Origin of the sequence: Pseudomonas phenolilytica, from assembly GCF_021432765.1 — a bacterium.
GTDB lineage: Bacteria > Pseudomonadota > Gammaproteobacteria > Pseudomonadales > Pseudomonadaceae > Stutzerimonas > Stutzerimonas phenolilytica.
On sequence record NZ_CP058908.1, the window covers coordinates 3,631,633 to 3,742,576 of the forward strand.

Annotated in this window: 117 protein-coding genes, 2 tRNA genes, 2 other RNA genes and 1 pseudogene (2 of these 122 running past the window's edge); 33 read left to right on the forward strand and 89 right to left on the reverse strand. The window is 64.1% G+C overall.

The features are described from left to right. Both HU825_RS17230 and HU825_RS17235 read right to left on the reverse strand, forming a co-directional pair. On the reverse strand, positions 1-221 hold the beginning of the coding sequence (locus tag HU825_RS17230) for an MBL fold metallo-hydrolase (RefSeq protein ID WP_234302554.1). Its footprint begins 496 nt before the window's first position; only the first 221 of its 717 coding nucleotides appear in the window; its start codon is at positions 219-221; its stop codon lies beyond the left edge, outside the window. 91 nt (positions 222-312) lie between these two features. After that, a complete protein-coding gene (locus HU825_RS17235; protein ID WP_234302555.1) occupies positions 313-909 on the reverse strand; it encodes a glutathione S-transferase family protein in 597 nt (198 codons plus the stop codon). A gap of 139 nt (positions 910-1,048) precedes the next feature. Here HU825_RS17235 and HU825_RS17240 point away from each other — a divergent pair, with 139 nt between their 5' ends. Then, positions 1,049-1,621 (forward strand): TetR/AcrR family transcriptional regulator, encoded by a 573-nt coding sequence (locus HU825_RS17240; RefSeq protein WP_054093298.1) that lies wholly within the window; start codon positions 1,049-1,051, stop codon positions 1,619-1,621. Between the two features lies 1 nt (position 1,622). Here the strand turns inward: HU825_RS17240 and HU825_RS17245 are convergent, their stop codons facing one another. Both HU825_RS17245 and HU825_RS17250 read right to left on the reverse strand, forming a co-directional pair. After that, positions 1,623-4,703 carry an efflux RND transporter permease subunit gene (locus HU825_RS17245; RefSeq protein WP_234302556.1) on the reverse strand — a complete coding sequence of 1,027 codons (3,081 nt, stop codon included), beginning with the start codon at positions 4,701-4,703 and terminating at the stop codon, positions 1,623-1,625. Between the two features lie 6 nt (positions 4,704-4,709). Continuing rightward, positions 4,710-5,810 carry an efflux RND transporter periplasmic adaptor subunit gene (locus HU825_RS17250; protein ID WP_234302557.1) on the reverse strand — a complete coding sequence of 367 codons (1,101 nt, stop codon included), beginning with the start codon at positions 5,808-5,810 and terminating at the stop codon, positions 4,710-4,712. Positions 5,811-5,905: 95 nt separating this feature from the next. Between HU825_RS17250 and HU825_RS17255 the strand changes: the two genes are divergently transcribed. Beyond that, positions 5,906-6,547 carry a TetR/AcrR family transcriptional regulator gene (locus HU825_RS17255; protein WP_234302558.1) on the forward strand — a complete coding sequence of 214 codons (642 nt, stop codon included), beginning with the start codon at positions 5,906-5,908 and terminating at the stop codon, positions 6,545-6,547. A gap of 3 nt (positions 6,548-6,550) precedes the next feature. Here HU825_RS17255 and HU825_RS17260 read toward each other — a convergent pair whose 3' ends face one another. The 7 genes from HU825_RS17260 to ppc form a co-directional block, all read right to left on the reverse strand. Then, positions 6,551-7,324 carry a class I SAM-dependent methyltransferase gene (locus HU825_RS17260; protein WP_138300160.1) on the reverse strand — a complete coding sequence of 258 codons (774 nt, stop codon included), beginning with the start codon at positions 7,322-7,324 and terminating at the stop codon, positions 6,551-6,553. Between the two features lie 73 nt (positions 7,325-7,397). Then, complete coding sequence (locus tag HU825_RS17265; protein WP_234302559.1) at positions 7,398-8,090, reverse strand: extensin-like domain-containing protein; 693 nt, start codon at positions 8,088-8,090, stop codon at positions 7,398-7,400. A 64-nt stretch (positions 8,091-8,154) separates the two neighbouring features. Further along, on the reverse strand, positions 8,155-8,952 hold the full coding sequence (locus HU825_RS17270; RefSeq protein WP_234303420.1) for a DUF72 domain-containing protein: 798 nt from the start codon (positions 8,950-8,952) through the stop codon (positions 8,155-8,157). Positions 8,953-9,027: 75 nt separating this feature from the next. Further along, positions 9,028-9,375, reverse strand: a complete 348-nt coding sequence (locus HU825_RS17275) for a hypothetical protein (RefSeq protein ID WP_234302560.1) — start codon at positions 9,373-9,375, stop codon at positions 9,028-9,030. An 87-nt stretch (positions 9,376-9,462) separates the two neighbouring features. Next, complete coding sequence (gene tsaB / locus HU825_RS17280; protein WP_234302561.1) at positions 9,463-10,140, reverse strand: tRNA (adenosine(37)-N6)-threonylcarbamoyltransferase complex dimerization subunit type 1 TsaB; 678 nt, start codon at positions 10,138-10,140, stop codon at positions 9,463-9,465. 163 nt (positions 10,141-10,303) lie between these two features. Next, on the reverse strand, positions 10,304-10,951 hold the full coding sequence (gene adk / locus HU825_RS17285; RefSeq protein ID WP_138300162.1) for an adenylate kinase: 648 nt from the start codon (positions 10,949-10,951) through the stop codon (positions 10,304-10,306). A gap of 246 nt (positions 10,952-11,197) precedes the next feature. Further along, positions 11,198-13,834, reverse strand: coding sequence for a phosphoenolpyruvate carboxylase (gene ppc / locus HU825_RS17290; protein ID WP_234302562.1), 2,637 nt, complete (start codon positions 13,832-13,834; stop codon positions 11,198-11,200). 183 nt (positions 13,835-14,017) lie between these two features. Between ppc and HU825_RS17295 the strand changes: the two genes are divergently transcribed. From HU825_RS17295 to HU825_RS17305, 3 genes are all read left to right on the forward strand, one after another. Continuing rightward, complete coding sequence (locus tag HU825_RS17295; protein ID WP_043297256.1) at positions 14,018-14,362, forward strand: hypothetical protein; 345 nt, start codon at positions 14,018-14,020, stop codon at positions 14,360-14,362. A 196-nt stretch (positions 14,363-14,558) separates the two neighbouring features. Beyond that, the gene (locus tag HU825_RS17300) at positions 14,559-14,951 is read left to right on the forward strand and encodes a DUF4398 domain-containing protein (RefSeq protein ID WP_043297257.1); all 393 of its coding nucleotides are present in this window, start codon (positions 14,559-14,561) and stop codon (positions 14,949-14,951) included. A gap of 48 nt (positions 14,952-14,999) precedes the next feature. Then, positions 15,000-15,782, forward strand: a complete 783-nt coding sequence (locus HU825_RS17305; RefSeq protein ID WP_043297258.1) for a lipotoxin F family OmpA-related lipoprotein LptF — start codon at positions 15,000-15,002, stop codon at positions 15,780-15,782. A gap of 40 nt (positions 15,783-15,822) precedes the next feature. On the opposite strand, the gene HU825_RS17310 is transcribed toward HU825_RS17305, so the two are convergent. From HU825_RS17310 to HU825_RS17360, 11 genes are all read right to left on the reverse strand, one after another. After that, complete coding sequence (locus HU825_RS17310; RefSeq protein ID WP_077682943.1) at positions 15,823-16,326, reverse strand: O-acetyl-ADP-ribose deacetylase; 504 nt, start codon at positions 16,324-16,326, stop codon at positions 15,823-15,825. After that, entirely contained in the window at positions 16,323-16,649 is a 327-nt protein-coding gene (locus HU825_RS17315) for a PA3694 family proteiin (protein WP_043297260.1), read from the reverse strand. Before HU825_RS17315 ends, HU825_RS17310 begins: the two co-directional genes overlap by 4 nt. A gap of 60 nt (positions 16,650-16,709) precedes the next feature. Beyond that, complete coding sequence (locus HU825_RS17320; RefSeq protein ID WP_054093306.1) at positions 16,710-17,456, reverse strand: TIGR00266 family protein; 747 nt, start codon at positions 17,454-17,456, stop codon at positions 16,710-16,712. A gap of 81 nt (positions 17,457-17,537) precedes the next feature. Beyond that, positions 17,538-18,833, reverse strand: a complete 1,296-nt coding sequence (locus tag HU825_RS17325) for a flavohemoglobin expression-modulating QEGLA motif protein (RefSeq protein ID WP_043297262.1) — start codon at positions 18,831-18,833, stop codon at positions 17,538-17,540. 121 nt (positions 18,834-18,954) lie between these two features. Further along, entirely contained in the window at positions 18,955-20,457 is a 1,503-nt protein-coding gene (gene lysS, locus HU825_RS17330) for a lysine--tRNA ligase (RefSeq protein ID WP_043297263.1), read from the reverse strand. A 63-nt stretch (positions 20,458-20,520) separates the two neighbouring features. Further along, positions 20,521-21,616, reverse strand: a protein-coding gene (gene prfB / locus HU825_RS17335; RefSeq protein ID WP_139346429.1) for a peptide chain release factor 2 whose coding sequence is annotated in 2 segments (ribosomal slippage) — positions 20,521-21,543 and positions 21,545-21,616 — 1,095 coding nt in all. Because the reading frame shifts where the segments join, the coding sequence is not laid out codon by codon here. 128 nt (positions 21,617-21,744) lie between these two features. Continuing rightward, positions 21,745-22,467 carry a tellurite resistance TerB family protein gene (locus HU825_RS17340; RefSeq protein ID WP_043297265.1) on the reverse strand — a complete coding sequence of 241 codons (723 nt, stop codon included), beginning with the start codon at positions 22,465-22,467 and terminating at the stop codon, positions 21,745-21,747. A gap of 45 nt (positions 22,468-22,512) precedes the next feature. Next, entirely contained in the window at positions 22,513-23,622 is a 1,110-nt protein-coding gene (locus HU825_RS17345) for an NADH:flavin oxidoreductase/NADH oxidase (RefSeq protein ID WP_043297266.1), read from the reverse strand. Between the two features lie 96 nt (positions 23,623-23,718). After that, positions 23,719-25,812, reverse strand: a complete 2,094-nt coding sequence (locus tag HU825_RS17350; RefSeq protein ID WP_234302563.1) for a molybdopterin oxidoreductase family protein — start codon at positions 25,810-25,812, stop codon at positions 23,719-23,721. A 124-nt stretch (positions 25,813-25,936) separates the two neighbouring features. After that, positions 25,937-27,652 carry a single-stranded-DNA-specific exonuclease RecJ gene (recJ, locus tag HU825_RS17355; protein ID WP_077682938.1) on the reverse strand — a complete coding sequence of 572 codons (1,716 nt, stop codon included), beginning with the start codon at positions 27,650-27,652 and terminating at the stop codon, positions 25,937-25,939. A gap of 116 nt (positions 27,653-27,768) precedes the next feature. Next, positions 27,769-28,308: a YaeQ family protein gene (locus tag HU825_RS17360; protein ID WP_003289283.1), complete on the reverse strand. Its 540-nt coding sequence runs from the start codon at positions 28,306-28,308 to the stop codon at positions 27,769-27,771. 169 nt (positions 28,309-28,477) lie between these two features. Between HU825_RS17360 and HU825_RS17365 the strand changes: the two genes are divergently transcribed. Both HU825_RS17365 and bfr read left to right on the forward strand, forming a co-directional pair. Continuing rightward, the gene (locus HU825_RS17365; RefSeq protein WP_008570411.1) at positions 28,478-28,696 is read left to right on the forward strand and encodes a bacterioferritin-associated ferredoxin; all 219 of its coding nucleotides are present in this window, start codon (positions 28,478-28,480) and stop codon (positions 28,694-28,696) included. 195 nt (positions 28,697-28,891) lie between these two features. Further along, on the forward strand, positions 28,892-29,362 hold the full coding sequence (gene bfr / locus HU825_RS17370) for a bacterioferritin (protein ID WP_008570412.1): 471 nt from the start codon (positions 28,892-28,894) through the stop codon (positions 29,360-29,362). Positions 29,363-29,480: 118 nt separating this feature from the next. Here bfr and grxD read toward each other — a convergent pair whose 3' ends face one another. Continuing rightward, positions 29,481-29,807, reverse strand: a complete 327-nt coding sequence (gene grxD / locus HU825_RS17375; RefSeq protein ID WP_008570413.1) for a Grx4 family monothiol glutaredoxin — start codon at positions 29,805-29,807, stop codon at positions 29,481-29,483. Positions 29,808-30,082: 275 nt separating this feature from the next. On the opposite strand from grxD, the gene argF reads away from it, so the two are divergent. Together argF and HU825_RS17385 are read left to right on the forward strand one after the other, a co-directional pair. Beyond that, positions 30,083-31,003: an ornithine carbamoyltransferase gene (gene argF, locus HU825_RS17380; protein ID WP_008570414.1), complete on the forward strand. Its 921-nt coding sequence runs from the start codon at positions 30,083-30,085 to the stop codon at positions 31,001-31,003. Next, complete coding sequence (locus tag HU825_RS17385) at positions 31,000-32,094, forward strand: ABC transporter ATP-binding protein (protein WP_077682936.1); 1,095 nt, start codon at positions 31,000-31,002, stop codon at positions 32,092-32,094. Before argF ends, HU825_RS17385 begins: the two co-directional genes overlap by 4 nt. Before the next feature lie 66 nt (positions 32,095-32,160). On the opposite strand, the gene tadA is transcribed toward HU825_RS17385, so the two are convergent. From tadA to HU825_RS17500, 23 genes are all read right to left on the reverse strand, one after another. After that, positions 32,161-32,640, reverse strand: coding sequence for a tRNA adenosine(34) deaminase TadA (gene tadA, locus HU825_RS17390; protein ID WP_054093316.1), 480 nt, complete (start codon positions 32,638-32,640; stop codon positions 32,161-32,163). A 22-nt stretch (positions 32,641-32,662) separates the two neighbouring features. After that, the gene (locus HU825_RS17395; RefSeq protein ID WP_234302564.1) at positions 32,663-34,033 is read right to left on the reverse strand and encodes a multicopper oxidase family protein; all 1,371 of its coding nucleotides are present in this window, start codon (positions 34,031-34,033) and stop codon (positions 32,663-32,665) included. 433 nt (positions 34,034-34,466) lie between these two features. Continuing rightward, entirely contained in the window at positions 34,467-35,045 is a 579-nt protein-coding gene (locus HU825_RS17400) for a hypothetical protein (RefSeq protein ID WP_102893968.1), read from the reverse strand. A 53-nt stretch (positions 35,046-35,098) separates the two neighbouring features. Then, positions 35,099-36,922: a terminase gene (locus HU825_RS17405; RefSeq protein WP_180984402.1), complete on the reverse strand. Its 1,824-nt coding sequence runs from the start codon at positions 36,920-36,922 to the stop codon at positions 35,099-35,101. Then, the gene (locus HU825_RS17410) at positions 36,919-37,407 is read right to left on the reverse strand and encodes a hypothetical protein (RefSeq protein WP_146032307.1); all 489 of its coding nucleotides are present in this window, start codon (positions 37,405-37,407) and stop codon (positions 36,919-36,921) included. The genes HU825_RS17405 and HU825_RS17410 overlap by 4 nt, the downstream gene beginning before the upstream one ends. Continuing rightward, a complete protein-coding gene (locus HU825_RS17415; RefSeq protein WP_146032306.1) occupies positions 37,397-37,702 on the reverse strand; it encodes a hypothetical protein in 306 nt (101 codons plus the stop codon). Before HU825_RS17415 ends, HU825_RS17410 begins: the two co-directional genes overlap by 11 nt. After that, on the reverse strand, positions 37,686-37,931 hold the full coding sequence (locus tag HU825_RS17420; RefSeq protein ID WP_102893966.1) for a hypothetical protein: 246 nt from the start codon (positions 37,929-37,931) through the stop codon (positions 37,686-37,688). The genes HU825_RS17415 and HU825_RS17420 overlap by 17 nt, the downstream gene beginning before the upstream one ends. A 9-nt stretch (positions 37,932-37,940) precedes the next feature. Next, on the reverse strand, positions 37,941-38,111 hold the full coding sequence (locus tag HU825_RS17425) for a hypothetical protein (RefSeq protein WP_180984401.1): 171 nt from the start codon (positions 38,109-38,111) through the stop codon (positions 37,941-37,943). Next, positions 38,108-38,305 (reverse strand): hypothetical protein, encoded by a 198-nt coding sequence (locus HU825_RS17430; protein WP_102893965.1) that lies wholly within the window; start codon positions 38,303-38,305, stop codon positions 38,108-38,110. Before HU825_RS17430 ends, HU825_RS17425 begins: the two co-directional genes overlap by 4 nt. A gap of 67 nt (positions 38,306-38,372) precedes the next feature. Beyond that, complete coding sequence (locus tag HU825_RS17435; RefSeq protein ID WP_102893964.1) at positions 38,373-39,023, reverse strand: hypothetical protein; 651 nt, start codon at positions 39,021-39,023, stop codon at positions 38,373-38,375. A 3-nt stretch (positions 39,024-39,026) separates the two neighbouring features. Further along, positions 39,027-39,164 (reverse strand): hypothetical protein, encoded by a 138-nt coding sequence (locus HU825_RS17440; RefSeq protein WP_180984400.1) that lies wholly within the window; start codon positions 39,162-39,164, stop codon positions 39,027-39,029. Between the two features lie 2 nt (positions 39,165-39,166). Continuing rightward, on the reverse strand, positions 39,167-39,553 hold the full coding sequence (locus HU825_RS17445; RefSeq protein WP_102893963.1) for a hypothetical protein: 387 nt from the start codon (positions 39,551-39,553) through the stop codon (positions 39,167-39,169). A gap of 4 nt (positions 39,554-39,557) precedes the next feature. After that, a complete protein-coding gene (locus tag HU825_RS17450; protein ID WP_102893962.1) occupies positions 39,558-40,220 on the reverse strand; it encodes a hypothetical protein in 663 nt (220 codons plus the stop codon). A gap of 25 nt (positions 40,221-40,245) precedes the next feature. Continuing rightward, positions 40,246-40,443 (reverse strand): helix-turn-helix transcriptional regulator, encoded by a 198-nt coding sequence (locus HU825_RS17455; RefSeq protein WP_102893961.1) that lies wholly within the window; start codon positions 40,441-40,443, stop codon positions 40,246-40,248. Between the two features lie 662 nt (positions 40,444-41,105). Next, positions 41,106-43,829: a primase-helicase family protein gene (locus HU825_RS17460; RefSeq protein ID WP_234302565.1), complete on the reverse strand. Its 2,724-nt coding sequence runs from the start codon at positions 43,827-43,829 to the stop codon at positions 41,106-41,108. After that, positions 43,826-44,035 (reverse strand): hypothetical protein, encoded by a 210-nt coding sequence (locus HU825_RS17465; protein ID WP_102893959.1) that lies wholly within the window; start codon positions 44,033-44,035, stop codon positions 43,826-43,828. The genes HU825_RS17460 and HU825_RS17465 overlap by 4 nt, the downstream gene beginning before the upstream one ends. A gap of 288 nt (positions 44,036-44,323) precedes the next feature. Then, the gene (locus HU825_RS17470) at positions 44,324-44,503 is read right to left on the reverse strand and encodes a hypothetical protein (protein ID WP_102893958.1); all 180 of its coding nucleotides are present in this window, start codon (positions 44,501-44,503) and stop codon (positions 44,324-44,326) included. Beyond that, on the reverse strand, positions 44,500-44,763 hold the full coding sequence (locus HU825_RS17475) for a helix-turn-helix transcriptional regulator (protein WP_102893957.1): 264 nt from the start codon (positions 44,761-44,763) through the stop codon (positions 44,500-44,502). Before HU825_RS17475 ends, HU825_RS17470 begins: the two co-directional genes overlap by 4 nt. A gap of 128 nt (positions 44,764-44,891) precedes the next feature. After that, entirely contained in the window at positions 44,892-45,290 is a 399-nt protein-coding gene (locus HU825_RS17480) for a hypothetical protein (protein WP_102893956.1), read from the reverse strand. Beyond that, positions 45,290-46,558, reverse strand: coding sequence for a tyrosine-type recombinase/integrase (locus tag HU825_RS17485; RefSeq protein WP_102893955.1), 1,269 nt, complete (start codon positions 46,556-46,558; stop codon positions 45,290-45,292). The genes HU825_RS17480 and HU825_RS17485 overlap by 1 nt, the downstream gene beginning before the upstream one ends. A gap of 216 nt (positions 46,559-46,774) precedes the next feature. Continuing rightward, on the reverse strand, positions 46,775-48,355 hold the full coding sequence (gene guaA, locus HU825_RS17490; RefSeq protein ID WP_167137026.1) for a glutamine-hydrolyzing GMP synthase: 1,581 nt from the start codon (positions 48,353-48,355) through the stop codon (positions 46,775-46,777). Positions 48,356-48,449: 94 nt separating this feature from the next. Beyond that, positions 48,450-49,919, reverse strand: coding sequence for an IMP dehydrogenase (gene guaB / locus HU825_RS17495; protein ID WP_043297273.1), 1,470 nt, complete (start codon positions 49,917-49,919; stop codon positions 48,450-48,452). 126 nt (positions 49,920-50,045) lie between these two features. Then, the gene (locus HU825_RS17500; protein ID WP_234302566.1) at positions 50,046-50,597 is read right to left on the reverse strand and encodes a sugar ABC transporter ATPase; all 552 of its coding nucleotides are present in this window, start codon (positions 50,595-50,597) and stop codon (positions 50,046-50,048) included. Positions 50,598-50,714: 117 nt separating this feature from the next. Between HU825_RS17500 and xseA the strand changes: the two genes are divergently transcribed. After that, positions 50,715-52,091, forward strand: a complete 1,377-nt coding sequence (xseA, locus tag HU825_RS17505; RefSeq protein ID WP_054093319.1) for an exodeoxyribonuclease VII large subunit — start codon at positions 50,715-50,717, stop codon at positions 52,089-52,091. A gap of 110 nt (positions 52,092-52,201) precedes the next feature. Here the strand turns inward: xseA and HU825_RS17510 are convergent, their stop codons facing one another. From HU825_RS17510 to HU825_RS17520, 3 genes are all read right to left on the reverse strand, one after another. Beyond that, on the reverse strand, positions 52,202-53,872 hold the full coding sequence (locus tag HU825_RS17510) for a DEAD/DEAH box helicase (RefSeq protein WP_043297276.1): 1,671 nt from the start codon (positions 53,870-53,872) through the stop codon (positions 52,202-52,204). Positions 53,873-54,212: 340 nt separating this feature from the next. Beyond that, positions 54,213-56,351: a methyl-accepting chemotaxis protein gene (locus HU825_RS17515; RefSeq protein ID WP_431978480.1), complete on the reverse strand. Its 2,139-nt coding sequence runs from the start codon at positions 56,349-56,351 to the stop codon at positions 54,213-54,215. 175 nt (positions 56,352-56,526) lie between these two features. Continuing rightward, positions 56,527-57,276: a spermidine synthase gene (locus HU825_RS17520; RefSeq protein ID WP_234302568.1), complete on the reverse strand. Its 750-nt coding sequence runs from the start codon at positions 57,274-57,276 to the stop codon at positions 56,527-56,529. Between the two features lie 113 nt (positions 57,277-57,389). Here HU825_RS17520 and HU825_RS17525 point away from each other — a divergent pair, with 113 nt between their 5' ends. Continuing rightward, the gene (locus HU825_RS17525) at positions 57,390-58,739 is read left to right on the forward strand and encodes a class II 3-deoxy-7-phosphoheptulonate synthase (protein ID WP_234302569.1); all 1,350 of its coding nucleotides are present in this window, start codon (positions 57,390-57,392) and stop codon (positions 58,737-58,739) included. Positions 58,740-58,837: 98 nt separating this feature from the next. Here HU825_RS17525 and efp read toward each other — a convergent pair whose 3' ends face one another. From efp to ffs (HU825_RS17540), 3 genes are all read right to left on the reverse strand, one after another. Further along, positions 58,838-59,404, reverse strand: coding sequence for an elongation factor P (gene efp, locus HU825_RS17530; protein ID WP_003289309.1), 567 nt, complete (start codon positions 59,402-59,404; stop codon positions 58,838-58,840). 43 nt (positions 59,405-59,447) lie between these two features. After that, complete coding sequence (earP, locus tag HU825_RS17535) at positions 59,448-60,587, reverse strand: elongation factor P maturation arginine rhamnosyltransferase EarP (RefSeq protein WP_234302570.1); 1,140 nt, start codon at positions 60,585-60,587, stop codon at positions 59,448-59,450. Positions 60,588-60,794: 207 nt separating this feature from the next. Continuing rightward, positions 60,795-60,891: signal recognition particle sRNA small type (ffs, locus tag HU825_RS17540), an RNA gene on the reverse strand. Positions 60,892-61,485: 594 nt separating this feature from the next. Between ffs (HU825_RS17540) and HU825_RS17545 the strand changes: the two genes are divergently transcribed. Further along, a complete protein-coding gene (locus HU825_RS17545; protein WP_234302571.1) occupies positions 61,486-62,070 on the forward strand; it encodes a recombinase family protein in 585 nt (194 codons plus the stop codon). A gap of 51 nt (positions 62,071-62,121) precedes the next feature. Here the strand turns inward: HU825_RS17545 and HU825_RS17550 are convergent, their stop codons facing one another. The 3 genes from HU825_RS17550 to HU825_RS17560 are packed head-to-tail and all read right to left on the reverse strand — an operon-like array spanning position 62,122 to position 68,132. Continuing rightward, positions 62,122-65,304 carry a type I restriction endonuclease subunit R gene (locus HU825_RS17550; protein ID WP_234302572.1) on the reverse strand — a complete coding sequence of 1,061 codons (3,183 nt, stop codon included), beginning with the start codon at positions 65,302-65,304 and terminating at the stop codon, positions 62,122-62,124. Positions 65,305-65,319: 15 nt separating this feature from the next. Further along, positions 65,320-66,567, reverse strand: a complete 1,248-nt coding sequence (locus HU825_RS17555; protein WP_234302573.1) for a restriction endonuclease subunit S — start codon at positions 66,565-66,567, stop codon at positions 65,320-65,322. Positions 66,568-66,572: 5 nt separating this feature from the next. Next, positions 66,573-68,132, reverse strand: coding sequence for a type I restriction-modification system subunit M (locus tag HU825_RS17560; protein WP_234302574.1), 1,560 nt, complete (start codon positions 68,130-68,132; stop codon positions 66,573-66,575). Positions 68,133-69,203: 1,071 nt separating this feature from the next. On the opposite strand from HU825_RS17560, the gene HU825_RS17565 reads away from it, so the two are divergent. After that, positions 69,204-70,025, forward strand: coding sequence for an antA/AntB antirepressor family protein (locus HU825_RS17565; protein ID WP_234302575.1), 822 nt, complete (start codon positions 69,204-69,206; stop codon positions 70,023-70,025). Positions 70,026-70,427: 402 nt separating this feature from the next. On the opposite strand, the gene HU825_RS17570 is transcribed toward HU825_RS17565, so the two are convergent. Further along, positions 70,428-70,835 carry a MarR family winged helix-turn-helix transcriptional regulator gene (locus HU825_RS17570; RefSeq protein WP_234302576.1) on the reverse strand — a complete coding sequence of 136 codons (408 nt, stop codon included), beginning with the start codon at positions 70,833-70,835 and terminating at the stop codon, positions 70,428-70,430. A gap of 380 nt (positions 70,836-71,215) precedes the next feature. Between HU825_RS17570 and HU825_RS17575 the strand changes: the two genes are divergently transcribed. Both HU825_RS17575 and HU825_RS18970 read left to right on the forward strand, forming a co-directional pair. Further along, a complete protein-coding gene (locus HU825_RS17575; protein WP_234302577.1) occupies positions 71,216-71,422 on the forward strand; it encodes a hypothetical protein in 207 nt (68 codons plus the stop codon). Between the two features lie 123 nt (positions 71,423-71,545). Beyond that, positions 71,546-71,728: pseudogene (locus tag HU825_RS18970) on the forward strand (Rha family transcriptional regulator); the annotation flags it as partial. 278 nt (positions 71,729-72,006) lie between these two features. Here HU825_RS18970 and HU825_RS17585 read toward each other — a convergent pair. Continuing rightward, a complete protein-coding gene (locus tag HU825_RS17585) occupies positions 72,007-73,452 on the reverse strand; it encodes a site-specific integrase (protein ID WP_234302578.1) in 1,446 nt (481 codons plus the stop codon). 79 nt (positions 73,453-73,531) lie between these two features. Further along, positions 73,532-73,628, reverse strand: an RNA gene (gene ffs / locus HU825_RS17590) — signal recognition particle sRNA small type. 317 nt (positions 73,629-73,945) lie between these two features. On the opposite strand from ffs (HU825_RS17590), the gene HU825_RS17595 reads away from it, so the two are divergent. The 3 genes from HU825_RS17595 (at position 73,946) to HU825_RS17605 (ending at position 76,580) form a co-directional block, all read left to right on the forward strand. Then, positions 73,946-74,932 (forward strand): NAD(P)/FAD-dependent oxidoreductase, encoded by a 987-nt coding sequence (locus HU825_RS17595; RefSeq protein ID WP_043297281.1) that lies wholly within the window; start codon positions 73,946-73,948, stop codon positions 74,930-74,932. 111 nt (positions 74,933-75,043) lie between these two features. Next, positions 75,044-75,853, forward strand: a complete 810-nt coding sequence (locus HU825_RS17600; protein WP_043297282.1) for a motility protein A — start codon at positions 75,044-75,046, stop codon at positions 75,851-75,853. 1 nt (position 75,854) lies between these two features. Further along, entirely contained in the window at positions 75,855-76,580 is a 726-nt protein-coding gene (locus HU825_RS17605; RefSeq protein WP_234302579.1) for an OmpA/MotB family protein, read from the forward strand. Positions 76,581-76,589: 9 nt separating this feature from the next. Here the strand turns inward: HU825_RS17605 and HU825_RS17610 are convergent, their stop codons facing one another. Then, positions 76,590-77,519 (reverse strand): ZIP family metal transporter, encoded by a 930-nt coding sequence (locus tag HU825_RS17610; RefSeq protein WP_234302580.1) that lies wholly within the window; start codon positions 77,517-77,519, stop codon positions 76,590-76,592. Between the two features lie 165 nt (positions 77,520-77,684). On the opposite strand from HU825_RS17610, the gene HU825_RS17615 reads away from it, so the two are divergent. The 6 genes from HU825_RS17615 to HU825_RS17640 all read left to right on the forward strand — a co-directional run bounded on the left by HU825_RS17615 (position 77,685) and on the right by HU825_RS17640 (position 82,749). Next, positions 77,685-78,857: an efflux RND transporter periplasmic adaptor subunit gene (locus HU825_RS17615; protein ID WP_234302581.1), complete on the forward strand. Its 1,173-nt coding sequence runs from the start codon at positions 77,685-77,687 to the stop codon at positions 78,855-78,857. A 6-nt stretch (positions 78,858-78,863) separates the two neighbouring features. After that, positions 78,864-80,084, forward strand: a complete 1,221-nt coding sequence (locus tag HU825_RS17620) for an ABC transporter permease (protein WP_234302582.1) — start codon at positions 78,864-78,866, stop codon at positions 80,082-80,084. Further along, positions 80,077-80,823 (forward strand): ABC transporter ATP-binding protein, encoded by a 747-nt coding sequence (locus tag HU825_RS17625; RefSeq protein ID WP_043297287.1) that lies wholly within the window; start codon positions 80,077-80,079, stop codon positions 80,821-80,823. The genes HU825_RS17620 and HU825_RS17625 overlap by 8 nt, the downstream gene beginning before the upstream one ends. 95 nt (positions 80,824-80,918) lie before the next feature. Beyond that, positions 80,919-81,782, forward strand: a complete 864-nt coding sequence (locus tag HU825_RS17630) for an MBL fold metallo-hydrolase (RefSeq protein ID WP_234302583.1) — start codon at positions 80,919-80,921, stop codon at positions 81,780-81,782. 41 nt (positions 81,783-81,823) lie between these two features. Further along, positions 81,824-82,204 carry a rhodanese-like domain-containing protein gene (locus HU825_RS17635; RefSeq protein ID WP_043297289.1) on the forward strand — a complete coding sequence of 127 codons (381 nt, stop codon included), beginning with the start codon at positions 81,824-81,826 and terminating at the stop codon, positions 82,202-82,204. Between the two features lie 116 nt (positions 82,205-82,320). Beyond that, positions 82,321-82,749, forward strand: a complete 429-nt coding sequence (locus HU825_RS17640; RefSeq protein ID WP_138301118.1) for a DUF2141 domain-containing protein — start codon at positions 82,321-82,323, stop codon at positions 82,747-82,749. A 52-nt stretch (positions 82,750-82,801) separates the two neighbouring features. Here the strand turns inward: HU825_RS17640 and HU825_RS17645 are convergent, their stop codons facing one another. Genes HU825_RS17645 through HU825_RS17660 form a run of 4 tightly spaced genes read right to left on the reverse strand, consistent with a single transcriptional unit; the run spans position 82,802 to position 84,183 of the window. Further along, complete coding sequence (locus HU825_RS17645) at positions 82,802-82,993, reverse strand: YgaP family membrane protein (RefSeq protein WP_008570439.1); 192 nt, start codon at positions 82,991-82,993, stop codon at positions 82,802-82,804. Positions 82,994-83,006: 13 nt separating this feature from the next. Next, a complete protein-coding gene (locus HU825_RS17650; protein WP_054093330.1) occupies positions 83,007-83,426 on the reverse strand; it encodes a DUF6691 family protein in 420 nt (139 codons plus the stop codon). A 2-nt stretch (positions 83,427-83,428) separates the two neighbouring features. Further along, on the reverse strand, positions 83,429-83,863 hold the full coding sequence (locus HU825_RS17655; protein WP_043297291.1) for a YeeE/YedE family protein: 435 nt from the start codon (positions 83,861-83,863) through the stop codon (positions 83,429-83,431). After that, entirely contained in the window at positions 83,860-84,183 is a 324-nt protein-coding gene (locus tag HU825_RS17660; RefSeq protein WP_054093331.1) for an ArsR/SmtB family transcription factor, read from the reverse strand. Before HU825_RS17660 ends, HU825_RS17655 begins: the two co-directional genes overlap by 4 nt. A 179-nt stretch (positions 84,184-84,362) precedes the next feature. Here HU825_RS17660 and HU825_RS17665 point away from each other — a divergent pair, with 179 nt between their 5' ends. Next, positions 84,363-84,647: a metal-sensing transcriptional repressor gene (locus HU825_RS17665; RefSeq protein WP_043297294.1), complete on the forward strand. Its 285-nt coding sequence runs from the start codon at positions 84,363-84,365 to the stop codon at positions 84,645-84,647. Between the two features lie 131 nt (positions 84,648-84,778). On the opposite strand, the gene HU825_RS17670 is transcribed toward HU825_RS17665, so the two are convergent. Further along, positions 84,779-84,854: transfer RNA gene (locus HU825_RS17670), tRNA-Gly, on the reverse strand. Positions 84,855-84,859: 5 nt separating this feature from the next. Further along, positions 84,860-84,935 (reverse strand) — tRNA-Glu (locus tag HU825_RS17675). 200 nt (positions 84,936-85,135) lie between these two features. Here HU825_RS17675 and HU825_RS17680 point away from each other — a divergent pair. Then, positions 85,136-85,903, forward strand: a complete 768-nt coding sequence (locus tag HU825_RS17680) for a hypothetical protein (protein ID WP_234302585.1) — start codon at positions 85,136-85,138, stop codon at positions 85,901-85,903. Positions 85,904-85,923: 20 nt separating this feature from the next. Continuing rightward, complete coding sequence (locus tag HU825_RS17685; protein WP_234303421.1) at positions 85,924-86,601, forward strand: glutathione S-transferase family protein; 678 nt, start codon at positions 85,924-85,926, stop codon at positions 86,599-86,601. Positions 86,602-86,656: 55 nt separating this feature from the next. Here the strand turns inward: HU825_RS17685 and HU825_RS17690 are convergent, their stop codons facing one another. Next, positions 86,657-87,547 (reverse strand): ATP-binding protein, encoded by an 891-nt coding sequence (locus HU825_RS17690; RefSeq protein WP_054093334.1) that lies wholly within the window; start codon positions 87,545-87,547, stop codon positions 86,657-86,659. 104 nt (positions 87,548-87,651) lie between these two features. Next, the gene (gene msrB, locus HU825_RS17695) at positions 87,652-88,050 is read right to left on the reverse strand and encodes a peptide-methionine (R)-S-oxide reductase MsrB (RefSeq protein ID WP_043297300.1); all 399 of its coding nucleotides are present in this window, start codon (positions 88,048-88,050) and stop codon (positions 87,652-87,654) included. Positions 88,051-88,240: 190 nt separating this feature from the next. Between msrB and HU825_RS17700 the strand changes: the two genes are divergently transcribed. From HU825_RS17700 to HU825_RS17715, 4 genes are all read left to right on the forward strand, one after another. Beyond that, positions 88,241-89,452 carry a pyridoxal phosphate-dependent aminotransferase gene (locus tag HU825_RS17700; protein ID WP_043297301.1) on the forward strand — a complete coding sequence of 404 codons (1,212 nt, stop codon included), beginning with the start codon at positions 88,241-88,243 and terminating at the stop codon, positions 89,450-89,452. Between the two features lie 4 nt (positions 89,453-89,456). After that, positions 89,457-89,912, forward strand: coding sequence for a hypothetical protein (locus HU825_RS17705; protein ID WP_234302586.1), 456 nt, complete (start codon positions 89,457-89,459; stop codon positions 89,910-89,912). A gap of 82 nt (positions 89,913-89,994) precedes the next feature. Further along, entirely contained in the window at positions 89,995-90,867 is an 873-nt protein-coding gene (gene htpX, locus HU825_RS17710) for a protease HtpX (protein ID WP_003287654.1), read from the forward strand. 81 nt (positions 90,868-90,948) lie between these two features. After that, on the forward strand, positions 90,949-91,593 hold the full coding sequence (locus HU825_RS17715; RefSeq protein ID WP_043297304.1) for a DUF2959 domain-containing protein: 645 nt from the start codon (positions 90,949-90,951) through the stop codon (positions 91,591-91,593). A gap of 48 nt (positions 91,594-91,641) precedes the next feature. Here the strand turns inward: HU825_RS17715 and HU825_RS17720 are convergent, their stop codons facing one another. The 15 genes from HU825_RS17720 to ccmA form a co-directional block, all read right to left on the reverse strand. Beyond that, positions 91,642-92,301, reverse strand: a complete 660-nt coding sequence (locus HU825_RS17720; RefSeq protein ID WP_234302587.1) for a thiopurine S-methyltransferase — start codon at positions 92,299-92,301, stop codon at positions 91,642-91,644. Positions 92,302-92,361: 60 nt separating this feature from the next. Next, positions 92,362-93,738 carry a sigma-54-dependent transcriptional regulator gene (locus HU825_RS17725; protein ID WP_234303422.1) on the reverse strand — a complete coding sequence of 459 codons (1,377 nt, stop codon included), beginning with the start codon at positions 93,736-93,738 and terminating at the stop codon, positions 92,362-92,364. Then, a complete protein-coding gene (locus tag HU825_RS17730; RefSeq protein ID WP_284692210.1) occupies positions 93,735-94,841 on the reverse strand; it encodes a sensor histidine kinase in 1,107 nt (368 codons plus the stop codon). The genes HU825_RS17725 and HU825_RS17730 overlap by 4 nt, the downstream gene beginning before the upstream one ends. A 208-nt stretch (positions 94,842-95,049) precedes the next feature. Then, positions 95,050-96,534, reverse strand: a complete 1,485-nt coding sequence (locus tag HU825_RS17735; RefSeq protein ID WP_054093340.1) for a sigma-54 dependent transcriptional regulator — start codon at positions 96,532-96,534, stop codon at positions 95,050-95,052. A 417-nt stretch (positions 96,535-96,951) separates the two neighbouring features. Next, positions 96,952-97,248 (reverse strand): flagellar protein FliT, encoded by a 297-nt coding sequence (gene fliT / locus HU825_RS17740; RefSeq protein WP_077682914.1) that lies wholly within the window; start codon positions 97,246-97,248, stop codon positions 96,952-96,954. A gap of 116 nt (positions 97,249-97,364) precedes the next feature. After that, positions 97,365-97,802, reverse strand: a complete 438-nt coding sequence (locus HU825_RS17745) for a hypothetical protein (RefSeq protein WP_043297313.1) — start codon at positions 97,800-97,802, stop codon at positions 97,365-97,367. 22 nt (positions 97,803-97,824) lie between these two features. Continuing rightward, the gene (gene ccmI, locus HU825_RS17750; protein ID WP_054093343.1) at positions 97,825-99,030 is read right to left on the reverse strand and encodes a c-type cytochrome biogenesis protein CcmI; all 1,206 of its coding nucleotides are present in this window, start codon (positions 99,028-99,030) and stop codon (positions 97,825-97,827) included. Next, positions 99,027-99,500, reverse strand: a complete 474-nt coding sequence (locus tag HU825_RS17755; protein ID WP_077682912.1) for a cytochrome c-type biogenesis protein — start codon at positions 99,498-99,500, stop codon at positions 99,027-99,029. The genes ccmI and HU825_RS17755 overlap by 4 nt, the downstream gene beginning before the upstream one ends. After that, on the reverse strand, positions 99,497-100,024 hold the full coding sequence (locus HU825_RS17760) for a DsbE family thiol:disulfide interchange protein (RefSeq protein ID WP_043297317.1): 528 nt from the start codon (positions 100,022-100,024) through the stop codon (positions 99,497-99,499). The genes HU825_RS17755 and HU825_RS17760 overlap by 4 nt, the downstream gene beginning before the upstream one ends. A gap of 1 nt (position 100,025) precedes the next feature. After that, positions 100,026-101,999 carry a heme lyase CcmF/NrfE family subunit gene (locus tag HU825_RS17765; protein WP_043297318.1) on the reverse strand — a complete coding sequence of 658 codons (1,974 nt, stop codon included), beginning with the start codon at positions 101,997-101,999 and terminating at the stop codon, positions 100,026-100,028. Beyond that, positions 101,996-102,463: a cytochrome c maturation protein CcmE gene (gene ccmE / locus HU825_RS17770; RefSeq protein ID WP_008570465.1), complete on the reverse strand. Its 468-nt coding sequence runs from the start codon at positions 102,461-102,463 to the stop codon at positions 101,996-101,998. Before ccmE ends, HU825_RS17765 begins: the two co-directional genes overlap by 4 nt. Continuing rightward, a complete protein-coding gene (ccmD, locus tag HU825_RS17775) occupies positions 102,460-102,636 on the reverse strand; it encodes a heme exporter protein CcmD (RefSeq protein WP_008570466.1) in 177 nt (58 codons plus the stop codon). Before ccmD ends, ccmE begins: the two co-directional genes overlap by 4 nt. Continuing rightward, entirely contained in the window at positions 102,633-103,388 is a 756-nt protein-coding gene (locus tag HU825_RS17780) for a heme ABC transporter permease (protein WP_043297320.1), read from the reverse strand. Before HU825_RS17780 ends, ccmD begins: the two co-directional genes overlap by 4 nt. Positions 103,389-103,485: 97 nt before the next feature. Further along, the gene (gene ccmB, locus HU825_RS17785; protein ID WP_043297321.1) at positions 103,486-104,157 is read right to left on the reverse strand and encodes a heme exporter protein CcmB; all 672 of its coding nucleotides are present in this window, start codon (positions 104,155-104,157) and stop codon (positions 103,486-103,488) included. Further along, positions 104,154-104,789: a cytochrome c biogenesis heme-transporting ATPase CcmA gene (gene ccmA, locus HU825_RS17790; protein ID WP_054093345.1), complete on the reverse strand. Its 636-nt coding sequence runs from the start codon at positions 104,787-104,789 to the stop codon at positions 104,154-104,156. The genes ccmB and ccmA overlap by 4 nt, the downstream gene beginning before the upstream one ends. A gap of 137 nt (positions 104,790-104,926) precedes the next feature. Here ccmA and HU825_RS17795 point away from each other — a divergent pair, with 137 nt between their 5' ends. Beyond that, a complete protein-coding gene (locus HU825_RS17795; RefSeq protein WP_234302588.1) occupies positions 104,927-106,471 on the forward strand; it encodes a flagellar hook-length control protein FliK in 1,545 nt (514 codons plus the stop codon). Further along, a complete protein-coding gene (locus HU825_RS17800; protein ID WP_054093347.1) occupies positions 106,468-106,794 on the forward strand; it encodes an EscU/YscU/HrcU family type III secretion system export apparatus switch protein in 327 nt (108 codons plus the stop codon). The genes HU825_RS17795 and HU825_RS17800 overlap by 4 nt, the downstream gene beginning before the upstream one ends. Here the strand turns inward: HU825_RS17800 and HU825_RS17805 are convergent. The 7 genes from HU825_RS17805 to HU825_RS17835 all read right to left on the reverse strand — a co-directional run. Then, entirely contained in the window at positions 106,775-107,215 is a 441-nt protein-coding gene (locus HU825_RS17805; RefSeq protein WP_054093348.1) for a rhodanese-like domain-containing protein, read from the reverse strand. The genes HU825_RS17800 and HU825_RS17805 overlap by 20 nt on opposite strands. A 119-nt stretch (positions 107,216-107,334) precedes the next feature. Beyond that, entirely contained in the window at positions 107,335-107,745 is a 411-nt protein-coding gene (locus HU825_RS17810; RefSeq protein ID WP_043297328.1) for a DUF2802 domain-containing protein, read from the reverse strand. A 3-nt stretch (positions 107,746-107,748) separates the two neighbouring features. After that, entirely contained in the window at positions 107,749-108,228 is a 480-nt protein-coding gene (locus HU825_RS17815; RefSeq protein WP_008570473.1) for a chemotaxis protein CheW, read from the reverse strand. Positions 108,229-108,313: 85 nt separating this feature from the next. After that, a complete protein-coding gene (locus HU825_RS17820; RefSeq protein WP_102828906.1) occupies positions 108,314-109,111 on the reverse strand; it encodes a CheW domain-containing protein in 798 nt (265 codons plus the stop codon). A gap of 87 nt (positions 109,112-109,198) precedes the next feature. Further along, positions 109,199-109,987, reverse strand: a complete 789-nt coding sequence (locus HU825_RS17825; protein WP_138300192.1) for a ParA family protein — start codon at positions 109,985-109,987, stop codon at positions 109,199-109,201. 76 nt (positions 109,988-110,063) lie between these two features. Further along, positions 110,064-110,912: a flagellar motor protein MotD gene (gene motD, locus HU825_RS17830; protein ID WP_234302589.1), complete on the reverse strand. Its 849-nt coding sequence runs from the start codon at positions 110,910-110,912 to the stop codon at positions 110,064-110,066. 10 nt (positions 110,913-110,922) lie between these two features. Further along, positions 110,923-110,944 carry the 3' portion of a flagellar motor protein gene (locus tag HU825_RS17835; protein ID WP_008570478.1) on the reverse strand. 719 nt of this gene lie beyond the right edge of the window, so the window shows 22 of its 741 coding nt (coding positions 720-741); its start codon lies beyond the right edge, outside the window; it ends in the stop codon at positions 110,923-110,925.

The following is a 110,944-nucleotide window of genomic DNA, read 5'->3' on the forward strand; positions in this document are numbered from 1 at the left end:
TCGGCATCCACCTGGGCATCGATCTGGCGCCCCAGCCCGGTGCCGAACAGCAAGCGGGTCTGGCCATGCTCGATGAGAATCGCCAGGTGGTTCACCGGCGGCGATTGCTGCCAGCCGCCGCGGCGCCAGGAATATTCGCTTCGGCTGTCGCTCTGCGCTGTCTTGACCAGGCTGAAGCGCACCCCGTCGGCAGCCGCCGCGCTGCCTACCAGACCGAGCATGAGCACCGCGAGTAGCCCCAGCAGCCGTGCCGCCCCGGTTGACGACCGGAAACGCTTGGCGGGCGCCCGGCCGTTTCGCGCGAACATGGCCTTACAACCCAGGCATGCCGACATAGCCGGGCAGCGCGCGGATGCGGGCGAACCAGGCTTGCAGCGCCGGATATTGGCTGAGGTCCAGATCGCCGTCGCCGCCCAGCGCGACATTGGGATACACGGCGATGTCGGCAATGGTCGGCTGCGCCGTTTCCGCGAGCCAGTCGTGCACGGCCAGATGCCGTTCGAGGACGCGCAACGCGCTCAGCGCGCGGGCCTGCGCCAGCTCCGCATCAATCGGCATGCCGAACAGCTTGCCCACCCGCACCGTGGCCGGGCCGTGCTGCGTTTCATTGGCGGCGAAGCTCAGCCAGCCGGCGATCCGACCCTGCGTTTCGGCCTCCAGCGGGTACCAGCACTCATCGGCATAACGCCGCGCCAGGTAGACCAGGATCGCCTGCGAATCGCCCAGGCGGAACTCGCCATCTTCCAGCGCAGGCACCTGCCCGCGCGGATTGATGGCGCGAAACGCCGGCTGCTTCTGCTCGCCCTTCAGCAGGTCGACCGGGAGCAGCTCGACAGGCTGGCCGATCAGGCTGAGAAACAGACGCACCTTGTGGCAATTGCCGGACAGCGTCATGTCGTGGAGTTTCATGGTCACACCCTCGTGGTTGTTGTGCACTGGATAATAGACAGACCTGTCTGTACACTTCAAGCGCAAAGATGACCAACGGACGGCAACTGGAGCGCGCGGCGAACGCTCGCGCATAATGGCCGTTCCGAAGGAGGCACTCATGGCATCGAACAAGCGCGACCAGCTGCTCAGCACCGCCGAAGACCTGTTCTATCGCGACGGCTATCACGCCACGGGCATCGACCGGATTCTGGCCGAATCCGGCGTGGCCAAGATGACCCTGTACAAGCACTTCAAATCCAAGGATGAGCTGATCGTCGCCGTGCTCGACGCGCGCCACGAGGCGATGCTCGCGCGCCTGCGGGAAAGGGCCGCGAAGCTGCCGCCGCGCGCGGCGCTGCTGGGAATATTCGACGGCCTGCACGGCATGATCCACGGCGACGGGCGCTTCTGCGGCTGCCTGTTCGTTAACGCCGCTGCGGAGTATCACGACCGCGATCACCCCATTCATCGGCGCTCGGCCGCCTACAAGGCCGAGCTGCAGACCTACCTGCGCGAGCTGCTGGAGCGCCTTGATGCACCGGCGCCCGCGCAGCTTGCGCGCCAGCTGCAGTACCTGCTCGAAGGGGCGCTGAGCATGGCGCACATCGAAGGCCCTGGCGACCAGGCACGGGACGCCCGGGCGGCGGCCGAGCAACTGCTCGCGGCCGCCGGCATCCGCGCATCCGACTGAATCAGGCGGGCTTGGCTTCCGACTCGCGCACGCGGAACCACGCCGCGTAGAGCGCCGGCAGGAACAGCAGCGTCAGTGCTGTGGCGACGATCAGCCCGCCCATGATCGCCACCGCCATCGGCCCGAAGAAGATGCTGCGCGACAGCGGAATCATCGCCAGCACGGAGGCCAGCGCGGTCAGCACGATCGGCCGGAAGCGCCGCACGGTGGCGTCGATGATTGCGTTGAAGCGGTCGTGGCCGGCACCGATGTCCTGCTCGATCTGATCCACGAGGATCACTGAGTTGCGCATGATCATCCCCGACAGCGCGATGGTGCCGAGCATCGCGACGAAGCCGAACGGCTGACGGAACAGCAACAGGAACAGCGTGACGCCGATGATGCCCAGCGGCGCGGTGAGGAACACCATCGCCGAGCGCGAGAAGCTCCTGAGCTGCACCATCAGCAGCGTCACCACCACCAGCACGAACAGCGGCAGGCCGGCGTTCACCGAACGCTGGCCACGCTCGGAATCCTCGACGGTACCGCCGACTTCCAGCAGATAGCCGCTGGGCAATTGCGCGCGGATATCCGCCAGCGTCGGCTCGATCTGCCGCACCAGCGAGGCCGGCTGCTGATCGCCATACACATCCGCACGCACCGTGACCGTCGGCAGGCGGTTGCGGTGCCAGATCACGCCCTCCTCGAAGCCGTACTCCAGCGTTGCCACCTGCGCCAGCGGCACGCTGCGGCCGCTGGCGGTGGGAATGGCCAGGCTGGGCAGCATCGACAGTTCGAGGCGCTCACGCTCGGTGCCGCGCAGCAGGATCTCGATCAGCTCGTTGTCCTCGCGGAACTGGCTGACGCTGTTGCCGATGAAGGTGCGTCGCAGGAATTCCGACAGCTCGGCGGTGCTGACGCCCAGCGCGCGGGCGCGGTCCTGGTCGACATCGAGCAACACCTTCTTGCTCGGCTCTTGCCAGTCCAGGTGCACGTTGGCGACGTACGGATTTTCCGCGACCTTCGCCGCAACCTGCCGAGCGTGAGCGCGTACCACGTCGATGTGCTCGCCGGTGACGCGGAACTGCACCGGATAACCCACCGGCGGGCCGTTCTCCAGCCGCGTCACCCGCCCGCGCAGCGCGCTGAAGTCCTCGCGCAGGCGCTCGATCAGCCAGCCGCGCAGCTCCTCGCGCGCCTCGATGCTGTCGGCCAGCACGACGAACTGGGCGAAACTGGTCGCCGGCAGCTGCTGATCGAGCGGCAAGTAGAAGCGCGGCGAGCCGGTGCCAACGTAGGCCACGTAGTTATCGATCCCCGGGCGGTCCTTGAGCATCGTCTCCAGACGCCGGACCTCGGCCTCGGTGGCCTTCAGCGACGCGCCCTCGGCGAGCTTGAGGTCGACCATCAGCTCCAGCCGCCCGGACGCCGGAAAGAACTGCTGCGGCACCAGTCGGAACAGCGCTACCGCCGCGACGAACGCCGCCAGCGTCAGCACGATCACCGTCTTACGCCGACGCACGCACAGCGCCACCACGCGTCGTACACGCTGGTAGAAGGCCGTCGAATACGGGTCGTGGCCGTCGCTGCTACCGCCGTGCTTGCGCGCGGCACGCGCCGCGAGATCCGGCAACAGCTTGTCGCCAAGCAGCGGCACGAAGGTCACTGCGGCGATCCAGGAGGCGATCAGCGCGATGGTCACCACCTGGAAGATCGAGCGGGTGTATTCGCCGGTGCTGGAGTTGGCGGTGGCGATCGGCAGGAAGCCGGCGGCGGTGATCAGCGTGCCGGTCAGCATCGGGAACGCCGTACTGGTCCAGGCGAAGCTCGCGGCCTTGAGCCGGTCGTAGCCCTGCTCCATCTTGATCGCCATCATCTCCACCGCAATGATCGCGTCGTCCACCAGCAGGCCCAGCGCCAACACCAGCGCGCCGAGGGAAATCTTGTGCAGGCCGATGTCCAGGTAATGCATGGTGGCGAAGGTCATCGCCAGCACCAGCGGAATCGACAGCGCCACCACCAGCCCGGTGCGCATGCCGAGCGAGAAGAAGCTCACCAGCAGAACGATCGCCAGCGCCTCGATCAGTACCCGGACGAATTCGCCAACACCGGTCTTCACCGCTGCCGGCTGGTCGGAAACCTTGCGTAGCTGCATGCCGACCGGCAGCTCCTGCTGCAGACGGGCAAACTCCTGCTCCAGCGCCTCGCCGAGCATGAGAATGTCGCCCCCGGCCTTCATCGACACCGCCAGCCCCAGCGCCGGCTCGCCCATGAACCGCATGCGCGGCGCCGGCGGCTCGTTGAAACCGCGGCGAACCTCAGCCACGTCGCCAAGACGGAAGGTGCGACCCTCGAAACGGATGGGGAAATCGCGAATCTGTTCGGCGGTGGTGAAATTGCCGCTGACCCGCAGCTGCACGCGCTCGCTGGGCGTTTCGACGAAGCCCGCCGCGCTCACCGCATTCTGCGCCTGCAGCGCCTGATGCACCGCTTCCAGCGGGACGCCGAGGGTCGCCAGCTTGACGTTGGACAGCTCGATCCAGATTTTCTCGTCCTGCAGGCCGATCAGCTCGACCTTGCCGACGCTCTTGACCCGCTGCAGCTGCAGCTGGATGCGGTCGGCGTAATCCTTGAGCACCGCGTAGTCGAAGCCCTTGCCGGTCAACGCGTAGATATTGCCGAAGGTGGTGCCGAACTCGTCGTTGAAGAACGGTCCCTGAATGCCCGCTGGCAGGGTGTGGCGGATGTCGCCGATCTTCTTGCGTAGCTGGTACCAGAGTTCGGGAATGTCCTTGGAACGCAGCGAGTCGCGCGCCACGAAGGTGACGTTGGACTCGCCGGGGCGCGAGAACGACACGATGCGCTCGTACTCGCCGGTCTCCATCAGCTTCTTCTCGATGCGCTCGGTGACCTGGCGCGACACTTCCTCGGCGGTCGCGCCCGGCCACTGCGTCTGGATCACCATCGCCTTGAAGGTGAACGGCGGGTCTTCGCTCTGCCCCAGCTTGCCGTAGGACAGCACGCCGACGACGGCGACCAGCAGCATCAGGTAGACCACGACCTGGCGGTTGTGCAGCGCCCAGGCGGAAAGGTTGAAGCGCATCGTGGCTTACTCCTGCGGGGCCAGCTCGACCGGGCGGTTGTCGCGATCGACCGGACGCACCGGCTGCCCTTCGCTGAGCAGCTGCACCCCGGCCATGACGATCCAGTCATCGGCCTGCAGCCCTTCAAGCACCGGCACCAGCCGCTCGCCATAGGGACCGGTGCGCACCGCCACCCGCTGCAGCGTCGAGTCGTGGCGCACACGCCAGACGAAGGCTTGCTCGCGTTCGGCGCTGATCGCCGACAGCGGCACGGCAAGCGGCACCTTCGCCGCGCGACGCACGGTCACCAGTGCGCTCTGGCCGAGGTCCGCCGGGACATCCTGATCGCTGAAGGCGACCCGCGCCGAATAGGTCCGGGTGTTCGGATCGGCCGCCGGCGACAGCTCGCGAATCTGACCGGCGTAGCGCCGCCCCGGTTGCGACCAGAGTTCGACCTCGACTTCCTGGCCGATGCGGTAACGCTCCAGCGCTTGCTCGGGCAGGTTGATCGCCACCTCGCGCTCACCGTCCGCGGCAAGGACGAATGCCGTCTGACCGGCGGCCACCACCTGGCCGACCTCGATGCTGCGGCGCGCGATGACGCCATCGCGCGAGGCGCGCAGCACCGCGTAATCGACCTGGTTGCTGGCCACGTCGAACTGCGCCTGCGCCTGCTGCAGACGCGCCGCGGCGGAACGGTAGGCATTGTCGGCGCTGTCGAATTGCGACTGGCTGACCAGCTGACGACCGAGCAGCGCCCGGTAGCGGTCATACTCCGCCTTGGCGACCCGCAGGTTGGCCTCGGCGGCCGTGACCTGGGCGCGCATGCCGTCCAGCTGCAGGCGCACGTCCTGCGGATCGAGCCGCGCCAGCGGCTGGTCCTTGCGCACACGGTCGCCCGCCTCGACCAGACGCTCGCTGACCTTGCCATCGATGCGGAACGCCAGCTCCGGCTCATAGCGCGCATGCACCTCGCCGGGGTAGCTTTCGCGCATCGCGCTGGCCGGCTGCGGCTGCACCACCAGCACCGGGCGCGGCGGTGGCGGCTCGGGCTCGCCGTTGCCGCAGGCGGCCAGCAGCAGAACGCTCCCCAGCAGGGAGCCGATGGAGATGGCTTGTCGGAACACGATGCAGACTCCCTCTGTCACGAGGCGGGCGGGAATACTAAACTGCCGAGTATAGTAAAAATAGCGAACCAGCCAGTCCACTATTAAAAGCGATCATGATAGACAGCCATTCCCCCTCTCCCGGCCCCGGCCGACCAAAGGACCCGGCCAAGCGCGAGGCGATTCTCGCCGCGGCGCAGGTGCTGTTTCTCGCCAAGGGTTACGAGGGCAGCAGCATGGACGCCATCGCCAGCGAAGCCGGAGTTTCCAAGCTCACGCTGTACAGCCACTTCAAGGACAAGGAGGCGCTGTTCTGTGCGGCCGTGAAGGCGACCTGCGAAACTCGGCTGCCGCGCCGCCTGTTCCAGCTTGCGGATGACTGCCGGATCGACGCGGCGCTGCTGGCCATCGGCCTGGCCTTCAACGCGTTGGTCAACAGCCCGGAGTCGATCGGCCTGCATCGGGTGATGGTGGGAATGGCCACGCAGAATCCGGCGCTGGTGCGGATGTTCTTCGACGCCGGTCCGCAGCAGCTGCTGTGCGATCTGCAGCAGATGTTCGCCGAGGCCGACGCGCGCGGTCTGCTGACGATCGCCGAACCGCTGCGCGCGGCCGAACACTTCTGTTCGCTGATCAAGGGTGCCCGGCACTTCCGCCTGCTGATCGGCTACGTCGAAGCCACCGATGCCGACGCGGCGTCGGACGAGGCGCATGTGCACGACGTGGTCGCGACGTTCCTGCGCGCGTACGGCCGCTGACGCTCAGCCCTGCAGTTTCTTTTTCGGGTAGATGTCGTAGCGGCTGGACTTGCCTTCCAGGCTATAGCCCGGCTTGGCGCCCTCGATGGTCGGCGCCTTGCGCGGGCGCTTGACCACTACCCGGTGGCTGGCCAGTTCCAGCGCGGCCGCCAGCAACGCCGGCGCATCGAGATCGTCGCCGACGAAGGGCCGAAACAGGCGCATCTCCTTCTTCACCAGCGCGCTCTTGTCGCGGTGCGGGAACATCGGATCGAGATAGATGACCTGCGGCGGCTCGCCCGTCCACTGGCGCATCAGCTCGATGGCGTTGCCCTGGCGCAGGATCATCCGCGCGGCGATCGGCGCGACTTCGCTGTCCTGCGCGGCGCGGGTGAGGCCATCCTCGAGCAGCGCGGCAATTAGCGGCTGACGCTCGATCAGCTCCACCGTGCAACCCAGGGTCGCCAGCACGAAGGCATCGCGCCCAAGGCCCGCGGTCGCATCCAGCACGCGCGGACGCACGCCCGGCTGCACGCCGACCGCCTTGGCGATCATCTGCCCGCTGCCGCCGCCGAACTGCCGGCGATGCGCCGCGGCGCCCTCGACGAAATCCACGCGCACCGGGCCGGGCGCCTGAGCTTCGAGCGCCTGCAGCTGCAATCCCGCCTCACCGAACTGCAAGGCGAACCCGGCGGCCTCGTCGTGCTCAGGCAGGTCAAGACGGAGGGCCCAGTCATGCGCTGCCGCCGCAAACGAGGGCGCGAGCGGTTCGACACGAACACGGGGATGATCAGGCATGGTGGACTCGCTGCGCGACACGAAAAGGCGGCGCATTGTGCCAGAGCGCCGACGAGGCGCCCATGCCGGTGGCTCAGCGACACATGCCGAAACCACCCATGTCGACGTGGAAATGGTCCTGATGCGCCGCGTTGTACTGCGGCCCCAGCGTGACGTTGAACACCGCGCAGGCCGCATCGTGCACTTCGCGCAGGAAACGCGCCTTGTCGCCCTCGCCCGCCCAATCGCGCGCCACGGTAATACGCGTGCCGTCCCGCAGACCGAAGCCGGCGAGGTCCAGCGCGTTGGCGCTGGCGTGCTGGCTGCGTCGGTTACTGCGGGCAATGTTGCGGCAGGCGAAGCTGCCAAAATGTTCGACCCGCACCACCGGTTGGCCGAATACCCGCTGCGCCGCCGGCTGCAGGCCGTGTAGCTCGAACAGCGCATAGGCCGCGGCCAATGGGCAGGTCGCCAGAAACGGGCCGTTGAAACGTACCGCAGAGCCCTGCACACGCACGCTGTTTGCCACCGGACAGCCAGGTTCCGGCGTCGTGTCAGGCACAGCGACGTAACGCAGCGGCGCACTGGCCAGCGCCTGTTCGCACAGCGAGCGGTCATGTTGCAAGCGACGCAGCTTGAACGAAGTCAGCAGGTTCGGCGGCTCGCGCACATCCAGCGGCGCCCAGGGATTCCAGGACGGCGGAATCTCTATCCACTGCTGGCGAACGACGAGTGCCAGGGCGGCCAGCAGCACCAGTACGAAAAGCAAGAATCGGCCGAAGGTCATGCCTAATCAGGCAACGGGCGTGGCCCGAAGTTGAGTGCGATTTTTTACCGAAGGTGTGGCGCCGCTATTCGACCAGCAGCGATAGCTGTGGCGCGCGATGCAGCGGAGGCAAGGCCGGCAGCCCGGGCAGGCGCTCGCGTAGCTGCGCGTGAAAACGCACCGCCAGCTCCGGCGCCCGGTGATTGTCCGGCGTATGCAGATAGACGTGCGGCGTCTTGCCGGCCTCGATCCAGGCGGCGATCCGTTCCAGCCACGGCTGCATGAAGAGGTCGTTGGCCTCCAGCAGCGGGTGGCCGATGAAGCGCAGCTGCGGCGACGCGCTGAACGCGGTTGGCCGCACCGGCACCCGCGGCTTCTTACTCTGCGCGTGCAGCAGCGCCGGCTCGCGCGAGCGGCAGCTGAACAGCGCCCGCGAATCCAGGCAGATGCGTTCCACGGCGGAATCGCGCAGCAAGCGATTCAGCGCACGCTCGCCCGCCCCCTTATCGAAGAACGCCGGGTGGCGCACTTCCACCGCCAACGGCGCGGCGAAATCCTTGATCAGCGTCGCCAGTTCGGCGAGCCGCCCCGGCCCGAAACTGGCCGGCAGTTGCAGCCAGAACGGCGTGACCCGCCGCCCGAGCGGCGCCAGCAGCGCCTTGAACGACTGCGCCAGCTCCAGCACCGCGCGCAGGTCGTCGGCCTGGCTGATCTCTCGCGGCAGCTTGGCGCAAAAGCGAAAGCCCTCCGGCATCTGCAGCGCCCATCGCTGGATCGTCTGCTCCGCCGGCCAGGCATACAGCGTGGTATTGCCCTCGACGCTGTTGAACACCGAACAGTACTGCGCAAGAAATTGCGCCGGAGGCGTTCCCGGCGGATACAACGAGCCCAGCCAGGCGCTTTCGCTCCAGGACGGACAACCGAGGAAATAGGGAATGCTCACCGGGGCCGGCCGGCCTCAGGCGTAGAGATCGAGGCCGAGCACCTCGGCGGCATCGGGGTCGCTGCGAAAGCTCGCGGTGCTGGTGTAGCTGGCCAGCGCCTGTGCGACACGACTGGACAGCGGACGTTCGGCGAGGGCTTCGCTGTAGCGGATCGGCCGGAAGCTCTCGAGAGCAACGGACTCACTGGTGCTCTGCTGTGCGCGGCCGGTGCGCTGCTGAAAATGCTCGCTGGACGGGCTGAGGTCGATCTCGCGCGGGCGCTCGACGGCACGCTGGCTGTCGCGATACGGCACCGGCGCACTGCCAGGACGGACAGTGCGATCCAGAGGGTATGCAGACTGGGAGAGACCGTCGACGCGCATGTTTCAACCTGAAAGAAAGCCGGCCGACTCTAGCGACCGGCCGGAGGTTTGGCAATGCCCGGCTACACGCGTCCGGGCCGGACCGCATCAGACGCCGGCTTTGGGTGTCGCTACGTTGTCGCGCAGGTAGACCGGCTGCGCCTGGTCGGCCTCAACGGCCTCGCCACGCTGCCAGGCGAACGTCGCCAACCGCAGCAGGTCTTCGGCATGTGGCAACAGCTGGGCATCCATGTGGCCCACCGCGACGGGAATGCGCGTGGCGTAGCCCCAGCCGGTGCCCGCGCCAAACCACTGGCCGGCCGCATCGCGCGGCAAACCGGCCTGCTCCGGCGGCAGCACGGCCTCGCTGCCGCACAACTGCATCTCGCCGGCACGCTCGCGGTAGCAGCCCCAGTAGACCTCGTCCATGCGCGCGTCGATGGCCGCCGCCACCTGCGTGGCGCCGTGTTCGCGCCAGGCGCGCTGGGCAATGGTCGCCAGGGTGGAAACCGGCAGCACCGGTCGCTCCAGCGCGAACGCCAGGCCCTGCACCACGCCGACCGCAATGCGTACCCCGGTGAACGCACCCGGACCGCGACCGAAAGCGATGGCATCCAGCGCCGACAACGTGATGCCAGCCTCGGCGAGCAGGGTCTGGATCATCGGCAGAATGCGCTGGGCGTGCAGGCGCGGAATGACCTCGTAGTGGCTCAGCACCCGACCATCATGCAGCAGGGCGACAGAGCAGGCTTCGGTGGCAGTATCCAGGGCCAGCAGAGTGGTCATCGTGGCGGTTCCGGTCGATCAAAAAGGCGCCGATTCTAGCCTATTCGGCGGGCCGGGTTGCGGGCGCGGACAGACGCGCCGACTCGCAGCCACACCCTCGAAAATGAAAAAGGCCCGTATCTGCGATACGAGCCTTTTATCAGCCAGCATGGCGATACGGCGCTCAGCTCAGCGCGGCAAACACCTTGGCGGTGATCTCTTCCACCGAGCCGATACCCTCGATACGGCTGTACTTCGGCGTGCCTTCGGCAGCGGCCAGGCTCTGGTAGAAGTCCACCAGCGGCTTGGTCTGCGAATGGTAGACGGACAGGCGATGACGTACGGTCTCTTCCTTGTCGTCTTCGCGCTGGATCAGTTCTTCGCCGGTCTCGTCGTCCTTGCCGGCGACCTTCGGCGGATTGTGCTCGGTGTGGTAGACCCGACCGGATGCCGGGTGCACGCGGCGACCGGCGATGCGACCGACGATTTCCTCGTCGTCGACGGCGATCTCGACCACGTTGTCGATGCGCACGCCGGCTTCCTTAAGCGCTTCAGCCTGCGGAATGGTGCGCGGGAAACCGTCGAACAGGAAACCGTTGGCGCAATCCGGCTGGGCGATGCGCTCCTTGACCAGGTTGATGATCAGGTCGTCGGAGACCAGACCGCCCGCATCCATCACGCTCTTGGCTTTCAGGCCCAGCTCGGTGCCGGCCTTGACCGCTGCGCGCAGCATGTCGCCGGTGGCGATCTGCGGAATACCGAATTTTTTGGTAATGAAACCGGCCTGAGTGCCTTTGCCGGCACCGGGTGCTCCCAGCAGAATCACGCGCATGGATGAATCCTCGACTTTCTTGGAAGGGGACTTCGCCGGCCGGTCGCTCGCACCTTGTTCGCCGACGAATCAAAAATTCTGGTTTGCCGCCATGCGACAAAAGGTGGAACACGATACACAGCACACCGGGAGGGCACAAGATATCCCCCCGCGCGCCTTCCGTCGTGCCGAATGCGCCACCACCGGGCACGCCGAACGGCCTGAAAAGGCCATGCGACGCCTCCCGCGACGCTTGTTTCGACAGGCTCAGCCGGTATTGCGCAGGCCCGCGGCGATGCCCGCGACGCTGACCAGCAGAGCCTGTTCCAGAGGGCTTTCCGGCGGATTCTGTTGCTGTCGTGAGCGCGCCAGCAGCTCGATCTGCATCAGGTGCAGCGGGTCCAGATAGGTGTTGCGCAGACTGAATGCCTCCTGGGTCTGCGGGCTGTGCGCCAGCAGCTCAGACTGGCCAGTCAGCCGCTTGACGGCAGCCACCACCTGCGACAATCGGTCACGCAACTCTCCACCCAGAGCCAGCAGCTGCGGCTCGACCAGGCGCTCGTCGTACCGTCCGGCGATGTCGGCATCGGTCTTGGCCAGCACCATCTCCAGCATGTCGATACGGGTGCTGAAGAACGGCCAGCGTGCGCGCATCTGCGCCAGCTGCTCGCCCTCGCCGCGCGCCAGCGCGCCATTGAGTGCCGCCTCCCAGCCGAGCCAGGCCGGCAGCATGAGCCGCGTCTGGGTCCAGGCGAAGATCCACGGAATCGCCCGCAGGCTCTCGACGCCGCCCTCGCGGCGCTTGGCCGGCCGGCTGCCCAGCGGCAGGCGCCCCAGCTCCAGCTCGGGCGTCGCCTGGCGGAAATAGGCGACGAACTGCGGGTGATCGCGCACCACGCTGCGATAGGCCGCCACGCCGTCGGCGGCCAGCCGGTCCATCAGTTCGCGCCAGCCCGGCTCGGGCATCGGCGGCGGCAGCAGCGTCGCTTCGAGCACGGCGGCCAGATAGAGATTGAGATTCTGCTCGGCGATATCCGGCAGCCCGAACTTGAAGCGGATCATCTCGCCCTGCTCGGTGGTACGGAAACGCCCGGAAACCGAACCCGGCGGCTGCGAGAGGATCGCCGCGTGCGCCGGGCCGCCGCCGCGGCCGACCGTGCCGCCGCGGCCGTGGAACAGCAGCAACTCGACGCCGTGGGCGCGACAGACCTCCACCAGACTTTCCTGCGCACGGTACTGGGCCCAGGCGGCGGCGGTAGTGCCGGCATCCTTGGCGGAGTCGGAATAGCCGATCATCACCTCCTGCGGCCCCTGCAACCGGCTGCGATAGCCCGGCAGGCTCAGCAGGCGATCGACGGCTGGCGCGGCGTTGTCCAGATCGTCCAGCGTCTCGAACAGCGGTACCACGCGCATGGCCCGCTGCAGGCCGGACTCCTTGAGCAGCAGTTGCACCGCCAGCACATCGGACGCGCCATGTGCCATGGAGATGACGTAGGAACCGAGCGACGCCGCCGGAGCCGCTGCGATCACCGCGCAGGTGGCCAGCACCTCGGCGGTGTCCGGCGACGGCTGGAAATGCACCGAAAGCAGCGGCCGGCGGTTGTCCAGCTCCTGCTGCAGGAAGTCCAGGCGCCGCGTTTCATCCCACTGGTCGTAGCGCCCCAGGCCGAGGTACTCGGTGATCTCGGCGAGCGCCGCGGCATGCCGGGCGGCATCCTGGCGAATGTCCAGGCGCACCAGATGCAGGCCGAAGGCCGCCACCCGGCGTAGGCAGTCGAGCAGCGCGCCATCGGCAATCACGCCCATGCCACAGGCGTGCAGCGAGCGGTAGCACAGCTCCAGCGGCGCGCGCAGTTCGGCGACGTCCTGCAGCACCGCTGGCGGCGCGGCTTGGCCGTGTTCCAGCGCCGTGTTTGCCCAGTCACGCGTTGCCTGCAAACGCTCTCGCAGGCGCTTGAGCAACACGCGATAGGGTTCCGAGGTATCGCCGGACTGGCTCAGCAGTTCGTCGCTGGCCGTCTGCATCGACAGCGCGGTGATCAGCGCCTCGACATCGCGCAGGTAGAGATCGGCGGCCATCGCGCGCGCCAGCAGCAGCACTTCCCGGCTCACCGGTGCGGTGACGTTCGGATTGCCATCGCGGTCGCCGCCCATCCAGGAGGCGAAGCGAATCGGCGCGGCGTCCAGCGGCAGCGGCCGCCCGGTGCTGGCGCGCAGCGCCGCGTCGGTCTGGCGCAGCACATTGGGCAGCGCCTGCCAGAGCGAATGCTCGATGGCGGCGAAGCCCCACTTGGCTTCCTCCACCGGCGTCGGGCGGTTACGGCGGATTTCCTCGGTGTACCAGATCTCGGCGATCAGCCGCTGCAGGCGCAGCTGAATGTCGGCCTGCTCGGCGGTGGTCAGGTCGGTGTGATCGCGGGCGGCCAGCTGCGCGGCGATGGCGTCGTACTTCTGGATCAGCGTGCGTCGCGACACTTCCGTCGGGTGGGCGGTCAGCACCAGCTCGATTTCCAGCTCGCTGACCTGGCGCGCCAGCGCCTCAGGCGCGTGCCCGGCGCGTTGCAGGCGTCCGAGCAGCTCGGGCAGCACGCCGCTTTCGCACGGCGCCGGCTCGCCTTCCTGCCGGCGCCGCACCGCGTGGTACTGCTCGGCGATGTTGGCGAGGTTGAGGAACTGGTTGAACGCGCGGGTCATCGGCAACAGCTCGCTCTCGTCGAGGCTGTCCAGCGTCTCGGCAAGCTGCTGCGCGCCTTCGGCCGAGCCGCGCCGGGCCGCCTTGGCACCCTTGCGGATGCGTTCGATCTTGTCGAAGAACGCGGTGCCCAACTGCTCACGCACGGTGTCGCCAAGCAGCTCGCCGAGCAGGTGGACGTTCTCGCGCAGACGCGCATCGATTTTCGCCATGAGCGGTTCTCCTGATTGGGGGCCGGGCTGGCGCCGGCGGTCGACGGCGACCGGTGCGCCAGTCTGTGCAACGACGATCGAGCAGCTACGCTCAAGATATCCGCAACCAGAGTGCCTAGCGCCCCCGCTGCTGACAAGGCGCGCGGCGCCGGGCTGCTCGACCCATCGGCGCGAGGTACCACCATGAAGATCTCGGAACTGGTCAATCACTGGGAGAAGGACGCCAAGGGCGCACTGAGTCCGGTGCAGTACAGCATCCCGCTGGATATCGAAAGCGCCGCGCGGCTGGCGGCGCTCGCGGAGATGTATCCCAAGCGCAGCACCGAGGCACTGCTCGGCGAACTGGTCAGCGCCGCGCTGGAAGCGGTGGAGAGCAGCCTGCCGTATGTGCGCGGCAGCCAGGTGATCGCCACCGACGAGCAGGGCGACCCGATCTACGAAGACGTCGGACCGACACCGCGCTTCCTTGCCCTTTCGCGCAAGCATCTGCAACGGATGCAGCGCGAGCAGTCGTCGCCGGCGAACTGATTTCGCCTTGCCCAAACCCTCTCCCAGGCGGCCCGTCGCGGCCGCCGCACGCTCTGGCATCGCATTCCGACGGAACGATTAGCGCTAGCGGCCCTCACAAAAACATACCCGGCAGTCAGCAGTCATGGCCCACGAGGCGTGCCCGCCGGGTGATGAACCATTCGCACGTGTTAGGCGATTCCAATGGAGAGAGCCCATGAAGACAGAAACCTCAACGCCCGCTTCGCGCATTCATCTGCCCAAGCTTGCCGCCGTCGCGCTGGGCAGCCTGCTGCTCACGGCCTGTGCCGGCAACCCGCCGAAAGAGCAGTTCGCGGTGACCGAATCGGCCGTGCGCAGCGCCGTCAGCGCTGGCGGCCCGGAGTATGCCGCGGTGGAAATGCGCGCCGCGCAGGAGAAGTGGAAGGAAGCTGAGCTGGCCATGCAGAAGGAGGACTTCGAACGCGCGCGCATCCTCGCCGAGCAGGCCGAGTGGGATGCCCGCGTGGCCGAGCGCAAGGCAGAGGCGGCCAAGGCGCAGAAAGCCGTCGAGGACGCCGAGCAGGGAATCAACGAGTTGCGCGAAGAAGGTATGCGCAACGTCCAGTGATTCCGGTCATGACCGTCGCCCCATTCTCAGCAAAAGGATGAAACCATCATGCACAAGCTCGTTACCCTTCCGACCCTGCTGGCGCTGAGCATCGGCCTGGTGGCCTGCGCCAACCAACCCAATCCGCAGCTGGAGAAAGCCCGCAGCAGCTTCTCGTCGCTGCAAGCCGACGCCCGCGCCTCCAAGCTCGCCGCGCTGGAAACCCAGGATGCCGGCAAGGCGCTCGATCAGGCCAATAAGGCGTACCTCGACGATGCCGACGAGAAGCAAGTCGATCAGCTCGCCTATCTCGCCCAGCGCCGCATCGAGGTGGCCGAACAGACCATTGCCCTGCGCACCGCCGAGGCGGATCTGGAAAAAGCCTCGGCGCGCCGTGCCGAAGCCCGCCTGGAATCGCGCGAGGCGGAAATCCGCAAGCTGCAGGAGAGCTTGCAGGCCAAGCAGACCGAGCGCGGCACCCTGGTGACCTTCGGCGATGTGCTGTTCGACTACGACCGCGCCGAACTGAAGCCCGGCGGCATGCGCAGCGTGCAGAAGCTGGCCGACTTCCTCAACGAAAACCCCGAGCGCAAGGTGATCGTCGAGGGCTATACCGACAGCAACGGCTCGGACGCCTACAACCTGAGCCTGTCCGAGCGACGCGCCAACGCCGTGCGCATGGCGCTGGTGCAGATGGGCGTCGATCCGCAGCGCGTCGTCAGCCACGGCTACGGCGAGGACTATCCGGTGGCGAGCAACAGCACCTCGTCAGGGCGCGCCATGAACCGTCGCGTCGAGGTGACCATCTCCGACGATGACCGGCCGGTCGCACCGCGTTCCTCGATGCGCTGAACACCGCAGCCAGCGACCGCAGCCGCGATGGCTGCGGTCTTCAGGCGTCCAGCAGGCGCCGGTAGAGTTCCTCCTGCTCGGCGGAAAACGCCACCAGCAGCACCTCCCGCACATGCACCGCAGCAACCAGCCCGCTGCGCAACTCTGTCACGGCGATTCGCGCCGCTGCCTCCAGGGGATAACCGTAGATTCCGCAGCTGATTGCCGGAAAGGCGACGCTGTGGAGCTGATGCTGCTCGGCCAGCGCCAGGCTGTTGCGGTAGCACGCGGCCAACTGCTCGGGCTCGCCCTGCGCACCGCCCTGCCAGATCGGGCCCACGGTATGAATGATGTAGCACGCCGGCAGGCGGAAGCCCGGCGACAGCCGTGCCTCACCGACCGCGCAGCCGCCCAATTCGCTGCAGTATTCGCGCAGCTGCGGGCCGGCAGCCCGATGGATCGCGCCATCTACGCCACCGCCGCCCAGCAGCGAGCGGTTGGCGGCATTGACAACGGCGTCCACCGCCAGTGCGGTGATATCGCCGCGCCAGACGCGGAGCGTCACTGCGCCGCGCCAGCCGGCGGCGGTGCGTCCATGCAGCGCACCGCACGCTTCTTGTTATCTACCAGCACACCGGTCAGGCCCTTCTGCTCGGTATCGAACAGCACCAGCACACCGTCGAGACACTGTGCGACCTGGGTCGCGGGCTTAAGCGACACCCGATAATCCTCGCCGGGAACGGTCTTGAGCATGGTGTAGTCGGCCAGAAGCAGCGCGTCTTCCGGCTTGGCGACGTGTACGTAGCCGTAATAGGACAGCACCGCAACGGTGCCGGCTACGCTACCGATGGCAGTGAGAATCAGCGGAATGACATTGCGTTCGGACATCTCGGCCTCGTCGAAACAAAAGGAGTGCATTGTGGCAAATTCGCCGGACGGCGGCGCGGATCAGTCGCCGCCCGCCCGTGTCTCGCCGCGGGCCTGCCAGGTCGCCGCGTAGACACGCTCGGCCAGCCGCGAGAACGGCAGGCTCTGGATCCAGACGCTGCCGGTGCCCTTGAGGGTGGTCAGCAGCAGCCCCTCGCCGCCGAACAGCATGCTCTTCAGGCCACCGGCAAGCTGGATGTCGTAATCGATGCCATCGCTGAAAGCGACCAGGCAGCCGGTATCCAGGCGCAACGTTTCGTCTTTCAGTTCCTTGCGAATCACCGTGCCGCCGGCATGCAGGAACGCCAGCCCGTCGCCTTCCAGGCGCTGGAGGATGAAGCCCTCACCGCCGAAGAAACCGGCGCCGATGCGCTTGCTCAAGGCGATGCCGACCCGGGTACCGTAGGCCGCGCAGAGAAAGCTGTCTTTCTGGCAGGTCAGCCGGCCGCCGAGAGCGGCGAGGTCCACCGGCACTACCGTGCCCGGATAGGGCGCAGCGAACGCCACCCGCGCCTTGCCCTTGCCGCTGTTGGTGAAGTGGGTGAGGAACAGCGACTCGCCAGTGAGCATGCGCTTGCCCATGCCCCACAACTTGCCGAGTACACCGCTGGCCGAGCCGTCCCCCATGCGCGCCTCGAAGCGCACGCCTTCGGTCATATAGTTCATCGCACCGGCCTCGGCGATCACCGTCTCACCGGGGTCGAGAATGATCTCCACGCTCTGTGCGGACTGACCGAGGATGTCGTATTCGAGCTGATGGCTGGGCATGAAAGTCACCTGCAATTGGTTGCGCCGGGTGGATCGCACCGCACCGATCCACCGCTCTGGCGGAGGGGAGCGCTGGCTGCGTCAGAGGATGTTGGCGTAGTCCGCTTCGATGCGATCCAGGCTCAGGTGATTGAGGAAGTTGGAGAAGCACATCCACGCCGACAGCGCGTTGAGGTCCTGGAACTGTTGCGGCAGATAGCGCGGCGGCACCACCATCCCCTCGTCCACCAGCTGGCGCAGGGTGCGCATGTCCTCCAGCGTGGTCTTGCCGCAGAACAGCAGTGGGATCTGCTCCAGCTGGCCCTTGCGCACCGCAAGCTGGATGTAGTTGTAGATCATGATGAAGCCCTTCAGGTAGGACAGGTCCTTGGTGAAGGGCAGGCCATCGGGCGTCGAGCCGCGGAACACGCGACTGGCATTGCTGTAGCACTCGTCGTCTGCATAACCCTGCTCGCGGAAGAAGGCGAACACATCGAGGAAGTCGGCACCGTCCTCTGCCATGTGAATGGCGCGCGTGCGATTGGTGAGTTTGCGCAGACGGGTCGGATAGGAGGCGAAGGCAATCACCTCCATCAGGATCGCCAGGCCTTCCTGGGTCACGGTGGAAGACGGCGGCCCCTTGGCGAGAAAGGTACAGATCGGCTGATTGAGTCCATTGAGTGTGGTGCCGACGTGCACCAGCCCCTCGTGGACTTCCAGCGCGCGCACGTCGCGCTCGTTGAACAGCGCATCGCTGCGGATCTTGATGTAGTCAGCGCCGGCCGCGGCATCGGCGAGGATGCCATCGGACTCGAACACGCGGATCACGCCCTCGCCCTCGCCGAACACCGCATCGAGGCGCTTCTGCAGCAGGGCGACCGCCTGCTTGGCGTCCAGCGTCTTGGGTTCGTCCTTCAGGTCGCTGCGATCGGCGATGTTGTTCAGGTAATCGGAAAGCATCAACCCGAGGTCGGCGAGGGTCGGGTCACCGGCGTGGAAGGCATCGGATGCGGCCCCGTAGAGTTCCTGCGAGATCATGCCGAAGTCCGGCGTGCCTCGCGCCTCGAGCATGCGGATGACCATGCGGTATTCGCGGCACATGCGCCGCATGATCTGCCCGACCGGATTGAACTGGCCGAGCTGGCGCGTGATGTCGCGCTCGATATCCTGGAATTCCTGCTTCTTCGCACCGGAGTCGTAGGCCAGCGGCCGTGCCTCGTAATAGCCGCGGTCCACCGGCGGCAGCTGGCGCCCTCCGGTCGCGAAAAATGCCTGGCGAATACTGTCGTCCCACTTCACCGCATCGAGCACGCGCACCGGAGTCTGCGCATCGACGATACGATCGGACAACGCGCGCACGATCGTCTGATATTCATCGAGATTGTTGCGGTTATTCATCCAGACCTCGCCAGCGAAGGATCGTAGCGTTCAGGTTAGACGCGCGCCGGTGTCGCGGCTGGCGGAGCGCCCCGCGCACGGCGCAGCACTCCCGTCGGCATCAACGGGAGCGCCGCCCGGATCAGACTTCCGGGCGCATGTGCGGGAAGAGAATCACGTCGCGGATCGACGGCGAGTTGGTCAGCAGCATCACCAGGCGGTCGATACCAATGCCCTCGCCCGCGGTCGGCGGCATGCCGTATTCCAGCGCGCGGACGAAGTCGGCGTCGAAGTGCATGGCCTCGTCGTCACCGGCATCCTTGTCCGCCACCTGGGCGTGGAAACGCTCGGCCTGGTCTTCGGCATCGTTAAGCTCGGAGTAGGCGTTGGCGATCTCGCGACCGCCGATGAACAGCTCGAAGCGGTCGGTGACGTTCGGGTTGCGATCGTTGCGGCGGGCCAGCGGCGAGACCTCGAAGGGGTACTCGGTGATGAAGGTCGGCTGCTCCAGCTTGTGCTCGACCAACTCCTCGAAAATCATCACCTGCAGTTTGCCCAGACCCTCATGGCCGAGCAGCTTGGCACCGGCCTTCTTGGCGATGGCCCGGGCCTTTTCCAGATCGTTGAGATCGGAGGCCGAGATTTCCGGGTTGAACTGGAGGATCGAATCGAACACCGACAGTCGCGCGAACGGCTCACCGAAATGGAACACCTTGTCGCCATAGGGCACGTCGGTAGTGCCGAGTACGGCCTGGGCCAGCTCGCGGAACAGCTCCTCGGTCAGGTCCATGTTGTCTTCGTAGTCAGCGTAGGCCTGGTAGAACTCGAGCATGGTGAACTCGGGGTTATGCCGGGTCGAAACGCCTTCGTTACGGAAGTTGCGGTTGATCTCGAACACACGCTCGAAGCCACCGACCACCAGGCGCTTCAGGTACAGCTCCGGCGCAATGCGCAGGAACATCGGCATGTCCAGCGCGTTGTGGTGGGTCTCGAACGGCTTGGCTGCGGCACCACCGGGAATGGTCTGCAGCATCGGAGTTTCCACTTCGAGAAAGTCGCGCTCGCGCAGGAACTGACGGATGTGCGCAATCACCTGCGAGCGCACGCGGAAGGTCTCGCGCACCTCGTCGTTCATGATCAGGTCGACGTAGCGCTGGCGGTAACGTTGCTCGGTGTCGGTCAGACCGTGGAACTTGTCCGGCAGCGGACGCAACGACTTGGTCAGCAGGCGCACGCTGTTCATGTAGACGTACAGGTCGCCCTTGCCGGAGCGTGCCAGGGTGCCTTCGGCGGCGATGATGTCGCCGAGGTCGAAGTGCTTGACCGCTTCCAGCTGCTCGGCCGGCAGAATCTTGCGGTCGACGTAGACCTGGATGCGCCCGCTCATGTCCTGCAGGACCATGAACGCGCCACGATTGAGCATGATGCGCCCGGCGACCTTGACCGGAATGGCGGCCGCTTCCAGCTCCTCCTTGGTCTTCTCGGCGTACTGTTTCTGCAGATCGCCTGCATAGCTGTCGCGACGGAAGTCATTGGGGAAGGCATTGCCCTGCTCGCGCACGGCAGCAAGCTTTTCCTTGCGCAGGGCAATCAGCTTGTTTTCTTCCTCTTGGATGGCGTGCTGGTTCAGCGGTTGTTCGCTCATTGCGGGTCGTCCCGGTCAAATCGTTTCAATGGGGTGCTTGCGGCTTGAGGCTTGCAGCTGCTCTCAGAGCCCCTGTTTCAGGCTGGCTTCGAGGTATCCGTCGAGGTCGCCGTCGAGCACCTTCTGGCAATCGCTGCGCTCCACGCCAGTACGCAGATCCTTGATGCGCGAGTCGTCGAGCACGTAGGAACGGATCTGGTGACCCCAGCCAATGTCCGACTTGCTGTCTTCCAGCGCCTGGGAGGCGGCGTTGCGCTTCTGCATTTCCAGCTCGTACAACTTGGCCCGCAGCATCTTCATGGCGGTGTCCTTGTTGGCGTGCTGGGAACGTTCGTTCTGGCAGGCCACCACGGTATTGGTTGGCACGTGGGTGATACGCACCGCCGAGTCGGTGGTGTTGACGTGCTGACCACCGGCGCCGGAGGAGCGGTAGGTGTCGATGCGCAGGTCGGCCGGGTTGATCTCGATCTCCACCCTGTCGTCGATCTCGGGCGATACGAATACCGCCGAGAACGAGGTGTGGCGACGGGCGCCGGAGTCGAACGGACTCTTGCGCACCAGGCGGTGCACACCGATCTCGGTGCGCAGCCAGCCGAAGGCGTATTCGCCCTTGATATGCACGGTGGCACCCTTGATGCCGGCGACTTCGCCCTCGGACAGTTCGACGATCTCGGCATTGAAGCCACGCTTGTCGGCCCAGCGCAGGTACATACGCAGCAGGATGTTGGCCCAGTCCTGCGCCTCGGTACCGCCGGAGCCAGCCTGGATATCGAGGTAGCAGTTGTTCGGGTCCATCTCGTGGCTGAACATGCGGCGGAACTCGAGCTTCTCGAGAATTTCGCGCAGGCGTTCCAGCTCGGCGGCGATGTCATCCACCGCGCCCTGGTCGTCTTCTTCGACGGCCATGTCGAGCAGGTCGCGCGAGTCGGTCAGGCTGCCGGTGAGGTCGTCGATGGTCTCGACGATCTGCGCCAGGGTGGCGCGCTCACGGCCCAGATTCTGCGCGTATTCGGGGTTATTCCAGACGTTCGGATCTTCGAGTTCGCGGTTTACTTCGACGAGACGATCATGCTTCTGATCGTAGTCAAAGATACCCCCGAATGGACTGGGTGCGGTCGGACAGGTCCTTGATGCTGTTGAGGATCGGGTTGATTTCCATGGTGGGCAGCACTCGCAATCGGACGTTTCGAAAAGCCGGCGATTATAAACCCAGCGGGCGTGCGCTGACAGCCCGCCGGGACGAACCGGATGCGAGACACTTGCCGATGGTCCGCGCGCGCCGCCGACTCAACCGGCGACCGCGCGCACCTGGCTCTCCAGCTCCGCCTTCAGCTGCGGCGCGAGCTTGAGCTGCCGCGCCAGCTCCTCGAGGTAGGCACGCTCCATGAAGTGTTCTTCGTCGACCATCAGCACACTGGCCAGATACATCTCGGCTGCCATTTCCGGCGTCTTCGCCGCGACGGCGACCTCGGCCGGGTCGAGCGGCTTGTTCAGCTCGGCATCCAGCCAGCGCTGCAGCTCGCCATCGTCGGTCAGCTTGGCCACTTCGGCATCAATCAGCTGACGCTCGCGGGCGTCGATATGCCCGTCGGACTTCGCCGCCGCCACCAGCGCCTTGAGAATCGCCTGGCTGTGCTCTTCGACCTGCGCTGGCGGCAGACGGTCGACGGTCTGCGGCGGCTGTTGCGGCGCGTCGGCCTGTTGCGCCTGCCAGTTGCTGTAGGCCTTGTAGGCCAACACGCCGAGCGCGGCCAGGCCGCCATAGGTCACGGCCTTGCCGCCGAACTTGCGGGCCTTCTTGTTACCCAGCAGCAGGCCGATCGCGCCGGCCGCCAGGGCACCACCACCGGCACCGGACAGCACGTTGCCGAGCGAACCGCCCGCGCTTCCACCCAGCAGATCGCCCAGCCCACCGGCAGCGGGTTTGCCGCCGGCCGCCGGGGTCTGCGGCTTGTTCAGCAGGTCCTGCCCTGCCTTGAGCAGTTGATCGAGAAGGCCACTGGTTTTCATCGACATACCTTTGAATGAGAAAAGATGGATGCGGCGGACGATCGCTCAATCGAGCGCGTCGGGCAACTGGCGGATCGGCGTGTCGCGGTGGGCGGCGCGCACGTATTGCGCAGGCCACGGCACCGCGCGATCGCCCAGATACTCGGCGGCGTGCAGTGGCCAGTACGGGTCACGCAGCAGCTCGCGGGCCAGCAGGATCAGATCGGCCTGACCGGTACGCAGGATGTGCTCGGCCTGTACCGCTTCGGTGATCATGCCCACGGTACCGGTGGCGATACCGGCCTCTTTGCGCACGCGCTCGGCGAACTGGGTCTGATAGCCCGGGCCGACCGGAATCTCCGCATTGGCCGCAGTACCGCCGGACGAAACATCGATCAGGTCGACGCCCACTTCCTTCAGGCGCTGCGCCAGCTTCACGGTTTCATCCGGGTTCCAGCCGTCCTCCACCCAGTCGGTCGCCGAAAGCCGCACGAACAGGGGCAGCTCCCGCGGCCAGACCTCGCGCACCGCCGCGGTGACTTCCAGCAACAGGCGGATACGGTTCTCGAACGAACCGCCATAGCGATCCTGACGCTGATTGGATAGCGGCGAGAGAAACTGATGCAGCAGATAGCCGTGCGCAGCATGGACCTCGGCGATCTTGAAGCCGGCAGCCAGCGCGCGCTCGGCGCCGGCGACGAACGCCTGCACCACCTCGGCGATGGCGGCCTCGTCCAGTGCGGTAGGTACCGCGTGCTCCGGCGAGAAGGCGATGGTCGACGGCCCCACCGGAATCCAGCCGCCCTCGGCGACCGGCACACTGCCGTGCTTACCGAGCCAGGGCCGCCAGGTACTCGCCTTGCGCCCGGCGTGCGCCAGCTGCACGCCAGCGACCGAACCCTGTGCCTCGATAAAACGGGTGATACGGCGCAGCGGCTCGACGTGCTCGTCGGACCAGATGCCCAGGTCTTCGGGGGATATCCGTCCGTCTGACGTCACCGCCGTTGCCTCGATGATCACCAGTCCGGCGCCGCCGACGGCGCGACTGCCGAGATGCACGAGGTGCCAGTCATTAGCCATGCCGCCCTCGGCCGAGTACTGGCACATCGGCGAAACGGCGATCCGGTTGGGCAACGTCAGCTGGCGCAGGGTAAGCGGCTGGAATAGCTGGGACATGGCGGCCTCGACTGTCGAAATTTCGGTTTGGACAGTATTCAGTAGAGACTGTTTCCGCGCCCCTGCCCAGCCCCGACAGCCAGAATACGCCGCCGATCAGGCTGCGCTCACCTGCACCGGCACACCATTGAGCGCCGCGTTGCCGGAGACATCCAGCGCCTGTTCGTCGGTCAGATCGTTGCTGCTGACACCCGGCTGTTGCGCGGCGACGGCCAGCTGCACACCCACGCGGGCATGGCCCCAGCCGTGCGGCAGGCTGACCACGCCCGGCATCATTTCGTCGCTGCCGAGCACCTCCACCTCGACCGCACCCACGCGCGCGCGAACCCGCACGCGCTGACCATCGTGCAGCTGGCGCGCCGCCATGTCGGCCGGATGCATCAGCAGCTGGTGACGCGGCTTGCCCTTCACCAACCGCGGGTAATTGTGCATCCAGGAATTATTGCTGCGCACATGGCGACGGCCGATCAGCAGCAACGCATCGGCTGGCGCCTGCGGCTGGCGGGCGAAGCGCTGCAGGTCTTCCACAAGCAGCGGCGGCGCTGCCTGGATGCGCTGGTTCGCCGTCTTCAGACGACGCGCGAGGTTTGGCTTGAGCGGCCCGAGGTCCAGCCCGTGCGGATAGTCCTCGAGCGCCGCCAGGCTCAGTCTGCGCTCGGAGCGATCGCCGTAGGGACCGTGACGCAACGCCAGGTCGATCATCTGCTGCGGCGCCAGCGTCGGTTTCAGCTCGACGCCGGTACGCGCCGCATAGGCCTTGGCCAGTCCGACGAAGATTTCCCAGTCGTCCAGCGCGCCGTCAGGCTTGGCCAGCACCGGCCGGTTGAAGCGCGTGACATTGCGCACGGCGAGCAGGTTGAAGGTGCTGTCGTAATGATCGTGCTCCAGCGGCGCGGTCGGCGGCAGGATGAGATCGGCGTAGCGCGTGGTTTCGTTGATGTAGAAGTCGACGCTGAGCATGAATTCCAGGCCGTCGAGCGCCTGCTCCAGCTTGCGCCCGTTGGGCGTGGAGAGCACCGGGTTGCCGGCCACGGTGATCAGCGCACGCACCTGCCCGTCTCCGGGCTCGAGCATCTCCTCGGCCAGCGCCGCCACCGGCAGTTCGCCGCCGTACTCCGGCAGTTGCGAAACCCGGCTGCGCCAGGCCGCGAAGTGTCCGCCGGTGGTGCTTTCCACCAGATCCACCGCAGGCTCCGTGCACAAGGCGCCACCAACTCGGTCGAGATTGCCGGTGACCAGATTGATCAATTGCACCAGCCACTGGCACAGGCTGCCGAATGCCTGGGTCGAGACGCCCATGCGGCCGTAGCAGACCGCCTTGTCCGCGGCGGCGAAATCCCGCGCCAGTTGGCGGATCGTCTCGGCAGGCACACCGCAGCGCGCGCTCATCGCCTCGGCGCTGAACGGCGCGATGGCCGCGCGCACCTCGACGAGGCCGTCCACCGGAAGCGGTGTGGCGCGTGTCAGCCCTTCCTCGAACAGCGTGTTGAGCAGACCGAACAGCAGCGCCGCGTCCTGTCCCGGACGTACGAACAGATGGCGGTCGGCGATCGCCGCGGTCTCGCTGCGGCGCGGATCGACCACCACCAGCGTGCCGCCCCGTGCGCGCAGCGTCTTGAGGCGCTTTTCCACGTCCGGCACGGTCATGATGCTGCCGTTTGAGGCCAGCGGATTGCCGCCGAGGATCAGCATGAAATCGGTGTGATCGATATCCGGCACCGGCAACAGCAGGCCGTGGCCGTACATCAGGTAGCTGATCAGGTGATGCGGCAGCTGGTCGACCGAGGTTGCGGAGAAGCGGTTGCGCGTCTTCAGCAGGCCGAGGAAATAGTTGCTGTGGGTCATCAGCCCGTAGTTGTGCACGCTCGGATTGCCCTGGTAGACGGCTACCGCGTTGCTGCCATGACGTTCGCGAATCTCGGCGAGCCGTTCGGCGACCAGGGCGAACGCGTCGTCCCATTCGATCGCCTGCCACTGCGTGCCCTGCCGGCGCATCGGTCGGCGCAGGCGGTCGGGATCGTGCTGGATATCCTGCAGCGCCACGGCCTTGGGGCAGATATGGCCCCGGCTGAACGGATCGAGCGGATCGCCCTTGATCGAGAGGATGCGCTCGACTTCGGTCTGGATGGTCAGGCCGCAGATGGCTTCGCACAGGTGGCAGGCACGGTGATGGACGGTCGTCTCGCTCATTTCGGTTTCCCGCATGACGCTGTTGTTGTCCCGCCACTGTAGGCGCGGGCAGCACGCGCAACAATCGAACGTCTGCGGAGAAATGGCGCTGGATTCAGCCGGCCAATCGGCGACGACCGGACGGTCAGCGCGCGGCGATGTGCGCGACCAGCAGCTGCACGCTTTCCTGGCCGCGGTATTCGTTGACGTCCAGCTTATAAGCCAGCTCCGCCCAGCGCACCGTCGGGTTCGGCCAGAGTTCACGGTCGATATTGAAGGCGATGCCGTCCAGGGTCAGCGCACCGCACTCGCTCCTGAGTACCAGCTTGAGGTGACGCTCGCCGACGATGCGCTGCTGCACCAGCTGGAACACCCCGTGAAACATCGGCTCGGGGAAATGCTGGCCCCAAGGCCCGGCGTTGCGCAGTGCGCGCGCCAGTTCCAGATGGAACTCCTCGATGCTGAGCTGGCCATCGGTCAGCAGCCGACCGGTCAGATCGTCCTCGTTGAGCTGGCGGCGCACTTCGGCGTCGAACGCGGCGGCGAAGGCGCCGAAATTTTCCTGCGGCAGCGACAGTCCGGCCGCCATCGCGTGGCCGCCGAACTTGCTGATCAGCCCCGGATGTCGCGCCGCTACCGCATCCAGCGCGTCGCGGATATGAAAGCCCGGCACCGAGCGTGCCGAGCCCTTGAGCTGGCCGTCGCCCGCATCGGCGAAGGCGATGGTCGGCCGGTGATAACGCTCCTTCAGCCGCGACGCGAGAATGCCGATCACGCCCTGATGCCAGTCCGGTTCGAACAGGCACAAGCCGAACGGCAGATCCTCCAGCGGCAGATCCTTGAGCTGCGCCAGCGCCTCGCGCTGCATGCCCTGCTCGATGCTTTTGCGGTCCTGATTGAGCTGATCGAGCTGGGTCGCCATGTCGCGCGCCAGCGCCTCGTCCTCGCAGAGCAGGCACTCGATGCCCAGGCTCATGTCATCCAGCCGCCCCGCGGCGTTCAAGCGCGGGCCGAGGATGAAGCCCAGATCGGTCGAGGTGATGCGCCGATGATCGCGCCCGGCGACTTCGAGAATTGCCCGCAACCCCGGCCGCGCCCGCCCGGCACGAATCCGCGCCAGCCCCTGATGCACGAGGATGCGGTTGTTGGCATCCAGCGGTACCACGTCGGCGACGCTGCCCAGCGCCACCAGATCGAGCAGCTCGGCCAGATTCGGCTCGCTCCAGCCGTTGCGCGCGAACCAGTCCAGCTCGCGCAGCCGCGCGCGCAGTGCCAGTAGCACATAGAAGATCACCCCCACACCGGCCATGCATTTGCTCGGGAAGGCGCATTCGGGCTGGTTCGGATTGACGATCGCATCGGCCGCCGGCAGCTCGTGACCCGGTAGATGGTGGTCGGTCACCAGCACCCGGAGCCCGGCTGCCTTGGCCGCCGCGACGCCTTCGACGCTGGAGATGCCGTTGTCCACGGTCACCAGCAGATCGGGCTCGCGCTGTAGCGCCACGGCGACGATTTCCGGGGTGAGGCCGTAGCCGTACTCGAAGCGATTGGGCACCAGATAGTCGACATGCGCCGCGCCCAGCTGGCGCAGGCCAAGCACGCCGACCGTGCTCGCAGTGGCGCCATCGGCATCGAAATCACCAACGAAGAGGATGCGCTGGCGCTTATCCAGCGCCTCGACCAGCAACTCGACTGCACGGTCGATGCCCTTGAGCTGGTTGTAGGGAATCAGCCGCGCTAGCGCCTTATCCAGCTCGCTGGCCGAGCGCACGCCGCGCGCCGCATACAGACGAGTCAGCAGCGGCGGCAGATCGCCGAGTTCGGGCAGGATTTCAGGTAAAGGGCGGGGTTCGATGCGCATCGGCTGGCTTTCCGGTCACGGCTCTTCGGCACGGGCGCCGGAGAAAATCGGCGCAAAAGCATACAGCAATGCGCCGTCGGCAGGCCGCCAATCGCGGTTCAGCCGACCGGCGCCGCTCAGCGCTCGCCCAGCAGCCACTCCAGCGACACCTCGAACTGGCCACGCTCGTCGGTGATGAACAGCGTGCCATCGCTGATCATCACGCCCCATTGCAGGCTGCGCGGCAGATCCTTGACCAGTGCGGCAAGCGATTCGGAATCCACGGCAACGATGGACAGGTTCTTCAGGTTGCGCACGGCGTCCACCACCTTGCCCTGCCACACGCGCAGATTGCCGTAGGCCACCAGGCTGGTGCGTTCGGCACGGCGTGAGCACCAGGTCAGACGCTCGGCGTCCGGCTGCCCGACCTCGATCCAGTGCAATACGCGCCCATCGAGACTCTTCTCCCAGAGCGCCGGCTCGTCCACATCGGACAGCCCCCGACCGAACGCCAGCTGCTCGCTGTACCAGAGCGCATAGGCGATCAGGCGCACACCGAGGCGCTCCTCGGTCTCCGAGGGATGCCGGGCGACGGTGAAACGCAGGTTCTCGTACACCCCGCGATCCAGATCGGTGAGATTCAGTTCCACCTTGTACGGCGTGGCTTGCAGGGCCATGAGCGGCCTCCGGTTGGAAAAAAAGGCGCGCAGTTTATCGCAAAGCCCGTAGAGGTCGCGCCGGTCCCGATAGTGAATGAAGGTTGAAGCTACCGGACAGATGGACTTTGACAATCATTCTCATTCTGTTTAGCATCGCACCATCCAACAGGCTCAACGGGTATTGCTCATGTACGTTTGCCTTTGCCAGGGTGTCACCGACGGTCAGCTTCGCGAAGCCATCTACGAAGGCTGCTGCAGCTACCGTGAAGTACGCGAGGCCACCGGCGTCGCCAGTCAGTGCGGCAAATGCGCCTGCGTGGCCAAGCAAGTCGTGCGCGAAACCCTCGGCGAGCTCCAGACCGCTCAAGCCGCCCTCGCCTATCCGGCCAGTTTCGCCCCCGCCTGAACGGCAACCAATCCTCCAAGCCGGGCCATTGCCCGGCTTTTTTATGCCCGCAAATCAAGACATTACTCACCCGATGCATGATGAAAGCATTCGCATTCAGGTTTAGCCTTTTGCATTCAATGGCTTAGGTTTGACAGCCCCCGGCATCGTGGCCAGACTGCCGCAACAACTCACCTTCTCAGGCAGGGCTAGAACATGAAAGGCGACAAGCTAGTCATCCAGCACCTCAACAAGCTTCTCGGCAACGAACTGGTCGCCATCAACCAGTACTTTCTGCATGCGCGCATGTACGAGGACTGGGGGCTGGAGAAACTCGGCAAGCACGAGTACGAAGAATCCATCGACGAGATGAAGCATGCCGACAAGCTGATCAAGCGCATCCTCTTCCTCGAAGGTCTGCCGAACCTGCAGGATCTGGGCAAGCTCCTGATCGGCGAAAACACCCGCGAGATGCTCGAATGCGATCTCAAGCTGGAACAGGGCGGCCTGCAGGACCTCAAGGAGGCCATCGCCTACTGCGAGAGCGTCGGCGACTACGGAAGCCGCGAACTGCTGGAAGACATCCTCGAATCAGAGGAAGAGCATATCGACTGGCTGGAAACCCAGCTGGGGCTGATCGACAAGGTGGGCCTGGAAAACTACCTGCAGTCGCAGATGGACGACTGATCCGACCGCACCGCAGTCGCAACAAAAAACGCCATGCCCCGACCGGGACATGGCGTTTTTCTTTATCGGTTCCCGAAAGCGGACACCTGCTGGAGATGCCCGTCTTTCAGCCGATCGCTCAGGCTTCGCTCTTGCCGACAGCCGACTTGATCAGCGTCTGCAGCTCGCCCTTCTCGAACATTTCCAGAATGATGTCGCTGCCACCGACCAGCTCACCGTTCACCCACAGCTGCGGGAAAGTCGGCCAGTTGGCGTACTTCGGCAGGTTGGCGCGGATTTCCGGGTTCTGCAGGATGTCGACGTAGGCGAACTTCTCGCCACAGCCCATCACCGCCTGGGTAGCGCGGGCAGAGAAGCCACACTGCGGAGCGTTGGGGGAGCCTTTCATGTACAGCAGCACCGGGTTGTTGGCGATCTGCTCTTTGATGGTTTCGATGATGTCCATGGGGTACCTCGGCTAGACGGTTGCCGGGCATTGTACCGGAACTGCATCGCGAAAGCCGAGTGGCGAACTCGGCTTTTAGCAGGCCGCTCCAGCAGGCCGAGCGGCACAGCGGCGGCGCTCCAGCCGCCTGGCGGCGAATTTGCGCCAGTCCGCGATTTGTGGATAAGATCGCGCCTTCCCCGTTTCGTCGCGTCACCGTGCGACTCCTGTCGTCGGTCCCCGTTTTCCCTGGAAAAAGCCACGGATCACGGTCTGCGACATGCAAGGTAGTTGATATGAGCGCACGGCACTTTCTCTCGTTGATGGACTGCACGCCCCAGGAGCTGAACAGCCTGGTACGCCGCGGCATCGAGCTGAAGGAACTGCGCGAACGCGGCGTGCTGTTCGAGCCATTGAAGAACCGCGTGCTGGGCATGATCTTCGAGAAGGCCTCGACCCGTACCCGGTTGTCGTTCGAGGCGGGCATGATCCAGCTCGGTGGCCAGGCGATTTTTCTCTCCCCGCGCGATACCCAGCTTGGCCGCGGAGAGCCGATCGGCGACTCGGCAATCGTCATGTCGCGCATGCTCGACGCCGTGATGATCCGCACCTTCGCTCACTCGACCCTGACCGATTTCGCCGCGCACTCGCGCGTCCCGGTCATCAACGGCCTGTCCGACGACCTGCATCCGTGCCAGCTGCTGGCCGACATGCAGACCTTCCACGAGCACCGCGGCAGCATCGCCGGCAAGACGGCAGCCTGGATCGGTGACGGCAACAACATGTGCAACACCTATATAGAGGCGGCGATCCAGTTCGATTTCCAGCTCAACATCGCCTGCCCGCAGGGTTACGAGCCGGATGCGGCGTTGCTTGCGCAGGCCGGCGAGCGTGTACGCATTACCCGCGACCCGCGCGAAGCGGCGGCCGGTGCGCATCTGATCAGCACCGACGTCTGGGCCTCGATGGGTCAGGAAGACGAGGCTGAGGCCCGCCTCGCCACCTTCCGCCCCTACCAGGTCGATCGCGCCCTGCTCGACTGCGCGGCGGCCGATGTGCTGTTCATGCACTGTCTGCCGGCACACCGTGGCGAGGAAATCAGCCAGGATCTACTCGACGATCCGCGCTCGGTCGCATGGGATCAGGCGGAGAACCGCCTGCACGCGCAGAAGGCCCTGCTCGAATTCCTCGTCGAACCGGCTTATCGCCACGCATGAGGCACGAGCCGCTATTGCTCCTGCGCGACCTGGCCTGCGGCTATGGTGCGCAGCGCGTCGTGCAGAACCTCAACCTGCACCTGAATCGCGGCGACATCGGCTGCCTGCTCGGCCCTTCCGGCTGTGGCAAGACCACCACCCTGCGTGCCATCGCCGGTTTCGAGCCGGTCCATCAGGGTGAGATCCGACTGGGCGAGACGGTCATCTCCCGCGCCGGCTTCACCCTCGCCCCGGAGAAGCGCCGGATCGGCATGGTCTTCCAGGACTATGCGCTGTTCCCGCACCTGACGGTCGCCGAGAACATCGCCTTTGGCATCCGCAAACACCCGGAACGCCAGCGTATCGTCGAGGAAATGCTCGAACTGGTGCACCTTTCCACGCTTGGCCGGCGCTATCCGCACGAACTCTCCGGCGGCCAGCAGCAGCGCGTCGCCCTGGCCCGCGCCCTGGCGCCGGAGCCTGAATTGCTGCTGCTTGACGAGCCGTTTTCCAACCTCGATGTCGAGTTGCGCCGACGCCTCAGCCACGAAGTGCGCGACATCCTCAAGGCACGTGGCACCAGCGCGATCCTCGTGACCCACGATCAGGAAGAAGCGTTCGCCGTCAGCGATCAGGTCGGCGTCTTCCATGATGGTCGGCTGGAACAGTGGGACACCCCCTTCAACCTCTACCACGAGCCGCTCACACCTTTCGTCGCCAGCTTCATCGGCCAGGGGTATTTCATTCGCGGTCAGCTGATCGACCCGGAAACGGTGCAAACCGAACTTGGCGTGATTCACGGTAACCGCGCCTATACCTGGCCAGCCGGCAGCTCGGTGGACGTACTGCTGCGTCCGGACGACATCGTCTACAGCCCGAACAGCCCGCTACGCGCGCTCATCATCGGTAAGACGTTCCTCGGCGCCTCGACGCTCTATCGCCTGCAGCTGCCGACCGGCAACCAGTTGGTGACCATCTTCGCCAGTCACGATGACTACCTCACCGGCCAGGAAGTCGGCATCGCCATCGCCGCCGACCACCTGGTGGTGTTTCCTGCCCAGGGCAGCATCGACGCCCGGGAGACCCTGCCCTTCGCCGCAGCGCCGCTCTAGGCCTACGGCTTACCGATACCGCGACGACTGAGGAATCGGCTCAGCGGTCCGCGCAACCACCGAGCATCACTTCTGCCGGCGCAGGCGAAAGAATTCGCGCAGCATTTCGCCGCATTCCTGCGCCAGCACGCCGCCCTCGACCAGCACCCGGTGGTTGAGAAATTCTTGCGCGAAGAACTGCCCGCGGCTAACCACCACGCCGGCCTTCGGCTCGGTGGCGCCGTACACCACGCGCTGAATGCGCGCGTGCACGATCAGCCCGGCGCACATGCTGCACGGCTCCAGCGTCACGTACAGCGTGCTGCCCGGCAGCCGGTAGTTCGCCACGGCCTGCGCGGCATCGCGGATGGCGACCATCTCAGCGTGGGCGCTGGGATCATGGCGGGAGATCGGGCAGTTGAAGCCACGCCCGACGATCTGTCCGTCCTGCACCAGCACGGCACCCACCGGCACCTCGCCCAGCGCCGCGCCCTGTTCTGCCAGCGCCAGCGCCTCGCGCATGAAATGCGCGTCCTGGCTGCGATCGATGATTGGCGTTTTCTTCATGAGGTGAGAACCGTGCGCTGGACTAGACCACTTCGATCGCGGCCATCAGCCCGGTTTCCATGTGGTCGATGACATGGCAGTGGAACATCCACACGCCCGGATTATCCGCCACCAACGCGATGCGAGCCGTTTCGTTGCGGCCGAGCAGGAACGTGTCGGTGAACCAGGGATCGATCTTCCGGCGATTCGAGGAAAGCACCTTGAAGGCCATCCCGTGCAGATGAATCGGATGCTGGTATTGGCTGAGGTTGCGCAGCTCGAAGATGTAGTGACCGTTGCGTTTGAGCGTCGCGATCGGCCGCTCGGCACAACTTTTGTCATTGATATCCCATGCCTGGCCATTGATCTGCCAGAACGTGTAGGCGCCGCCCTGCTCGGTATCGGCCGACAGGTTGCCGGCCCACTCGAAGTTGAAGCGCAGCGTCTCGGCCCGTTGCAACTCCGGCTCCGACAGCGGATTGGCCGGCAGCGCCGGCGGCCAGTCGACGCTCGCCTCGGCGTGGGCGACCGCGCGCAGCGTCGCCAGACGCAAGGGCCCGTTGCGTAGCGACAACTGCGTACCCGCCGCCGGCACGCGCAGCGCCAAGTCGATGCGCATGCCAGGGCCGAGCCAGTATTCCTTGCCCAGCGGCCGAGGCGTGATCGGATGGCCGTCCAGCGCATAGATGCGCGCCTCGCCGTTCGGCAGATTCAGTCGATAGGTCAGGGTATTGTCGAGGTTCAGCACGCGCAGTCGCACGACCTGCCCGGCCGGCAGATCGAGTACCGGGGCGTGCCGGCCGTTCACCGTCGACAGCACGCCGGGCGTACCACCGCGGGCCGCCTCGCGCGGCACGCTGAACTCGGTGAATGCGCCCTGCTTGTCGACGTGCCAGCTCTTCAGGCTCAGCGTGCGTTCGTGGCGAAAACCACTCGGCTCACGCTCCTCGACGATCAGCGGGCCGACCAGTCCACGCCCGAGTTGCTCGCTGCTGGTGGTGTGCGGGTGATACCAGAAGCTGCCGGCATCGTGCAGCTGGAAGCGATAGTCGAAGAACTCGCCGGGCAACACCGGCAGCTGCGACACGTAGGGCACGCCGTCCATCTCCAGCGGCAGGCGAATGCCGTGCCAGTGGATGGTGGTGGGCTGCGGCAGGCGATTGATGAAGCGCACCCGCAACCAGTCGCCCTGGCGGCCGCGCAGCTCCAGGCCCGGCGCCTGGCCGCCGTAGGCCCAGGCGGGCGTGGCATGCCCAGGCACCAGCTCGACATCCAGCGGCGCGGCGATCAGCTCGTAATCGTGCGTGGTGACATCGGCAGGCCGTCCGAGCCAATAACGCACGCCGCCAATACCGGCACCGGCGACGCCCAGTCCAACCAGGCCGGTGAGTACCTGTCTGCGGGTGAACAGCATGAGCCCGTATCCCTTGCGATGAAAACGGCATAGTTTCTCATTAACGCACGGGGTTGCGCGACCGCGGCAGCTGCGTCTTCGCCGTCGCCACACCGACCGGCAGGCACTCGTCACCGCCCCGGAGACAGCAATGGATGTCGCACCGCTTGCCGACTTCCCCCACCAGCGTGCTGGCCCCGCTTCCACGACAGGTTCCTGCGGCACAACGATATCTGACGCCCTGACCCCGGACAGCCAACCCCAGCGGTCGAATTGATTTGCCCGCGTCAGAAAACCGAAAGCCCGCAGTTACGCGGGCTTTCGGGCTTTGCTGTCAGTCAGTGCCGGTCGCTGCCGGGCGCCCGATCATTCCCACTCAATTATCAACGAGAAGGCCGTAAACCGCATAAATGCTGGGCCTCCAGCTCAAGCCCCTTGAGAACAGGCGTCATATTTACCGTCCATCGGGAAATGTGCTCGGCCCTGTCGCTTGAGAGGGCGACGTTTGCAATGGTCGCAGACACGCAACACCTTGGCCAGCGCTCGTAGACTGCGTGACCGTAAGCGGCTCGGGGGCGCGGTACTGCAGAATGGCAGAGGCAACCGACACGGTAAGCGCCAGGATGGCCAGCCAGACGGTCCAGATGTGGCGCGCCCGCTGCTCATTCTGCCGTGCCAGCTCGGCAGCCAAGTATGGGATGTTAACGACGTGCTTGTCCGTCCCGACCTTAAGCTCGAACAACGATGCAGCAACCAACGTCGAGTTGTTCGGGTCACGCACGCGCAGCCGGTGCGCCAGGTCGTAGTAAAGCCGACCGAACAGCATGTCGGCGTTCATACCCAAGGAAGACGCGACAGCGCGGACGTCGATAGGGATCATGGGTCTCCCGTCGCCTGCGTTGACCTTGGTTATGAAGTCCTCTTTGTACAGATCGTGGACCGCTTCGAGCACTTCGCGGTCGGTGTGAACGTGGCCTGTCATGCCCCAGCGCACACGGCGCTGCGCCCATTTGATCGCCCGCCATCCTTTCATGCCGCCCCCGGCTCCGTTGCGAAGCCGGGAGTTATAGCGCAATGGCGGTGCAATTACCTACGCCCCAGGGCGCCGAGTGGATCGTAGCCTCGGCGCTTGTCGCCGCGCGGCGTGCTCGCATACGGGTTGTACTCGCGGCGCTGGTCGTTCCGCTCCAGATGCTCCTGCCCCGGCACGGTCAGCGCCACCGGCACAGCGAAGGTGACGGCCAGGGCGTCCGCCGAGTCGGGCGAGGCCAAGCCGCGCGCCTTCATCGACTCCTTCTTCTCCAGCAGGATCGCGTCGGCGGCGTTGTAGCCGTATTCCACCGCGCACAGGTCCGTCGCCAGTCCCTCGTCGCGCGGGATCGCACCACCGGCCAGCCATTCGCGCATCAGGCCCCAAATCTCCGCGCGCCGGTTGGCCCAGCGGCGCGGGTCCAGCGCCCTCGATCCGAACTGCACCTCGTTCACGTCGAAGCCGACCGACCGCAGCCGGTCAATCACTCCGCCGCCCACGCCGCCGCCGTCCACGTTGATGATGACGCTATGTCCAGCACCGCGCAGAAAGTTCGCGTGCTCAGCCACTCGCGCGGCCAGGGTCATCGTGTCCACACCCTGCAGGCGGATCGGAGGAATGTCCCGCGCGTTCCTCCCCTGCCGGGTCCAGATGACCGAGGCGTCGCCGCCGAAGCGGGCCGGGTCAACGCCGAGAATGACGGGCTGGAAACGCTCGATCTCGACCTCCCGCACCTGGGCGTCGTTGACCAGCTCGCGCCCGATGAACTGCAGGCTGCTGGCGCTCGGGAACTGGCCGAGCACGCGGACCTTCACGAAGTCGGAGCCGATGCCGTAGTCGTCGATCCACTCCTGAATCTGGTTCTTGTTGGTGATCTGGCAACTGCGGCTGTCGATCTGCCGGCTGTGCCAGCGGTGCCGCTGGCCGTTGAACGCCTCGAAGAAGCGCCCGCTGTTCCGGGTCGGGTTGCCGAAGGCATAGACGTGCGGCTCGCCGTCGGTCAAACCGCCCTCCAGAACCTCCCAAATCGCAGCCGGGATAGCGGACGCCTCGTCGAGCACGTAGAAGGCCGTCGAGTCGGCGGCGTGCAGGCCGGCGAAGCTCTCGCTGTTCTCCTCCCGGCACGTCTGCGCATCGCAGCGCCAGGACTCAGCGAAGCCCTTGGCCGTCATCCGCATGGACCCCTTGCCGGTCGTCACGTCGAACCATGCGCAGAACACGCTGCGCTTCGTCCACTTGCCGATCTCCGCCCAGGTCTTCGATTCGAGCTGCGGGGCGGTGTTGGCAGTGACCACGCCGCGCGCGTTCGGACGGGTGGACATGATCCAGTTGACCAGCCAGGCGGTAATCGCAGACTTGCCGATACCGTGGCCGGAGCTGATGGCCTCGCGGATCGCGTCCACCGCGTTGCGCCCATCGAAGCCGCGAGCGCGCACCGAGTCGCCCAAGTGCTCCAGCAGCTCGCACGCCCACGCATCCGGCCCGTGCTCGCTGTCGTAGATCAGCCTCCACCGTTCGGGCAGCTCAACGACGGCCAGCGAGCGGTCGCGCGTCCAGTCATAGGCGAACAGCACAAACTCTAGCGGTTTGTCGTACAGGTAGCCTGCCATTGCCGGCAGTGCCGTGGCAGGGTCGATTGCCGGCGTCTGCTCCCCACGTGGGCGCCCTGGCAGCACGTAGCCAATGCGCAGCCAGCCGCGCGCAATGCGCCCGGTGGCGTTGTCGCCCTCGGCCAGTTCCTGCAGCTCGTCGCGGGTGTGCGTCGGCGCAGGGCCAACGGTACGGGCGTGCAGGATCTGCTGGCGCAGGTCGCCCGTGCCCGCCGATGCCTTCGCCGCCTCCAGGGTCGCCAGCCGGCGCTCGAATGCTTGCACGCTCATACCAGGCCCTCCGCGTCGTAGCGGTCGCCCAGCAGTGCCGCCACACCGGGGCGGGGCTTGCCTTCCTCGATGGCGCGCAAGCGCCGCTCGTGCTCGTCCAGCACCACGGCCTTTCCGTAGGTGTCCAGCATCCGCAGCAGCTTGTCGCCGGCCTCGGCGCTGATCTGCCCCCCAGCCACTGCGGCCAGGATGGCTGTCGCCTTCGCCTGCAGGGTCGGCGCATCGGCCAGCCCCGGCACGACTACCTTCTCGGCCTCGGGCCGTGGCGCTGGTGCCAGTCGCTCCAGGCACAGGCGCAGCGACTGCGGGTCGCCGGCCTTGGCCAGTTCGACGGCCTTCGCAATGATCTCGGCCTTGTGCGGCTCGATCAGCGCACGCACCTGCTCGGCAGCGCTGGGGCCTTGCCCCTTCGGCCTGCCGGGGCTGCGGGGCGCGTGCCCTGGGATAAATAGCCCGCCCTCGGCGCGCTGTACTTCACTGGTCAATGTGCTGCTCCTCATGCTGCTGCACCGGCACGCGACGCATGATCGTGCGCTGGGCCGGCACGTTGCGGCGGTCGCCGACGGCCCAATGCCGCGCGGTCCACTCGCTCACGCCCAAGGCCTCGCCGATGGCTCGATAGGTCAAGCCCTGGGCGCGCATCTCGCGCGCTCGGGCCGGTAGGGTGTCGTCGTGTTTCGCGTTGGGATGGCTGGCGCCGACGGGGTGCCCCGTCGCGTTGCAGGCAAGCGCAACAAGCCGGGTCGGAACGTAGCCGGTGCCGTTATTTCCTCGGCGCACGGGGCGCTCTCCAGCGCATTGGCGTCTGCGCGCGTATCTCGTACCGGCAAATCTTCGCTATCAGCGACTTGCTCACCGGAAACCAGTCCAAGAGCCGGTCGTAGGACGCGCCGTGCTCCTCGTGCAGTTCGCGGATCGAGTCCACGTCTCGGTTGCTCAGCTTCGCGTTGCAGTGATCCTCACCAATGCGCAGATTCAGCTCGTTCACCGCCACCATGCGCTTTGCCATTCGCTCACCTCACGCTGCGGCCTGTAGTGCCTGCTCCCGCTCGATGTACTCGTGCAGGATCGCCACCAGATAAGGGTTGTGATGCACTTGGAGCGCGAGCGCGTCGGCGCCCCAATGCTGCCGGCGCAGCCAGTCGATAACGACCGGCTGCTGTTGCTCGAAACGCTCGGCCAGGGTCATGCCTGCACCCCCTTCATCCGTCGCATGTCCAGCAGGTCGCCGAGGCACGCGGCCCGCTGCGATGCCGCGAAGGCGTCGAGCAGGGCCACGCGCACCTCTCGGCGCACGTGCACGTCGTGCGCGTCGAGGATGCCGGCCTTGATGGCCAGCCCCTCGCACTGCTCGACCAGCGCAATGGTCTTGTCGGTGGTCATGCCAGCACCTCCTCGACGATGGCGAGCAGGGCCAGCGCGGCGGTAAGCAGCTCAAAGGTCAGCGGGATCATTTCAGTTTCCCCTTCTGGCGAAGGCTGCGCGCCTGCTTGGCGAACTTGAGGATGGTCTGCGGGTCGTCGCCCAGGCCGGTCTGCTCGATGATCTGCGCCACGCGCGGATCGCGCATCACCAGCTTGCGAGCGTCGGCGAGTGCGCGATCTGCATCCTTGCCGAACTCGCGCACCAGCAGCTTCGACGCCTCGGCGCGGGCCTGGCCGACGTCGAGCGGGTTGGCCTCGATCTGGCGGATGCGGTTGTTCAGCTCGCTCACGTCGTTGTTGCCGAAGCCCAGGTCGGCGGTCATCCGGCGCAGCTCGTGGGCGACGGCGACGCGCTGCTCCTGGGGCATGTCCGGCACGCTGTCGAATGCGTTCTCGGAAATGGCCGTGATCTGCTTTTCAGGCGGGTACATGCGAAGCGCGGGGTCTTCGGCCCGTGCCTGCTCGCGCATGGCTTGTATATCTGCCGGCACCTCGACCAGCGGCGCAGCCGGGGCGGTCTTGGCCTCGGACTTCGCCTCCGCCATGCTCGGAAACATGTTGGCGAACGGGTCGTCGTTGTCGTCGCGCTCGGCCTTCACCGGTTGGTTCAGCAAGCCCAGCTCCTCGCGCACCTGGGTTTCGGTTGCCGAGTGCTCGGATTCCCATTTCTCGTACATGGCTCAGTTCTCCTCGCCGCTGGCGTCGGTGTCGGTCTCGGTGCCGGCGTCGGCTTCCGGTGCAGGGCAAAGCAGGGTCGGCTCGGCGTCGTGCAACGGCGCAGCGCCGGCCAGGATCATCAGGTCGTAAAGGTCGGTCATGGTCAGGCTCCGTAGGACTCGCCCAGCACCAGGGCGGCGGTGATGGTGTAGGTCGGGGCGTCGCCGCTCAGCGTGTAGCTCAGGCGGGCGAACTTGCGCATCGGGAGGCCTTCGAGCGGCAGGCCGAACACTCGGCGCGCTGCCGGCTTGTTCACCGTCACCACGTCGGCGAAGGTCACGCCGTCGGCGCTGTCCTGCAGAGTCACGGCCAGGCTCGGGGCGGTGTCGCCGACTTCGAGCACGGTGTCGGTTTCCTCGATGACGGTAACGTGCAGCGCGAGGCTTTCGCCTGCCGGTGCGGCTTGGGGCGCCTCGATGGTGTTGGTGCTGGTGCCGCTGGCAATGAGCTGCTGGCGGTCGGAGAAGGTCAGTCCGTGGTCAAGGATCATCGAGTCATACTCCGCGCAGTTGGGCGTCAAGGTGTGCCAGCAGCTTGTCCTGGCGATAGTTCAGGCATTCAGCAAGAGGTTTCGCCTCAGCGCGCTTGAACATCCCCAAGGGGTCCGGTCGGCCCTCTGCCAAGGCGTCGCCGACATGCGCTGCGACCAGGGCCACTCCGAGAGAGTGATCTATGCCCGCGCGCGCCAGCGAAGCGGTCTGGTGCAGCTTCTGCAGGCGGAAGCGGTCATCCTTGTCAGTGATCGACTTGGTGCAGTCGTGCGCGGCGCGGCTGATCTGCGCGGACAGGTCATTGAACTCGGCCAGTTGCTTGCCCAGCACTGCGATGGTTTTGTCGATTTGGCCCGCAACCGCTTCGCGCTTGACGCACAAGCCTTTGGCCCGCTCGCGGGCCTCGACTGCGAAACTAAGACGCGCCGCTTCGGCGTCCTGGGCGTCCTTCACGTGGGCGCCACTGATAGCCGCCTCGAACAGCGCCAGGCGCTTCTGCAGGGCCTCAATACGGGCGACCGATGCCTCGACGGCCTCGATCAGATCCGGGTCGGTGGGGTCCGCGACGAGCTGCAGGGCGCGCTGGGCGTGGTCGATCCTTTGCTTGTCCAGCTCGGCCAGCAGCTCGCGCTGCTGTTGTCTGATTTGTTGAACGTGTGCGGTCATGTCTATCGCTCTCTGCTGGGACTGGTTACTGGTTGTCGGGTTGCTGTACCGGGCGCGAGTTAAGCCAGGCCTCGACGTCCTTCTCGCGGAACGCGATCCGGCGCGGAGAAAGGATCAAAGGCGCCGCGAACTCGCCGCGCTGGACCAGCCGGCGCACCGTCGATTCGTGCAGTCCGACCGCTTCGGCGGCTTCGGAGAAGGTAAGGAGCTTGATGGTTGCCATTCGCTAGTTCCTGAGTGCTAGTAATCACCCGTACAGGCTAAAGGCTGCTCAAGGAGTCACGTGCACCGCTGGAGGCCGCGCCATTCGGGGCTTCCAGAAAAGCGCACCAAGAAATGCGCCAGGGCGGGTCAGTGAATTACCGGCGCGCCGGGGCGGCGGACTTGACGGTAAAGAATCCAGCCGGATCGCTGAATGTCGCGCCGCTGCTGGGCGCACCGAGTCCGGTTAATGATTGGTAAGCAATGATTCGGATAGGCAGCGATAGGAAATGAGCGATTGGCGGGAGCCGTTACGCTGGCGGCATCCTCACGCTACCGGCAGCCGCGTGCGGCGAAGCAATTGGTTATTTTTTGACCAACTGCGTTTTCCGCAGAAATGTGCAGACTGCCCGTTGCGACGCGCTTCGCTTTCGCGCGGTGCTGGCGGCGCTCGAACCTGAGATTTTCTGCAATCCGCCCTGTTCCGGTGGTTGCGGTTACAGCGGTTACGCTGGTTACGCTGATTCCATAAAGCCCAGCTAAAAGAAAAAAGAGAATTTCTTTCCAGGCTCCGATATAAAACCAGCGTAACCGCTGTAACCACTGTAACCGCACGCCATCCGCACACAGCAAAAGGCCGCCATCCCTGGCGGCCCCGATGCCCTCTGCAAACTGCCGACGCCCTTACGCCTTGTCGGCCACCAGATCCAGTAGGTAGTCCCGCGCGCAGTGCATATCGAGGGGGTCCAACTCGACCTTGGCCAACTCCCCCCGGATTGCTGCCGGGTCCGCCTCGGCCTTCCACCGCCCTTTGTTCCGCACCGCCGACACGCGCACGGCCTTGCCGTTGACCTTCACCGGCTTGGGTAGCGCCTCGATGCCGAACTGCTCCAGGGTCCGGCGATGCGCGGACGAGACCGAGCCGTCCGACTGGCCCGTCAACACCTCGAACAGTTGCGCCGCAGTGATGACGTCGGCGGGCCAGTGGTCAATTAGCATCTGGCACGCCTCGGCCATCGGCGACTGGCTGGCTTTCGTCGCGGCTTTCTTCGCCTCGGTGTTCGCGGCGTGCGCGCCGGGGTTGAAGCGGCTCAGGTCACGACTGCCAAGGAACGCAGCCACGGCGGCGATGAACTGCGGCGACTTCAAAGCGGCGTACAGCTTGGCGTAGTAGTCCGCGCCCCTCGGTGCGGCTTCGGTCGCCACGACCTCGACGCGCCGGTCGCCACTCTCCAGCGGGATCGCCGACAGGTGATTCGAGAACATCAGCCAGCGGCAAGCGTTGAACTCAACGGACTGGCGCCCGAACTTCGGGTTGATGACGCGGGTTTCCTCAGTGATGGTGCTTTTCAGCTTCTCGCTGTGCTCCCACTGCGAATCCCGCCCGCCCTCGCGAATCTCGTCGACCACCGCCAGCACCTTGCGCGACAGGCGCCCGTTGAAACCGGTGCGCAGCATGCCGACCAGATCCAGGTTGACGGCCACGGCGCCGGCCCACACGCGAGCCAGTACCGACGACAGCCAGTTGCGGCCCATGCCGAAGTTCTTGGCGATGTGCAGCCATCCGGTGTGTGGTAGCTCGCCTGGGCGCTGCTCGATGTGGGCAAGCCAGTCGAGGAAGCGGTCAGCATCGGCGCCGAACAGGAAGTTGACGTGCTCGACGAACAGGTCCACGCCAGCCACCTGCAGGTCATCCACTGCCAGGCTACGGTCGAACGGGCGCCAAGTGTTGAGCGCCATGCGCCCCTCCGGGTCGGGCAGCACCAGCGCACCGCCAGCCTTGAACGTCCGGCACACGGCGGTCTTGCGCCGGGGTGATGCGCGCCACAACTCGCTCACCGCGACAATCTTGTCGGGCATTTTCTTGGTCTTGCCGTTGGCCAGTTCCTTGTCGGGCTGCGGGAAAGTCTCGACCGATGCGGCATGCGCTGCGGCCCAGTCGGCGAAGGCCAGGTCATAGTGCGGGTTGAACACGTCGGCCACGCGCGAGCCATCGGCCAGGAACACGAAGCGGTTGATCGCCGCCTCCAGCGTGACCAGCTCGGCCACGGGGATCTTGTGCTCGCCCTCGCCGATCTTCTCGTTCTCCCGCTTCTGGTACTCCCGCCGTTCGGCTTCCAGGGCGTCACGGCCACCCTCGAATCGGGCACGCTCGACAGCAGCCTCTGCGATGCGCTCGGCGCGCTCCGCATTGCGCTGGCGGATTGCCTCCTGCTCGGCCTTCTCCTCCTCGCTCGGCTCGGGCAGATCGTCGAAGTCGTCGCCCAGGTAGCCGATCGCATGCAGGAAGTCGCCGTCGGTGCGCCCCGCGCAGTGGTCGTGCTTGCAGACGAAATGCCCGCGCTCGAAGCTGCCCGTGCCTTTCAGGAAGTAGGTCGTTGAGGAAGGCCCCGTGTCGCTGGTGTGCTCAGCGTCGAAGGGGCAGCGGATGTGCAGTCCGGTACCGTCCGGGGTTTCGCCGCGCACCTCCCACTTCCCCAGCAGGTACTCGGCCAGGTCGTCGTGCTCGCCGGTACGCTCCAGCGGGTTGCGCCGCTTGCGTTGCGCACGCTCAGCAGCCGCCGCGAGGATCGCCGGCTCAATGTCCAGCTCTACCGAGTCGCTGCACAGGCCATGCACGAAGCCGCTGCGCACGGGCACCGGGTCGGAGACGCCGACTTGGAACACGGGGGCGCTGGTGTAGTGGACTTGGATTGAGTCGAATACCGACGTGTCAGCGGGAAGACCGACAGCCCCGGCCCACTCTTTCAGCTCGGCAGACGTGCGCGGCTCCGACAGCCAGAACCAAATATGTACCTTGAGCTTGCCGACATTCTTGCGCCAGCCAGCGCTGTTCGATAGCTGCCAGTGGTAGCTGGCGCAAAGGAACGGGTCGGGCAGGCTGCTCTGGATGAACTCCTCGACCGCCAGCGCCGGCTCGAGGATCGGATCGGCGGTGGTCGGCTCGAAGTCGTCTACCTCGATCAGCACCGAGTGCAGCGGCTGGTCGTCGAAATGCGTTTTCCGTCGCAGCACCTTGCCGCGCCTGTAGTCCTCCGGCGCGGTGCGTTCCTTCGCCAGCTCGTCGCCTACGTAGCGCCCGCGTATGACGCACGCATGCTTGTCGCGCTCCAGGCGCTGCAGCAATTCAGACAGCCCGAAAATGTCGCCCACCTCGACCGGCTCCAGGCTGAACTGCTTTCCGTCGCCGTAGGCGCTGATCTCGCCGTCGGCCAGCCAGGTTTTCGCCAGGTGCAGGTTGGAATGACGAAGAACCGCAAGGGTGTCGGACGTGCTCGCAGCTGGGCGGTTGCTCATTTCTTGTACAGCCGCCATACTGTCGACGCTTGTTCTCTCACCAAGCTGCTCTGCTGTATCGACGCCCGACGTGCTGGTCACACGTTGGGCGTTTTCATTTCCGGCGCTCATTCCTCACCCCCTTGCACCAGAGCAACCTGCACGGCAGGGAACAGCAGGCGGCGGCTGGCGAGTTTGCGGGGGCGAACGCCGTGATATGAGCCGGTCCGGCAAATGCGCTCGCGGACGGTTTCGGGCTTGACGCGGTTCAGCGCGGCGAACTCCGCGCAGGTCAGGCGGTATTCTTCGATGCCGCTGGTGATGTGCTCGATTTCCATTGTGTGACCTCGGGTCCGAAGTCACTGCGCGCAGAAATGAAAAAGGCGCAGTGACTTCTCACTGCGCCATCTGCCGGATGCACCCGGTATTCGCTGCGCCGGCCAGCCTCCCGTCGGATGGCGATCACGGCGGCGCAACTGGTGGCGATCCGGGACTTGAGCCACCCGGCCGGCTTTCTGCTGGGGCCATTTAACCAACCGCCAAAAGCAACGTCAAACATCTAGCCGGTTGTACGGATCAACGAAAAGGCCCGCGCGATGGCGGGCCTTCAGGGTGGATCGGCTGGACTATTTGTTCTGCAGCTTGCCGGCGGATTCTAGGGCCTGTTGCAGCAGATCCTGGGCAGCCCACATCGCGTTAAGCACTTCGTATTGGGCCAGGGTGCCCTCGGCCGCCCGGCACGCGCTGAGGACGGCCTGCGCTTGAAGCAAGCGGGCTACGAGGGCGTCCATTGCTTGCAGGTTCATGCCCGCACCTCCAGGGCCACACGCCCACGGCTGGACTTGCGCAGCGCCACGTCCGGCGCCGGGGTGGACTTGGCCGGCGCAGCCATACGCTCGTCGAGCCAAGCGTCGACCTCTGCTTCGAACCAGACGGCGCAGCGCGGCGTCAGCATGAAGTGCTGGGGGAACTCGCCGCGCTTCTCCAGGTTGTAGATGGTGGTGGCCGAAAGGCCGGTTTTCGCCAGGACTTCCGGGCGGCGGATCGTTCGCTTGATTGGTTGCATCGTGTCGTTCTCCGGTGCGGATAGGAATGGAACGACACGGATAGTTAGGCACAGGGCGATACAAAGTCGTCCGTGTGATTTGTTGCGCGTTCTGCAGGGGGCAAGAAAAAGGCCCGTACGCGGCGGGCCTACTCCTTCGGTTGCTTCCTTCGCTTCTGGCGAATGTGCTCGATCTTTCGCTTGAGCTGGTGCGGCTTAGCCTTGCCGACGTCCACCACCAAGTCGGCGATCTCGGCCAGCTCCGAGGCTGTTGCGCCGTCGCCGGCAAACTCCACCCAATCGGCCAGCTCCCGGTTGGTGTCGATCCGGCCTTCGAGGCCCAGCGCCATGCGGGCCTTTTCCGCGCGCCGATTCGCCGGAAGGTCCGACGGCAGCACCTTAGCCACAACCTGCACGGCCACTTCACGCGCCCAGGCGAGCGTCGTCGCGTCGTCCGCCCTGCCCTCGGCGATGGCTTGCCACAGCTCGGCCGCAGCCGTGGCGTCGCCTCGCATGGCCTCGCGTAGCAGCTCGGCGGGCGAGCGCATCACAGATCCCCGTCGATACCGTCGGCGGCTTCCATCGCCGCGATTCGGGCCTCGCTGATGATCGTCTTCGCGCTCTCGCCGCGCACCCACGCGTCGACCATATCGGCCCAGGCTTGCAGCATGACGCGGCGCTGGCCGGCGAACTGCGCCTTGTTGTAGATCGCCCGCACAGACTTCTGCTCGTGCGCCAGGCACTTCTCGATCCAGTCGGAATTGAAGCCCGCCTCGTGCAGCAGCGTCGAGCCGGTGCGCCGCAGGTCGTGGACGGTAAACGGCGGCATCGGGTCGCCGTCCTTCTCCAGCTTCTTGAGGGTCAGGGTAATGACTCGGTTCAGCGTGGCGTCGCTGATCGGCTGGTCCGTCTCATACCGACCGGGCAGCACGTAGGGGCTGCTCCCTGCCCACGCCTTGAGCGCGACCAGAAGGTCGATCATCTGCCGGCTCAGGTAGATGCGGTGCGCCCTGCCGGCCTTCATCCGCGCCGCTGGGATGGTCCAAACCGCGCCGGCGAAGTCGACCTCGTTCCACTTCGCATGGATGATCTCGCCCTTGCGGCACATCGTCAGCAGGATCGCGCGCAGCGCCAGCTTGAACATGGGCATAGTGCCGCCCAAGCCATCCAGCGCCACCAAGAAGCGGCGGATCTCGTCCGGCGCCAGTGCACGCTCGCGCGGCTTGAAGGTGGCGATGCTGGACGACTTGACCGCCTCGGCGGGGTTCTCTAGGTCCAGGCCGCGCCCGCTGGCGTGACGGTAAATCTGCTGGATGATTTCGCGGGCGTGCACCGCCGTGGCCGGCGCCCCTCGCCCCTTGATCTTGTCGCACAGGGCGATGACGTGCGACGGCTTGATCTCGTCCATTCGGCGCTTGCCCAGCTCGGCCAGCACGTCCCGGTCGAGGATGCTCTTGCGCATAGCTGCGGTGCTCTCGGCCAGGTCGGCGTCGCGCAGCCAGATACCGGCATGCGCCTCGAACGTGTCGATATCGCTGGTGGCCTTCTTCCCCTCGGCCTTCTGCTGGGCTGGAGAAATACCGTCATGCACCAGCTTGCGCGCCAGGGTCAGCTCCTCGCGCGCCTCGGCGAGCGACATAGCGTCCGCCCCGTAGCGCCCAATGGTCAGCGTCTCGCGCCGTCCGGCGATCCGGTAGTCGTACCGGAAGGTCACGGTGCCCTTGGGCGACACGACCACGTAAAGCCCTTCGCGGTCCGCCACCTTGTAAGCCTTCTCCCGGCCCTTAAGGCTCTTGAGTTTCGTATCCGTCAGCACGTTCGCGCCCTCTACCGTCACCGTTTACCGTCACTGGGGGCTGGCGGTAAAAATCCGGTCGGTGAGGTGTCGGCAGAAACCGCCGCCAGATCGACCGTCGCCAGCAAGTGTTTCCCGATGATAGTTAGTGAACGGCAGAAACACAAAGGCCCCTGTGTTTACAGGGGCCTCGGCGGGTTTTGCAAATGACGTTGAACGGTAAAAAACGCTACTGGATCATTCCCACTCGATAGTCGCCGGTGGCTTGCTCGACACGTCGTAGGTGACACGGGAGATGCCTTCGATCTCGTTGATGATGCGGTTGGAGACCTTCTCCAGCAGCTCGTAAGGCAGGTGCGCCCAGCGTGCGGTCATGAAGTCGATGGTTTCCACGGCGCGCAGCGCGACGACCCAGGCATAGCGGCGACCGTCGCCGACCACGCCGACCGATTTCACTGGTTGGAACACCACGAAGGCCTGGCTGGTCTTGTGGTACCAGTCGAAGTTGCGCAGCTCCTCGATGAAGATGTGGTCGGCGCGACGCAGCAGGTCGGCGTATTCCTTCTTCACCTCGCCGAGAATGCGCACACCCAGGCCCGGGCCCGGGAAGGGGTGACGGTAGACCATATCGTACGGCAGGCCGAGTTCGAGGCCGATCTTGCGCACCTCGTCCTTGAACAGCTCGCGCAGCGGCTCGACCAGCTTGAGGTTCATCTCTTCCGGCAGACCGCCGACGTTGTGGTGCGACTTGATCACATGGGCCTTGCCACTCTTGGCGCCGGCCGACTCGATCACGTCCGGGTAGATGGTACCCTGGGCGAGGAACTGGATGTTGTCCAGCTTGCTGGCCTCGGCATCGAACACGTCAATGAAGGTGCGGCCGATGATCTTGCGCTTCTTCTCCGGGTCCGCCTCGCCTTCGAGGTTGGCCAGGAACTGCGCTTCGGCATCGGCACGGATCACCTTGACGCCCATGTTCTCGGCGAACATGGCCATCACCTGATCGCCCTCGTGCAGGCGCAGCAGGCCGTTGTCGACGAACACGCAGGTCAGCTGGTCGCCGATGGCCCGATGCAGCAGCGCGGCGACCACCGAGGAATCGACGCCACCGGACAGGCCCAGCAGCACGTTGGCATTGCCGACCTGGGCACGCACCTGGGCGATGGCGTCCTCGACGATGTTGGACGGCGTCCACAGCGCTTCGCAGCCGCAGATTTCCAGGATGAAGCGCGACAGGATGCGACCGCCCTGGCGGGTGTGGGTCACTTCCGGATGGAACTGCACGCCGTAGTAGTGGCGGATTTCGTCACCGATGGCAGCGATCGGGCAGCTCGGCGTGCTGGCGATGATATGGAAACCGGCCGGAATCTCGGTGACCTTGTCACCGTGGCTCATCCACACGTCGAGGCCGAACACGCCATCGTCATCCATGTGGTCTTCGATGCCGTCGAACAGCTGCGACTTGCCGACCAGATCGACACGCGCGTAGCCAAACTCGCGCACATCCGAGCCCTGCACCTTGCCGCCCAGCTGCTCGGACATGGTCTGCATGCCGTAGCAGATGCCGAACAGCGGTACGCCGAGATCGAACACCGCTTGCGGCGCGCGGGGGCTGCCTTCTTCATGAACCGACTCAGGGCCACCGGCGAGGATGATGCCGCGCGGCGCGAAGGCGCGGATGTCGTCTTCGCTCATGTCCCACGGGTGCAGTTCGCAGTAGACGCCGATCTCGCGCACGCGGCGGGCGATCAGCTGGGTGTACTGGGAGCCGAAGTCGAGGATGAGAATGCGGTGGGCGTGGATATCAGGTTGAGCCATTTTCTTCACCTGGAGAAATGGCTGAAGGCTGAAGGCCGCAGGCCGAACGCAATCCGTTCAACCTGCAGCCGCCAGCCTCCAGCGAAGAGTTCGATTAACCGACGCGGTAGTTCGGCGCTTCCTTGGTGATCTGCACATCATGCACGTGCGACTCGGCCATGCCGGCACCGGTGATGCGGACGAACTGCGGCTTGCTGCGCATGTCGTCGATGGTGGCGCTGCCGGTGTAGCCCATGGAGGCGCGCAGGCCACCCATCAGCTGATGGATGATCGCAGCCAGAGCACCCTTGTACGGCACACGGCCTTCGATGCCTTCGGGCACGAGCTTTTCGGCCCCGGCGGAGGAGTCCTGGAAGTAACGATCCGAGGAACCCTGCGCCTGCGCCATGGCGCCCAGCGAGCCCATGCCGCGGTAGGCCTTGTAGGAGCGACCCTGGAACAGCTCGACCTCGCCCGGCGCCTCTTCGGTACCGGCAAACATCGAGCCCATCATCACCGCGTTGGCGCCGGCAACGATGGCCTTGGACAGGTCACCGGAGAAACGGATGCCGCCGTCGGCGATCATCGGCACGCCGGTGCCTTCCAGCGCGGCGGAGACATTGGCGATGGCGGAAATCTGCGGCACGCCGACGCCGGCGACGATGCGCGTGGTGCAGATCGAGCCCGGGCCGATACCGACCTTGACCGCGTCCGCACCAGCCTTGACCAGGTCCAGAGCCGCTTCGGCGGTGGCGATGTTGCCGCCGATCACCTGCACCTGCGGGAAGTTGTCCTTCACCCAACGCACGCGATCGAGCACGCCCTTGGAGTGTCCGTGGGCGGTATCCACCACCACCACGTCGACGCCAGCGGCGGCCAGCGCTTCGACGCGCTCGGCAGTGTCGGCGCCGGTGCCGACCGCTGCGCCAACGCGCAGACGGCCCTGGCCGTCCTTGGACGCCAGCGGATAGGTCTTGGCCTTCTCGATGTCACGGAAGGTCACCAGGCCACGCAGATTGAAGTTGCCGTCGACCACCAGCATCTTCTCGATGCGGTGCTCGTAGAGCTTGGTCTTGATCACTTCCAGACCGGTGCCTTCGAGCACGGTGACCAGCTTGTCCTTGGGAGTCATGATCGCCGCGACGGAATCACCGGCGTTCGGCGTGAAGCGCAGGTCGCGCCCGGTGACGATGCCTACCAGCTCCTTACCCGACACCACTGGGAAACCGGAGAAGCCCAGCTCATGCGCCTTGCGTTGCAGCTCGCTGATCTTGGTTTCCGGCGTCACGGTGACCGGGTCATGCACGATGGCCGTCTCGTGGCGCTTGACCTTGCGCACCTCGGCAGCCTGCTGCTCGATGCTCATGTTCTTGTGGATGATGCCGATGCCGCCTTCCTGCGCCATCGCGATGGCCAGGCGGGCCTCGGTGACGGTATCCATCGCTGCGGAAACCAGCGGAATGTTCAGCTCGATTTCGCGGGTCAGACGGGTCTTCAGGCTGACATCCTTCGGCAGAACCTCGGAATATCCCGGGATCAGGAGAACATCATCGAAAGTCAGGGCTTCTTGGCTGATACGCAGCATGGCGGGGGCTCCCAGGCGGGAAAAAGGAAGCGCGGCATTATACCCACGCACCCTCTCGCGCTCAACGTGGTTGTGCGGTCTGCTGCGCACGTTCCGGCGCGCCGCATCGACGAAGTGACCGAACGGTCACACCTGATCGATGACCAGCGCTACCTTGAACCCTAGCCGCTCGCCGAACTCTTCGAGGAATTCCTGACGAAACCCTGCCTCGCCCCAGCCGTTGAAGATGAATCCCAGGTTGGAGAACGCACACGCCGGAATGAACAGGAAACCGTTGATGTCGTCCTCGAAGCCACATTCGGGACAGGTGAAATTGTCGGTCTGCCCGGGCATCCACTCATCCAGACTCTCGAACAGCGCCTCGCCGATCTCCCGACGGCATTCCGGGCAGCCGGCTTCCTCGGCGAAATCGCGGGTCGGCGTGTAGATACAGCGCTTGGTCACCACCTCCAGGCCATTGACGGCCTCACCGAACGGCAGCCGCTCCGGGTACCGCACGACGCGGCGTGCGCCCGGCGCGATCGCATAGGCCATCCCACGGGCACCGCGACCGCAGGTGGTCGGCAGCGCCTCGACGATGCGCCGCTCGGCCAACCAGCGCAGGATCATCCGCGCACGGCCCTCATGCGCGGGAAAGCTGGAAATGCGCGGCACGACGATGGCTTGGCTATGACTCATGGAAGGCTCGGTCAGAAGGCGATGGGCGGCCGGGCAGCTTAATGCGCGGATCGCTCAGGTCAATCGCAGCCGGTCGCAGGGCGGCTGCTCCGGGCGTTTTCCCGTATCATCACCGCCATGCTCAAAGATCCCTTCGAACGCCTCAATCTCGATCGCGAAGTCCTCACCGTCAGCCAGCTCAACGGCCGAGCCCGGCTGCTGCTGGAGGACGTGTTCGCCCAGGTCTGGGTCGAAGGCGAGATATCCAACCTCGCCCGCCCGGCTTCCGGCCACATCTATTTCACCCTCAAGGACAAGAACGCCCAGGTGCGTTGCGCGCTGTTCCGCCAGAACGCCGCGCGGGTGCGCCAGGCCTTGCGTGACGGCCTGGCGGTGCGCGTGCGAGGCAAGGTGTCGCTGTTCGAAGGGCGCGGCGACTATCAGCTGATTCTCGACACGCTGGAGCCGGCCGGCGATGGCGCACTGCGTCTGGCCTTCGAGGCACTGAAGGAAAAGCTCGCCGGCGAAGGCTTGTTCGCTACCGAGCGCAAGGCCGCCCTGCCCGCCCATCCGCGGCGCATCGGCATCGTCAGCTCGCCGACCGGCGCGGTGATCCGCGACATCATCTCGGTGTTCAAACGCCGCGCACCGCAGGTCGAACTGACGCTGATTCCGACCGCCGTGCAGGGCCGCGAAGCCACCGGACAGATCGTTCGGGCGCTGCAACTGGCCGATGCGCAAGGTTTCGACGCGCTGATCCTGGCGCGTGGCGGCGGCTCGCTGGAAGACCTCTGGTGCTTCAACGAAGAAGCCGTGGCGCGCGCGGTGGACGCCTGCGTTACGCCAATCGTCAGCGCCGTGGGACATGAAACCGACGTATCGATCGCCGACTTCGTCGCTGACGTACGCGCCCCCACGCCTTCGGCAGCGGCCGAGCTGCTGGCGCCGAGCAGCGCCGACCTACAGCAGCGCCTGAGCGGTCTGCATCAGCGACTGCTGCTGCGCATGCGCGACCGCCTGCACCGTGACGCCATGCGCCTGGAGAGTCTGACTCGGCGCCTGCGCCATCCGGGCGAACGCCTGCAGCAGCAGGCCCAGCGCATCGACGACCTCGAACAACGCCTGCTGCGCGCCGTCGACCGTCGCCTGTGCGGCGGTCAGGAGCGCCTGGCGCGCCTGGAAACCCGCCTCGCCGCGCAGCATCCCGGGCGCACGCTGCACCTGCTGCGCCAGCGTCTCGAACACCTCTCCGACCGCCTGCCGCGCGCCATGCAGTCGGGCATGAAGGCCCGGCGCCAGCAGCTGCAGGGCTTGGCGCAGACACTGCAGATCGTCAGCCCGCTGGCCACCCTCGGCCGCGGCTACAGCATCCTGCTCGACGAGCGCGGTCAGGCGATTCGCAGCGCCAGCCAGACCCACGCCGGCCAGCGCCTGAAGGCGAAACTGGGCGAAGGCGAACTGGCGGTACGCGTGGAAGACAACCATCTGGAACCGGTGACGCTGCCGCTGCTCTGAACGCGCCAGCCGACCCAAGCCCGCGCCGCCTGAAACGAAAAAGCCAGCCTTGCGGCTGGCTCTGATCGAAGCTTCGGGGCGGTTTATGCCCCTGTGCGCTTTTCTGCTGCTCAGTCTTCGCGATAGCGACGCAGCTTGAGCTGCTTGCCACCCACGCGGGTGTCCTTGAGCTTGCCGAGCAGGCGCTCGAGACCTTCTTCCGGCAGTTCGACCAGGCTGAAGCTGTCGCGCACCTGGATGCGACCGATGGCTTCGCGGGCCAGGCCGCCCTCGTTGAGGATCGCACCGAGCAGGTTGCGCGCAGCGATGCCGTCACGCGCACCCAGCGGCGTGCGGCAACGCGCGCGGCCTTCGGCCAGCGGCATTGGCGCGCGACGCTCGCGATCACCACTACGCTCAGGACGGTCGGGGCGCTCGGAACGCTCACGCGGGCCACTACCCGGCACCAGCGGCTGCTCTTTTTCCACTTCGGCCAGCGTCAGCGCCTGGCCATTGGTGGCCTTGCGCAGCAGCGCAGCGGCGAGGGCACGCGGGCTGCAGCCTATATCGGCGACCAGCTTGTCGAGCAGTTCGCCATGCGTGGCTTCTGCATCGGCGACCAGCGGCGCGAGGCTGTTGGTGAGCTTCTTGATGCGCGCGTCCAACACCTGCTGGGCGTTGGGCAGACGAGCCTCGGCGACCTTCTGGTTGGTTACGCGCTCGATAACCTGCAGCATGCGGCGCTCACGCGGAGTGACCAGCAGCAGCGCGCGGCCTTCGCGACCGGCACGGCCGGTACGACCGATGCGGTGCACGTAGGATTCCGGATCGTAGGGCATGTCCACGTTGAACACATGGGTGATGCGCGCCACATCCAGGCCACGGGCGGCGACGTCGGTAGCCACGACGATGTCCAGACGGCCATCCTTGAGCGATTCGATAACGCGCTCACGCTGGTTCTGGGCGATGTCCCCATTCAGCGCGGCGGCCTTGTAGCCCTTGGCTTCCAGCGCGGCGGCCAGATCCAGAGTGGCCTGCTTGGTGCGCACGAAAGCGATCAGCGCGTCGAAATCCTCGACTTCCAGCAGGCGCAGCACGGCCTGGATCTTCTGGTCGGCGTGGACCATCAGGTGCGCCTGCTCGATGCGGGCGACGGTCTGGGTCTTGGCGGCGATCTTGATGTGCTGCGGCTCGCGCAGGTGCTTCTCGGCGATGGCGCGGATGGAATGCGGCAGCGTGGCGGAGAACAGCACGCTCTGGCGGCTTTCCGGCATGGCTTCGAAGATCACTTCCAGATCGTCCATGAAGCCGAGCTTGAGCATCTCGTCGGCTTCGTCGAGGACCAGGAAGCGGATGGTCGACAGCAGCTCGCTGTTACGGCTCAGGTGGTCGACCAGGCGGCCTGGAGTGGCGACGATGACCTGCGCGCCCTGGCGGATGGCCTTGAGCTGCGGGCCCATCGGGGCACCACCGTAGACGGCGACGACGCCAACACCGGGCATCTGCTTGGAATAGGTCTCGAACGCGGTGGCGACCTGCAGCGCCAGTTCGCGGGTCGGCGCGAGGATCAGCGCCTGCGGCTCGCGCTTGGCCGGATCGATCTTCGACAGGATCGGCAGCGCAAAGGCCGCGGTCTTGCCGGTGCCGGTCTGCGCCTGGCCGATCATGTCGTGGCCACCGAGGATCACCGGGATCGCCTGGGCCTGAATGGGGGAAGGTTCTTCGTAGCCGACTGCGCTGATGGCAGCCAGAACAGCGGAATGAATACCGAGTGCGGCAAAGCCGCCGATTTCCTGGGTCATGGGTCTTGTCTCTGATGCTCCGCAAGACCCATGTTCCGAAGCTGCGCATGCCGTGCAAAACCCGAAGGTCACCCTGGCAGCCTGGTCGGCGGGGTTGCGAAAACGTATGAATGATGAATCGTCAAGGATAGTCCGCTCGAAGCGGACAGCAGCCGAAGCAGCGCTTCGTGTGTTGCGGTACCTGAACGCAGGCTGGGTTTCAGCCGGCGCGTACTATACCGGAATTAGCTGAACCTGTGCGCGTATTTTGCATAGGTATCCACGATGGGCGATTGCAGGGCGAGCGTTGGGCACGGCGACGTCAGCCAGCCATGCCCCGGATTCGCTCGCGGCGCGTGACTCAGGCCGCCTCACTGTTGGCGGCGCTGACGCGGAAACGCCCGACCAGCTGATGCAACTTGCCGGCGGTCTGGCGCACGCGCGCCGCGCTGTCCTGCAGCACGCCGAAGGTCAGACCCATTTCGCTGGAGGCCTGGTCGACGCCGCGGATGGTCTGACCGTAATGCAGGCTGCGCTCGTTGAGCCCCTTGATGATCTCGAACATGCGCTCGACGGTCTGGTGCAGGTGCACATTCTCGGAGGTGGCCTGCTCGGTCAGACGCAGACTGCTGTCGACGTCCTGCACGCCGTCCTCCATGAAGGCAACCGCCTGGCGAGTCTCCTGTTGCAGGCTTTCCACCTGCGCGCGGATGTCTTGCGCAGCCCTGGCGGTACGCTGCGCCAGCGAGCGCACCTCACCGGCCACCACGGCGAAGCCCCGGCCGTGCTCGCCGGCGCGCGCCGCCTCGATGGCCGCATTCAGCGCCAGCAGGTTGGTCTGCGTGGTGATGTCACTGATCAAAGAAACGATCGCGTCGATCTCCCCCATGCGGCTGTCGAGCAGCTGCACACTCTGCGCGGAACGCTGCACCACGTCGCGGATCGATTCGGTGCCGAAGCGTACCCGCTCGAAACGCTCGCGGGCACGGCTGACTACCTCGTCCATAGCCGTCTTCATCTGCTCGGCCGTCATGGAGGCCTGCTGGATCTCGCCCAGCTGCTCTTCCACCAACAGCAACAGCTGATGGACGGACTCGGCGACACCGCTGGTCGTCTGCCCCGCCTCACTGCTGCGCGCCAGCATCAGCTCGTTGTCATGGCGCACATGCATGGATACCTGAATGACCTGGCCGACCACGCCATCCAGGCTGTCGATGAAGCTGTTGATCCAGCGCGCCATGTCGCCGCTTTCATCACGTGGCATCTGCGCCGTGTCGATGCGCTGGCGCAGGTTGCCTTCGCCCTCGGCCAGGGTACGGATCACATCGGTCATCTGCTGCATCCGCGCAGCCAGTCGACGCGGGCCGAACGCGGCGAATATCCAGGCGCCGAGCAACAGCAACAGACCGTTGAGCAGATAGAGCGCACTGGGCGACAGGCCGCTGAATGCCTGCAGCAAGCCGCCGACGGCGAACAGCGTGGTCACGGTGGACAGGTAGGTCTTCATCAGCCCGAAACTCAGCGAGCGGCGGCGGTAGACCTCTTCCAGATCGGCTTCGCACATCATGCCCCAGCGATCCGGCGAGCCCTGCAACTGGAAGGTCATGCCTTTGCCGATCACCGGTACATGGCGGTAATCGGCGTACCCCGGATAGGTGACAAACAGGTTGGCGCCCTTGGCGATGGTTTCCCGCACGCCTGGATGCAGCTGGCCGGTGGCCGGGTCGGTGAAGCGCAGCTCCAGCTCGGTGTGCGAGCGTACCTGCACCGTGCCCCAGGCGGTACGGATGCCGCCCTTGAGGTTATCGCCATGACTGAAGGTGGCATCCTCGAAGCGCGAGCGCGACAACGCCGTGCCGGGCTGGATGCGCCCATCGAAGCGCGACTGGACCATGAACAGGTAGTTGTCGCCGGACTCCGGGTAAATGTGCCCGGCTTCGCGCTGGATCAGATCGCCCAGTACATCGTTGGGAACACGCGCGCACAGACTGCCAACGGTTTTTCCGGCAACCGTCAGCGGCTGATAGAACATCAGCGTCACGGCATCGTGGAAGCGTGAACTGGTCGGGCCAAGGCGCAGCGTCAGCGCGTCCGTGTATGGCCCATGCAGAAACGGCTGGCGCAGCCCCTCGGCGACGGCGCGACTGTCCAGGTCCTGCTGACCGACGTGAGCACCGCAGGTCGAGGCAACCACCCGGCCCTGCAGATCGATCACGAACAACTCGGAGAGATCGACCATCTGCACGCGCTTGGCTTCGAGCAATGCGGTATCGGCGCGCAGCGCATCCGCACCGAGTGCGCCGGCCGCATCGCTCAACTGATCCCAGAGCGTCGCCACCCAGCTCTGCAACACCCGCGCCCGCGACTGGGCGATGCCCTCGAACACCTCTTCCACTGTCGCGACGCTGTGGCGATTGAGCCAGCATGACCAGCCCATGGCCAGCTTGCCCGTGCCGCCCAGCCAGGGCAGCCAACGGCGTTCGCGGGCGGACAATTGCATCAGAGGACTTTGAAGGTTGCTCACGGCTGGCTCCTTGCTGGCAGATATGCACTGGCAAAGTGCAATTACCGGACCAGCTCAAGCACGCGGGTTTCAGCCGTGAAACGGATAGTCGCGCACACAAAGAAAGCATGCACAACGCAAACGCCGCGACCGACGCACCACCAGGGAGCACTCAGCTTGCCGGGCGCAACGCCGCGATGAGGGAGTCGAGCGAGTAGCCCAGGCGCGGCTCGAGCGCGGCGGCACGCTCGCGCAAACCGGCGAAATCCAGTGTCTGCTCCAGATCGGCCGGCACCAGCAGAACCACGTTGCCCTCCTTTACCGAGCACTCCCAGTAGTGCCGATGAAACAGACCGCGCAGCAGCGCCGCACCCAGCGGTTTACCCTCATCGGTGCCCCACTGGTTGATGATCAGCCAACCGCCGGGGGCGAGCTTATGCTGGCACTGGCGCAGAAAATTCCACGCCAGGTGCGCCGCCGCCGGGCCGACATCGGTATACAGGTCGACGAAGATCAGATCGGCACTTTCCGCCGTTTCCAGCAGCTCGACCGCATCGCCGACGCGAATGTACAGCCGCGAATCGTTGCGCAGGCCGAGATAACGCATCGCCAGCTCCGGCACCGCCGGGCGCAGCTCGATGGCCTCGACATCCTCCAGCGGCAGGAACTCCAGGCAGGCCTGGGTCAGCGTTCCGGCGCCCAGACCGAGAAACAGCGCGGTTTCCGGCGCCGGATGACACAACGCGCCGATCAGCATGGCACGCGTGTAGTCGTACTCCAGCCAGCTGGGATCGGGGGTGAATACGCAGCTCTGCTCGACCGCCGCGCCGAACTCGAGGAAGCGGTAGTCGCCGACCTCGTATACCCGGATCAGGCCGAAATCATCCTGCACCTCGGCCAGCAGCCGTTCTTCGTCTTGCATTGCGCTCTCCCGCGGAAGGCGCGCATCTTAGCAGCCGATTGATGGTCGCTATCAGTCATCGGCCAGCGCTTGCGGTAACATCGCCGCACTTTTTCGCGAATGGATATCCACCCATGACCACCGCCTGGAGCCCGTCGAGCTGGCGTAGCAAACCGATTCAGCAACAACCCGATTACCCCGATGCCGATCACCTCGCCCGCGTCGAGCGCACCCTCGCCGGCCTGCCGCCGCTGGTGTTCGCCGGCGAGGCGCGCGAACTGCGACGCCAGTTCACCGAAGTCACCCAGGGTCGTGCGTTCCTTCTACAGGGCGGCGATTGTGCCGAGAGCTTCGCCGAGTTCTCCGCCACCAAGATCCGCGACACCTTCAAGGTGCTGCTGCAGATGGCCATCGTCATGACCTTCGCTGCCGGTTGCCCGGTGGTGAAAGTCGGCCGCATGGCCGGGCAGTTCGCCAAGCCGCGCTCGGCCGGCGACGAAACCATCGACGGCGTGACGCTGCCGGCCTATCGCGGCGATATCGTCAACGGCATCGGCTTCGACGAGAAGAGCCGCGTGCCGGACCCGGAGCGCCTGCTGCAGGCCTACCACCAATCCACCGCCAGCCTCAACCTGCTGCGCGCCTTCGCTCAGGGTGGCTTCGCCGATCTGCATCAGGTGCACCAGTGGAATCTGGACTTCATCGCCAACTCGCTGCTGGCCGAGAAGTATCACCAGCTCGGTGCGCGCATCGATGAAACGCTGCGCTTCATGCGTGCCTGCGGCCTGAGCGACGCCCCGCAACTGCGCGAAACCAGCTTCTTCACTGCTCACGAGGCGCTGCTGCTGAACTACGAGGAAGCCTTCGTGCGTCAGGACAGCCTCACCGGCGGCTGGTACGACTGCTCGGCGCACATGCTGTGGATCGGTGACCGCACCCGCCAGCTCGACGGCGCGCATGTGGAGTTCCTGCGCGGTGTTGGCAACCCGATCGGGGTCAAGGTCGGCCCGAGCATGGACAGCGAAGATCTGATCCGCCTGATCGATATCCTCAACCCGCAGAACGACCCCGGCCGCCTCAATCTCATCGTGCGCATGGGCGCCGACAAGGTCGAAGCCGGCCTGCCGCGCCTGATCCGCGCAGTGCAGCAAGAGGGACGACAGGTGCTGTGGAGCTGCGACCCCATGCACGGCAACACCATGAAGGCCTCAAGCGGCTACAAGACCCGCGATTTCGAGCGGGTACTGGCAGAGGTTCGGCAGTTCTTCGACGTGCATCGCGCCGAGGGCAGCTACCCGGGCGGCATCCACATCGAGATGACCGGACAGAACGTCACCGAGTGCCTCGGCGGCTCGCGCGCGATCACCGAAGCCGGGCTCAGCGACCGTTACCACACCCACTGCGATCCGCGACTGAATGCCGACCAGTCGCTGGAGATGGCGTTCATGATTGCCGAGACGCTGAAACAGCTGCGTCCGCACTGACCGCGCGAACCCAATCGGTGCTCCGGCCCGACAGACCGCAGAAACGACAAAGCCCGGCACTTGGCCGGGCTTTTCGTTGCGAGTCCGCGAGGAGGCGATCAGGCCTTGACGCGGGACTTGTACTCGCCGGTGCGGGTATCGATCTCGATCGAGTCGCCGATTTCGCAGAAAGCGGAAACCTGCAGCTCGGCACCGTTCTTCAGACGGGCAGTCTTCATCACCTTGCCGGAGGTATCGCCACGAACCGACGGCTCGGTGTAGACGATTTCACGAACGATGGTGGTCGGCAGTTCGACCGAGATCACCTTGTCGTTGTAGAACACGGCTTCGCAGACGTCGGTCATGCCGTCTTCGATGAAGGTCATGACGCCTTCGAGGTCGGCCTTCTCGATCTCGTACTGGTTGAACTCGTCGTCCATGAAGACATACAGCGGATCGGCGAAGTAGGAGTAGGTCACTTCCTTGCGCTCGAGAATTACCGGCTCCAGCTTGTCATCGGCCTTGTATACGGTCTCGGTCGCCGAACCGTTGAGCAGGTTCTTCAGCTTCATCTTGACCACGGCACTGTTGCGGCCGGACTTGTTGAACTCGGCTTTCTGGATGACCCAGGGTGCGCCGTTGATGATGGCCACCTGGCCGGCACGGAACTCTTGTGCGGTTTTCATACGAACATCCGATAGGAATTAGAGACAAAAAACAGGCGGCGTATCATAGCCAATCTGTGTAAAAAAACACCAGCTTTCCAGCCAGATCGCCATTCGCCACCTGTTTGTGCAGCCAGGCCTCGGCATGCGCCAGCAGCGCCGGATACTCATCCAGCAGCGCGCTCCAGGCGGGTCCGGCGCCCTCCCCGGCGTTCCATGCCCGCCAGAAGTCCTGTAGCGCGCCGCGCGCGGTGGGCGCCAGATCGTGGCTGTACAGATCGAGGAAGGCATGTAGTTTGTCCCAGTGCGCATCGTCTTCCTGCGGATAGATGTGCCACACCAGCGGACGCCCCGCCCACTGCGCGCGAATGAACGACTCCTCGCCGCGCACCGCGTTGAAATCGCAGCTCCACAGCAGCAGGTCGTACTCGTCCTGAGTCATGAAGGGCACCACGGCGATCTGCAGCGCGCCACGCTGATGGCGCTCGCCCGGCCGCAGCGACGGTACGCCGAGCCATGCCGCGACATCCGCCAGCACGCGACCTTCGGGCACCAGCAGCTGGTTCGGCCGCGAATCGGCCGTCAGCGCATCGAGCCAGCCAGCTACGGCGGCATTCTCGTAGGCAAACAACGACAGCAGCCGCGCGCCGGGTTGCAACACCACACCCAGACTGGCAAGGAAATCCTCGCGGCGCGCCGGATCGGCCTGGAACGCTTCGCGGCGCGAAACGAGGTCCGCCTCGCGGATCAGCCCGCCGGTCCTCGCCTCGAAACCGGGGAAGAAAAAGTACTTCTGCAGCCCACTGGACTGCAGCGACGGCAATGCGTGGCAGCCGACGATCCAATCCTCGGCGCTGAGGTATTCCAGGTTCAGCCAAAGAATGCGCCGGCTGCTCGCGGCCATTGCATTTATATAGGCGCGTGGCAGCTCGCAGGCGAACGCCTCGATGACCACATCGGCCGGCTCGGCGCCGCCCCACTCGCGCGGCCAATGGCGCACATCGACACCCTCGTGCCACTGCTGCGCCGCGCTCACGCTGGTGCCAGGACACAGGCGGGCGAAGGTCTCCAGATCGTCGACCCAGAGCCGCACCCGCTGGCCATGCTCGGCGGCCAGCTGGCGCGCCAGGCGCCAGGTCACGCCGATATCGCCGTAGTTGTCCACCACGACACAGAAGATGTCCCAGGCAACTTTCACAGACAAACCGAACTCCTTCGAACGCAGGCTCGCCACCGTGCATGGCGCCCATTGCAAACCAATCGAGGCAGGATACGGATCATTGTCGGCCCTGCAAATCGGTCGCTGTTCTACCGCCGAGGCTAACGCCACGCACGCGGATGTCCGACACAACGGCCGTAATCAGACAGGAAGGTAAAGGAGGAAACTGCGAGAAGGCGTCATGGAGGTGAGCCCTGCCAGCCACACCCCGGCACACAATGTCACCGCTGCGGCTGCTCCCTTCCGGGCCTGACCGGGTTCACGGCTGATCGTTGCGGGAAGGCCTGAAAGCCTCGCCACTCCTGACTTCTAGCGTTTTCTGCTCGTCGCACGACTATCAATCGGAGACCACATTCTATAGCGCTGGCATGAGCCTTTGGGAGCGCTTTGGATCACCGTTTCGGATCACTTCTGGATCCCTTTTGGATCACTAGGCCACACCCCACCGGCCATTTTTTGCAAAAAATGCGAGCCCCTATCCATCGAGCCGTCCCACTCGATTCCCCCCGGTACCCACCCCTCCTCGCCTGAATAAACAGGGCACCCCCTCCCCATCAAACACGATGCTCAGGCTTCCCTGTCGACAGCTAGGGTGAGCCGGGGCACGACGACAACCCACGGGCCTCGATCTCACTTCCATGTGAACGAGTACCGCGCTCTGGCCAGAGGTCTCGATGGAAGGACAGATCAGCCCGCACGACCGCGAGATGGGTTCCCGTGCGTACTAAGGGGGTGGATCAGAAGGTGTACCTTCCGAGCCAGCTTAAGCCAAACGAAGCGCTGCGGCCTTCGACTGGATCAGAATTGTTGATTTTTTCCGATCCACGCAATAACATCTTGAGCCAGCCTTATGATCCACCTAGCGCTCAAGGAGCTATCAGCCATGACCGCCACCATCGCCTACGTCCGAGTCAGCACCGACGACCAAACAACCGAGGCCCAGCGCCACGCCATCAGCCAACGCTTCAATGTGAGCGAGTGGTTCTCCGATGAGGCAACCAGCGGTGCTACCAAGGCACTGCAACGGGAGGGCTTCAAGGCACTCCACGCCTATGCCAGGAAGGGAGACACGGTTGTCGTGGCAGCCATCGACCGCCTGGGCAGGGATACCATCGATGTGCTGGAGACAGTGGAAGCCCTGAAAGCCAAGGGCGTAACTGTGGTCTCGATGCGCGAAGGCTTCGACCTATCCAGCCCAGTCGGCAAGGCCATGCTCACTATGTTGGCTGCGGTAGCAGAGCTGGAGCGAGCCAATATCAAGGCCCGCCAGATGGCTGGGATCGAGCGAGCCAGGGCGCATGGCAAGAAGCTGGGCGCTCCGAAGGTGATCGATGATCAGGCCGTGGCTATCTGGAGGAAAGAGAACGAGGCCAGCATTGCAGATACCGCCAAGCACTGGGGGATCTCGACGGCTGCCGTGAAGCGGGCTTGCAGGGTGCTGCGAGTGCCACAAGCGGCAGCCGTGTAGACGAGGTTGTGGGTTTTGGGGTGCATTATTTTTTGCTCCCCCAAAACACCGTTACCGCATGGCCGAGTACACGCTCTCACCAGCCCCGTAGTAGCTCGTGAAGATGTGGTGGAAGGCCAGCTCGCACTTCTCGTTGTAGATCCCCTCGTCGTAGCTCTCAGGCAAGCCCCGGTCGAAGACGATCTCCAGAGTGCGCCGCACATCACTCCTGGCCCTGTCTTTCTTGCGCCAGTCGAGCACCAGCTTCTCTGCTTTCAGGGTCTCCAGAAGCTCCTTGCAGACCTTCTTCACCTGCGCCCTTTCCTTGTCTGCAAGTTCAGGCACTGGCTTGGTCAGGATGTCGAACAGAGCCAGCTCTTCCTCGGAGAGGTTCTCGCGGATAGCTCGTTGATCCTCGACCTGCAGATCAGCAGTGAGATCCACCAGCCCCTTGAAGAACACCTCGATGTTCAGGCTGCCAGAGTTGTAGGCGTCGATCAGCTTCTGGAACTTCTCCATGAAGTCCTTGCGAGTGGGGTTCTCGGTCAGCATGGTTTCCAGCTTCATGCTCAGCAAGGCCCGGAGCTTCTCGGCCTCGGTGCGCTTACGTCCCTGATTGAACCTCTCCTTGAGTTTCTCGAAGTCGATCTGGCTGAGGTCATGCAGTGGCTGATCATCGTCTTCCTTGATGATGTAAGGCACCGGAGCGATGGAGCGATCCAGCAATTCCTCGACCTGCTGCATTACATCGAAGATGTCGACAGGAGGAGCCAGTGCCTTGATCTTCTGGGCAATCACGGAGATCAGCACAGCGTCAGGAGCAAGCTCATTGGCATCAGGGTCGGGAAGAATCGCTCTGTAGACCCGAGACACAATCCGGGCCTGACTCATGAAGCTGTTCTTGATTTCCTCATTGGCAATGAGTTGCTCAACCGCATCATCCAGCTTGGCCACCTTCTCGAAGCCTTGAGCATCCTTGATGACCTGGGCGTTCACTCCATGCTCGGACAAGAACGAGATCCCCCTGGCAAGCAGGTGCTTCAAGTACTCGACCAGCTCGGCCTTGTTCTTGATTGGCTCACCTTCACCATCTTCGCCAGAAGAAGCCCCACCGTAGATTGCCAAGGCTTCCTGCAGCTTACGGAAGACCCCAACATAGTCGACGATCAGCCCCGCCTCCTTGCCTGGATACTTCCGGTTGGCACGAGCGATGGTCTGCATCAGTGTGTGGTTCTTCATCGGCTTGTCGAGGTAGATGGTCGAGCAAGACGGCACATCAAAGCCGGTGATCCACATGGCGCACACGAAGACCAACCGCAGCGGATCCTTGGAGTCTTTGAACTTCTCGCCCAGGTTCTCTTCATTCATGCGCTTACGGTGCGGGATGATGTCCAGCCCTTTGTCGGCTAGCTCCTTCACCTCGTTCTGACCTTGGGAGACGACCACCGCCATATCGGTCGATGTCATCACCTGGATCTTGTGCTGCAGCTCTTCCTGCTGCTCCTTGGGAGCCTTTGCAAGTTGAGCCTTCAGTTCAGCCAGATACGTCTTCCAGTGATCCTGAACCTTGTTGTACATGCGAACGGCGGTGGCCTTGTCGATGCACACCAGCATGGCCTTGCCCTGGTAACCACGACCAACGAAGTGGCTCACCAGATCCTTGGCGATTGCCTCCAGTCGATCCTCTCGGGTGATCAGGTGGTACTCACGGGCGAAGACCTGCTCGACTTTGCGCTCCTGCTCCTCGTCCAGCTCGGCCTCTTCGAGTAGCGCCGCCATGTCCTCGTTGAGGTTGTCATTGATGAGCTGCATCTCGGGAATGCGGTTCTCGTAGTACAGCGGAACCGTGGCACCGTCAGCGATGGATTGGCCGAAGTCATAGACGGAGATGTAGTCACCAAAGACCTCTTTGGTCTTCTCCTCGCCAGCCATCAGTGGCGTCCCGGTGAAGCCCAGGAAGGCGGCATTGGGGAGTGCCGTCCTCATGTTCATGGCCAGCGTGTCGTACTGGGAACGGTGAGCTTCGTCGGTGATGACGATGATGTCCTGGCGGTCAGAGAGCTGCGGGTAGACCTCGCCTTTTTTCGTGCCGAACTTCTGGATCAGCGTGAAGACGTAGCGGTGATCTTCGCTGAGCAACTGCTTGAGGTGAGCACCGCTGGTGGCATGGGCTTCGACTTCCCCCACAGCACCTGTAGCGGCGAAGGTCTTGTAGATTTGCTCGTCCAGTTCGTTGCGGTCGGTGACGATCACGAACGTCCAGTTACCTGGGATCTTGCGCAGGATCTTCTGAGCGAAGAAGACCATCGACAGAGACTTGCCTGAGCCTTGGGTGTGCCAGAAGACGCCAAGCCGCCCGGCCTGATCCTTGGGGCGATCCTTGGTTCGCCAGACCTCAGCGATGGCCTTATTGACCCCCAAGTACTGGTGGTTCTTGGCGATCTTCTTGATCACACCACCAGCCACATCCTCGAAGACGGTGAAGTTCTCGACGATGTCCAGCAGCCTGGAAGGCTCACCGATGCCCCTGATGGCTGTTTCCAGGGAGACGACACCCTTCTCACCTTCATCGTTGATTCGCTTCCACTCGAACAAATGCTCCCACGGCGAGAAGGTACTACCCACCACCGTCTGAGAACCGTTAGACAGCATCAGTGCGCCGTTATAGGTGAAGAGCTGCGGGATGACAGTCCGGTAGTCGGTGAGGTTGTCGTCGTAGGCGGCCTTGAGCGTCTTGTGCGTTGCCTTCAGCTCAACGAACAACAGCGGAATACCGTTCACGAAACCCAGCAGATCGGTGCGCCGGGTGTGGTAATCCCCTTTCACCCAGAACTGGGAGGCGAGGAAGAAGTCGTTCTCCTCGACATTGCCCCAGTCGATGACCTTGGCCACCTTGAGCGTGTTGTGTCCGTGCTCATCGGTGACCGGGACAGGCACCCCATCCTTCAGCAGCCGATAGACCTCCTGATTGGCGTTGACCGGCAGCAGCTTGGAACGATCTCGGGCCAATTCCTCGACCACCAGATTGATGGCATCGCTGGGCAAGTCAGGGTTGAGCTTGCTCAGCGCAGCCCGCAGACGCCCCTCCAGCACCACATCCTGCTGAGTCTGGCGACCTTCGCTGGAGGAACTACCTGTCCACTCTGCGTAGAGGTTCCCAGTTTCCCAGCCGAGAGACTCGAACAGCACGATGGCTGGCTGCTCGACCAACGTGTCCTCGGAATAGTCGTGCGAATGCGGTGCTGCTGGACTCATGCGCCTGAACTCCTTTTAGGTCGGCATGGGGATATCGGATACGTCGATCTCACCGGATATTAGCTTGGGGAGTAGCAGGTCTCTCTGCTGGCGAAGGTTCGCGTTCTTATTTGCAAGCACCCTGATTTCCTTGAAACAAGGCTGAGCAAAAGCATGATACTTGGCAACGAGCTCGTTTTCAGGCTGCGCTATGGGATAACCCAAAAGGCTCTCTACTCGGACACGTTGGCGACCTGTGGCTCCCGACATGCTCTTCATGGCCACTTCGCGAAACCTATCACTTCGCGAAAGACAATAAACCATCTCCGGGCACAGTGAGCGAGAGCGTAGGACTATGAACTCCGTTGATCCGCACGCAGTAGGCTGGTTGGCGGGCAAGAAATCAACAAAGCCAGTTTTCCCGTTCTCAAGACAGGGAGAGATACGAGCAACCAAGGTATCCCCATTTTGGAACTTAGCACCGCTATTCCCCGATTTAATTTCCCAACCAGAAATTACCATCCCCGTTTCAGATAACGCCCCCATAGGGACGAAGACTTTCTCGCCATCACGCTCTACTTTGGTCTTTGGGTTTATTTCAACGGCCGTTTCTAGGGCAACCACTTTCCAGCCTTCAGGAATCAGCCCAAGCTCACTCTCCTTGAACTCCACCCCCTCATGCCCCGGAAAGCGGAACTGAACGAACCACTCCTCGTACAACCGCCGCGCCATTTCTTCGAGAATCTCGATGCGGCGCGTGTTGTTTTCGATTAGGTCGTCGTAGTTTCGAAGTATTGATGCAATCGTCTGCTGGATCTGAATCGGAGGAAGACGAATGCGAAGGTTTTTGGCAGCACCAACATTGAAGTGCTGTTGAGCAACCCCAACCAGATTGCCAGCAACCATGTTTTTACCCCACACGGAGTTAAAGAGGCATGATAAAAACCATGAATCAATTTCTTCACCTGGGCGGATTATGACCAAGTCAGAACAATTTGAAACCATCAGGGCCCTAGGAATAACCGCAGCAGTTCCGGGATACCCAGTTCGAACAACCGCAACGTCCCCCGGCCTCAGCGCAGACTTCTTTAGCTTTTCATTGAACTCCGAGGTTATGTACTTAACATCGCGCAAATCGACCTTGAAAGGAGTAATGTTCTGCGAGCGAAGAAAAGGGATACCTTCACTTACATACTCATTCGCCATCGAGCCAACATGCCCGACAGTGATACGCTCACAAACATCTTCAAGCCTAACCTCACGCCAATCGTTGAGCGCCCCCATAAGCATCAGCTCGCACTCTCAAGTAAAAATCCCAAACTGGATGATATGGCTGACTCTAACTCTCTAGCCTCGCCATTTAGAACTTCAAACTCTTCGGTCAACTCCTCCAGACGTTCTACGAAGTCTACATCCTCGCTTTCCCTTGCTGCTGCTCCAACATAACGTCCAGGGTTCAGCGACCAACCCTGCGCTTCAATTTCACCCCGACTAGTAACCTTGCATAGCCCCGGCACATTCACGTAGCCATCGCCCAGTCCTCTCTCGGCGAGCAACTCAGCACTTCCCTGGTCTAGCTCTGGAGCCTCACCTCGATACAGCCGCACGATATTGGCAATGAACTCGATCTGTTCAGGCAGCCAGTCGCGGTGAGCCCGGTCGATTTGCCGGTAGATGTGGCGAGCATCGATAAAGAGAACCTTGTCTGCTCGCTCCGCATCACGTTCTTTCGCCCTGTCGAAGAACCACAGCGTGCACGGCAAGGTCACGGTATAGAAGAAGTTCGAGCCGACCGAAACGACCACATCGACTGCGCCGCTCTCGATGAGCTTCTGCCGGATGACCTGTTCACTGCCTCGGGCATCACCCGCCGAGTTCGCCATAACGAAACCAGCACGACCGTTCTTGTTCAGCGATGCGTAAAAGAGCTGGATCCAGAGGTAGTTCGCGTTGTCTGTCTTCGGAACACCGAACGGGAAACGCAGATCGCCCTCAAGACGCTCCTTGTCGACCCCCGATACGTTGAACGGTGGATTGGCCATAACGAAGTCGAAGCGCCCACCATCACGAGTAACCGCCTCATGCGGGTCTTCGTAGTAGGTGTTGGCAATACGCACATCACCGGACAGGCCATGCACAGCCAGGTTCATCTTGTTCAGATTGACCGTGACCTGCTCTTTCTCGGTGCCGAAGATGGAGATTTCTTCCATCGCCGTCTTGTGGTGGCGTTTAACGAAGTCAGCCGACTGGGCGAACATGCCACCCGATCCACAAGCCGGGTCGAAGATCCGCCCATGGAACGGCTCGATGATCTCGACGATCAGCTTCACGATGGACTCGGGGGTGTAGAAGACCCCGCCTTTCTGGCCTTCCTTCAGCGCGAAGTTGCCCAGGAAGTACTCATAGACCTTACCGAAAGCGTCCCCGCTGAGATCCACAGGCCCGAGCAGCTTGATCAGTTCCAGCAGCACCTTGTTGCCAAGCTGGACGTAGTTGCGAGGCAGAGCGCCTTTGAGGTCGACGTTCTCTTCTTCAACGGCCTTCATGGCTTCGTTAATCGCCAGACCGATGACATCGCCCTCGGTGAGGGTCTGCAGATAGGAGAAGCGGGCCTTCTCTGGAAGGAAGATCACGCCCTCGGCCAGATAGTCATCTTTGCTGACCTTGCGGCGACCACCAGAGCCAATCGGCCCCAGCTTCTCTTCGGCAGCGGCGTACATCTTCTCGGCATATCGCAGGAAGATCAGCCCCAGGACAGGCACCGAGAACTCCCCCGGCCTCAACCCCGTGTTGGCCCATAGTTGGTCAGCTACAGCCCACAAACGCTTCTCTACATCTCCAGTGACCAAGGCACATCTCCACGCAGTAATACACAAATGCCGATGAGCTTACTACACACGTGAACCGATCAAGCGCGTGGCTGATTGGCCCCCAGTGCCATCACATGCCCTGCCACCGAAGAGAAGCAGCCAGCTTTCCGTCAGCGCCACTCCAGCAAGATCGCATCACGTTCGACGAAGATCGATTACCACACAGGTATGGAGGAAAGAACGCGCAATCCCGTGCGTTCGATCCTCGACCATGACGCTCGGTCGTCTGTTCTGACATGCCACCAAGGACGACTGATCGAGCCTGGGAAAGGCAACAGCCCAGCGAGGCAACCGCCGAGTACCTACTGCTACTTTGAGCTTCAGGCGTACAGCCCCTCTCACTGCTCCGACCAACAGGTCAGCAGTCACGGGTGATGACGAACCTGACATAGCTGGCTAGGGGGTGATGGCACCTAGTCGAGGCTGGCTACCTGCGATGACTCGCGGGGTGTAGCGGTGGATGGCGAAGCCACTCTATGAGTGTCTTTGAGTTGTCCTTCATCCATGGTCATTACCATCAATCCATCAATGAAGAACGAAGCAATGAGACAGCATCAAGTCTGTCTTGCGGGGGACACTGACAGGTGCTCTTCAAGCAGCACCGCAAGTTGCTCTTGATGCCTCCCCAACACTGCTGACACAGGATCGATGATCACCGATGACGATGTTGTCAGTGATCATCCCCGTCAGGTGGTTGTCAGGAAGCCCAAGCCTCTCTGCCAGCCCACCTCCTGCTCATCTTCATGTACCTCCAGATGACTCCGCCCAGGAGTTTCCCCATTCGCCTCTGTCATCCATCAGCCTTGGCCTCAGCACAGTAGCGACCTAGGCAACCACTGCTGCCCAGGCTTTGGCCCATGGATGGCTTCCAGGCATCGGGGAACTCCTGGGCAAGTCACCAAGCATCAACCCTGCATCCCTTGCAGATTCCCCTCAAACCCAGCCCGTTTTGTCCAGCCGTCCGAGCCGTCCGTGTTTCCCTTGTAGATGGGAGCTGGTGGCATGGATGGAAGGGACTCTGACGGCTGAACAAAAAGGAACATCTACGCCATGAAAAGCAAACGCACTGGCAAGACCTTCAACTACACCCCGGCTGACTGTCCGAAGCACGTCATGCAGACTCTTGGCTTCACCGACGAACAGGCCGAGAGGATGATCCGGGTTCGCCGGATACTGCCCTTTGTCGAGAGCAGAACAGAGCCGTGTATTGATGCCCGCAAGTTGTGGGAGAACATCGGCAAGCCCGAGGGGAAGTTCGCAAACTGGGTAACTCGCGGAGCTTCAGCCATATTTCACAGATTCGGGAAAAATGGGGAAGTCCTAGAGCACCAGACTCCGACAGGCAAGCGCCCTCGCACTGACTACACCCTCAGCCGCGACTGTGCTGCACATCTAGCGATGACGGCAAACACTAACGAGGGTTTCTTCGTGCGCGACTACTTCCTCGATATGGAGGAACTCGGAAACAAGCTCCTGAGGTACACGCCGATCCGTGGCTCCATGATCACCACCATCGACAACCAAGTGGCCCATCAGGCATTCGTGGTTGCTGGTAACAAGGCCAAGGCTGGTGAGCTACCGAAGAGCCTGGTCAAGCAGGAAGCCTTCAATACCCAGAAGACACTCATGTCGCTGGTGTGCAGGGTGATGACTGGTCTCTCTGCAGGTGAATGGAGGGCCAAGGTAGGCAAAGGCATCCGTGATGTACTCTGCCCAGAAGACCTAAACCAGTACGCCCGAGCCTACGACTCCGCCCTGACCATGTTGGCTGGCGGCCTCACGCTGTCGCAGATCGAGGCAGTACTGAACCTGCCTTACGGAAACAGCGTCGACCCGAGCGACTACATCAAGACCCCAGCGGAGGTGGCCTGATGCGTCTACCTGAACTGATCTTCCTGGGCGCCCTGCTTCTCTGGCCTTTGGTTCCACTGGTGTACCTGCTGTGCATCGTCTGGCAAACCGACTTCAAACTGGTAGCTCGATCCAAGCAGAGAATCACAGAAGGGTCTCGCTTATGAAGAGCATCGCCAGCGAAGTGAGGAAGGCCAGGAGTCGGAGCAATTCGAGCTTGGCTGCAACTACCGGAGGCACCTTCCAGCATCCGCTGCTGAGCGAGATCCTGGCCGCAGACAAGCGCAGATGGAAAGCAGCCCAGCAGATGAACCTTCCGGTGCTCCGGCTGGCGCCTACAATCAGCGACTAACAGAACCCCCATCACCCTTCGCCTGGACAGCCAGGAGGCCGATCTATCGGCTTGGTGCTGGGGGTTATTTTTTACCGTGCCGCCTTCGAGAACGACGACAGTCGAACCGGGTTCATCACCGCCTCGGTCAGGGAGACGGCCAGTTGCTGCCCCTTCTCGGTCAACTGCACGATCTTCCTGCGGCGTTCCATCGGATCTGGCGATGCCACTATCAATCCGAGTCCTGGTTTTTCGAGACGATGCCATTCCGACAAGGCCGAGACGTTCCTTGAGCAGGACGATTGGGTCATCCCGAGGTTCTTCTGCAGATCCGCCATCGTGCAGCCTGGGTAGATCGCCGAGTAGAGGAACAATGCCACGCCTTGTGCTGGCATCTCTGGGTCAACGCCACGGAACTCCTCAATCGCTTTGAAAAGCTGGACAAGTGCATACCGATCATAAGCCAGGGCGTGTTTGCTTAATGTGGTTTCCATGTGCATCACGCTCCATCCTTACCGAAATAGAAACCAGTGCCATTCCAGGCCAGCTCAAAGCACCTCGGCACTCGGACGTACACGTCACCGATGAATAAGCAAAGACGTGCTTTGCCAATAGAGACGCTGAAGCCAAATTGATTGCCGATCATTGGCTGAATCCTCCGATTCATTTGTCAGATTCGCTACAGATAGCAAACCGTGTTGGAGCGCTTCAACGTTCCCACTTCCGAGTTATTTGCAGTGCAGAATTAAATGCGCAACTCAATAGTTGGCAGCGCCAGTCCGGACAAGGACAGCAGCGGCATGGAGCCCCAACCGGCCAGCCCAACTAACCGCACACGCATAGTTCGCCTCTCGGCCTTACCTCCCGACGAGAGGCCCGCATGATCCAGCTCAACAAGATCCTCAAGTCCTTCCAGAAGACCATCGACCAGCTCGAACAACTGACCGCCGCCAACAACGTGGAGGTCAGCCGCAACACCGAGCAGATCGACCGACTGCAGGAGAAGAACCTGCTCCTGATCGCGGAAGCCCAGGCGGCTAAAGAGACCGCCGAGAACCTCAAGGCATTGATCGGCCCAGGCCACTGACTTTTTCCACGATCACGGAAAAACCCTCACTACCAGCGAATACCCATAGCCCGCCTCTGAGCGGGCTTCGTCTTTTCTGGAGGACAGAACATGACAAACGCACTGATCAACAAGCCGGTAACCATGAGCAGCCGCGAGATCGCAGAGCTGACTGGGAAGGAACACAAGCATGTTATCCGCGACATCCGCGTGATGTTGGCCGAACTCGGAGATGGTCCAAATCTGGACCATGTGCGTGAGGAGCGAGATGCCCGAGGTTATACCGCTGCCATCCACCTACCGCGCCGCGAGGTCGAGATCCTGCTAACCGGCTACAGCATCCCGCTCCGCGCCAAGGTCATCGACCGTCTGCATGAGCTGGAGGAACAAGCCAAGGGCGCAGCCTTCCGTGTCCCGCAGTCACTACCCGAGGCGCTGCGACTGGCTGCCGAGCTGGCAGAGAAGAACGAGCAGCTCGCCCTAGAGAACAAGGAGATGGCACCGAAGGCTGTCGTCTTCGACAACTGCGTGGCGCTGCGTCAGGAGTCCCTGGCCACCTTCGTGCGTACCCTGGAAGGCGTCAACACGATGGCCATCATCACCAATCACCGCAGCCACTCAGCAGCATCAAAATCCACTGCCTCAATCACCGGGGCCAGCACCTCCGGCCTAAAGTCCTTCCCGTATCGACTGAAGGTGATCCCGCCGCTTTGGTGGCCAAGAATGCCGCCAACCAGCGATTCGACTATTCCCTTCTGCTTCAGGTGATCAGCAAGCGTGTGGCGGAAGCTGTGGAAGTCCTTGCGCTCTGCCCCATCACGGAAGCCCAACTGATCACGAACCCGAGTGAACCACTTGGAGGGAGCGGCAGCGTAGCCATGCGCCTTGTGCAAGGTCAGCTCCGCGAAAAGACGTTGATGGCCAGCCTCCCGCTGCGCCTGGACGAACTCAAGGAACCCGAGCGTTTTCAACTGCGAGTGGATCGGCACGAGCCTTTCCGAAGTGACGGTTTTCAGCTTCTGATCGGGCCTGGTCGCTCGGATGTGGAGGCAGTCGATACCATTGATGCTGACCACGTCATCCAGATAGAGCTGGCATAACTCGTTGAGCCTCGCTCCGGTATACAGGCCGAGCAACGGCAGCCAGTACTTATGCGGCTGAGCCGAGTTGGCTGATGCGTAAACCTGCTTCGAAAACAGACGGCGCAGGTCGTCCTCAGTGAAGACGCTGCGCTCCTCGCTGACCTTGCCTCGCTGCCTGACTCGAAGCCCATCGAACGGGTTGCGCTCGCAGTAGCCCTCACGGATGGCATAGGAGAAGAAGGTTGTCAGGTTCTTCACATAGTTGTTGAACGTGGTGAGGCTGATCGTGGTGGTGGCAGTCTCGATGATCTGCTCCAGCGATTGCCCCTCGGGAAGCTGGTTCATCCTCGGCGGCAGCTTGAGAGCTACCTCGCGGAACTTGCGGGCATCCTGGCGGGTGATGAGATCGACAGGCAAATCACCCACGATCCGAGTCATCAGCTCAGCCACGGAACGCTTGTCGGATAGCGTCTTCGCAGCCACGCCTTCATGAGACTGCTGCTCCAGGCACTCCTGAACCACCTTAGAGAAGCGTGGAGCGTTGCTTGGCGCATCCGCTACCAGCCTATCTGGCTGCCCCTGCTTGGCTCTTGAAGGGGCACTGCCGGGCTTCTGCAGCCCTCTCACCTTGCCTCCCCGCCCCTGATCCAAAGGCTTCTGCGCAAGCGCAACCAACTGCTGCTGACGGAGCCACGCAGCCCAACTAGCAACTCGCTTACCGCCCGCCTCCCAGGCACCACGCAGGGAGTCGAGGGATGGCCGAATGCCCTGGAATGCCTGGGTGTAGAGCTGCTGAACCTGCAGGAGCAATTCGCGCCCACGGATCAGCGCTTCGCGCTTGCAGCGTGTCTGCAGTGAACGGCGGATCTCGGAACAAGGGAAAAGCGGACGGAGCACTCCAGGCACCACGATTCTGAAATAGAAGATCGAGTGACGGGACAACCAGAGGTAAGAAGGGACGGAAGACACGGTGGATCACCCTTTGGATCACTGGCGTGATCAGAGCGAAAAACCGTTAGAAATCAAGGAGATACGTCATGGAGGTGAGCCCTGCCAGCCACACCCCGGCACACAATGTCACCGCTGCGGCTGCTCCCTTCCGGGCCTGACCGGGTTCACGGCTGATCGTTGCGGGGGGACCGACAGAGCCCACCATGACGAACCCGCCTGGCGGCGAGCGGCGCCATTGTACCGGCTTATCGACAAGTTACAACCGCTGTCTAGCTGCGGTGCCAGGGCAGAAGATCGCATCTGGGGCGAACGCCAGCCGCTACCGTCGGTCAGTCAAGGGATCAGGCGCGCCATCCGTTAGCCGCATGGTACGAATTGCCCCTAGCCAAAGCCGGGCGTCTGTTCGAGGATGAAAGTGCGCGGCTGGAGTAAAACACCTGTCACGCAAACATGCTGCGCCGCCGGCACCCTTCGTAGCGGCGCGGCGGATGGCAACAGCAATGAGGTAATCATGAGCAAGGCTCCCATCGCCATCATCGGTACCGGTATCGCCGGGCTGTCCGCGGCTCAGGCATTGCACGCGGCGGGTCAGGACGTCCGGCTGTTCGACAAGAGCCGCCGCTGCGGCGGGCGCACCGCCAGCAAGCAGATCGAGAGCGGCTCGCTCGATCTCGGCGCCCAATATTTCACCGCGCGCGACCGGCGTTTTCGCGAGGCGCTGCAGCACTGGCAGGACGAAGGCTGGGCCGCCCCCTGGTCGCCCAACCTCTACCTTTCCCGTGCCGGCCAGCTGGAACCGTCGACCAACGAACAGCTGCGCTGGGTCGGCACGCCGCAAATGGCGTCGATCGCCCGCGCGTTGCTCGGCGATCTGCCGGCAACGTTCAGCTGCCGCATCACCGAAGCGTTTCGCGGTGAGGAACTCTGGACCCTGGTGGATGCCGACGGCGCCAGCCACGGCCCCTTCAGCCACGTAATCGTCGCCACCCCGGCACCTCAAGCCAGTGCGCTGCTGGCCGCCGCACCGAAGCTCGCGGCCGTCGCCGCCAGCGTCGCGATGGAACCGACCTGGGCCGTCGCCCTGGGCTTCGCCACGCCGCTGCCCACTCAGATGGAGGGCTGCTTCGTGCAGGACGACGCCCTCGACTGGATGGCACGCGAGCGCAGCAAGCCCGGGCGCAACGGACGCCTGGACACCTGGGTGCTGCATGCCACCAACAGCTGGAGTCGTCAGCACCTCGATCTGTCCAAGGAGGCCGTCAGCGAGCAGCTGCTCGGTGCATTCGCCGAGCTGATCGACTGTGTCGTGCCCGCTCCCGAGTTCACCCTGGCGCATCGCTGGCTGTACGCGCGCCCGGCGCAGCCCCATGAATGGGGCGCGCTCGCCGATGCGGGGCTGGGTTTGTACGCCTGTGGCGACTGGTGCCTCTCCGGGCGGGTCGAAGGCGCCTGGCTCAGTGGCCAGGAAGCGGCCCGGCGTTTGCTCGAACATCTATAGCGGCGACTGCGCGAGCCGGCATGCGGCTCGCTAAAGTTGCGCCGGAAACGGCCGAATCTCCCGGTTGAATGCCGCGCTTGGTCGGCATGTCCTTGCCTCTCGGGAGTTTCGATGAACCCCTCAACCCTGATCGGTATCGTCGCGAGCGTCGCACTGCTTGCGGTGGTCATGCTGTTCGCCGCGCACGATCCCGCGCTGTATCTCGACCTGCCCAGTCTGGGCATCGTGCTGGTGGGTACGCTGGCCGCGACCTTCATCAGCTACCCGCTGCGCGAGGTCATGCGCGTGTTCGGCCTGATCGGCACGGTGCTGCGCAACGAACGGCTGTACACCCGCCAGGACCTGGAAGAATTGGTCCAGATTTCCCGGCTGTGGATCGCTGGCGAGCTGCCGGCCGTGGAACGGGCCGTCGAGCAGGTGAAGAACCCGTTCCTGCGCACCGGCGTACAGCTGGTGATCGACAACACACCGGAAGAAGACATCACCGACCTGCTGCAGTGGCGCATCGCCCGGCTGCGCGCGCGCGAGAACGCCGAGGCGCAACTGTTCCGCACGATGGCCAGCTACGCGCCGGCATTCGGCATGATCGGCACGCTGGTCGGCCTGATCAACCTGATGTTCCTGCTCGGCAGCGGCGACATGCAGCAGATCGGCCGCAGCCTGGCGGTCGCACTGATGACCACTTTCTATGGCGTGCTACTGGCTAACCTGCTGCTCAAACCGGTCGCGGTGAAGCTGGAGCGGCGCACCGAGCAGCGCGTCGCGCTGATGAATCTGGTGATGCAGGGCATCGCGATGATGTGCAACAAGCGCAGCCCGGCCTACATGCGCGAGACCCTGAAGTCTTTCCTCGCCCATCACGACGACGAGATTCGCGACGGCAACCCGCGCAAGCCACGCGCCGCGCAGCCGGACGTCTGAAATGAACGGTTCGGCACGACGCAACGACCGCTTCGCCAGGTGGCACGTCGAGCCTCGCGGCGAAGAAGAACAGGAGGGCTGGCTGCTCACCTACCTGGACATGATCACCCTGCTGCTGGTGATGCTGGTGGTGATGCTCGCCTTCGCCGGCCAGGGCGACGGCGCAACACGGCAATCCGGCGCAGCACGGGCTCCCGAGGGGCAGGCACCGCTCGTTATCGGCACGCCACAGCCATCCGATGAAGTGCAGGCGATTGCCGCGCTTGCCCCCGCGCCGCCACTGCCGGAGCAGGCGCGCGAACCGGCACCGGTGCTGCCGGACCTGGGCGAGGACATCGAGGTGATCGTCAACGAGGGCAGCATCAGCTTTCGCATCAGCAGCGAAATCCTGTTCGGCTCCGGCCAGGCCGAACTCGAAGAGTCCGGGTTTGCCGTGCTCGACCGGCTGATCCCGACACTCGCCGCCACCTCGCACCGGATCATCGTCGAGGGCCACACCGACGACCTGCCGATCCAGACGCCGCGCTTTCCGTCCAACTGGGAACTGTCAGCCAGCCGCGCCAGCAGCGTGGTGCGCTACCTGCAGGTCAGCGGCATCGCCGCCGCCCGGATGAGCGCGACCGGCTACGCTGAAACCCGCCCGCTACGCGACAACGCCAGCGACCAGGGCCGCGCCGGCAACCGACGAGTCGAACTGGTGATGCAGACCCAGCCGCCCGCACCCTGAGCGCGGCGCTCAGCCGAGCGCCGTGTCGAGGAACATCATCACTGCGAAGCCGATCATCAGGCCGATGGTCGCCGGCGTCTGGTGGCCGTTACGGTGTGTTTCGGGAATCACCTCGTGGGACACCACGAAGATCATCGCGCCGGCCGCCAGCCCCATGCTGACCGGATAGGCGATGGCGAAACCGCTGGACATGCCCAGACCGACCAGCGCACCGAGCGGCTCCATCAGACCGGAAGCCGCGGCGACCAGCGCCGAGGCCAGCGCGGACAGGCCGGTGGTACGCAACGCCAGCGCCACTGCCAGGCCCTCGGGAATATCCTGGATAGAGATCGCCGTGGTCAGCGGCACGCCCACGCCGAGGTCGCCATTGGCGAAACTCACGCCGATCGCCATGCCTTCGGGAATGTTGTGCAGGGCGATGGCCAGCACGAACAGCCAGACGCGATTCAACCGCTCACAATCCGGCCCGCAAGGCCCTGTGCTTTCATGTTCGTGCGGCGTGAAGTAATCGAGCCCGAGCATCAGCAGCGCCCCCAAACCGAGCCCGACGACCACCATCAACGCCGCCGCCGTACCACTGTCGAAAATCTCCCGGCCGGCGGCAAGCCCCGGCAGGATCAGCGAGAACGAAGCGGCCGCAAGCATCATGCCGGCCGCGAAGCCGAGCATGCTGTCCTGGGTGCGGGTAGAAATCTCACGCAAGCCGATAGCCAGCAGGGCACCGAACGCCGTGGCAGCGAACCCTGCACTGCCGCCCAGCATGGCGAGGCGCAGGTTGTTCTGATCGCCGTTGTGCAGCGCGCTGTAGCCGCTCGCCAGCAGCAGCACCAGCACCGCCAGCAAGGCAGTGCCAAGCCCGGTCGCAATCCAGGGATTGGCCTGCGCCTGGGCGATCCAGGCGGAGCGAAGTGTCGCAGCGGAGCTTTGCGTAGTATCCATGTCATCGGATCCTTGGAGCGGGGCTTCATTGTAGCGCCGCGCCTTCTGGCGGTTCCTGCTATGACCGCGATAGACGGGTGTCGGCACCGCGCGAGGATGGCTCGACGAATGGATTGGCCGTAAGCTTCGGCGACATACTCTGGGGAGTGCTCAAACGTGCTCGCAATGCCTTATCGCCGCTCGCTCGTGGTGATCCTGCCGGTGGCCCTGGTCGTCGGCTGGCTGCTCTGGCAGCACTGGCAAGGGCCGGAGCTGCCGGGCTATCGCCTGGAGCCGCGCCCGCTGGTGCAGCGGGTGGTTGCCAGCGGCGAGGTGGACAACCAGTCGGTCGCCCAGATCGGCAGCGAGATCACCGGCGTGGTCGCCGCCCGCCACGTGCGTGAAGGCGATCCGGTGAAAGCGGGCGACCTGCTGTTGGAGCTGCGTGACGACGAACAACTGGCGCGCCTGCGCGAGGCCGAGGCCGCCCTGCGCCAGCTGATCGACAGCAGCCGGCCGCAAGCTCAGGCCACGCTGCGCGATGCGCAGAGCAACCTGCAGCAACTGGTACGCGAGCGTGAGCGGCGCGAAACCCTGTTCGAACGCAAGCTGCTGGCCTCCGAGCCGCTGGAGCAGGCCCGTCGCGCTGAGCTGGCGGCGCGGGTGATACGTGATCGCGCCCGCCTCGCTGCCGCCGCGCAGGCGCCCGGCGGCAGCGAGGAACAGGTGCTGCGCCAGCGTCTGGAGGCCGCCCGCGCCAACCTCGCCAAGACGCGCATCCACGCCCAGGTCGATGGCATCGTGCAGACCCGCGCCGTCGAGCCGGGCGACTTGGTCCAGCCGGGGCGCATGCTGCTGGAAATCGCCCGCGCCGGCCGACGCGAAATCATCCTGCCGCTGGACGAGAAGAACCTCGCGCCCGTGGCGATCGGCCAGGCCGCGCAGGTGATCGCCGATGCTTATCCGACGCGTGCGTTCGCCGCCCGCGTGAGCTTCATCGCGCCCAGCGTCGACACCGCACGCGGCACTATCGATGTGCACCTGGACCTGAAAGAGCCGGCCGAACTGCTGCGCCAGGGCATGACGGTATCGGTGAACATCGAGACCGGACGCCGCGAGCAGGCGTTGGTACTGCCCAACGACGCGCTGCGCAGCCGCGACGGCGAGCGTGCGCGGGTGCTGCGGGTGCGTGACGGCAAGGTCGAACAGGTGGATGTGCGTCTCGGCCTGCTCGGCACCGCCTTGAGCGAGATACTCGATGGCCTGCAGGCCGGCGACCGCGTTCTCGCCGCCGAAGCCGAGGAAGGCCGGCGGGTGCGCCTGCGCGAGCGCCCGATTCCCACCGGCGTGCAGGACTGATCACCGATGCGCCTGCTCGACTCGCTGTGGACCGAGTGGAAAATCGCCTTGCGCTTTCTGCTCGATAACCGCCTGCAGACGCTGCTGATCGTTTTCGGCATCGCCGTGGGCTCGGCGGTGATCGTCTTCATAACCGCGTTGATCACCGGCCTGCAGGCCAACGTGATCGAGCGCACGCTCGGCACCCAGTCGCACATTCGCATCCTGCCGCCGGACGAGGTCAATCGCGTGCTGCCGGCAGCCGATGGCACGCTGACGCTGCTGCTGGAAAGCCCGCGCGCCCAGCGCCTGCGTTCGATCAGCAATTGGCAGGATGTGCGCGACGTGCTCGATCAGGACGCCCAGGTGCTCGCCGTATCGCCGGTGATCAGCGGTCCGGCGCTGGCGCGCCGCGGCGTCGCGCGGGCTTCGGTGGCGCTGGTCGGCATCGATCCACAGCGCTACCAGCGCATCATCCCGCTGGCCGAGGAACTGGTTGCGGGCGAACTGCGCGTCGGTGCCGGCGACGCGGTGATCGGCACCGAACTGGCGCGCGACCTGGGCCTTGGCGTCGGCGACAAGCTGCGCCTGGACGCCGGCGAGGGGCGCGAGGCGGTCGTCGATATCGCCGGAATCTTCGAGCTGGGCGTGCGCGAGCTGGACGAGCGCTACGTCTATCTGGATCTCAAGCAGGCGCAGACCCTGCTCGACCTGCCGGGCGGCGTGACGGTGATCGACACCACCGTGGCGCAGATTTTCGAGGCCGACCGGATCGCCCGCCGCCTCGCCCGCTTGACCGGCCTGCGCGCCGAAAGCTGGATGGATACCAACGGCCAGCTGCTCAACGCGCTTAGCTCCCAGAGCATGACCACCGAGATGATTCGCGTGTTCGTCGGCATCTCGGTGGCCTTCGGCATCGCCAGCGTGCTTGCCGTCAGTGTCGTCCAACGCACCCGGGAGATCGGCATCCTGCGCGCGATGGGCAGCCCACGCCAGCAGATCCTGCGGGTATTTCTGATCCAGGGCGGCCTGCTCGGCCTGCTCGGTTCGGCCTGCGGCGGCGGCGTCGGCTGGGGATTGGTGCAGGTGTTCAACCTGCTGGGGCCACGGCTGTTCTTCATTCCGGTCGACCCGACGCTGGTGCCGCTGGCCATGCTCGTGGCAACCGTGACCGGCGTGCTGGCTGCCGCCCTGCCCGCCCGCCGCGCGGCACACTACGACCCGGCGGTGGCCATTCGCTATGTCTGATCCGACCCTGCCTCCACGCGAAGTACTGCGCCTGGAAGGCGTGCGCAAGAGTTTCAACCTCGGCACGCCACTGGAAAGCGAGGTGCTGCACGGCATCGACCTGCGCCTGTGCGCCGGCGAGCTGACCGCGCTTATCGGTCCGTCCGGCTCGGGCAAGAGCACGCTGCTGAACGTCATTGGCCTGCTCGACCCGCCGAGTGCCGGCGAGCTGTACCTGCTCGGCCGGCCGACGCGGACGGTCGATGACGAGACACGCACGCGCCTGCGCAACGAAGCGATCGGCTTCGTCTTCCAGTTCCATCACCTGATCTCAGCATTCAGCGTGCTGGATAACGTGCTGATGCCGCTGATGATCCGGCACGGTAAACCGTCGGCGACGGAGATCGATCTGGCGCGCAGCCTGCTCGACGAGGTCGGCCTCGCCGCGTACGCCGACAAGAAGCCCACGCAGATTTCCGGTGGCCAACAGCAGCGGGTCGCCATCGCCCGTGCGCTGGTGACCCGCCCACCGCTGCTGCTGGCCGACGAGCCGACCGGAAACCTCGACACACGCACCGCGCAGAGCGTGTTCGAGCTGTTCCACCGCATCAATGCACAGTTCGGCTGCGCGGTGCTGGTGGTAACCCACGACCCGCGCCTGGCGGCCAACTGCGCGCGCACCGTGCAGCTCGTCGACGGACAGATCGTCAGCGACGCGTTGAATTCGCCTCTCGATGTGCAGTCGCCACCGTCGAAATAGTCGTCGGCCCAACGAAACGCAACCACGAAAAACGCGCTACTATCGACAGGCTTGCATACTCCATAGGGTATTAATACGTTGAAAGGAGTTGCGACATGAGCGCCCGGATTGAAGCCTTCTTCGACCCCGCCACCTTCACCTACAGCTACGTTGTCAGCGATCCGCAGACGCGCCAGTGCGCGGTGATCGACTCCGTGCTCGACTATGACGCCGCCTCCGGACGTACATCGCATCAGGCCGCCGATCGCATCATCGACTACATCCGCACGCACGATCTGCAAGTCAAATGGCTGCTGGAAACCCATGTGCATGCCGATCACCTGAGCGCCGCTCACTATCTCAAGCAGCACCTGGGCGGCCGGCTCGCCATTGGCGAGCGCATCACCGAAGTGCAACGTACCTTTGCCGAACTGTTCAACGCCGGCGCCGGATTCGCCACCGATGGACGGCAGTTCGATCAGCTGTTCCGTGACGGCGAACGGTTCCAAATCGGCAGCCTCGATGCACAGGCACTGCATACGCCAGGCCACACGCCCGCCTGCCTCACCTACCTGATCGGCGACGCCGCCTTCGTCGGCGATACGCTGTTCATGCCCGACTACGGCACCGCCCGCTGCGACTTTCCCGGCGGCGACGCGCGCACGCTGTACCGCTCGATCCAGAAACTGTTCGCCCTGCCCGACAGCACCCGCGTGTTCCTCTGCCATGACTACAAGGCGTCAGGCCGCGAGACGTTCTTCCACGAAACCAGTATCGGCGCCGAGCGCGCGCACAACATTCATATCCACGCCGGCATCGACGAGGAGGAGTTCGTGACCATGCGTACCGCGAGCGATGCCACGCTCGGGCTGCCGGCACTGATCCTGCCTTCGGTTCAGGTCAACATGCGCGGCGGCGAACTGCCCCCAGCGGAGAGCAACGGCACGCGCTACCTGAAGATACCCCTGGACAGGCTCTGACCGCCCAGATCACGAACCTTTGACTCACGGGAGACCGCCACATGAAAACCGCCCATGACCTCGTCGTCGAGGCCCGGACCCGCATCCGGGAAGTTCCGATTGCCGATGCCGAAGCGGCGATTCGCGAAGCGGACGTACTGATCGACGTGCGCGAAGGCGACGAGTACCACGTCGCGCACATTCCCGGTGCCGTGAACATTCCGCGTGGCGTGCTGGAGTTCAAGCTCAGCGGCATGCCCGAGTTCGATTCGCGCGATCTGGCGATCGTGCTCTACTGCAAGACCGGAGGGCGCGCAGCGCTCGCTGCCGCAGCGCTGCGGGAGATGGGCTATCTGCAGGTCCGGTCCGTCGAAGGCGGCTTCGATGCCTGGTGCGCCGCCGGCCTGCCGCAAACGACTCCGAGCCTGCCCGACTTCAGTTGAATTCGTGTTCAAACGACAGACAAACCATCAGGTGGCGTTGCGCGATCACGCTAGACTTCTGCACGCAACGCGGCGGTCGCAATGGCCGCCACGCAATGACCGCGGAGATGAAGACGATGAAGCGAGGGATATGGGCGCTGCTGCTGGGCATTGGCATCGGCACGATCCAGTTGGCGCAGGCTCAGGAGCTGAAGATCACCCTGGCGGGCGTCGAGCATGACCGGGGCAATGTGCGAGTCGGGTTGTACGCCGATCCGAAGACCTTCCGCAAGGAGGCCAAGGCATTCGCCACCAAGCAGGCCCCCGCGGCAACCGGCGACGTGACGCTGACTTTCGGTGATGTTCCGCCGGGACGTTATGCGGTCATGGCCTACCATGACGAGAATGGCAACGGCGAACTCGACCGCCGCTTCGGCATGTTTCCAGCCGAAGGCTACGGTCTGTCCAATAACCCCAAGGTGATGGGCCCGCCGGCCTTCGAAGACAGCGCTTTCGACGTCGTCCCCGAGCAGAGCACGACCATCATTATCGACATGCGCTACTGAGCGCATGTGATGGCCGCCGCCGGTCGATTGCCGACCAGCGGCGGGTGTGCCGTTAATGGCGCAGCTTGCAGGTCTTGATGCCCAGCAGACCGTATGCGGGGCAGAAACGGAAGATGCCCGTCGCAAGCGGGAGCAGGCCGATCCAGCCCCACATGCCGATCACGCCGCCCAGCGTCAGACCGATCAGCAACAGCCCGACCACTATCCGCACCGTACGATCGATTGTTCCCACATTGGCTTTCATGATGACCTCCAGGTCAGTGCGCGCGCCGGTTCTCCAGCGCAGTGAAGAGCAACATTCCGCCGAGCATCGCCACGACGAACAGTACGACCTGCCAGCGCCCGGACAGCAGCGTGGCCAGCGCCGGACCTGGACAGATGCCGGCGATACCCCAGCCCACACCGAACAGCAGGCTGCCGCCAATCAGGCGCCGATCCAGCTCACGCTTCTCCGGCAAGCGCATCGGTGCCTCGAGCAGCGAGACATGGCGACGCCGCGCCCAGCCGAACGGCAGCAGCGCCACTGCGATGGCACCGGCCATCACCAGGGCCAGTGACGGGTCCCAGGCACCCGCCAGGTCGAGAAAACCGATCACCTTGGCCGGATTGGCCATGCCCGAAAGCAGCAGGCCGATACCGAACAGCAGACCCGCGGCAAATGCAGTCAGCTTGCGCATGTTCAAGCTCCGACAAGATGGCGAATGACGAAAACGGTCGCGAATCCTGCGGCCATGAAGGTCAGGGTCGCGACGATAGAACGCGCCGAGAGGCGTGATATACCGCAAACGCCGTGTCCGCTGGTGCAGCCAGCGCCATAGCGCGTCCCTACACCGACCAGCACGCCGGCGATCAGCAGGCCAAGCCAATTGGTCTGGAATTCCATCCGCGGCCATTCGCCGGCCATCAGCCACAGCAAGGGCGCCAGCAGGATGCCAAGCAGGAACAGCGCCTTCTCGCCCCGCCCCTCCGCCTTGCGCTCCAGCAGGCTGGCGAGCAGGCCGCTGATACCGGCAATGCGGCCATTCAGCATGATGAACAGAGCAGCTGCCAGGCCGATCAACGCGCCGCCGGCTAATGCCGACCAAGGGGTGAAATTGACCCAATCGATAGTCATTGCTCGCTCCCGCAGAAAAGTTGATAGAGCGTGGCGATGACCGCCAGCGCCTCGGGGCTGGCGATGCGATAGAAGATCTGCTTGCCGTCGCGACGGGTCTCCACCAGGCCCTCACGCCGCAGCACGGCCAGCTGTTGCGACAGCGTCGGCTGCTGGATGCCCAGCAACTGCTCCATGTCGCTGACATTGCGCTCGCCCTGGCTCAACTGGCATAGCAGGAGTAGCCGGTCCGGATTCGCGAGCGCGCGCAGGAGCTGACCTGCAGCCGCCGCGCTTTCGCGCAGGCGTTGTATATCCAATTCAGCAGAAGCAAGCGTCACAACCAACACCTTCAAGAAAAACAATATATTTATATGTATATTGTTTGCCGACCCGCTTGTCAACACAACGGTAGTCAACGCTCGATGCCGTCGCTAGGATGCCCCTACCGGTATATGACCAACCCACGCAACGTACTCGCGCCGGGCGCTCTGTTCGTTTCTTCCCGCCGAGGTGATTGATGGAAGACCAGGCAATAACGTCGATCGACATGCAGGACCAGCAGCAGGCCATGCTCAAGCGGCTGGCCCGGGTCGAAGGCCAGATTCGCGGCATCCAGGCGATGATCAAGCGTGGCGAGGAATGCGAGGCCATTGCTCAGCAGTTCTCGGCCGCCCGCAGCGCACTGGATAAGGCCTATAGGCTGATGCTGACCTGTCTGCTCGAGGAGGCGCTACACGATCAGGACCAGGACACGGCTGCTGCACTGGAGCGTGTGCGCAGTATCTTCACCAAGTACACCTGAGTGATCGACGCGGCTGCCGCCTAGCGATGCCCGTGAAGAGAATGAGTGACGTGAGGAATTGCGGACATAAAAAAAGCGACCCTTAGGTCGCTTTTTAGCTCCAGATGCCTGATCGGCATGTGAAGGGAATTTGGAGCGGGAAACGAGACTCGAACTCGCGACCCCGACCTTGGCAAGGTCGTGCTCTACCAACTGAGCTATTCCCGCAAACTTGGCGTCCCCTAGGGGACTCGAACCCCTGTTACCGCCGTGAAAGGGCGGTGTCCTAGGCCACTAGACGAAGGGGACACACCCCGGAAACTACAGCCTGATTCCGGCTTGCTGCGCTTCGTTTGGTGCTTCACGCTGCAAGTGGCGCGCATTTTATGGAGGCACCGATAGCCCGTCAACCCTGCAAACAAAAAAAATCGACATCGCCTTCGGAGCTATCAGCTTGCCACCCCAACCACTACACTCAGGCGCAAACTCAGCCGCACGGAGTGCCTGATGTGTCTCCTTTAATGATCACCGGCCTGGTCGTTGCCGGCGTGGTTCTGCTGGTCGCTATCGGCTATATCAACCAACTCGTCGAGCGAAAGAACCTGGAGAAAGCCAGGCTACGCGCAGACCTGAACGATCGCCGACGCCGCTGCAGCAATCTCAGCGAAGCGCTGCCCGGGCAGATGATGACGCCGGCCCTGAAGCAGGTGCTCGCCCGCCTCGAGCTGAACCTCAGCGAACGGCTGCTGCCGCTCGAGCGCGGCAACGATCAGCTGGCCGGCCGAATCCAGAGCCTGCGCAGCGAGATCGCCGAAGGCGATGCTATCCCGGTTCGCAATCCGCCACGGCAGATCGTCAGCGAAGCCCAGGCCAAGGAGGTGCGCTTCATGCTCGAAGATCTCCATGCACAGATTGTTCGAGCAGCCAAGGAGCGTCAGCTCGGCCAGGACGAAGGTCGCCGCTGGGTTCAGGAAATCCAGCGCCTGCTAGCCGTCCTGCACATTGAATACTTTGCCGGTCTCGGCCGTCAGGCGCTGCAACAGAACCTGCCACAACGCGCGCGCCTGGCCTTCGAGCGCGCGATCCAGCACATTCGCAAACAGCCGTCTACAGTCGAGTACTCGGCGCAACTCAAGCAATTGCAGAATCTTCTCGATCACGCCAATGCATTGGTAGCGAATCAGGCGCGTCCCGCCGCAGATGAGCCGAGCGAACTGGCCGAAGGCATGAAGGCATTCGACGACGAGGATCTGTGGAAGAAGAACAACGTCTACTAGGCCCTACAGAGAGAACAACAATGACACTGACGGTTTACGGAGCCCCGCTTTCGCCGTTCGTACGCAAGGTCAGGCTCTGCCTGCTGGAAAAAGCGCTCGACCATCAGCTGGAAATGGTGATGCCGTTCAATCCGCCGGACTGGTATCTACAGCTCAACCCCCTCGGCCGTATTCCCGCGCTGCGCGACGGCGACATTACGATGGCCGACTCGAGCGTGATCTGTCAGTACCTCGAAGACGCTTATGCCGATGCGCACCGCCTGTACGGCGATGACGCGGCAAGCCGGGCAAGGATTCGATGGCTGGAGAAATACGCCGACTACGAACTCGCGCCGCTGACAACTTTCTGCATTTTTGCCAATCGCATACTCAAACCGAGCTCGGGGCATAGCTGCGACGAGCAAGCCGTACAGTCAGCACTGCACGAGAAACTGCCGCCACACCTCGATTACCTCGAGCAGCAACTGGGGCAGCAGGACTATTTCGTTGGCGGACGCCTGTCGCTGGCCGATCTCGCCATCGCCAGCCAGTTGGTCAATATGGCCCACGGCGGTGAATCGCTGGACACCGCTCGCTGGCCCGCACTGGGCGCTCATTACGCCCGCATGCTTGCCCTGCCTTCGCTTGCCAGCCTGCTGCCCAGCGAGCAACGCATGAACGACAAGCTCAAGGAAATGGCCAAAGCGGCGGCACGCTGAGCCCGCCCACTCGACCATAAGCGTACGCAGCGCCCGACCGAGGTGCTGCAATTCTTCAATCGCGGCGCTCAAGCAAACGCTGGCCGACCCACTGGCGAGCATATTGGTATGCGCAGCGTCCGTTGCGGTTACCGCGTCCGGTTGCCCAGCGAATCGCATCTTTCTCCAGCGCCTCGTTCCAGCCCCAGTCCAGCCCGGCTTGATCTGCCAGCGAGCCGATCCAGTGGCGAACGACACGCAGATAGTGCTCCTGACTGAACGGGTAGAACGACAGCCACAGGCCGAATCGGTCGGACAAGGCAATCTTGTCCTCCACCGCCTCGTTGGGATGCAACTCTCCATCGACCATCTGCCAGTGCTCGTTATCGCTCTGCCGCTCCGGCACGAGATGGCGGCGGTTGGAGGTGGCGTACAGCAGCACGTTATCCGGCGCACGTTCCAGCGACCCGTCGAGCACACTCTTGAGCACCCGGTAATCCCCCTCACCGGCCTCAAAGGAAAGGTCGTCGCAGAACACCACGAACGCCCGCCGCTCGCCGGCAAGCGCCTCCACCAGACGTGGCAGATCGGCCAGGTGGTCGCGCTCGATCTCGATCAGACGTAGCCCGGCTGCGGCATATTCAGCCAACAGCGCGCGGATCAGCGACGACTTGCCGGTGCCGCGCGCGCCCCACAGCAGCGCATGGTTGGCCGGCATTCCGGAAACGAACTGGCGGGTATTGACCGCCAGCAGATCACGCTGGCGGTCGATGCCGATCAGGTCGTCCAGTGACAGATCGAGACTCACGCGCAACGGCGCCAGCCAGCCCCCACGCTCCTCTCGCTGCCAGCGCGCGGCAATGGTCACACCCCAGTCGATGGCCTCATGGGGTGTCGGCAACAACGGCTCGACACGCGTCAGCAGCGCCTCGGCACGCCGCAGAAATGCTTTCAGCTCGACATCCATCGAACGACTCCAGATGTGATTCATAGAATTGAGCGACGCTCGCGCCACACCCACTACCCCATCGACGTAGCGGGCGGCTGCAATCGTCTTCGCGGCCGAAAAAATCAGGCCTCGCGCGGCTCCAGCTCAAGAGACGCGGAGTTGATGCAATAGCGCAAGCCGGTTGGTCGCGGTCCATCGGGGAACACGTGGCCGAGGTGCGCATCGCAGCGCGCGCAACGCACCTCGATGCGATGCATACCGTGACTGAAATCATCCAGACTGGCGATCGCCGTGTCGCTGACCGGCTGGAAGTAACTGGGCCAGCCGCAACCTGAATCGAACTTGGCAGCCGAATCGAACAGCGGCGCACCGCAACAGACGCAACGGTAGATACCGGGGGTCTTGCTGTCGTTGTACTTGCCGCTGAACGGGCGCTCGGTGGCACCGAGGCGGCAGATCTGGAACTGCTCGTCGGAAAGCTCTTCGCGCCAGACTTCGAGCGGTTTTTCCAGCTTATCCATCGGTACACCTCCACAGCTTAAAAAAGGCCGATCTGTACCTTTTCCGGTGATCGGGCCGCACGTATCATGCGTGGCTCTTCGACGCCTAGTCTGGCAGCGGGGTTTCCGACTGCCAAGGCGCCCGGGTTCATGCCAAGCGAGGCCAGCCACTCCGGAGCTGGCGCGTTTTCACTTCGGGACACTCAGGATCATGCAGGTCAGCAAATCGAACAAGCTCGCCAATGTCTGCTACGACATTCGCGGGCCGGTGCTACGGCACGCCAAACGCCTGGAAGAGGAAGGCCATCGCATCCTCAAGCTGAACATCGGCAACCCGGCGCCGTTCGGTTTCGAGGCCCCGGAGGAAATCCTCCAGGACGTGATCCGCAATCTGCCCACCGCCCAGGGCTACAGCGATTCCAAAGGCCTGTTCAGCGCCCGCAAGGCGATCATGCAGTACTACCAGCAGAAGCAGGTCGAAGGCGTCGGCATCGAGGACATCTACCTCGGCAACGGCGTGTCCGAGCTGATCGTCATGTCCATGCAGGCGCTGCTGAACAACGGCGACGAGGTGTTGATCCCGGCGCCGGACTACCCGCTGTGGACTGCTGCCGTCAGCCTGGCCGGTGGCAAGCCGGTGCATTACCTGTGCGATGAGCAGGCCAACTGGTGGCCGGACCTGGCCGATATCAAGGCCAAGATCACGCCGAACACCAAGGCGTTGGTATTGATCAACCCGAACAACCCGACCGGCGCGGTCTATCCCAAAGAAGTGCTGGAGGGCATGGTGGAGCTGGCACGCCAGCACAAGCTGGTACTGTTCTCCGACGAGATCTACGACAAGATTCTCTACGACGACGCCGTGCACATTTCCACCGCCTCGCTGGCACCGGACGTGCTCTGCCTAACCTTCAATGGCCTGTCCAAATCCTATCGGGTGGCAGGCTTCCGCTCGGGATGGGTCGCGATTTCCGGCCCCAAGCAGAAAGCGCAGAGCTACATCGAAGGCCTGGATATTCTGGCCAACATGCGCCTATGCGCCAACGTGCCGGCCCAGCATGCGATCCAGACAGCACTGGGCGGCTACCAGAGCATCAACGACCTGATATTGCCGCCAGGCCGCCTGATCGAGCAGCGCAACCGCACCTGGGAACTGCTCAACGACATCCCAGGCATCAGCTGCGTCAAGCCGATGGGCGCACTCTACGCCTTCCCGCGGATCGACCCGAAGGTTTGTCCGATTCACAACGATGAGAAGTTCGTGCTCGATCTGCTGTTGGCCGAGAAGCTGCTGATCGTCCAGGGCACGGCGTTCAACTGGCCATGGCCGGATCATTTCCGCGTGGTCACGCTGCCGCGCGTCGACGATCTGGAACAGGCGATCGGTCGCATAGGCAACTTCCTCAAGACCTATCACCAGTAGCGGCATGGATCTGCACATCGACGATTTCTACCGGGACGCGGCGGCAGGCCTGCTGATGCTCTATCAGGCCTTTCCGCGCAAGGCCGCGCTGTACATCGAGGACCTGATCGGCCGTGAGGAGCCGGACGAATTCGGCCTGCCGAGTAAGCGCCACCAGGGCTGCCTTGGGACGCTGCTATGGCTGGCCGAAGAGGACTATCTGCGCTTCGACAGCACCATTCAGTATCAGGCTCTGGATCAGGCCGTACTCACCGAAAAGGCGTTCCTGCGCCTGACTCGCAGCGTTCCCGATTTGCCCGCCGCAACGGAAACCTTGCCTTCGAGCGTGCAACGCGTTCATGCCAGCCTCGCCCATCAGCTACGCGAAGCGCTGAAAAGCGGAAACAGCGAGCGTCTCGCCCGATTGGCCCGACTACTCTTTGAAAGCGGCCCGCTTCCAGCACGACGCGACATAGCTTGAAATAGTCGCCCGGTTGAATAGGCCAGGGGCGCACCTTATATAGCCTACGTTCCTTCTCGTACTCCCGGAGTCAGTCGCAACCATGATGCGCATTTTTCTGTTCGTGGCCACCAACCTCGCGGTACTGCTGATCGCCAGCATCACGCTCAAGGTGCTCGGAGTCGACCGTTACACTGGCCAGAACTATGGCAGCCTGCTGGCCTTCTGCGCGGTCTTCGGCTTTGCCGGCTCGCTGGTTTCGCTGTTCATCTCCAAGTGGATGGCGAAGATGAGCACCCGCACCGAGATCATCAGCCAGCCTCGTACGCGCCATGAGCAGTGGCTGCTGCAGACTGTCGAACAACTGTCGCGCGAAGCCGGCATCAAGATGCCGGAAGTCGGTATCTTCCCGGCCTACGAGGCCAACGCCTTCGCCACCGGCTGGAACAAGAACGATGCCCTAGTGGCCGTCAGCCAGGGTCTTCTGGAGCGTTTCTCGCCGGACGAGGTCAAAGCCGTACTGGCCCATGAGATTGGTCACGTGGCCAACGGCGACATGGTCACGCTCGCGCTGGTCCAGGGCGTGGTGAACACCTTCGTGATGTTCTTCGCGCGGATCTTCGGCAACTTCGTCGACAAAGCGATCCTCAAGAACGAGGAAGGCCAAGGCATTGGCTACTTCGTCGCGACCATTTTCGCGGAACTGGTGTTGGGTCTGCTGGCCAGCATCATCGTCATGTGGTTCTCGCGCAAACGCGAATACCGCGCCGATGAAGCCGGCGCACAGCTCGCCGGCACCCAGGCCATGATCGGCGCGCTGCGCCGTCTGCAGGCCGAACAAGGCGTGCCGGTTCAGATGCCGGATACGCTCAAGGCGTTCGGCATCAACGGCGCGCTGAAGCATGGCATGGCCGGGCTGTTCATGACCCACCCGTCGCTGGACGATCGCATCGAGGCGCTGCGTCAGCGCGGCTGAGCACGTTCGGATGACAAAGGGCGACGCAAGTCGCCCTTTTTGTTTGTCTATCTTCTTTCCCCCGCGCACAAAGGAACCCTCATGCGCCGACTCTTACTCACCTGCTGCGTCATGCTCACGCTCAGCGGCTGCCAGAGCGCCTATTACTCCGCGATGGAAAAGGCAGGCGTCCATAAACGCGACATCCTGGTCGATCGCGTCGAGGATGCCCGCGACTCGCAGCAGGACGCCAAGCAGCAGTTCAAGGATGCGCTAGAACGCTACCGCAGCGTCGTCAAAGTTAATGGCGGCGATCTGGAACAGCGCTACGAGGCACTGAACCGGGAATACGAGGCCAGTGTCGCCGCAGCCAACGACGTGCGCGCACGAATCGAGGCTGTCGAAGACGTCGCGGAGGCACTGTTCGACGAATGGGAAGACGAATTGCAGCAGTACAGCAACGCCAGCCTGAAGAACGCCAGCGCGCGTGAGCTGAGCCGCACGCGCAGCGAATACCGCACATTACTGCAGCGCATGAAAGCTGCCGAGAAGCGCATCGCGCCGGTACTTGCGGTGCTGCACGATCAGGTGCTGTTTCTCAAGCACAATCTAAACGCACGCGCCATTGGCGCACTGCAGGGCGAATACCGGACGCTGCAGAGCAACGTCGACCAGCTGATGGCGGATATGCAGCGAGCCATCGACGAGGCGGATAGCTTCATCCGCCGCCTGCAGGCGGCAAGCTGAGCGCACCACCCGGCCGACGAGGCGGCATGACAAGCGTGCCAGGATGCTTCAGACCGGGCGCCGCAGGTGATAGAAACTCTCCTCCAGGCGCCCCAGACCGCACTCACGCATACGCGGATTGCGTTCCAGAACTTCCTTCGACTCGAGCAGTTCGACGCGCCAGCCGGCCGCATAAAGCGCAGTAACCTCGGTGGCATCGACGGCAAAGGGCGGCCCATCCATCTGCGACTGCTCGTAATCGAGGGTAATCAGCAATTGCTGACAGACATTCGGCAGGATTGCCGAAAGGTGTGCCGCGTAACGCTGGCGCATAGACGGCGGCAAGGCAATCAGCGCAGCACGGTCGTATAGAGCCTGGCAATCGGCGACATCCAGCGCGGCGAGCGCGAAAATATCACCGCAGCGAATCTCCAGCGCGCCCGCGCGGAAAATCTTGAACGGCCCGGCTCGGGAGACTTCGGCGTCGAGCTGCTGTTCCGCGAAGAACGCTTCGACTGCCTTCTCGCTCAGCTCGACGCCCAGCACCCGATATCCCTGTTCGGCCAGCCAGGCAAGATCCACGCTCTTGCCGCACAGCGGCACCAGCACCTGTGCACCCGGCGCAAGGCCAAGCCGCGGCCAATGACGCCGCAGTCCGGGATGCACCATGCCGAGGTGAAAACCGATTTCATTGCGCGCCCAGCGCTGCAGCCAGAAGTCTTCGTGCATCCGCGAACCTCCTTTCACTGAAGACGGCAGCTTAGCAGAGAGCCTTACAGGCGAAGCCGATCATTCGGCGTAGAGCGCAGCCTCGACATCGAATCCGGCATCACGCATCTGCGCCAGCTTGTAGCGCAGGGTACGCGGGCTGATACCGAGGCGATCCGCCGCTTCCTTGCGGCGCCCGCGTTCGCTGCGCAAGGTTTCGATGATCAGCTGGAATTCGTGCTGCCGCAGATCCTCTCCCAGCGCCGCGGGAGGTTTCGCCGCGACATCGCTTGCCGCTGGCGCCTGGCTTGGGACGGACGCGAGCATCAGCTCAACGCCGTCGAGGCAGAGGTCGGCCGGCTCGATCACGCCGCCGCGCTGAAGAATCAGCGCGCGCTGAATAGCGTTGTCCAGCTCGCGGACGTTCCCTGGCCAGGCGTGGGCCTGCAGGCAGCGCCGCGCGGCCTCGGACAACCGTGCCGGTGCCTGTCGCATTTTCTGCCCATGCTTGGCCAATAACCGCTCGGCCAGCGGCACGATATCCGCAGCCCGTTCACGCAGTGGCGCCCACGCCAAGGGAAAGACCGACAGCCGATAGTACAGATCCTCACGAAAACGCCCCGCCGCCACTTCGCCCCGCAGATTACGGTTGGTTGTGGCGAGCACGCGGATATCGAGCGTGACCGGCCTGCGCGCGCCGATCCGCTCCACTTCGCGCTCCTGCAGCACCCGCAGCAGCTTGGCCTGCAACGGCAAAGGCATCTCGGATATCTCGTCGAGCAGCAGCGTACCGCCGTCGGCCAGCTCGAACTTGCCCGGCTGCGCAGCGACCGCTCCGGTAAAGGCGCCCTTCTCATGGCCGAACAATGTGGCCTCGAGCATGTTGTCGGGAATGGCCGCACAGTTGATTGCAATGAACGGCCCACTCGCCCGTGGCGACCGATGATGGATGTAACGCGCCAGCACTTCCTTGCCAGTCCCCGACTCGCCGGAGATCAGCACTGTGGAATCGCTCTGTGCCACCCGTGCGGCCAGCTCGAGTAGCTGCCGGCTGGCCGGCGCATGAGCGACCGGCCCCGGCTCATCATCACCCAAGCGGCCGCAGACGTGCTGCGCGATCAGGCTCAGCAGCGCTTTCGGCTCGAATGGCTTGAGCAGGTAATCCACCGCCCCCTGACGCATGGCCTGCACCGCGCGGTCGATGGCGCCGAAAGCGGTCATTAGCAGCACCGGTACCTGCGGATAACGCTGGCGAATCACGCTCAACAGCTCGTGGCCATCCATGCCCGGCATATTGACGTCACTGACTACCAGGCCGAACGCCTCTTCGCGCAGCGCCTCCAGTGCCGCCTCGGCGCTCACCACGGCACGATAGGCATAACCGCCGACCTCAAGGGTATCGCCCAGCGCTTCACGCAACGCGTGGTCGTCTTCAACCAGAAGTATCCTGCCGGTCATTCGCAAATCTCCTGCGGGCCTGCTAGAAGCAGGGGAATCACCAGCCGCGCGCAGGTGCCTCGTCCAGGGCGGGAAAGCAGCTGCAGCTCGCCGTGATGGGCGCGCGCAACAGCCTTGACCACCGCCAACCCGAGTCCGGTACCGGTCGCCTTGGTGGTGAGAAAAGGCTCGCCCAGCCGCGCCAGCAGCGCCGGCTCGATGCCCGGCCCGTTGTCGCTGACGCACAGGCGCAACCGGTCGCCGCGTGCGTAGAGATGAATCTTCAGCCGCACACCGGCGCCTGCAGCCTGCACGGCATTTTCGATCAGATTGAGCAATGCGCCGACCAGCGTGTCACGGTTGCACAGCAGCAGCCCTTGCGACGCATCGCACTGCCAGCGCAGGTGGGTATTCTGCAAGCGCGGCTCGGCCGCCGCGCGTAGCGCACCGAACAGCTCGGCCGGAGTAATGCGATCCTGCAGAGGCAGATCGCCGCGGGCGAACACCAGCATGTCGCGAACCTGATGCTCCAGTTCGTGCAGCCGGCTCTTCAGGCGCCCTGCAAAACGCGTCTGCTGTTCCGTGCTCAGCCCACCCTCTTCCAGGTGGCTGGCGTAGAGCAAGGCAGAGCTCAGCGGCGTGCGAATCTGATGCGCCAGTGAGGCGACCATACGCCCGAGTGAGGACAGGCGCTGATGACGCGCCAACTGATCCTGCAGCCGGCGGGTCTCGGTCATGTCGGTGAGCAGTACCAGCTGCCCCGGCTCGCCGCTCAGCGAGCGTGTGGCAAGCGCAACCCGCCGCCCGTTGGCGAGCGATATTTCATGGCCGTCGTCGTGTCGCGGGGCGAAGCAGCGTGCGATAACGTTGCGCCACAGCTGGTTTTCCAGCGGCTCGCCCAAGAGCTCGACGGCAACCGGATTGGCTTCGCGCACTACGCCATGTCCGTCGAGCACCACCACGCCACCGGGAAGCAGATCGAGCAGGCTGCGCAGTCGCTGGGCCAGCCGCTCCTTTTCATCCAGCTCGCGCAGACGTAGCGCGCTGGCGGCGTCCAACTGACCTTCGAGCGATGCCACGCGTGCAGCCATCCGCTGCTGGGTGGCGTCCAGCTGGCTTTGCAGCTGGGCAAGCCCATCGAGCGATGGCGCGCAGGGACGTTCGGCGGGGGATGGGCTAGAGGCTGCGCTCACTGTTCCACTCGTGACTGTCAAAAAAAAGACCTGTCACTGGCGGGAGCAAGGTTCGTGCCCGAGATACGGTGGGCGTGGAAAGGGCAGAGATGGACGAGCCGTACCGGCAACAACCGATACGGCCATTCCCGCCAGGCGATCAGTCTTCGGTTGACGCCAACTCGCCGTTGTCGTCGTCGCGGCGGTTCATGCCGTACTTGCGCATTTTCTCCACCAACGTCGTGCGGCGGATGCGCAGACGCTCCGCGGCCCGTGCCACAACGCCGCCGGCATCTTCCAGCGCTTGATGGATCAGGCCCTGTTCGAGGTTGCCCAGGTATTCCTTGAGATCCAGCCCCTCGATCGGCAGCATGGCATGCGCTTCGGGAACCGCCATCGGCGCGCTGATCGCGGCCCGCTCTTCCATCTCATCATGCAGGCTGACGGCATACTGCTCGTCGTCGTCATCGACATGGCGAAACTTCTTCGGCAGCTCCATGACGCCGATTACCCCATACGGATGCATGATGGCCATTCGCTCGACGAGATTAGCCAGCTCGCGAATGTTGCCCGGCCAATCGTGCCGGCAAAGCGACATGATGGCCGCCGAGTTGAAGCGGATCGAACCGCGCTTCTCGTGCTCCATACGCGAGATCAGTTCGTTCATCAGCAGCGGTATGTCTTCAACGCGCTCGCGCAGCGGCGCCATCTCGATCGGGAAGACATTCAGGCGGTAATAGAGATCTTCGCGGAATGTGCCCGCCTCGATCATCTTCTCCAGATCCTTGTGCGTGGCGGCGATGATGCGCACATCGGCCACCTGCGTGCGGTTGCTGCCCACGCGCTCGAAGGTGCGTTCCTGCAACACGCGCAGCAGCTTGACCTGCATCGGCAGCGGCATGTCGCCGATCTCGTCGAGGAACAGGGTGCCGCCCTCGGCGAGCTCGAAACGCCCGGCGCGTGCCGTGATCGCACCGGTGAAGGCGCCTTTCTCGTGACCAAACAGCTCGCTCTCCAGCAGTTCCGCCGGAATCGCGCCGCAGTTCACCGGCACGAACGGTGCCTGGCGTCGCTTGGAGTGGTAGTGCAGGTTGCGCGCGACAACTTCCTTGCCAGTCCCGGATTCGCCGAGTATCAACACGCTGGCCTCGGTGTCGGCGACCTGCTGCATCATTTCGCGAACGTGCTGCACGGCGCGGCTGGTACCGACCAGGCTACGAAACAGATTCGGCTCGCGCTGACGCCCGCGGCCCTTGGCCTGATCGTACATTTCCCGGTAAATCTGCGCGCGGTGCAGCGAATCGAGCAGCTTGTTGTAGCTGGGAGGCATCTCGAGGCTGGTGAGCACGCGGCGGCGCAGCTCTTCCGGCCAATCCGTCGGCACCGGTTCGCCAATCAGGATTACCGGCACGTTCTCGTCCCACTGACTCATCTGCTTGAACAGCTCGACCGCCCCGCCCTTGCTAGTGACCTCGCCCAGCAGGACGCCAATCACGCTCCGCGACTCCAAGCCCCCCACGGCGTCGCGCCAATCGTGGCTGGAACACGCCAGATGATCCTCGCTGAGGAAATTCAGGATCACAGTCAAGTCACGACAACGGTCACGATCATCGTCTATTAACAAAATCTTGGTATCACGCCACATCTTGTTTATAGGGCTCTTGGCTTGCGGGAAGAAGCGCCGGAGTTTTCGCATCCATGGAGAAACGCGGCCACACCAGAGGCAATTGGCCGGTAGTTAATTAAAAAAAATGAACGGAGTCAAATTTATGACGTGAATTGTCGACCAAAGGCGGTGCTGAAAATGCCGTTAATCGGAGCCAACACACACTTCCGCTGTCACCGGTTAGGAATATGAAAGGAGTAAAGGCGTAACGTCCGCAGAGTCAAAAATCTATCAATCGTCTATTTTGATAGCTAATTGACAGCACCAGAAGGAAGATGTCGGATTTTCCGGCAAGTGGGTCGGAGCGGTAATACGATCGCCTTGGCGACCGACGCCTCAAAGGCGACACAGTCAGCTGTGGCAGATTGACGCTATGTTGCACCAGCAAGACTGCGACTATCCAAACAGCTGGTAGACCTTGGCGCTCTCGCGCGCCTGGTTGAATTGACGCAACTCGCCGGCGATACGCTGGCGCTCCGTCTGGCATGCGCTGACCAGCTCTCCGTAGAGGTTCAGCAACTGCAGCATGCCCTGGCGCACCTGAACTTCGTCGCGCTCAGACTCGCCCATGGCTTCATCGACTGCTTGCCGGCACTGACGATCGAGCACACCGATAGCCGCCCAGTCCTGTTGCGCCAGTGCATTGCGCAAGGCGCTGCCGGTTTCTTCGAGACGTTTGACGGACATATTCATGGATCGACTCCGAGCAGGCTCATCATGCAGCCGCTAGCTGCTTCCTGCTTATCGGCACCCCGCCAGCGGGCTTTAGCAGAGTCTACGAAAAGACTCGCCGGACAAGCCGATCTCGATCAGTAGCGGTTGCGCAGTCCTGGCGGAACGCTAGGTGGCGCCACTGGATCCCACGGGCCATCGGGGCGCCCGGAGCAGTACCAATCGCCATCCCAGCGGTAGTAAAGACGTTCGCGGTAGAACAGCTCGGTGCCTTCCACCACATAAACGCCCAACCGATTATCCCAATGCGCCGCCGCATGCGGCGGCGGCGCATAGCGCGGATGGCTGCGCTGCACCGATGGCGCTCGCGGCGCCGGTGGGGCTTGGATCGGCGGCGGAGCGATGACCGGACCGCGTGGAGCCGGTGCCTGCGGCACAGGCTTGGCGGGCGGCACCGGCCGTTCGGCCTCGTAGGGCGTACCCGCACACGCTGCCAGAAGCAGCGTCGCGCCCAGCGCTGCGATCCGCTGCGCGTGCCGCACCAACCAAATATCGCCTACGCGCACCATCTTCATCACTCCGCTCCCTGCCGGCGCGTCAAGGAGCGTCGGGCTTGTCGATCATCAGGCGAATCGTTTTGTCGCCACCTGCGGTTTTCAACGCTTCGCTCTGACCCGCCCACTCACCTTTGGTTGCATTACCCTCGCGCGAAATGCGCGCCACCAACTTCACCTCAGGGTAATTGGACATCTTCAGCTGCGGCATCATCGCATCCGCGTCGCCCAGGCTGATGTTGGCCGGCAGATCGGCAACGCGCAGGCGCTTGGCCGCCAACGGGATCGCCGGCCCCGATACGGCACGGGCGAACACGAATACGCTGTCATCCGGACGCACATCGTCCTGCAGCGACGGGTCCAAGGTAACCTCGATCTGAAGCCGAACCGCCGCCGATTCTCCGGCTGCCGCCGGCGCAGCTGCTGTCTCGCCAATCTGCTCACGCGCGCGGGCAATACCGCCCTTGATCGCCTCACGGGACGGGTCCTCTTCCGGCAGCGTGGCCACCAGACGCTCCCAGAAGCCAATCGCATCCTGAAAGCGGCCTTCCTCGTACGCCGCGATCCCCAGCAGACCAAGACTGGTCACCTCCTGCGGATCGGCGCGCAAGGCTTCGTCAGTCAGCGCCTGCAGTTCCTTCGTCCACTGCCGATTGCCGGCGAAATACTGCGCCTGTGCCCACTGCCCAAGCAGCTCTGGCTGCCGGCCGGCCAACTCGATCACGCGGGCGAACGCCTTGGCGGCGTCAGCCGGACGCTCCTGGTTCATATATGTCCGCCCGAGGAAGTACCAGCCCTCGGCGGAATCGGGCTGCGCTTCGACAGCCCGCTCCAGGCGCAACGTCATTTCCTCGAGAGAGCGCGGCTGCTCGCCGAACTGGCGGGCCAGCTCGACCTTATCGCTGGCGCCCCAGTGCAAGTACAGACCGTAGCCGAGCAGAGGCACCAGCAGCGCCGCCAGCAGCGGCACCGCACGTCCCAACCGCGCGCTGCGCGTGGCGTCGCTGCCCTCGGTATCGTCCAGCAGCTCGCGTGCGGCATCGGCGCGCCCGGCTTCTAGTTGCTCCTCGGTAAGGGTGCCGGCGGCCCGCTGGGCAGCAAGCTCAGCGAGACGCTCCTGATACAGGGCGACATTTAGTGCGGTGCGGTCTTCTTCCGCCTGGGCCTTGCGCCCGCGCAGGATCGGTAGCAGCAGAAAGGCCAGAGCCACCAGCAGCAATACGCCGGCAGCAATCCAGAAATCGATCATGAGTCTTTTTTATCCAGCAACGTGGCGAGGCGTTTGCGCTCGGCATCGGAAAGGGTTCTTGCCGCAGGTGCGGCATCCGCGCGGCGACGGCGGACCAGGATCACCGTCAGGACACCGAAACCAAGAATCAGCAGGCCCGCCGGGCCGTACCAGAGCAGCAGTGTGGTGGTGTTTACCGGCGGGTTGTAGCGCACGAAATCGCCATAGCGATCGACCAGGTAGGCGACGATCTCGTCGTTGCTCTTGCCTTCTTCCAGCATGCGGAAAATCTCTTCGCGCAGGTCCATTGCAATCGGCGCGTTGGAGTCGGCGATGTTCTGGTTCTGGCACTTCGGACAGCGCAGCTCTTCGGTGAGCGTGCGGTAACGCTCGCGCTCGGCTTCGTTCTTGAAGTCATAGGTGTCGATGGCAGCATGTGCGGTAGCGCTGACGAGCAAACCGAACAGCAGCGTGCGGATCATCGATTTCATTCGTCCACCAGCTCCTGGTAAAGCGCCGCCAGCTGCTCGCGCCAGACTCGCTCGTCGATCGCCCCAACGTACTTGTGGCGAATGATGCCGTTCTTGTCGATCAGGAAGGTTTCCGGCGCACCATAGACGCCCAGGTCCAAGCCCAGCTTGCCATCCGGATCACTGATGTTCAGCTGGTAGGGATCGAGGAAATCCTTGAGCCACTGCTGTGCCTTGGCGTTTTCATCCTTGTAGTTGATGCCGTGAATCACGACGCCCTGCTCCGCCAGGCGGTTGAGCATGGTGTGCTCGGCCTTGCAGGTCGGACACCAGGTCGCCCAGACGTTCACCAGCGCCGGCTTGCCCAGCAAGTCCTCGCGGCGCACCTGCCGGTCACCTTCCACCGCTGGCAGCTCGAACGCTGGAAACGGCTTGCCGATCAGTGCCGAAGGCAACTCGGTCGGATCGAGGAACAGCCCGCGATACAGAAATACCGCCACTACCAGAAAGATCGCCAGCGGCAGCAACATCAACACTCGTTTCACATCAGGCTCCTTGTCCAGCCAGCCCCAGCGCTTCACGCACGCGGGTTTTCACCTTGACCCGATACCGCCGGTCACTTGCCGCCAGCATGCCGCCAAAGGCCATCATCAACCCACCGAGCCAGATCCAGCGCACGAAGGGTTTGATATGCACGCGTACGGCCCAGGCGCCATCGCCCAGCGGCTCGCCCAGCGCCACGTAGAGGTCACGGGTAAAGCCTGCGTCGATGCCTGCCTCGGTCATCGGCATCTGCTGCACGGTATAGAGGCGTTTCTCGGGGTGCAGAACGGCGATCTGGCGATCACCGTCGAGTACGCGAATGGTGGCGCGATCGGAGGTGTAGTTCGGCCCTTCGTGATGCTGCGCGCCTTCGAAGACGAACTGATAGCCACCCAGCTCTAGCGACTCGCCCGGCGCCAGGCGAAGGTCGCGCTCGGCACTCTGTTGGCTGGTGAGGACGACGCCCAGCGCACACATCACCAGGCCGATATGCGCCAGATGCATGCCCCAGTAGCTTGGCGCCAGGCTGCGCATTCCGTTCAGCAGCCCTTTGTGCCGGGTCTTGTCGAGCAGGTCACGCACGCTCGCCAGGACTACCCAGGCCGCCAGGAAGCTGACAGCCAGTACCGCCCAGTGGAAGTCTCCGAACGCGAGCGCGCCCAACCCGCCGAGCACTGCACTGGCGATCAGCACTGGTGTCAGCATGCCCAGCAGCCAGCGCAATGGCGTGTCCTTCCAGCGCACCAGAATGCCGACCGCAAGGGCCAGTAACAGCGCTGCCATCAGCGGTACGAACATGGCGTTGAAATAAGGTGGTCCCACCGACAGTTTGGCTCCCGATAGCGCATCGAGTAGCAGCGGATACAGCGTGCCGAGCAGGATCATCGCCGTGGCGACCACCAGCAGCAGGTTGTTGATCAGCAGCAGCGTTTCACGTGACCACAGGCCGAAGCCGACCTGGCTCTTGACCACTGGCGCACGCAGGGCGAACAGCGTCAGCGAACCGCCCACCACCAACAGCAGGAAGACCAGGATGAACACGCCGCGCTCAGGATCCGTTGCAAACGCGTGCACGGAGGTCAGCACGCCGGAACGCACCAGGAAGGTGCCCAGCAGGCTGAGCGAGAACGCGGCGATCGCCAGCAGTACCGTCCAGCTCTTGAACACACCGCGTTTCTCGGTGACGGCCAGCGAATGGATCAGCGCCGTGCCGACCAGCCAGGGCATGAACGAGGCGTTTTCCACCGGATCCCAGAACCACCAGCCACCCCAGCCCAGTTCGTAATAGGCCCACCAGGAGCCCAGCGCGATACCGATGCCAAGAAATGCCCAGGCCACCAGCGTCCAGGGGCGCGACCAGCGCGCCCAGGCCGCGTCCAGGCGCCCGCCGAGCAATGCCGCGATAGCGAAGGCGAAGGCCACAGAGAAGCCGACGTAACCCATGTAAAGCATCGGCGGGTGCACCACCAGACCGAAGTCCTGCAACAACGGGTTGAGATCACGGCCATCCGTCGGCGACTGCGGCAGCAGGCGGTCGAACGGGTTGGAGGTGACAATGAGGAACAACAGAAAGCCGATGCTGATCAGCCCCATTACCCCCAGCACGCGCGCCAGCATTTCTTCCGGCAGTTGCCGCGAGAACACCGAGACGGCAAAGGTCCAGGCCGACAGGATGAAAGCCCAGAGCAGCAGCGAGCCCTCGTGAGCGCCCCATACCGCGCTGAACTTGTAGTACCAGGGCAACGCGCTGTTGGAGTTCTGCGCCACGTAGGAAACGGAGAAGTCGTCGACCATGAACGCATAGGTCAGACAGACGAACGCGAAGGCGAGGAACGCGAACTGCCCCCAGGCCGCCGGCTGCGCCAGACTCATCCATTGCCGATCACCACGCCAGGCGCCGATCAGCGGCAATGTGCCCTGCACACAGGCCAGGCACAGCGCGAGGATCATCGCCAGATGGCCAAGTTCAGGAATCATTTCGCGTACTCCTGCTTGCCGCCCTCGTAGTGCTTCATCATGCCGCTCTTCTCGAGCGCCTGCGATACCTCCGGCGGCATGTAGTTTTCATCGTGCTTGGCCAGCACTTCGTCAGCGACCAGCACGCCATCGGCGTTCACCCGCCCCAGCGCGACGATGCCCTGCCCTTCGCGAAACAAATCCGGCAGGATGCCCTGATAGTTGATCGTCACCGTCTCCACACCGTCGGTCACGCGGAAGGACACGCTCAGCGAATCGCTGGAACGCTGCACCGAGCCGGTTTCCACCAGCCCGCCGGCGCGAATTCGCGTGCCCTCGGGCGCTTCACCATTGGCGATCTGCGTCGGCGTGTAGAACAGGTTGATGTTCTGCTGCAGCGCCGACAGGGCCAAGGCGACGGCGATACCGACGCCAGCCAGGATCGCCAGCACGATGAACAGGCGTTTCTTGCGCACCGGATTCACTTCACTTCCTCCCGGCGCAAACGGCGCGCCTCGTCTTGCAGGTAACGGCGACGCGCCAGCATCGGCAGCGCCGCGTTCAGGATCAGTACCGCCAGGCTGATGCCATAGGAGGTCCAGACGTACAGGCCGTGGTTGCCCATGGCGATGAAATCGGCGAAGGATGAAAAATTCACGACATTTTCCCCACCAAAGCGGTGACTTCGGTTTTCGCCCAGCTGCTACGCGACTCGCGGCGCAGTACTTCCAGGCGCATGCGCATCAGCAGCACGGCGGCGAAGAAACAGTAGAAGCCCAGCACCATGACCAGCAGAGGCAGCCACATCTCGACGGGCATCGCCGGTTTCTCGGTGACCTTGAAGGTGGCCGGCTGGTGCAGGGTATTCCACCATTCGACCGAGTATTTGATGATCGGAATGTTCACCACGCCGACGATCGCCAGCACCGCACAGGCCTTGGCGGCGCTGTCACGATTGCTGATCGCCTGACCGAGCGCGATCACGCCGAAATAGAGGAACAGCAGGATCAGCATCGAGGTCAGGCGTGCATCCCACACCCACCAGGCGCCCCAGGTGGGCTTGCCCCAGACCGCGCCGGTTAGCAGTGCGATGAAGGTCATCCAGGCCCCGATGGGCGCGGCCTGCTGCAACGCCACGTCGGCGAGCTTCATCTTCCAGACCAGACCGACCACACCCGCCACGGCCAGCATCACGTAAACCGACTGGGCGAGGAACGCCGCCGGAACGTGGATGTAGATGATGCGAAAGCTGTTGCCCTGCTGGTAATCCTCGGGGGCGAACGCCAGCGCCCAGATCGTTCCCACGACGATGAGGATAGCCGCGCTCCAGCCCAGCCACGGCAGCCAGCGGCCGCTGATCTCGTAGAACCACTTGGGCGAACCCAGCTTGTGAAACCATGTCCAGTTCATCGAATGACTCATCGTGGTAAGAGACCGAAAACCCGGCCTCGACAATCCATTTCAGCGGCCGCATGAGCTTAGCGACTCCGGCCGGCGTTATGTACCGCTACTCGCCGACGCTGATCTTCAGCCCGGCGGCAATCGCAAAGGGGGTCAGAGTAACCGCCAGGGCGGTCAGGCTGGCCAGCCATAACAGATGGCCGGCGGCGGGCAGTCCCTGCAAGGCCGCCTGCAGAGCCCCGCTGCCAAGAATCAGCACCGGGATGTACAAGGGCAGAATCAACAGCGCGAGCAACAGGCCACCACGCTTGAGGCCAACGGTCAGCGCCGCGCCGACCGCGCCGAGCAGACTGAGGATCGGCGTCCCCAGCAGCAGCGACAGCAGCAACACCGGCATCGCGCTCATCGGCAGGCCGAGCATCAGCCCGAGCAAGGGAGCCAGCAAGACCAACGCCAGCCCCGAGAACATCCAGTGTGCCAGCACCTTGGCGAGCACCAGAAGCGCCAGCGGGTGCGGCGAAACGACCCACTGCTCGAGTGAACCGTCCTCAAAATCGCTGCGAAACAGCCCGTCCAGCGAGAGCAGCACGGCCAACAGCGCCGCGACCCATACCAGCCCTGGCGAAATCGTCTGCAACAATTGCGACTCTGGGCCGACCGCCAGCGGAAACAGCGCAATGACGATGGCAAAGAACACCAGCGGGTTGGCCAGCTCGGCCGGGCGGCGAAACAGCAGGCGCGCCTCGCGAGCCAACAGAAGAGTGAAGACGCTGCTCATGCGGCCCGCTGCCCCAGATCCAGTTCACGGTAGCCGGCCGGTTTTTCCGTCAGCGTGTGATGCGTGGTAAGTACCACCAGGCCGCCCTGCTCGCAGTGGCGCGCCAGATGGCCTTCCAGCTGGGCCACGCCGTGCTTGTCGAGCGCGGTGAACGGTTCGTCGAGAATCCACAGCGGCGGCGGCGCCAGATACAGCCGCGCCAGAGCGACGCGGCGCTGCTGTCCGGCAGAAAGCGTGTGACAGGGTACATCCTCGAAACCGCGCAGACCGACCTGCGCCAGCGCCTGCCAGATCGCCTCGCGGTCGGCCGGCTGGTGCAAGGCGCAGAGCCAGGCGAGATTCTCCTCCGGCGTGAGCAGCCCCTTGATGCCGGCGGCATGGCCGATCCACAGCAGGTTGCGCGCCAGTTCGCTACGCTGAGACTCAAGAGGCCGGCCCCGGATCAGGATTTGCCCGGCGGTCGGCTGCATCAGCCCGCAGAGCAGACGCAGCAGGCTGGTCTTGCCGCTGCCGTTGGGGCCGGATATCTGCAGCATCTGGCCTTTCTCCAGGCGCAATTCAAGCTGCTCGAACAGCAGGCGCCAATCCCGCTCACAGGCGAGCGCCACAGCTTCGAGAAAGGGATTTGACACGCCGGCGATACCTCAAGATGAAAAGAGCGTGGCCGCTATAATTCAGGCGGCCACCCGAGGGCGGTCGGAATTATACATGGCAACCCCTTGCACCAAAGGCTGCGGAAGCGAAAGGTTGTAAGAGCATTTGAGGAAAAATGACCGAGATCAAGAGCGCTTCTCCCGTCCCGCCGCCCACCACCCCGCGCGCCAGTACTGCCGCGCTCGATGTGGCGCTCAGGTTGCTGCAGCCGATGCAGGGCCTGCTGGGGGCTGGCGAGAGCGCGCAGGCCGAAGTCGTTTCCGTCAAGGAAACCGCACAGAGCTTCCAGCTGGTGTTGCGCCTGACGCTGGAGAACGGTCGCCAGGCCACCGTCGAAGCCCAAAGTGCACGCCCGGTGCCGCCCGGCGCCAGCTACGCAGTGGCGGCACTGTCGGACAGCCGCCTGCTGGCGCAGCCGCAACCGGGACGCAACCAACCACTGCAGAGCATCGACCTGGCACTGCTGCCGGCCGGCAGCATCCTGCAAGGTAGGGTGATCGCCACCGGCCAGCAGAACGGCGGCGATGGCCGCCCCACATTCCAAGTCGTGCTCAGCCTGCTCAACTCCCCGCTGGCCGGGCAGAAACTGCAGCTCGAGACCAGCACCCCGCTGGCACTCGGCAGCCTGCTGACGGCCCAGGTCCAGGGCAGCCAGGCATTGAGCTTCGTGCCGTTGAGCGGCCTGTTCGACCGGCTGCTGCTCGGCCAGCAGCTGGCTGCCCAGCACGGTCGGCAGGCACCGCTGAGTGGTGTTTTCCAAGCCTTGGCGGCGCTCGGCAATACGCTGCCCGACGGCCTGCGCGACGCCGCCGGAAAGCTCCTCGGCCTGCTACCCGGCGTCCAGCAACTAAGCGATCCTCAAGGGGTGGCCCGGGCCTTCGCCGCCAGCGGAGCGTTTCTCGAGGCACATTTGCTGAGCGGGCACACCGCCGGGGTCGCCGGCGATCTCAAGGCCGCACTGCTGAGGCTGATGGCGCAGCTGCCCAACCTGCCGGGCAGCACTCCGCAGGCCGCGGCACAGCTGGGCGCGGCAACCGGCCAGGCGTTGCCGGCATTTGCCCGTAGCGCGCTGGGGGCTCTCGGCCAGAACAATGCACGCCAGCTGGCGTTGGGCTTTCCCCTCGGCGGCAGTCCGCTGGGCGGCAAGCTGCCGGATGGTCAGGACGAACAGGCTGATCTGGAGCTGCTGCTCAAGCTCGCCGCGGCCGCGGTCTCACGCCTGCAGACGCATCAACTGTCGAGTCTGGCGCAGACGCAAACGCTACCGGATGGTGTCCAGCTGACGACCTGGCAGCTGGAGGTACCGATGCGCGACCAGCGCGACATCGTGCCCCTGCAGATCAAAGTGCAGCGCGAGCAGAGCCAGCGCCAGAGCGACAAGGAACAACCGGACACGCTCTGGAAGATCGAACTGGCTTTCGACATCCAGCCCTTGGGCCCCTTGCAGGTCCAGGCACAGCTGCTGCGCGGCAGCCTGTCCAGCCAGCTGTGGGCCGAACGCGGCGAAACCGCCGAGCTGATCGCCAGCGAACTCGAACATCTGCGCGAACGCCTGCAAGCCGCCGGTCTCAACGTCGGCGAGCTGGCCTGTCGGCAAGGGGTGCCACCGCAGGGACCGCGTACGTCGCTGGATCAGCGTTTCGTGGATGAAACCGCATGAACGACCAGCAGCCACGCCAGGCGATTGCCCTCAGTTACGATGGCCGGCATACCCCAACCCTGAGCGCCAAGGGCGACGACGAACTGGCGGAGATGATTCTGGCGATCGCCCGCGAACACGAGGTGCCGATCTACGAAAACGCCGAGCTGGTCAAGCTGCTCGCGCGCCTGGAGCTGGGCGACGAGATCCCGCCGGAACTGTATCGCGTAATCGCGGAGATCATCGCCTTCGCCTGGTATCTCAAAGGCAAGCGCCCTGCTGACTTCGATCCGCAAGCGGCGCCCGCCGCGTTGCCACCGCTGCTCAACGCACCAGAGCGCTGAGCGCGGTGTAGGTGTCGTCGCTGCCTTTCTCCTGCGGGAAATCTTCCAGCTGCCAGGCGAAATAGCCGTCGCGGAAATAGAAGACCTGGCGATATCCCCACGCCACCGCCATCCGCGCAGCCTGCGCACTGCCGGGGCAGATTTCGCTGTCGCAATAGATCACCAGCGGCACGCTGCGCGGAATGTTCTGGCTCGCCAGGATGCCGAAGCCCGTCGCCAGATCGAGGTGCAGCGCACCCTGCACATGCCCCCAGGTCCACTCGCGCATGGGGCGGATATCGACGAACATCGCGCCCAGCTCGTGCAGACGTTTGGCCTGGTGAGCATTCACCGTCAGCGCGCCATGCACTTCCTGTGGCGCCTCCCGCGTCAGCCCACTCAGCGGCACCATGCACAGCAGCAGAATCAGTACGCGCACCATCGCCCACGCCTCCTCGGCCCGCGGCGACTGCACCGCGCAGCAAAGCTCGTGGAGATTTGGAGAAATACGGCGAGGCGAGGTTCCAACCAACACGTCAGCGGGCGACGCATGGCCAGCTGTCAGGGCTTGCGCGCCTTGTGCAGCTTGCTCATCAGCTCGGCCTCGGATTGCGAGAGGCCGCAGGAATGCGTGAGGTCGTCCACGCTGGCGCCCATGCCAACCAGTTTGGCGGCCTGGCTGAACGAGAAATTGTTGGGATCGCGCTGCTCGAGCTGCACCAGCTTGTCCGGCAGCGGCGCCACCAGGCGGGCCAGCTCCTCGAGCCGATCGCCCATGCGCGCACTGCCTTCGGCGTAGACGTCCAGTTGCTGGACCAGATCCTTGATGCGTCGGTCGCGGACAGCGTCGCGCTTGGCCTGTTCTTCAGCCTGGCGCCGCTGCTGGCGCAGCAGCCACACGCAGAAGCCCAGTAGCCCCAGGCAACCGAGGGCCAGGGCGACGACCGACGCGACCAGCGACACGATCAGCATGGATCAGATGCTCTCAAGTTCCGCCCATTCCTCTTCCGTCATCATCTTGTCCAGTTCAACCAGGATCAGCAGCTCACCGTTCTTGTTGCACACACCCTGAATGAACTTGGCCGATTCGTCGTTACCCACGTTCGGCGCGGTCTCGATTTCCGACTGACGCAAATAAACCACCTCGGCGACGCTGTCGACCATGATGCCGATGACCTGACGGTCGGCCTCGATGATCACGATGCGCGTGTTGTCGGAAACCGGCGCCGGTGCCAGACCGAAGCGCTGGCGCGTGTCGATCACCGTGACCACATTACCGCGCAGGTTGATGATGCCCAGCACGTAGCTCGGCGCACCAGGGACCGGCGCAATTTCGGTATAGCGCAACACTTCCTGCACCTGCATCACATTGATGCCGTAGGTCTCGTTGTCCAGACGGAAGGTTACCCATTGCAGGACAGGATCATCGGAACCCTGCGCAGACGTCATCTTCATAGTCCCACCCTTTTTCAGATACCGCCGCAGCGGTCGATTTGTCGGTTGCACCGGAGCCGACGGATGCGTCCGGCGCGTATCAATCTCAATGTTTCCTTGTCGATGCCGGGTGCAGCTGCCTGACCGCGCCACTGGCGATCAGCTCGGCGAGCGCGGTGACATCCACCAGCGCGCACATGTGTTCGATCACCGTACCGGCCAGCCACGGCCGCTGATTGCGCTGCGTACGCCATTTCACTTCGCGCGGGTCCAGACGGATCGAGCGGCTGACCTGATGCACCGCCAACCCCCATTCGTAACCTTGCACGGAAATCACGTACTGCAGGCCCTCGCGGAAGTCATCGCGATAGCGGTCGGGCATGACCCAGCGTGCGGTATCCAGCACCTTCAGATTGCCGGCGTGGCTCGGCAATATGCCGAGAAACCAGTCCGGCTGGCCGAACAGTGGCGTCAGTTCCTGCCCCGTCAGCGGGTAGATCGAACCGAGGCAGACCAACGGCACGGCCAGGGTCAGCCCGGCGACATCGAACAGCAGACACTCGAACGGCTGCTCCCCCCACTGGGGCGGCTGGTGCGGGTCGAGCGCCGGCGGTTCAGCCGCCGATGCCGCCGCCACGCTCAGCTCCACGACCGGCTCGACTACGGCAGCCGGCACGGCAATCTCGGCGACCACCGTGGTCGCCGGCGGGCTTTCCGCCGGCAACTCGCTAACGGTCTCGACCTGGCGCAGGTTATCGCGCTGCTGCTCCTCCAGCACGGCGGCCTGGAACTCGTCCAGGCTGACCGACTCCGCCAGCTCGACCGTCGCGTCCTGCAGCAGCGCATCGAGATACGACTGCAGCGCGAGCTGGGAGCGAGTTTCGGTGAGAACGGCGCGGCTCATGGGACCCACTTCTGTTGAAAATTCAGACAGGCTATCGGCCAGTGCCAAGGCGAACTTGAGCCGGTCATCCGACACTTCGTCAGCATGTCAGGCTGCCTCGGGCGAGGTCTGCAGTGACAGCAGATGCTTGAGCAGCGCGCGGTACGCCAGCACCGCCCGGCTGCCCGAGTCGAACTGCGACGGCGTGAGCCCCGCCCGGCTGGCGTCGCGCAGGCGCGTATCGATCGGGATGAACGCTGGCCACAGGCTGTCCGGGTAACCGGCACGCAACACCTTGAGGGTATTCATCGACGCCTGCGTCCGGCGGTCGAACAGGGTCGGCACGATGACATAAGGCAGCGGCTGTTTGCGCGAACGATTGATCATCGCCAGCGTGCCGACCATCCGCTCCAGCCCCTTCATCGCGAGGAATTCGGTCTGTACCGGAATCACCAGCTGTTGGCTGGCCGCCAGCGCATTGACCATCAATACGCCGAGCAGCGGCGGGCTGTCGATGATGGCGTAATCGAAGTCCTGCCACAGCTGCGACAGACTCTTGGCGATGACCAGGCCCAGACCGTTCTGCCCGGGCGACTGGCGCTCCAGCGTGGCGAGCACGGTACTGGACGGCAACAGCGAGATACGCTCATGACTGGTCGACAGCAGCAACTGCCACGGCAAGCCCTCGGGTACGCTGCCGTTGTGCTGAAACAGATCGAAGACGCTGTGCTCGAGGTTATCCGGGTCATGGCCGAAATAGCTGGTCATCGACCCATGAGGGTCGAGATCGAGCACCACCACCCGCTTGCCCGCATCGGCGAGCAAGCCTGCCAGCGCGATCGACGTGGTGGTCTTGCCCACCCCGCCCTTTTGATTGGCTACTGCCCAGACTCTCATTGCGCACATTCCATCCGAATCCGAGCGGGCCGGCGACTGCCAGGCCCCGCGACGACGGTGATTTGACGAAGGCGCCCTAGTGCGCCGAATTGCCGCTGACCGGTGCAGTTTGTGTGCCAGCTCGCTGCAACGCCGCGTCCGCCCGCGCGTTGCTGCTACCGGTGCCGGTAACGCTGCGGCGCACGTCGAGATTGCGCGACACCACCAGCACCACACGCCGATTGCGCGCGCGTCCCTCGGGGGTCGCATTGTCCGCCACCGGCTGGAACTCGCCGTAGCCCACCGCCGCCATGCGTGCCGGATCGACACCATCGGCAGCCAGCATGCGCACCACGCTGCCGGCGCGCGCTGCGGAAAGCTCCCAGTTGGTCGGAAACTTGGCGGTGCTGATCGGCAGGTTGTCGGTGAACCCTTCGACATGGATCGGGTTGTCGAACGGCGCGAGAATCGCCGCCACCCGGGCGATCAGATCGAAGGCCAGATCGTTGGGAATGGCATCGCCGCTGGGAAACAGCAGGCTGGAATTGAGCTCGATCTCGATCCACAGCTCGTTGCCGCGCACCGTCAGCTGGCCATCGGCAATCAGCTCGCCGAAGGTCTCGCGCATGCTCTGCGCAATGCTTTGCAGCGGATCGGAAACGCTCTGCTCCAGCAGCGACTGCCCGGTCGGCTGATCGACCTCCGACAGCGCCGGGCTGGTGGTGCGTGGCCGCTCCTCACCGATAGGGATCGGCTTGACCGCGCGATCGACCTGGTTGAACACGCCGACCAATGAATCGGAGAGGATCTTGTACTTGCCCTCGTTCACCGACGAGATCGAGTACATCACCACGAAGAAGGCGAACAGCAGGGTAATGAAGTCCGCGTAGGACACCATCCAGCGCTCGTGATTCTCATGCTCTTCGGCGTGTCTGCGTCGTGCCATCGCGGCGGCCTCAGTCGATGAAGCCCTGCAGC

What these genes read in the sequence shown, in the direction of transcription:
- HU825_RS17235 (WP_234302555.1), bottom strand. Translation starts at nt 909, where the DNA reads ATGAAACTCCACGACATGACGCTGTCCGGCAATTGCCACAAGGTGCGT.
- HU825_RS17240 (WP_054093298.1), top strand. Translation starts at nt 1,049, where the DNA reads ATGGCATCGAACAAGCGCGACCAGCTGCTCAGCACCGCCGAAGACCTG.
- HU825_RS17245 (WP_234302556.1), bottom strand. Translation starts at nt 4,703, where the DNA reads ATGCGCTTCAACCTTTCCGCCTGGGCGCTGCACAACCGCCAGGTCGTG.
- HU825_RS17255 (WP_234302558.1), top strand. Translation starts at nt 5,906, where the DNA reads ATGATAGACAGCCATTCCCCCTCTCCCGGCCCCGGCCGACCAAAGGAC.
- HU825_RS17260 (WP_138300160.1), bottom strand. Translation starts at nt 7,324, where the DNA reads ATGCCTGATCATCCCCGTGTTCGTGTCGAACCGCTCGCGCCCTCGTTT.
- HU825_RS17265 (WP_234302559.1), bottom strand. Translation starts at nt 8,090, where the DNA reads ATGACCTTCGGCCGATTCTTGCTTTTCGTACTGGTGCTGCTGGCCGCC.
- HU825_RS17275 (WP_234302560.1), bottom strand. Translation starts at nt 9,375, where the DNA reads ATGCGCGTCGACGGTCTCTCCCAGTCTGCATACCCTCTGGATCGCACT.
- tsaB (WP_234302561.1), bottom strand. Translation starts at nt 10,140, where the DNA reads ATGACCACTCTGCTGGCCCTGGATACTGCCACCGAAGCCTGCTCTGTC.
- adk (WP_138300162.1), bottom strand. Translation starts at nt 10,951, where the DNA reads ATGCGCGTGATTCTGCTGGGAGCACCCGGTGCCGGCAAAGGCACTCAG.
- ppc (WP_234302562.1), bottom strand. Translation starts at nt 13,834, where the DNA reads ATGGCGAAAATCGATGCGCGTCTGCGCGAGAACGTCCACCTGCTCGGC.
- HU825_RS17295 (WP_043297256.1), top strand. Translation starts at nt 14,018, where the DNA reads ATGAAGATCTCGGAACTGGTCAATCACTGGGAGAAGGACGCCAAGGGC.
- HU825_RS17300 (WP_043297257.1), top strand. Translation starts at nt 14,559, where the DNA reads ATGAAGACAGAAACCTCAACGCCCGCTTCGCGCATTCATCTGCCCAAG.
- HU825_RS17305 (WP_043297258.1), top strand. Translation starts at nt 15,000, where the DNA reads ATGCACAAGCTCGTTACCCTTCCGACCCTGCTGGCGCTGAGCATCGGC.
- HU825_RS17315 (WP_043297260.1), bottom strand. Translation starts at nt 16,649, where the DNA reads ATGTCCGAACGCAATGTCATTCCGCTGATTCTCACTGCCATCGGTAGC.
- HU825_RS17320 (WP_054093306.1), bottom strand. Translation starts at nt 17,456, where the DNA reads ATGCCCAGCCATCAGCTCGAATACGACATCCTCGGTCAGTCCGCACAG.
- HU825_RS17325 (WP_043297262.1), bottom strand. Translation starts at nt 18,833, where the DNA reads ATGAATAACCGCAACAATCTCGATGAATATCAGACGATCGTGCGCGCG.
- lysS (WP_043297263.1), bottom strand. Translation starts at nt 20,457, where the DNA reads ATGAGCGAACAACCGCTGAACCAGCACGCCATCCAAGAGGAAGAAAAC.
- HU825_RS17340 (WP_043297265.1), bottom strand. Translation starts at nt 22,467, where the DNA reads ATGAAAACCAGTGGCCTTCTCGATCAACTGCTCAAGGCAGGGCAGGAC.
- HU825_RS17345 (WP_043297266.1), bottom strand. Translation starts at nt 23,622, where the DNA reads ATGTCCCAGCTATTCCAGCCGCTTACCCTGCGCCAGCTGACGTTGCCC.
- HU825_RS17350 (WP_234302563.1), bottom strand. Translation starts at nt 25,812, where the DNA reads ATGAGCGAGACGACCGTCCATCACCGTGCCTGCCACCTGTGCGAAGCC.
- recJ (WP_077682938.1), bottom strand. Translation starts at nt 27,652, where the DNA reads ATGCGCATCGAACCCCGCCCTTTACCTGAAATCCTGCCCGAACTCGGC.
- HU825_RS17360 (WP_003289283.1), bottom strand. Translation starts at nt 28,308, where the DNA reads ATGGCCCTGCAAGCCACGCCGTACAAGGTGGAACTGAATCTCACCGAT.
- HU825_RS17365 (WP_008570411.1), top strand. Translation starts at nt 28,478, where the DNA reads ATGTACGTTTGCCTTTGCCAGGGTGTCACCGACGGTCAGCTTCGCGAA.
- bfr (WP_008570412.1), top strand. Translation starts at nt 28,892, where the DNA reads ATGAAAGGCGACAAGCTAGTCATCCAGCACCTCAACAAGCTTCTCGGC.
- grxD (WP_008570413.1), bottom strand. Translation starts at nt 29,807, where the DNA reads ATGGACATCATCGAAACCATCAAAGAGCAGATCGCCAACAACCCGGTG.
- argF (WP_008570414.1), top strand. Translation starts at nt 30,083, where the DNA reads ATGAGCGCACGGCACTTTCTCTCGTTGATGGACTGCACGCCCCAGGAG.
- HU825_RS17385 (WP_077682936.1), top strand. Translation starts at nt 31,000, where the DNA reads ATGAGGCACGAGCCGCTATTGCTCCTGCGCGACCTGGCCTGCGGCTAT.
- tadA (WP_054093316.1), bottom strand. Translation starts at nt 32,640, where the DNA reads ATGAAGAAAACGCCAATCATCGATCGCAGCCAGGACGCGCATTTCATG.
- HU825_RS17395 (WP_234302564.1), bottom strand. Translation starts at nt 34,033, where the DNA reads ATGCTGTTCACCCGCAGACAGGTACTCACCGGCCTGGTTGGACTGGGC.
- HU825_RS17400 (WP_102893968.1), bottom strand. Translation starts at nt 35,045, where the DNA reads ATGAAAGGATGGCGGGCGATCAAATGGGCGCAGCGCCGTGTGCGCTGG.
- HU825_RS17405 (WP_180984402.1), bottom strand. Translation starts at nt 36,922, where the DNA reads ATGAGCGTGCAAGCATTCGAGCGCCGGCTGGCGACCCTGGAGGCGGCG.
- HU825_RS17420 (WP_102893966.1), bottom strand. Translation starts at nt 37,931, where the DNA reads ATGGCAAAGCGCATGGTGGCGGTGAACGAGCTGAATCTGCGCATTGGT.
- HU825_RS17425 (WP_180984401.1), bottom strand. Translation starts at nt 38,111, where the DNA reads ATGACCCTGGCCGAGCGTTTCGAGCAACAGCAGCCGGTCGTTATCGAC.
- HU825_RS17430 (WP_102893965.1), bottom strand. Translation starts at nt 38,305, where the DNA reads ATGACCACCGACAAGACCATTGCGCTGGTCGAGCAGTGCGAGGGGCTG.
- HU825_RS17435 (WP_102893964.1), bottom strand. Translation starts at nt 39,023, where the DNA reads ATGTACGAGAAATGGGAATCCGAGCACTCGGCAACCGAAACCCAGGTG.
- HU825_RS17440 (WP_180984400.1), bottom strand. Translation starts at nt 39,164, where the DNA reads ATGACCGACCTTTACGACCTGATGATCCTGGCCGGCGCTGCGCCGTTG.
- HU825_RS17445 (WP_102893963.1), bottom strand. Translation starts at nt 39,553, where the DNA reads ATGATCCTTGACCACGGACTGACCTTCTCCGACCGCCAGCAGCTCATT.
- HU825_RS17450 (WP_102893962.1), bottom strand. Translation starts at nt 40,220, where the DNA reads ATGACCGCACACGTTCAACAAATCAGACAACAGCAGCGCGAGCTGCTG.
- HU825_RS17455 (WP_102893961.1), bottom strand. Translation starts at nt 40,443, where the DNA reads ATGGCAACCATCAAGCTCCTTACCTTCTCCGAAGCCGCCGAAGCGGTC.
- HU825_RS17460 (WP_234302565.1), bottom strand. Translation starts at nt 43,829, where the DNA reads ATGAGCGCCGGAAATGAAAACGCCCAACGTGTGACCAGCACGTCGGGC.
- HU825_RS17465 (WP_102893959.1), bottom strand. Translation starts at nt 44,035, where the DNA reads ATGGAAATCGAGCACATCACCAGCGGCATCGAAGAATACCGCCTGACC.
- HU825_RS17470 (WP_102893958.1), bottom strand. Translation starts at nt 44,503, where the DNA reads ATGAACCTGCAAGCAATGGACGCCCTCGTAGCCCGCTTGCTTCAAGCG.
- HU825_RS17475 (WP_102893957.1), bottom strand. Translation starts at nt 44,763, where the DNA reads ATGCAACCAATCAAGCGAACGATCCGCCGCCCGGAAGTCCTGGCGAAA.
- HU825_RS17480 (WP_102893956.1), bottom strand. Translation starts at nt 45,290, where the DNA reads ATGCGCTCGCCCGCCGAGCTGCTACGCGAGGCCATGCGAGGCGACGCC.
- guaA (WP_167137026.1), bottom strand. Translation starts at nt 48,355, where the DNA reads ATGGCTCAACCTGATATCCACGCCCACCGCATTCTCATCCTCGACTTC.
- guaB (WP_043297273.1), bottom strand. Translation starts at nt 49,919, where the DNA reads ATGCTGCGTATCAGCCAAGAAGCCCTGACTTTCGATGATGTTCTCCTG.
- HU825_RS17500 (WP_234302566.1), bottom strand. Translation starts at nt 50,597, where the DNA reads ATGAGTCATAGCCAAGCCATCGTCGTGCCGCGCATTTCCAGCTTTCCC.
- xseA (WP_054093319.1), top strand. Translation starts at nt 50,715, where the DNA reads ATGCTCAAAGATCCCTTCGAACGCCTCAATCTCGATCGCGAAGTCCTC.
- HU825_RS17510 (WP_043297276.1), bottom strand. Translation starts at nt 53,872, where the DNA reads ATGACCCAGGAAATCGGCGGCTTTGCCGCACTCGGTATTCATTCCGCT.
- HU825_RS17515 (WP_431978480.1), bottom strand. Translation starts at nt 56,351, where the DNA reads ATGCAATTGTCCGCCCGCGAACGCCGTTGGCTGCCCTGGCTGGGCGGC.
- HU825_RS17520 (WP_234302568.1), bottom strand. Translation starts at nt 57,276, where the DNA reads ATGCAAGACGAAGAACGGCTGCTGGCCGAGGTGCAGGATGATTTCGGC.
- HU825_RS17525 (WP_234302569.1), top strand. Translation starts at nt 57,390, where the DNA reads ATGACCACCGCCTGGAGCCCGTCGAGCTGGCGTAGCAAACCGATTCAG.
- efp (WP_003289309.1), bottom strand. Translation starts at nt 59,404, where the DNA reads ATGAAAACCGCACAAGAGTTCCGTGCCGGCCAGGTGGCCATCATCAAC.
- HU825_RS17545 (WP_234302571.1), top strand. Translation starts at nt 61,486, where the DNA reads ATGACCGCCACCATCGCCTACGTCCGAGTCAGCACCGACGACCAAACA.
- HU825_RS17550 (WP_234302572.1), bottom strand. Translation starts at nt 65,304, where the DNA reads ATGAGTCCAGCAGCACCGCATTCGCACGACTATTCCGAGGACACGTTG.
- HU825_RS17555 (WP_234302573.1), bottom strand. Translation starts at nt 66,567, where the DNA reads ATGGGGGCGCTCAACGATTGGCGTGAGGTTAGGCTTGAAGATGTTTGT.
- HU825_RS17565 (WP_234302575.1), top strand. Translation starts at nt 69,204, where the DNA reads ATGAAAAGCAAACGCACTGGCAAGACCTTCAACTACACCCCGGCTGAC.
- HU825_RS17570 (WP_234302576.1), bottom strand. Translation starts at nt 70,835, where the DNA reads ATGCACATGGAAACCACATTAAGCAAACACGCCCTGGCTTATGATCGG.
- HU825_RS17575 (WP_234302577.1), top strand. Translation starts at nt 71,216, where the DNA reads ATGATCCAGCTCAACAAGATCCTCAAGTCCTTCCAGAAGACCATCGAC.
- HU825_RS17595 (WP_043297281.1), top strand. Translation starts at nt 73,946, where the DNA reads ATGAGCAAGGCTCCCATCGCCATCATCGGTACCGGTATCGCCGGGCTG.
- HU825_RS17600 (WP_043297282.1), top strand. Translation starts at nt 75,044, where the DNA reads ATGAACCCCTCAACCCTGATCGGTATCGTCGCGAGCGTCGCACTGCTT.
- HU825_RS17605 (WP_234302579.1), top strand. Translation starts at nt 75,855, where the DNA reads ATGAACGGTTCGGCACGACGCAACGACCGCTTCGCCAGGTGGCACGTC.
- HU825_RS17610 (WP_234302580.1), bottom strand. Translation starts at nt 77,519, where the DNA reads ATGGATACTACGCAAAGCTCCGCTGCGACACTTCGCTCCGCCTGGATC.
- HU825_RS17615 (WP_234302581.1), top strand. Translation starts at nt 77,685, where the DNA reads ATGCCTTATCGCCGCTCGCTCGTGGTGATCCTGCCGGTGGCCCTGGTC.
- HU825_RS17620 (WP_234302582.1), top strand. Translation starts at nt 78,864, where the DNA reads ATGCGCCTGCTCGACTCGCTGTGGACCGAGTGGAAAATCGCCTTGCGC.
- HU825_RS17625 (WP_043297287.1), top strand. Translation starts at nt 80,077, where the DNA reads ATGTCTGATCCGACCCTGCCTCCACGCGAAGTACTGCGCCTGGAAGGC.
- HU825_RS17630 (WP_234302583.1), top strand. Translation starts at nt 80,919, where the DNA reads ATGAGCGCCCGGATTGAAGCCTTCTTCGACCCCGCCACCTTCACCTAC.
- HU825_RS17635 (WP_043297289.1), top strand. Translation starts at nt 81,824, where the DNA reads ATGAAAACCGCCCATGACCTCGTCGTCGAGGCCCGGACCCGCATCCGG.
- HU825_RS17640 (WP_138301118.1), top strand. Translation starts at nt 82,321, where the DNA reads ATGAAGCGAGGGATATGGGCGCTGCTGCTGGGCATTGGCATCGGCACG.
- HU825_RS17645 (WP_008570439.1), bottom strand. Translation starts at nt 82,993, where the DNA reads ATGAAAGCCAATGTGGGAACAATCGATCGTACGGTGCGGATAGTGGTC.
- HU825_RS17650 (WP_054093330.1), bottom strand. Translation starts at nt 83,426, where the DNA reads ATGCGCAAGCTGACTGCATTTGCCGCGGGTCTGCTGTTCGGTATCGGC.
- HU825_RS17655 (WP_043297291.1), bottom strand. Translation starts at nt 83,863, where the DNA reads ATGACTATCGATTGGGTCAATTTCACCCCTTGGTCGGCATTAGCCGGC.
- HU825_RS17665 (WP_043297294.1), top strand. Translation starts at nt 84,363, where the DNA reads ATGGAAGACCAGGCAATAACGTCGATCGACATGCAGGACCAGCAGCAG.
- HU825_RS17685 (WP_234303421.1), top strand. Translation starts at nt 85,924, where the DNA reads ATGACACTGACGGTTTACGGAGCCCCGCTTTCGCCGTTCGTACGCAAG.
- HU825_RS17690 (WP_054093334.1), bottom strand. Translation starts at nt 87,547, where the DNA reads ATGGATGTCGAGCTGAAAGCATTTCTGCGGCGTGCCGAGGCGCTGCTG.
- msrB (WP_043297300.1), bottom strand. Translation starts at nt 88,050, where the DNA reads ATGGATAAGCTGGAAAAACCGCTCGAAGTCTGGCGCGAAGAGCTTTCC.
- HU825_RS17700 (WP_043297301.1), top strand. Translation starts at nt 88,241, where the DNA reads ATGCAGGTCAGCAAATCGAACAAGCTCGCCAATGTCTGCTACGACATT.
- HU825_RS17705 (WP_234302586.1), top strand. Translation starts at nt 89,457, where the DNA reads ATGGATCTGCACATCGACGATTTCTACCGGGACGCGGCGGCAGGCCTG.
- htpX (WP_003287654.1), top strand. Translation starts at nt 89,995, where the DNA reads ATGATGCGCATTTTTCTGTTCGTGGCCACCAACCTCGCGGTACTGCTG.
- HU825_RS17715 (WP_043297304.1), top strand. Translation starts at nt 90,949, where the DNA reads ATGCGCCGACTCTTACTCACCTGCTGCGTCATGCTCACGCTCAGCGGC.
- HU825_RS17720 (WP_234302587.1), bottom strand. Translation starts at nt 92,301, where the DNA reads ATGCACGAAGACTTCTGGCTGCAGCGCTGGGCGCGCAATGAAATCGGT.
- HU825_RS17725 (WP_234303422.1), bottom strand. Translation starts at nt 93,738, where the DNA reads ATGACCGGCAGGATACTTCTGGTTGAAGACGACCACGCGTTGCGTGAA.
- HU825_RS17735 (WP_054093340.1), bottom strand. Translation starts at nt 96,534, where the DNA reads ATGTGGCGTGATACCAAGATTTTGTTAATAGACGATGATCGTGACCGT.
- fliT (WP_077682914.1), bottom strand. Translation starts at nt 97,248, where the DNA reads ATGAATATGTCCGTCAAACGTCTCGAAGAAACCGGCAGCGCCTTGCGC.
- HU825_RS17745 (WP_043297313.1), bottom strand. Translation starts at nt 97,802, where the DNA reads ATGAAGATGGTGCGCGTAGGCGATATTTGGTTGGTGCGGCACGCGCAG.
- ccmI (WP_054093343.1), bottom strand. Translation starts at nt 99,030, where the DNA reads ATGATCGATTTCTGGATTGCTGCCGGCGTATTGCTGCTGGTGGCTCTG.
- HU825_RS17755 (WP_077682912.1), bottom strand. Translation starts at nt 99,500, where the DNA reads ATGAAATCGATGATCCGCACGCTGCTGTTCGGTTTGCTCGTCAGCGCT.
- HU825_RS17765 (WP_043297318.1), bottom strand. Translation starts at nt 101,999, where the DNA reads ATGATTCCTGAACTTGGCCATCTGGCGATGATCCTCGCGCTGTGCCTG.
- HU825_RS17780 (WP_043297320.1), bottom strand. Translation starts at nt 103,388, where the DNA reads ATGAACTGGACATGGTTTCACAAGCTGGGTTCGCCCAAGTGGTTCTAC.
- ccmB (WP_043297321.1), bottom strand. Translation starts at nt 104,157, where the DNA reads ATGAGCAGCGTCTTCACTCTTCTGTTGGCTCGCGAGGCGCGCCTGCTG.
- HU825_RS17795 (WP_234302588.1), top strand. Translation starts at nt 104,927, where the DNA reads ATGACCGAGATCAAGAGCGCTTCTCCCGTCCCGCCGCCCACCACCCCG.
- HU825_RS17800 (WP_054093347.1), top strand. Translation starts at nt 106,468, where the DNA reads ATGAACGACCAGCAGCCACGCCAGGCGATTGCCCTCAGTTACGATGGC.
- HU825_RS17805 (WP_054093348.1), bottom strand. Translation starts at nt 107,215, where the DNA reads ATGGTGCGCGTACTGATTCTGCTGCTGTGCATGGTGCCGCTGAGTGGG.
- HU825_RS17810 (WP_043297328.1), bottom strand. Translation starts at nt 107,745, where the DNA reads ATGCTGATCGTGTCGCTGGTCGCGTCGGTCGTCGCCCTGGCCCTCGGT.
- HU825_RS17815 (WP_008570473.1), bottom strand. Translation starts at nt 108,228, where the DNA reads ATGAAGATGACGTCTGCGCAGGGTTCCGATGATCCTGTCCTGCAATGG.
- HU825_RS17820 (WP_102828906.1), bottom strand. Translation starts at nt 109,111, where the DNA reads ATGAGCCGCGCCGTTCTCACCGAAACTCGCTCCCAGCTCGCGCTGCAG.
- HU825_RS17825 (WP_138300192.1), bottom strand. Translation starts at nt 109,987, where the DNA reads ATGAGAGTCTGGGCAGTAGCCAATCAAAAGGGCGGGGTGGGCAAGACC.
- motD (WP_234302589.1), bottom strand. Translation starts at nt 110,912, where the DNA reads ATGGCACGACGCAGACACGCCGAAGAGCATGAGAATCACGAGCGCTGG.